117 protein-coding genes, 1 tRNA gene, 1 other RNA gene, 3 pseudogenes, 1 riboswitch and 1 other annotated feature (1 of these 124 running past the window's edge) are annotated in these 115,343 nt (G+C 32.1%); of the genes and pseudogenes, 43 read left to right on the forward strand and 79 right to left on the reverse strand.

Annotated elements, in window-relative coordinates; all coding sequences use genetic code 11:
• Window positions 1-757: 757 nt before the first annotated feature.
• The 9 genes and pseudogenes from recR to gltB all read right to left on the reverse strand — a co-directional run bounded on the left by recR (window position 758) and on the right by gltB (window position 11,367).
• The gene (gene recR / locus HMPREF2897_RS08080; protein WP_001829377.1) at window positions 758-1,354 is read right to left on the reverse strand and encodes a recombination mediator RecR; all 597 of its coding nucleotides are present in this window, start codon (window positions 1,352-1,354) and stop codon (window positions 758-760) included.
• Between the two features lie 6 nt (window positions 1,355-1,360).
• Window positions 1,361-1,678 carry a YbaB/EbfC family nucleoid-associated protein gene (locus HMPREF2897_RS08085; RefSeq protein WP_002447741.1) on the reverse strand — a complete coding sequence of 106 codons (318 nt, stop codon included), beginning with the start codon at window positions 1,676-1,678 and terminating at the stop codon, window positions 1,361-1,363.
• Window positions 1,679-1,766: 88 nt separating this feature from the next.
• Entirely contained in the window at window positions 1,767-3,473 is a 1,707-nt protein-coding gene (dnaX, locus tag HMPREF2897_RS08090; protein ID WP_002496951.1) for a DNA polymerase III subunit gamma/tau, read from the reverse strand.
• 67 nt (window positions 3,474-3,540) lie between these two features.
• Window positions 3,541-4,071, reverse strand: coding sequence for a GNAT family N-acetyltransferase (locus HMPREF2897_RS08095; protein ID WP_002458571.1), 531 nt, complete (start codon window positions 4,069-4,071; stop codon window positions 3,541-3,543).
• Between the two features lie 371 nt (window positions 4,072-4,442).
• An RNA gene (gene ffs / locus HMPREF2897_RS08100) (signal recognition particle sRNA large type) lies at window positions 4,443-4,712 on the reverse strand.
• Between the two features lie 104 nt (window positions 4,713-4,816).
• Window positions 4,817-5,038 (reverse strand): annotated as a pseudogene (locus HMPREF2897_RS13130) (trehalose operon repressor); the annotation flags it as partial.
• A gap of 196 nt (window positions 5,039-5,234) precedes the next feature.
• A tRNA-Ser gene (locus HMPREF2897_RS08105) sits at window positions 5,235-5,327 on the reverse strand.
• Between the two features lie 62 nt (window positions 5,328-5,389).
• A complete protein-coding gene (locus HMPREF2897_RS08110; RefSeq protein WP_002447738.1) occupies window positions 5,390-6,853 on the reverse strand; it encodes a glutamate synthase subunit beta in 1,464 nt (487 codons plus the stop codon).
• Window positions 6,854-6,870: 17 nt separating this feature from the next.
• Window positions 6,871-11,367: a glutamate synthase large subunit gene (gltB, locus tag HMPREF2897_RS08115; protein WP_070592911.1), complete on the reverse strand. Its 4,497-nt coding sequence runs from the start codon at window positions 11,365-11,367 to the stop codon at window positions 6,871-6,873.
• Window positions 11,368-11,558: 191 nt separating this feature from the next.
• Here gltB and gltC point away from each other — a divergent pair, with 191 nt between their 5' ends.
• The 3 genes from gltC to HMPREF2897_RS08130 all read left to right on the forward strand — a co-directional run bounded on the left by gltC (window position 11,559) and on the right by HMPREF2897_RS08130 (window position 14,471).
• On the forward strand, window positions 11,559-12,440 hold the full coding sequence (gene gltC, locus HMPREF2897_RS08120; protein ID WP_002447736.1) for a glutamate biosynthesis transcriptional regulator GltC: 882 nt from the start codon (window positions 11,559-11,561) through the stop codon (window positions 12,438-12,440).
• 136 nt (window positions 12,441-12,576) lie between these two features.
• Window positions 12,577-13,689 carry a YibE/F family protein gene (locus HMPREF2897_RS08125; protein WP_002447735.1) on the forward strand — a complete coding sequence of 371 codons (1,113 nt, stop codon included), beginning with the start codon at window positions 12,577-12,579 and terminating at the stop codon, window positions 13,687-13,689.
• A complete protein-coding gene (locus HMPREF2897_RS08130; RefSeq protein ID WP_070592913.1) occupies window positions 13,686-14,471 on the forward strand; it encodes a YibE/F family protein in 786 nt (261 codons plus the stop codon). The genes HMPREF2897_RS08125 and HMPREF2897_RS08130 overlap by 4 nt, the downstream gene beginning before the upstream one ends.
• A 511-nt stretch (window positions 14,472-14,982) precedes the next feature.
• Here HMPREF2897_RS08130 and HMPREF2897_RS08135 read toward each other — a convergent pair.
• Window positions 14,983-15,369 carry an NUDIX domain-containing protein gene (locus HMPREF2897_RS08135; protein ID WP_002458581.1) on the reverse strand — a complete coding sequence of 129 codons (387 nt, stop codon included), beginning with the start codon at window positions 15,367-15,369 and terminating at the stop codon, window positions 14,983-14,985.
• Between the two features lie 187 nt (window positions 15,370-15,556).
• Here HMPREF2897_RS08135 and HMPREF2897_RS08140 point away from each other — a divergent pair, with 187 nt between their 5' ends.
• Entirely contained in the window at window positions 15,557-15,835 is a 279-nt protein-coding gene (locus tag HMPREF2897_RS08140) for a hypothetical protein (RefSeq protein WP_002458582.1), read from the forward strand.
• A gap of 373 nt (window positions 15,836-16,208) precedes the next feature.
• Window positions 16,209-17,714 (forward strand): glycosyltransferase, encoded by a 1,506-nt coding sequence (locus HMPREF2897_RS08145; RefSeq protein WP_002490209.1) that lies wholly within the window; start codon window positions 16,209-16,211, stop codon window positions 17,712-17,714.
• 126 nt (window positions 17,715-17,840) lie between these two features.
• On the opposite strand, the gene aae is transcribed toward HMPREF2897_RS08145, so the two are convergent.
• The 6 genes from aae to HMPREF2897_RS08175 all read right to left on the reverse strand — a co-directional run bounded on the left by aae (window position 17,841) and on the right by HMPREF2897_RS08175 (window position 24,207).
• Complete coding sequence (aae, locus tag HMPREF2897_RS08150; protein ID WP_002447730.1) at window positions 17,841-18,815, reverse strand: autolysin/adhesin Aae; 975 nt, start codon at window positions 18,813-18,815, stop codon at window positions 17,841-17,843.
• A 522-nt stretch (window positions 18,816-19,337) separates the two neighbouring features.
• Complete coding sequence (gmpC, locus tag HMPREF2897_RS08155) at window positions 19,338-20,183, reverse strand: dipeptide ABC transporter glycylmethionine-binding lipoprotein (RefSeq protein WP_002475258.1); 846 nt, start codon at window positions 20,181-20,183, stop codon at window positions 19,338-19,340.
• Between the two features lie 43 nt (window positions 20,184-20,226).
• On the reverse strand, window positions 20,227-20,886 hold the full coding sequence (locus HMPREF2897_RS08160; RefSeq protein ID WP_001829353.1) for a methionine ABC transporter permease: 660 nt from the start codon (window positions 20,884-20,886) through the stop codon (window positions 20,227-20,229).
• 2 nt (window positions 20,887-20,888) lie between these two features.
• Window positions 20,889-21,914: a methionine ABC transporter ATP-binding protein gene (locus HMPREF2897_RS08165; RefSeq protein WP_002490213.1), complete on the reverse strand. Its 1,026-nt coding sequence runs from the start codon at window positions 21,912-21,914 to the stop codon at window positions 20,889-20,891.
• A gap of 246 nt (window positions 21,915-22,160) precedes the next feature.
• A complete protein-coding gene (locus HMPREF2897_RS08170; RefSeq protein WP_070592915.1) occupies window positions 22,161-23,306 on the reverse strand; it encodes a bifunctional cystathionine gamma-lyase/homocysteine desulfhydrase in 1,146 nt (381 codons plus the stop codon).
• The gene (locus HMPREF2897_RS08175) at window positions 23,299-24,207 is read right to left on the reverse strand and encodes a PLP-dependent cysteine synthase family protein (protein ID WP_002491707.1); all 909 of its coding nucleotides are present in this window, start codon (window positions 24,205-24,207) and stop codon (window positions 23,299-23,301) included. The genes HMPREF2897_RS08170 and HMPREF2897_RS08175 overlap by 8 nt, the downstream gene beginning before the upstream one ends.
• 308 nt (window positions 24,208-24,515) lie before the next feature.
• Between HMPREF2897_RS08175 and HMPREF2897_RS08180 the strand changes: the two genes are divergently transcribed.
• Window positions 24,516-25,055, forward strand: a complete 540-nt coding sequence (locus HMPREF2897_RS08180) for a pentapeptide repeat-containing protein (RefSeq protein ID WP_002447724.1) — start codon at window positions 24,516-24,518, stop codon at window positions 25,053-25,055.
• Between the two features lie 178 nt (window positions 25,056-25,233).
• Here HMPREF2897_RS08180 and HMPREF2897_RS08185 read toward each other — a convergent pair whose 3' ends face one another.
• The 4 genes from HMPREF2897_RS08185 to HMPREF2897_RS08200 form a co-directional block, all read right to left on the reverse strand.
• Window positions 25,234-26,562 (reverse strand): sodium-dependent transporter, encoded by a 1,329-nt coding sequence (locus HMPREF2897_RS08185; protein ID WP_038812568.1) that lies wholly within the window; start codon window positions 26,560-26,562, stop codon window positions 25,234-25,236.
• 144 nt (window positions 26,563-26,706) lie between these two features.
• A complete protein-coding gene (locus HMPREF2897_RS08190; RefSeq protein WP_001829367.1) occupies window positions 26,707-26,949 on the reverse strand; it encodes a hypothetical protein in 243 nt (80 codons plus the stop codon).
• 14 nt (window positions 26,950-26,963) lie between these two features.
• Window positions 26,964-27,692 carry an alpha/beta hydrolase gene (locus tag HMPREF2897_RS08195; protein ID WP_002447722.1) on the reverse strand — a complete coding sequence of 243 codons (729 nt, stop codon included), beginning with the start codon at window positions 27,690-27,692 and terminating at the stop codon, window positions 26,964-26,966.
• A 102-nt stretch (window positions 27,693-27,794) separates the two neighbouring features.
• Entirely contained in the window at window positions 27,795-28,469 is a 675-nt protein-coding gene (locus HMPREF2897_RS08200; RefSeq protein ID WP_002447721.1) for a phosphatase PAP2 family protein, read from the reverse strand.
• A 251-nt stretch (window positions 28,470-28,720) separates the two neighbouring features.
• Between HMPREF2897_RS08200 and HMPREF2897_RS08205 the strand changes: the two genes are divergently transcribed.
• Window positions 28,721-28,969, forward strand: a complete 249-nt coding sequence (locus HMPREF2897_RS08205) for a hypothetical protein (RefSeq protein WP_001829374.1) — start codon at window positions 28,721-28,723, stop codon at window positions 28,967-28,969.
• Between the two features lie 41 nt (window positions 28,970-29,010).
• Here HMPREF2897_RS08205 and HMPREF2897_RS08210 read toward each other — a convergent pair whose 3' ends face one another.
• The 3 genes from HMPREF2897_RS08210 to HMPREF2897_RS08220 all read right to left on the reverse strand — a co-directional run bounded on the left by HMPREF2897_RS08210 (window position 29,011) and on the right by HMPREF2897_RS08220 (window position 33,574).
• On the reverse strand, window positions 29,011-29,379 hold the full coding sequence (locus HMPREF2897_RS08210; protein WP_001829349.1) for a Na-translocating system protein MpsC family protein: 369 nt from the start codon (window positions 29,377-29,379) through the stop codon (window positions 29,011-29,013).
• Between the two features lie 112 nt (window positions 29,380-29,491).
• A complete protein-coding gene (locus HMPREF2897_RS08215) occupies window positions 29,492-32,059 on the reverse strand; it encodes a DUF2309 domain-containing protein (RefSeq protein WP_070592917.1) in 2,568 nt (855 codons plus the stop codon).
• An 18-nt stretch (window positions 32,060-32,077) separates the two neighbouring features.
• Window positions 32,078-33,574 (reverse strand): NADH dehydrogenase subunit 5, encoded by a 1,497-nt coding sequence (locus HMPREF2897_RS08220; protein ID WP_070592919.1) that lies wholly within the window; start codon window positions 33,572-33,574, stop codon window positions 32,078-32,080.
• Window positions 33,575-34,166: 592 nt separating this feature from the next.
• On the opposite strand from HMPREF2897_RS08220, the gene HMPREF2897_RS13275 reads away from it, so the two are divergent.
• Window positions 34,167-34,235, forward strand: coding sequence for an alpha-1/alpha-2 family phenol-soluble modulin (locus HMPREF2897_RS13275; RefSeq protein WP_096824640.1), 69 nt, complete (start codon window positions 34,167-34,169; stop codon window positions 34,233-34,235).
• 90 nt (window positions 34,236-34,325) lie between these two features.
• Window positions 34,326-34,397, forward strand: coding sequence for a phenol-soluble modulin PSM-delta (locus HMPREF2897_RS12830; RefSeq protein WP_087587975.1), 72 nt, complete (start codon window positions 34,326-34,328; stop codon window positions 34,395-34,397).
• 745 nt (window positions 34,398-35,142) lie between these two features.
• Here the strand turns inward: HMPREF2897_RS12830 and HMPREF2897_RS08225 are convergent.
• The 3 genes from HMPREF2897_RS08225 to HMPREF2897_RS08235 all read right to left on the reverse strand — a co-directional run bounded on the left by HMPREF2897_RS08225 (window position 35,143) and on the right by HMPREF2897_RS08235 (window position 38,397).
• Window positions 35,143-36,345 carry a GTP-binding protein gene (locus tag HMPREF2897_RS08225; RefSeq protein WP_070592921.1) on the reverse strand — a complete coding sequence of 401 codons (1,203 nt, stop codon included), beginning with the start codon at window positions 36,343-36,345 and terminating at the stop codon, window positions 35,143-35,145.
• Between the two features lie 170 nt (window positions 36,346-36,515).
• Window positions 36,516-36,899: a VOC family protein gene (locus HMPREF2897_RS08230; protein WP_070592923.1), complete on the reverse strand. Its 384-nt coding sequence runs from the start codon at window positions 36,897-36,899 to the stop codon at window positions 36,516-36,518.
• 514 nt (window positions 36,900-37,413) lie between these two features.
• Window positions 37,414-38,397, reverse strand: a complete 984-nt coding sequence (locus HMPREF2897_RS08235) for a PTS sugar transporter subunit IIC (RefSeq protein WP_232163315.1) — start codon at window positions 38,395-38,397, stop codon at window positions 37,414-37,416.
• Between HMPREF2897_RS08235 and HMPREF2897_RS13135 the strand changes: the two genes are divergently transcribed.
• Window positions 38,351-38,467, forward strand: a complete 117-nt coding sequence (locus HMPREF2897_RS13135; protein WP_371091744.1) for a hypothetical protein — start codon at window positions 38,351-38,353, stop codon at window positions 38,465-38,467. The two genes, HMPREF2897_RS08235 and HMPREF2897_RS13135, sit on opposite strands and share 47 nt — an antisense overlap.
• A 931-nt stretch (window positions 38,468-39,398) precedes the next feature.
• On the opposite strand, the gene HMPREF2897_RS12835 is transcribed toward HMPREF2897_RS13135, so the two are convergent.
• The 24 genes and pseudogenes from HMPREF2897_RS12835 to HMPREF2897_RS08350 all read right to left on the reverse strand — a co-directional run bounded on the left by HMPREF2897_RS12835 (window position 39,399) and on the right by HMPREF2897_RS08350 (window position 56,075).
• Window positions 39,399-39,569, reverse strand: coding sequence for a VraH family peptide resistance protein (locus HMPREF2897_RS12835; RefSeq protein WP_002458592.1), 171 nt, complete (start codon window positions 39,567-39,569; stop codon window positions 39,399-39,401).
• A gap of 1,427 nt (window positions 39,570-40,996) precedes the next feature.
• Window positions 40,997-41,344 carry an ArsR/SmtB family transcription factor gene (locus tag HMPREF2897_RS08240; protein ID WP_002447711.1) on the reverse strand — a complete coding sequence of 116 codons (348 nt, stop codon included), beginning with the start codon at window positions 41,342-41,344 and terminating at the stop codon, window positions 40,997-40,999.
• An 18-nt stretch (window positions 41,345-41,362) separates the two neighbouring features.
• On the reverse strand, window positions 41,363-41,980 hold the full coding sequence (locus HMPREF2897_RS08245) for a CadD family cadmium resistance transporter (protein ID WP_002447710.1): 618 nt from the start codon (window positions 41,978-41,980) through the stop codon (window positions 41,363-41,365).
• A 140-nt stretch (window positions 41,981-42,120) separates the two neighbouring features.
• Window positions 42,121-42,309 carry a hypothetical protein gene (locus HMPREF2897_RS08250; protein ID WP_002447709.1) on the reverse strand — a complete coding sequence of 63 codons (189 nt, stop codon included), beginning with the start codon at window positions 42,307-42,309 and terminating at the stop codon, window positions 42,121-42,123.
• 132 nt (window positions 42,310-42,441) lie between these two features.
• A pseudogene (locus HMPREF2897_RS08255) lies at window positions 42,442-42,771 on the reverse strand (terminase small subunit); the annotation flags it as partial.
• Window positions 42,772-43,798: 1,027 nt separating this feature from the next.
• Entirely contained in the window at window positions 43,799-44,557 is a 759-nt protein-coding gene (locus HMPREF2897_RS08265) for a hypothetical protein (RefSeq protein WP_070592929.1), read from the reverse strand.
• A gap of 15 nt (window positions 44,558-44,572) precedes the next feature.
• On the reverse strand, window positions 44,573-45,541 hold the full coding sequence (locus tag HMPREF2897_RS08270; protein WP_070592931.1) for a type II TA system antitoxin MqsA family protein: 969 nt from the start codon (window positions 45,539-45,541) through the stop codon (window positions 44,573-44,575).
• A gap of 25 nt (window positions 45,542-45,566) precedes the next feature.
• The gene (locus HMPREF2897_RS08275; protein ID WP_070592933.1) at window positions 45,567-45,911 is read right to left on the reverse strand and encodes a type II toxin-antitoxin system MqsR family toxin; all 345 of its coding nucleotides are present in this window, start codon (window positions 45,909-45,911) and stop codon (window positions 45,567-45,569) included.
• A gap of 444 nt (window positions 45,912-46,355) precedes the next feature.
• A complete protein-coding gene (locus HMPREF2897_RS08280; RefSeq protein ID WP_002496402.1) occupies window positions 46,356-46,619 on the reverse strand; it encodes a hypothetical protein in 264 nt (87 codons plus the stop codon).
• Between the two features lie 947 nt (window positions 46,620-47,566).
• Complete coding sequence (locus HMPREF2897_RS08285) at window positions 47,567-47,839, reverse strand: hypothetical protein (RefSeq protein WP_070592935.1); 273 nt, start codon at window positions 47,837-47,839, stop codon at window positions 47,567-47,569.
• Window positions 47,840-47,842: 3 nt separating this feature from the next.
• A complete protein-coding gene (locus HMPREF2897_RS08290; protein WP_049386312.1) occupies window positions 47,843-48,412 on the reverse strand; it encodes a terminase small subunit in 570 nt (189 codons plus the stop codon).
• 38 nt (window positions 48,413-48,450) lie between these two features.
• Window positions 48,451-48,666: a hypothetical protein gene (locus HMPREF2897_RS08295; RefSeq protein ID WP_002502290.1), complete on the reverse strand. Its 216-nt coding sequence runs from the start codon at window positions 48,664-48,666 to the stop codon at window positions 48,451-48,453.
• Window positions 48,666-49,253 (reverse strand): pathogenicity island protein, encoded by a 588-nt coding sequence (locus tag HMPREF2897_RS08300; RefSeq protein ID WP_002454454.1) that lies wholly within the window; start codon window positions 49,251-49,253, stop codon window positions 48,666-48,668. The genes HMPREF2897_RS08295 and HMPREF2897_RS08300 overlap by 1 nt, the downstream gene beginning before the upstream one ends.
• A 14-nt stretch (window positions 49,254-49,267) precedes the next feature.
• Window positions 49,268-50,020: a hypothetical protein gene (locus HMPREF2897_RS08305; protein WP_070592937.1), complete on the reverse strand. Its 753-nt coding sequence runs from the start codon at window positions 50,018-50,020 to the stop codon at window positions 49,268-49,270.
• Between the two features lie 9 nt (window positions 50,021-50,029).
• Window positions 50,030-50,362, reverse strand: a complete 333-nt coding sequence (locus HMPREF2897_RS08310; RefSeq protein ID WP_002502287.1) for a hypothetical protein — start codon at window positions 50,360-50,362, stop codon at window positions 50,030-50,032.
• Window positions 50,363-50,724: 362 nt separating this feature from the next.
• On the reverse strand, window positions 50,725-51,369 hold the full coding sequence (locus HMPREF2897_RS08315; protein ID WP_070592939.1) for a pathogenicity island protein: 645 nt from the start codon (window positions 51,367-51,369) through the stop codon (window positions 50,725-50,727).
• A gap of 1 nt (window position 51,370) precedes the next feature.
• Window positions 51,371-51,892, reverse strand: coding sequence for a hypothetical protein (locus HMPREF2897_RS08320; protein WP_002448496.1), 522 nt, complete (start codon window positions 51,890-51,892; stop codon window positions 51,371-51,373).
• Window positions 51,893-52,215: 323 nt separating this feature from the next.
• Window positions 52,216-53,925, reverse strand: coding sequence for a DUF927 domain-containing protein (locus tag HMPREF2897_RS08325; protein WP_070592941.1), 1,710 nt, complete (start codon window positions 53,923-53,925; stop codon window positions 52,216-52,218).
• Between the two features lie 13 nt (window positions 53,926-53,938).
• Window positions 53,939-54,808 (reverse strand): primase alpha helix C-terminal domain-containing protein, encoded by an 870-nt coding sequence (locus HMPREF2897_RS08330; protein WP_070592943.1) that lies wholly within the window; start codon window positions 54,806-54,808, stop codon window positions 53,939-53,941.
• 89 nt (window positions 54,809-54,897) lie between these two features.
• Complete coding sequence (gene tscT, locus HMPREF2897_RS08335) at window positions 54,898-55,209, reverse strand: type II toxin-antitoxin system toxin TscT (protein ID WP_070592945.1); 312 nt, start codon at window positions 55,207-55,209, stop codon at window positions 54,898-54,900.
• Complete coding sequence (locus tag HMPREF2897_RS08340; RefSeq protein WP_070592947.1) at window positions 55,193-55,420, reverse strand: TscA family type II toxin-antitoxin system antitoxin; 228 nt, start codon at window positions 55,418-55,420, stop codon at window positions 55,193-55,195. The genes tscT and HMPREF2897_RS08340 overlap by 17 nt, the downstream gene beginning before the upstream one ends.
• Window position 55,421: 1 nt before the next feature.
• Window positions 55,422-55,577, reverse strand: a complete 156-nt coding sequence (locus HMPREF2897_RS12970; protein WP_176744858.1) for a hypothetical protein — start codon at window positions 55,575-55,577, stop codon at window positions 55,422-55,424.
• A gap of 12 nt (window positions 55,578-55,589) precedes the next feature.
• The gene (locus HMPREF2897_RS08345; RefSeq protein WP_070592959.1) at window positions 55,590-55,862 is read right to left on the reverse strand and encodes a pathogenicity island protein; all 273 of its coding nucleotides are present in this window, start codon (window positions 55,860-55,862) and stop codon (window positions 55,590-55,592) included.
• Window positions 55,863-56,075, reverse strand: coding sequence for a helix-turn-helix domain-containing protein (locus HMPREF2897_RS08350; protein ID WP_070592961.1), 213 nt, complete (start codon window positions 56,073-56,075; stop codon window positions 55,863-55,865). It abuts the gene before it with no gap.
• A gap of 162 nt (window positions 56,076-56,237) precedes the next feature.
• Between HMPREF2897_RS08350 and HMPREF2897_RS08355 the strand changes: the two genes are divergently transcribed.
• From HMPREF2897_RS08355 to HMPREF2897_RS12980, 4 genes are all read left to right on the forward strand, one after another.
• The gene (locus HMPREF2897_RS08355) at window positions 56,238-56,936 is read left to right on the forward strand and encodes a helix-turn-helix domain-containing protein (RefSeq protein ID WP_070592963.1); all 699 of its coding nucleotides are present in this window, start codon (window positions 56,238-56,240) and stop codon (window positions 56,934-56,936) included.
• Between the two features lie 108 nt (window positions 56,937-57,044).
• Window positions 57,045-57,182 carry a hypothetical protein gene (locus tag HMPREF2897_RS12975; protein WP_172952474.1) on the forward strand — a complete coding sequence of 46 codons (138 nt, stop codon included), beginning with the start codon at window positions 57,045-57,047 and terminating at the stop codon, window positions 57,180-57,182.
• 24 nt (window positions 57,183-57,206) lie between these two features.
• Window positions 57,207-57,908 carry a hypothetical protein gene (locus tag HMPREF2897_RS08360; protein WP_002472305.1) on the forward strand — a complete coding sequence of 234 codons (702 nt, stop codon included), beginning with the start codon at window positions 57,207-57,209 and terminating at the stop codon, window positions 57,906-57,908.
• Between the two features lie 44 nt (window positions 57,909-57,952).
• A complete protein-coding gene (locus tag HMPREF2897_RS12980) occupies window positions 57,953-59,170 on the forward strand; it encodes a tyrosine-type recombinase/integrase (protein WP_070592965.1) in 1,218 nt (405 codons plus the stop codon).
• Window positions 59,171-59,314: 144 nt separating this feature from the next.
• Here HMPREF2897_RS12980 and guaA read toward each other — a convergent pair whose 3' ends face one another.
• The 4 genes from guaA to xpt form a co-directional block, all read right to left on the reverse strand.
• The gene (gene guaA, locus HMPREF2897_RS08370) at window positions 59,315-60,856 is read right to left on the reverse strand and encodes a glutamine-hydrolyzing GMP synthase (RefSeq protein WP_002468031.1); all 1,542 of its coding nucleotides are present in this window, start codon (window positions 60,854-60,856) and stop codon (window positions 59,315-59,317) included.
• Window positions 60,857-61,023: 167 nt separating this feature from the next.
• The gene (guaB, locus tag HMPREF2897_RS08375; RefSeq protein WP_002475261.1) at window positions 61,024-62,490 is read right to left on the reverse strand and encodes an IMP dehydrogenase; all 1,467 of its coding nucleotides are present in this window, start codon (window positions 62,488-62,490) and stop codon (window positions 61,024-61,026) included.
• Between the two features lie 37 nt (window positions 62,491-62,527).
• Window positions 62,528-63,796 carry a xanthine permease PbuX gene (pbuX, locus tag HMPREF2897_RS08380; RefSeq protein WP_002475266.1) on the reverse strand — a complete coding sequence of 423 codons (1,269 nt, stop codon included), beginning with the start codon at window positions 63,794-63,796 and terminating at the stop codon, window positions 62,528-62,530.
• Window positions 63,796-64,374: a xanthine phosphoribosyltransferase gene (gene xpt, locus HMPREF2897_RS08385; RefSeq protein ID WP_002447704.1), complete on the reverse strand. Its 579-nt coding sequence runs from the start codon at window positions 64,372-64,374 to the stop codon at window positions 63,796-63,798. The genes pbuX and xpt overlap by 1 nt, the downstream gene beginning before the upstream one ends.
• Window positions 64,375-64,656: 282 nt before the next feature.
• A riboswitch (purine riboswitch) is annotated at window positions 64,657-64,759 on the reverse strand.
• A gap of 211 nt (window positions 64,760-64,970) precedes the next feature.
• On the opposite strand from xpt, the gene HMPREF2897_RS08390 reads away from it, so the two are divergent.
• From HMPREF2897_RS08390 to HMPREF2897_RS08405, 4 genes are all read left to right on the forward strand, one after another.
• On the forward strand, window positions 64,971-65,378 hold the full coding sequence (locus HMPREF2897_RS08390) for a YflT domain-containing protein (protein WP_002447703.1): 408 nt from the start codon (window positions 64,971-64,973) through the stop codon (window positions 65,376-65,378).
• A gap of 127 nt (window positions 65,379-65,505) precedes the next feature.
• Complete coding sequence (locus HMPREF2897_RS08395; protein WP_002447702.1) at window positions 65,506-66,171, forward strand: hypothetical protein; 666 nt, start codon at window positions 65,506-65,508, stop codon at window positions 66,169-66,171.
• A gap of 125 nt (window positions 66,172-66,296) precedes the next feature.
• The gene (locus HMPREF2897_RS08400; protein ID WP_002447701.1) at window positions 66,297-67,199 is read left to right on the forward strand and encodes a hypothetical protein; all 903 of its coding nucleotides are present in this window, start codon (window positions 66,297-66,299) and stop codon (window positions 67,197-67,199) included.
• A gap of 309 nt (window positions 67,200-67,508) precedes the next feature.
• Window positions 67,509-68,897: an L-cystine transporter gene (locus HMPREF2897_RS08405; RefSeq protein ID WP_070592967.1), complete on the forward strand. Its 1,389-nt coding sequence runs from the start codon at window positions 67,509-67,511 to the stop codon at window positions 68,895-68,897.
• A gap of 120 nt (window positions 68,898-69,017) precedes the next feature.
• On the opposite strand, the gene HMPREF2897_RS08410 is transcribed toward HMPREF2897_RS08405, so the two are convergent.
• Entirely contained in the window at window positions 69,018-69,773 is a 756-nt protein-coding gene (locus HMPREF2897_RS08410) for an NADPH-dependent oxidoreductase (protein ID WP_002458604.1), read from the reverse strand.
• 137 nt (window positions 69,774-69,910) lie between these two features.
• Here HMPREF2897_RS08410 and HMPREF2897_RS08415 point away from each other — a divergent pair, with 137 nt between their 5' ends.
• From HMPREF2897_RS08415 to HMPREF2897_RS08435, 5 genes are all read left to right on the forward strand, one after another.
• Window positions 69,911-70,690: a 2-keto-4-pentenoate hydratase gene (locus HMPREF2897_RS08415; protein ID WP_002455900.1), complete on the forward strand. Its 780-nt coding sequence runs from the start codon at window positions 69,911-69,913 to the stop codon at window positions 70,688-70,690.
• A gap of 444 nt (window positions 70,691-71,134) precedes the next feature.
• Window positions 71,135-71,704 (forward strand): alkyl hydroperoxide reductase subunit C, encoded by a 570-nt coding sequence (gene ahpC, locus HMPREF2897_RS08420; protein ID WP_070592970.1) that lies wholly within the window; start codon window positions 71,135-71,137, stop codon window positions 71,702-71,704.
• Window positions 71,705-71,718: 14 nt separating this feature from the next.
• On the forward strand, window positions 71,719-73,242 hold the full coding sequence (gene ahpF, locus HMPREF2897_RS08425; RefSeq protein ID WP_002475278.1) for an alkyl hydroperoxide reductase subunit F: 1,524 nt from the start codon (window positions 71,719-71,721) through the stop codon (window positions 73,240-73,242).
• A 249-nt stretch (window positions 73,243-73,491) separates the two neighbouring features.
• Window positions 73,492-74,115, forward strand: a complete 624-nt coding sequence (locus tag HMPREF2897_RS08430) for an NDxxF motif lipoprotein (protein ID WP_002475263.1) — start codon at window positions 73,492-73,494, stop codon at window positions 74,113-74,115.
• A 216-nt stretch (window positions 74,116-74,331) separates the two neighbouring features.
• Window positions 74,332-74,709 (forward strand): hypothetical protein, encoded by a 378-nt coding sequence (locus HMPREF2897_RS08435; RefSeq protein WP_002475273.1) that lies wholly within the window; start codon window positions 74,332-74,334, stop codon window positions 74,707-74,709.
• Window positions 74,710-75,065: 356 nt separating this feature from the next.
• On the opposite strand, the gene HMPREF2897_RS08445 is transcribed toward HMPREF2897_RS08435, so the two are convergent.
• The 3 genes from HMPREF2897_RS08445 to HMPREF2897_RS08455 all read right to left on the reverse strand — a co-directional run bounded on the left by HMPREF2897_RS08445 (window position 75,066) and on the right by HMPREF2897_RS08455 (window position 77,036).
• Window positions 75,066-75,656, reverse strand: a complete 591-nt coding sequence (locus tag HMPREF2897_RS08445) for a histidine phosphatase family protein (protein ID WP_002490239.1) — start codon at window positions 75,654-75,656, stop codon at window positions 75,066-75,068.
• A gap of 20 nt (window positions 75,657-75,676) precedes the next feature.
• Window positions 75,677-76,309 carry a LysE family translocator gene (locus HMPREF2897_RS08450; RefSeq protein ID WP_002447691.1) on the reverse strand — a complete coding sequence of 211 codons (633 nt, stop codon included), beginning with the start codon at window positions 76,307-76,309 and terminating at the stop codon, window positions 75,677-75,679.
• Between the two features lie 472 nt (window positions 76,310-76,781).
• On the reverse strand, window positions 76,782-77,036 hold the full coding sequence (locus HMPREF2897_RS08455; RefSeq protein ID WP_001832461.1) for a GlsB/YeaQ/YmgE family stress response membrane protein: 255 nt from the start codon (window positions 77,034-77,036) through the stop codon (window positions 76,782-76,784).
• Between the two features lie 221 nt (window positions 77,037-77,257).
• Between HMPREF2897_RS08455 and HMPREF2897_RS08460 the strand changes: the two genes are divergently transcribed.
• Both HMPREF2897_RS08460 and HMPREF2897_RS13280 read left to right on the forward strand, forming a co-directional pair.
• On the forward strand, window positions 77,258-77,518 hold the full coding sequence (locus tag HMPREF2897_RS08460; protein WP_002458611.1) for a hypothetical protein: 261 nt from the start codon (window positions 77,258-77,260) through the stop codon (window positions 77,516-77,518).
• A gap of 113 nt (window positions 77,519-77,631) precedes the next feature.
• A pseudogene (locus HMPREF2897_RS13280) lies at window positions 77,632-77,864 on the forward strand (XRE family transcriptional regulator).
• Window positions 77,865-78,085: 221 nt separating this feature from the next.
• Here the strand turns inward: HMPREF2897_RS13280 and rpsR are convergent.
• Genes rpsR through rpsF form a run of 3 tightly spaced genes read right to left on the reverse strand, consistent with a single transcriptional unit; the run spans window position 78,086 to window position 79,201 of the window.
• Window positions 78,086-78,328 carry a 30S ribosomal protein S18 gene (gene rpsR, locus HMPREF2897_RS08465; RefSeq protein WP_001831354.1) on the reverse strand — a complete coding sequence of 81 codons (243 nt, stop codon included), beginning with the start codon at window positions 78,326-78,328 and terminating at the stop codon, window positions 78,086-78,088.
• 44 nt (window positions 78,329-78,372) lie between these two features.
• Entirely contained in the window at window positions 78,373-78,882 is a 510-nt protein-coding gene (gene ssb, locus HMPREF2897_RS08470; RefSeq protein WP_002447681.1) for a single-stranded DNA-binding protein, read from the reverse strand.
• Window positions 78,883-78,904: 22 nt separating this feature from the next.
• Complete coding sequence (gene rpsF, locus HMPREF2897_RS08475) at window positions 78,905-79,201, reverse strand: 30S ribosomal protein S6 (RefSeq protein ID WP_001831345.1); 297 nt, start codon at window positions 79,199-79,201, stop codon at window positions 78,905-78,907.
• A 384-nt stretch (window positions 79,202-79,585) separates the two neighbouring features.
• Here rpsF and HMPREF2897_RS08480 point away from each other — a divergent pair, with 384 nt between their 5' ends.
• Window positions 79,586-80,395 carry a GH25 family lysozyme gene (locus tag HMPREF2897_RS08480; protein ID WP_070592971.1) on the forward strand — a complete coding sequence of 270 codons (810 nt, stop codon included), beginning with the start codon at window positions 79,586-79,588 and terminating at the stop codon, window positions 80,393-80,395.
• A 73-nt stretch (window positions 80,396-80,468) separates the two neighbouring features.
• Window positions 80,469-80,660: a hypothetical protein gene (locus HMPREF2897_RS08485; RefSeq protein WP_001831355.1), complete on the forward strand. Its 192-nt coding sequence runs from the start codon at window positions 80,469-80,471 to the stop codon at window positions 80,658-80,660.
• A 232-nt stretch (window positions 80,661-80,892) separates the two neighbouring features.
• Here HMPREF2897_RS08485 and ychF read toward each other — a convergent pair whose 3' ends face one another.
• The 4 genes from ychF to HMPREF2897_RS08505 form a co-directional block, all read right to left on the reverse strand.
• Window positions 80,893-81,990: a redox-regulated ATPase YchF gene (gene ychF, locus HMPREF2897_RS08490; protein WP_002447679.1), complete on the reverse strand. Its 1,098-nt coding sequence runs from the start codon at window positions 81,988-81,990 to the stop codon at window positions 80,893-80,895.
• Complete coding sequence (locus HMPREF2897_RS08495; RefSeq protein WP_002447678.1) at window positions 81,990-82,205, reverse strand: DUF951 domain-containing protein; 216 nt, start codon at window positions 82,203-82,205, stop codon at window positions 81,990-81,992. The genes ychF and HMPREF2897_RS08495 overlap by 1 nt, the downstream gene beginning before the upstream one ends.
• Window positions 82,206-82,225: 20 nt before the next feature.
• Window positions 82,226-83,101, reverse strand: coding sequence for a mechanosensitive ion channel family protein (locus HMPREF2897_RS08500; RefSeq protein ID WP_020363552.1), 876 nt, complete (start codon window positions 83,099-83,101; stop codon window positions 82,226-82,228).
• Window positions 83,102-83,256: 155 nt separating this feature from the next.
• A complete protein-coding gene (locus HMPREF2897_RS08505) occupies window positions 83,257-84,099 on the reverse strand; it encodes a ParB/RepB/Spo0J family partition protein (RefSeq protein ID WP_002491696.1) in 843 nt (280 codons plus the stop codon).
• A gap of 266 nt (window positions 84,100-84,365) precedes the next feature.
• Window positions 84,366-84,762: a binding site (T-box leader), on the forward strand.
• A gap of 65 nt (window positions 84,763-84,827) precedes the next feature.
• Here HMPREF2897_RS08505 and HMPREF2897_RS08510 point away from each other — a divergent pair.
• The 5 genes from HMPREF2897_RS08510 to HMPREF2897_RS08530 are packed head-to-tail and all read left to right on the forward strand — an operon-like array spanning window position 84,828 to window position 91,903.
• On the forward strand, window positions 84,828-85,931 hold the full coding sequence (locus HMPREF2897_RS08510) for a PLP-dependent transferase (RefSeq protein WP_070592972.1): 1,104 nt from the start codon (window positions 84,828-84,830) through the stop codon (window positions 85,929-85,931).
• On the forward strand, window positions 85,928-87,103 hold the full coding sequence (metC, locus tag HMPREF2897_RS08515; RefSeq protein WP_070592973.1) for a cystathionine beta-lyase MetC: 1,176 nt from the start codon (window positions 85,928-85,930) through the stop codon (window positions 87,101-87,103). The genes HMPREF2897_RS08510 and metC overlap by 4 nt, the downstream gene beginning before the upstream one ends.
• Window positions 87,057-88,895 carry a bifunctional homocysteine S-methyltransferase/methylenetetrahydrofolate reductase gene (locus tag HMPREF2897_RS08520; RefSeq protein WP_070592974.1) on the forward strand — a complete coding sequence of 613 codons (1,839 nt, stop codon included), beginning with the start codon at window positions 87,057-87,059 and terminating at the stop codon, window positions 88,893-88,895. Before metC ends, HMPREF2897_RS08520 begins: the two co-directional genes overlap by 47 nt.
• On the forward strand, window positions 88,892-91,138 hold the full coding sequence (metE, locus tag HMPREF2897_RS08525) for a 5-methyltetrahydropteroyltriglutamate--homocysteine S-methyltransferase (protein WP_070592978.1): 2,247 nt from the start codon (window positions 88,892-88,894) through the stop codon (window positions 91,136-91,138). Before HMPREF2897_RS08520 ends, metE begins: the two co-directional genes overlap by 4 nt.
• A gap of 21 nt (window positions 91,139-91,159) precedes the next feature.
• Window positions 91,160-91,903 (forward strand): cyclase family protein, encoded by a 744-nt coding sequence (locus HMPREF2897_RS08530; RefSeq protein ID WP_002487128.1) that lies wholly within the window; start codon window positions 91,160-91,162, stop codon window positions 91,901-91,903.
• Between the two features lie 216 nt (window positions 91,904-92,119).
• Here HMPREF2897_RS08530 and HMPREF2897_RS08535 read toward each other — a convergent pair whose 3' ends face one another.
• The 3 genes from HMPREF2897_RS08535 to HMPREF2897_RS08545 form a co-directional block, all read right to left on the reverse strand.
• Window positions 92,120-93,304 (reverse strand): acetyl-CoA C-acetyltransferase, encoded by a 1,185-nt coding sequence (locus HMPREF2897_RS08535; RefSeq protein ID WP_002491728.1) that lies wholly within the window; start codon window positions 93,302-93,304, stop codon window positions 92,120-92,122.
• 15 nt (window positions 93,305-93,319) lie between these two features.
• On the reverse strand, window positions 93,320-93,532 hold the full coding sequence (locus HMPREF2897_RS08540) for a hypothetical protein (RefSeq protein ID WP_020363547.1): 213 nt from the start codon (window positions 93,530-93,532) through the stop codon (window positions 93,320-93,322).
• Window positions 93,533-94,149: 617 nt separating this feature from the next.
• Window positions 94,150-94,350 carry a sterile alpha motif-like domain-containing protein gene (locus HMPREF2897_RS08545; protein ID WP_001831332.1) on the reverse strand — a complete coding sequence of 67 codons (201 nt, stop codon included), beginning with the start codon at window positions 94,348-94,350 and terminating at the stop codon, window positions 94,150-94,152.
• Between the two features lie 286 nt (window positions 94,351-94,636).
• Here HMPREF2897_RS08545 and HMPREF2897_RS08550 point away from each other — a divergent pair, with 286 nt between their 5' ends.
• The 6 genes from HMPREF2897_RS08550 to HMPREF2897_RS08575 all read left to right on the forward strand — a co-directional run bounded on the left by HMPREF2897_RS08550 (window position 94,637) and on the right by HMPREF2897_RS08575 (window position 98,404).
• Window positions 94,637-94,840, forward strand: coding sequence for a helix-turn-helix transcriptional regulator (locus HMPREF2897_RS08550; protein WP_001831346.1), 204 nt, complete (start codon window positions 94,637-94,639; stop codon window positions 94,838-94,840).
• A complete protein-coding gene (locus HMPREF2897_RS08555) occupies window positions 94,837-95,571 on the forward strand; it encodes a DUF3169 family protein (RefSeq protein ID WP_058702972.1) in 735 nt (244 codons plus the stop codon). The genes HMPREF2897_RS08550 and HMPREF2897_RS08555 overlap by 4 nt, the downstream gene beginning before the upstream one ends.
• 27 nt (window positions 95,572-95,598) lie before the next feature.
• Window positions 95,599-96,441 (forward strand): ABC transporter ATP-binding protein, encoded by an 843-nt coding sequence (locus HMPREF2897_RS08560; protein WP_002437236.1) that lies wholly within the window; start codon window positions 95,599-95,601, stop codon window positions 96,439-96,441.
• Entirely contained in the window at window positions 96,441-97,079 is a 639-nt protein-coding gene (locus HMPREF2897_RS08565) for an ABC-2 transporter permease (protein ID WP_002447666.1), read from the forward strand. Before HMPREF2897_RS08560 ends, HMPREF2897_RS08565 begins: the two co-directional genes overlap by 1 nt.
• Window positions 97,080-97,230: 151 nt before the next feature.
• Window positions 97,231-97,461: an epilancin biosynthesis-related protein ElxI1 gene (locus tag HMPREF2897_RS08570; protein ID WP_002447665.1), complete on the forward strand. Its 231-nt coding sequence runs from the start codon at window positions 97,231-97,233 to the stop codon at window positions 97,459-97,461.
• 478 nt (window positions 97,462-97,939) lie between these two features.
• On the forward strand, window positions 97,940-98,404 hold the full coding sequence (locus HMPREF2897_RS08575) for a bacillithiol transferase BstA (RefSeq protein WP_001831338.1): 465 nt from the start codon (window positions 97,940-97,942) through the stop codon (window positions 98,402-98,404).
• Between the two features lie 121 nt (window positions 98,405-98,525).
• Here the strand turns inward: HMPREF2897_RS08575 and HMPREF2897_RS08580 are convergent, their stop codons facing one another.
• The gene (locus tag HMPREF2897_RS08580; protein WP_070592980.1) at window positions 98,526-99,074 is read right to left on the reverse strand and encodes a GNAT family N-acetyltransferase; all 549 of its coding nucleotides are present in this window, start codon (window positions 99,072-99,074) and stop codon (window positions 98,526-98,528) included.
• A gap of 1,302 nt (window positions 99,075-100,376) precedes the next feature.
• Between HMPREF2897_RS08580 and HMPREF2897_RS08585 the strand changes: the two genes are divergently transcribed.
• Complete coding sequence (locus HMPREF2897_RS08585) at window positions 100,377-101,741, forward strand: MFS transporter (protein WP_002487249.1); 1,365 nt, start codon at window positions 100,377-100,379, stop codon at window positions 101,739-101,741.
• A gap of 62 nt (window positions 101,742-101,803) precedes the next feature.
• Here HMPREF2897_RS08585 and lepB read toward each other — a convergent pair whose 3' ends face one another.
• From lepB to HMPREF2897_RS08600, 3 genes are all read right to left on the reverse strand, one after another.
• Window positions 101,804-102,382, reverse strand: coding sequence for a signal peptidase I (gene lepB / locus HMPREF2897_RS08590; protein WP_002447662.1), 579 nt, complete (start codon window positions 102,380-102,382; stop codon window positions 101,804-101,806).
• A 65-nt stretch (window positions 102,383-102,447) separates the two neighbouring features.
• On the reverse strand, window positions 102,448-103,092 hold the full coding sequence (locus HMPREF2897_RS08595) for a hypothetical protein (protein ID WP_002474867.1): 645 nt from the start codon (window positions 103,090-103,092) through the stop codon (window positions 102,448-102,450).
• Window positions 103,093-103,107: 15 nt separating this feature from the next.
• Entirely contained in the window at window positions 103,108-103,488 is a 381-nt protein-coding gene (locus HMPREF2897_RS08600; RefSeq protein WP_002474869.1) for an LptM family lipoprotein, read from the reverse strand.
• A 293-nt stretch (window positions 103,489-103,781) separates the two neighbouring features.
• Here HMPREF2897_RS08600 and HMPREF2897_RS08605 point away from each other — a divergent pair, with 293 nt between their 5' ends.
• From HMPREF2897_RS08605 to HMPREF2897_RS08615, 3 genes are read left to right on the forward strand one after another with little or no spacing between them, the layout of a single operon-like run.
• On the forward strand, window positions 103,782-104,540 hold the full coding sequence (locus HMPREF2897_RS08605; RefSeq protein WP_002458531.1) for an ABC transporter ATP-binding protein: 759 nt from the start codon (window positions 103,782-103,784) through the stop codon (window positions 104,538-104,540).
• Window positions 104,530-106,410: an ABC transporter permease gene (locus tag HMPREF2897_RS08610; protein WP_070592982.1), complete on the forward strand. Its 1,881-nt coding sequence runs from the start codon at window positions 104,530-104,532 to the stop codon at window positions 106,408-106,410. Before HMPREF2897_RS08605 ends, HMPREF2897_RS08610 begins: the two co-directional genes overlap by 11 nt.
• A 44-nt stretch (window positions 106,411-106,454) precedes the next feature.
• A complete protein-coding gene (locus HMPREF2897_RS08615) occupies window positions 106,455-106,646 on the forward strand; it encodes a VraH family peptide resistance protein (protein ID WP_002447657.1) in 192 nt (63 codons plus the stop codon).
• A 79-nt stretch (window positions 106,647-106,725) separates the two neighbouring features.
• Here the strand turns inward: HMPREF2897_RS08615 and lip are convergent, their stop codons facing one another.
• From lip to HMPREF2897_RS08635, 4 genes are all read right to left on the reverse strand, one after another.
• Window positions 106,726-108,771 carry a YSIRK-targeted triacylglycerol lipase gene (gene lip / locus HMPREF2897_RS08620; protein WP_002496085.1) on the reverse strand — a complete coding sequence of 682 codons (2,046 nt, stop codon included), beginning with the start codon at window positions 108,769-108,771 and terminating at the stop codon, window positions 106,726-106,728.
• Window positions 108,772-109,765: 994 nt separating this feature from the next.
• Window positions 109,766-110,962, reverse strand: a complete 1,197-nt coding sequence (locus tag HMPREF2897_RS08625) for an ABC transporter permease (protein WP_002496084.1) — start codon at window positions 110,960-110,962, stop codon at window positions 109,766-109,768.
• The gene (locus tag HMPREF2897_RS08630; protein WP_001831756.1) at window positions 110,955-111,641 is read right to left on the reverse strand and encodes an ABC transporter ATP-binding protein; all 687 of its coding nucleotides are present in this window, start codon (window positions 111,639-111,641) and stop codon (window positions 110,955-110,957) included. Before HMPREF2897_RS08630 ends, HMPREF2897_RS08625 begins: the two co-directional genes overlap by 8 nt.
• Window positions 111,638-112,756, reverse strand: a complete 1,119-nt coding sequence (locus HMPREF2897_RS08635; protein WP_002447654.1) for an efflux RND transporter periplasmic adaptor subunit — start codon at window positions 112,754-112,756, stop codon at window positions 111,638-111,640. The genes HMPREF2897_RS08630 and HMPREF2897_RS08635 overlap by 4 nt, the downstream gene beginning before the upstream one ends.
• A gap of 237 nt (window positions 112,757-112,993) precedes the next feature.
• Between HMPREF2897_RS08635 and HMPREF2897_RS08640 the strand changes: the two genes are divergently transcribed.
• The gene (locus HMPREF2897_RS08640; RefSeq protein ID WP_002447653.1) at window positions 112,994-113,623 is read left to right on the forward strand and encodes a YIP1 family protein; all 630 of its coding nucleotides are present in this window, start codon (window positions 112,994-112,996) and stop codon (window positions 113,621-113,623) included.
• Window positions 113,624-113,813: 190 nt separating this feature from the next.
• Here the strand turns inward: HMPREF2897_RS08640 and HMPREF2897_RS08645 are convergent, their stop codons facing one another.
• From HMPREF2897_RS08645 to HMPREF2897_RS08655, 3 genes are all read right to left on the reverse strand, one after another.
• Window positions 113,814-114,383 carry a helix-turn-helix transcriptional regulator gene (locus HMPREF2897_RS08645; protein ID WP_002447652.1) on the reverse strand — a complete coding sequence of 190 codons (570 nt, stop codon included), beginning with the start codon at window positions 114,381-114,383 and terminating at the stop codon, window positions 113,814-113,816.
• Between the two features lie 219 nt (window positions 114,384-114,602).
• The gene (locus HMPREF2897_RS08650; protein WP_002447651.1) at window positions 114,603-115,142 is read right to left on the reverse strand and encodes a TetR/AcrR family transcriptional regulator; all 540 of its coding nucleotides are present in this window, start codon (window positions 115,140-115,142) and stop codon (window positions 114,603-114,605) included.
• A protein-coding gene (locus tag HMPREF2897_RS08655) for a DUF3147 family protein (RefSeq protein ID WP_001831775.1) crosses the window boundary here: on the reverse strand, window positions 115,108-115,343 show its 3' portion. It continues 160 nt past the right edge of the window; the window shows 236 of its 396 coding nt (coding positions 161-396); its start codon lies beyond the right edge, outside the window; it ends in the stop codon at window positions 115,108-115,110. Before HMPREF2897_RS08655 ends, HMPREF2897_RS08650 begins: the two co-directional genes overlap by 35 nt.

Raw genomic sequence — 115,343 nt, forward strand, 5'->3', positions numbered from 1 at the left:
GACATATTGTCATTCAGTTTTCAATGTTCATTTTCTTACCGACAAGAATTAATTATACTCTTCATAGTTGTTTAAGTCAACAACTTTTTGAAATTAATTTTAGTCGTTTATTTAATGATTAGTTAAGTTGTTTCGCTCAACAAATAAATACTATACAGACTTATCCCGGTTTTAACAACAGTAAAAATTACACTATTAAAAGATAATCAAAATCACTCCAAAGGAAAAACCGAACTTTCTTCTTGTAGAATTCAATTACAAACGTGTTATACAGAAAAATGATGGTTAAAATGAAACTAAAATGCCTATATAAACCCTATTCACAAACTTTATTTTTGTTGTTCATTTTAAAATATTTTTACTATTTTTCTATAATCATTATTTTTTTATTCCAAACACCTTACATCTTCCTTGAGGAATGAAGGGTTGATTCTTATCCTCATTAATAATAAATGTAATTATAAAAGTCTCTCCATAAACTCAATAAGTCTAAATTCTAAAAAGCTAAACAAAAATCTTATCATATTCGTTATTTCAATCCATTAACGAACCCCAACTTGCTTTGTCTGGTGAATTTCTCAGTGAAATTCTTTGTGTTGGGGCCCGAACCCCAACTTGCTCTGTCTGGTGAATTTCTCAGTGAAATTCTCTATGTTAAAGAGCTTCATATATAAGTGTATTTAATCTTCTTCTATTTAAATATAAAGAAAGCCTAGAATATTGACTTATATCCCAGACTTTTAAGTGGTAAATATTATTACATTTCCGTTCTACCTGCAATTGCTTTAGATAAAGTCACTTCATCAGCATATTCTAAATCGCCGCCTACAGATAAACCTTGTGCCAGTCTTGTGACTTTAATCCCAATTGGCTTAACCAGCCTAGATATATACATTGCAGTAGACTCACCTTCTAGGTTAGGATTCATAGCTAATATAAGTTCTTTCACCTCATCGTTTTTGAGGCGTTCAACTAATGCAGGTATATTGATGTCTTCAGGCCCAATACCATCCATTGGTGAAATCGAACCATGAAGCACGTGATATAAACCTTTATATTCACGCATTTTTTCCATTGCTATGACATCCTTGTCATCCTCAACTACACATATGACAGAACGATCTCGCTGTTTATCTTCACATATATAACAAGGATCATTTTCTGTAATATGCCCACAAACACTACAATAGGTAAGTTCTCTTTTAACATCAACTAGTGCTTTAGCAAACTTAACAACATCGTCTTCTTTCATATCTAAAGTATGAAAAGCCAGACGTTGAGCCGTCTTTGGTCCAATGCCTGGCAGTTTCATAAAACTATCGATAAGCTTTGATATAGGTTCTGGATAATGCATATTTCATCACATTCCAGGGATGTTTAAGCCTTGAGTATGCTTACCTAAACGTTGTTGTGTTAACTCATCTGCTTTATTCATCGCTTCATTTGTAGCCGCCAATACTAAATCTTGAAGCATCTCAACATCTTCTGGATCAACAGCTTCTTCTTTAATTTCTACATCTACAACTTCTTTATGACCTGTTACAGTAACAGTCACCATACCTCCGCCTGCTGTTCCAGCAACACGTTCTTCTTTTAATTTTTCTTGTTCTTGAGCCATTTTCTTTTGCATTTTTTGCATTTGTTTCATCATTTGTTGCATATTTCCGCCACCGCGCATAATTTCATTTCCTCCTTAATAGTAAACAATTTCTATAAAAATTTAGCTTTTATTACATTATACATACCAATATATCGCTTGTCATGTATCAGTCTTCATCAACTAAATGTACAGTTTCCTCACCAAATAAGTCTTTAGCTTTTTGAGCAATATCTATTTGTTGAGACTGTTGTGTGCTTTGTTTTTCGCTTTGATGTGTTTCATTGGTGTTACGATTTTGTAAGTACTCTGCTCTCACTCTCAGCCATTGGTCAGCCGGCACTCCTACTACTTTGACAGTTTTATTAACTATATTACAAACTACACTTTCAATATTATTTCTCTTTTCATCATCTTTATTTACTATTTCACAATGAATTTCTTCATCAAATTTAACTAACACATGATCTTCACTAGCTGCTACCGGTTCTGAATTCAGTAGTAAACTTACTAAAGACTTTTTATCATTACTTTTCGCATGATCAATCACTTCTTGCCAATGGTTCTTCAACAATTTGATATCATCTTTGTTTGCTTTGTCTAACACTTTCGCTATCTGTTGCATAGAAAACGCATTTTTAGATCGTTGCATCGTACGCGTTGGCTTCTTAGGTTGTTCATTAACTTTATTAGCTTTGATTCCTTGTTCTTTTAGAGTTTTAAGCTCATTTTCAAGTTGTTCTAAGCGTTGTAATAACATTTCATTATCTGGTTCATTAGCTACCGATGCTGTTGCTACATTTTGTACAGTTTGAGGCTGTGTCTTAATCATTTCTGCAAGTTTAACTAGTAACACTTCAAAATGAACACTTTGATTTACACTGAACCTAATGGATACTAGTGTATCATTTATGATATCTATCATCTTGTATAACATATCTAAGTCGAAATGAATAAGTGATTCAAAATGAACGGATTCGTTAGACGTTTTATTCATTATTGTATCTCTAACAAAGTAAATCATATCATTAATGAGTCTGTTGACTTCTTTACCTTCTGAAATAAAATGATGATATCTATTAAATGCAGCTTTAACATCACTTTTTACAATGTCATTAAACAACTCATTTAACGCCGCTTCATCAACACTACCTGTAACATTTAAAGCATCTTGTAACGTAAGTCGTTCGTCTCCGAACGCTATTGCCTGGTCCATAATGCTTAATGCATCTCGCATACCACCTTCTGATGCTTTAGCAATAAATTCTAATGCTGCGTCGTCGTAATCCAAAGATTGGGAATTAGCTACATACTTAAGTCTGTCTATAATTTGGTCACTGCTAATTGCTTTAAAGTCAAATCGTTGCGCTCTCGAAATAATAGTGGGTGGAATTTTATGTGGTTCTGTTGTTGCCAAGATAAATATAGCATGCGCTGGTGGTTCTTCTAATGTTTTAAGCAAAGCATTGAAAGCACCAGTAGTTAACATATGAACCTCGTCAATAATATATACTTTATACTTAGATTCACTAGGTGCGTACTTAACTTTATCTCTAATATTCCTTATTTCATCTACACCGTTATTACTTGCAGCATCAATTTCAATTACATCGTTATTCGTACCTTGTGTGATTCCTTTACAAATCGCACATTCATTACAAGGTTCACCATTGTCACTATTAAGACAATTAATAGCTTTGGCAAAAACCTTTGCAATACTCGTTTTACCCGTACCTCTCGGACCACTAAAAATATATGCATGAGATTGTTTACCTTTTGAAATTGCATTACGCAGTGTTTTAGTTACATGCGTTTGTCCAACCACATCATCAAAACTTTGCGGTCTATACATACGATACAAAGCTTGGTAATCCACCGTAGCACCTCCATTAACAATTACTCATTATTATATCACGCTCTTATATTTTCTTTTCAATTAAAAATCAATCCAGTACTTCCGGATAATACACTGTCATTCCAGACCATTCATTTTGAACCGGTTTTAGAAATTTTACTAATAATGTTTGATCATTTCGTTTTTCTTCTATATGTATATTATATAAATGAGCTGCTTCATAATCAGATTTCTCAAAGTACTGAGGATGATTATTCACAAAAATAGCACAATATCCTTGTTCTTTTGCACGTTCTTCTACAGCTTTTAACAGTGCTTGACCTAACCCTTGGTTTCGAATAGATTTATCTACTGACAGTGCACCAATGGCTAACGCTATCGCTTTTTTGTTTTTAGACGACAACTTAACCTCTGCTAACACAACGTGACCTATAACTTCATTCAATTCATTCTTAGCTATAACTTCTAATTCATAATTATAGTTTTCAAGTTTTCTTAGATTTTTAACGCGCGCTCGATCTTGCCAACTGGATTCTGGATTTAGATTATAATTATTTTCTATACTATTTAGTGACGTTTCATAATCGACCTCTGTTAAAGTACTTAAATAAATATGCATGTATCCTCCATTATAATAAGCCATTCTATATTTCGACGTAATTTTTTTAATTAACTAGGTTTTTATTTTACAACGATATAACTTTAACAAATTATTCGTTATTAATCCATTTAATAAAAATGACTTGAAGTAAAACATCACACTTAACATCAAACATTGAAATTAATATTTAGATAAATAACTATAACGCTTCATAATAACTACTCCAACTTTAAGATTGAAATCAATAGCTATTATATTAAGTTTAATTGTAAATAAAAAAATAGCCCTGAATGAAATTTAAATAACTTCACATCGGACTATATATCTAAGTTTCATAACCTAGACCTTTATTATCTATATAAAAATTTGCTTAAATCTAAAGTAAAAAACCATGCACCTTTGTATCGAACGCATATCATAAACGTTACCGAAGTCGACAGCTAAATCTCGGCTACCCTACGGCACATATGAGGATCCACTTAATGCTGCTTCCGTCAGGACCTGACATGGTTCATGGGTTCATATTGCATAGGACCGAAATCTTCAAACACTACGTGCTTCGGGCAGACTTCACAAAAATACGCCCTCAACAAAGGAATTAAGTCTCGCATAAAGCGGATTTCGAGTACAGGGAACCGCTACCTCCCCACCTAGCACGGTAAGAACTATATTACTATAATTCTGCCTCTCTTTGCAAGCGTAAAAATTTAATCTTCTTCGCTTTAAAAAAACACGACGATTTTTGAAACTCATTAAAATGTAATTATCGTCGTCTTAAAAATTCTGCGAACTTAAATTCTGTGGCTAAATATTTTGAAATAATATATTAAAAATATGTGGTATCTTTAAAAAAAACAGTACTTCTGACAGTAGCTGTAAAAGGTGTAAAATAATTACCAAAAATTTCGTAGTCAAAAGATAAAAAAGTTTCAAAAGTAATAGACTTACTTGAATAACTTATATCTAATTTCGAATCCTTTTCAATGATTAATTGTCTTTGAAGACGTTTCTCCTACGATCATTAATTCTTTATTTCCAAAAGCATTTAAATTTTCTGCACAATGAGTTACATTGAAAATTTATTCATATATAAAAATCACAACTACAACATAAAAAGGCAAATACTTATTAACATAAGCACTTGCCTTTGGTATCTATTAGTCTTGGAATTTAAATTCTAATGGCGGAGGAAGAGGGATTCGAACCCCCGCGGCCCGTTAAGGCCCTGTCGGTTTTCAAGACCGATCCCTTCAGCCGGACTTGGGTATTCCTCCAATTAACACAATAACAATAATATAATGACTTTAATTAAAAGTCAATATAATTATTCTTGAGTTTACACTAGAACTTTTTTACTTAAGTATTGATCAACAGACTGTGCTACTTCACGACCTTCTTTTATTGCCCAAACAACCAAGCTCTGACCTCGTCTTGCATCTCCTGCAGCAAATATTTTAGCATGACTGGTTTGATAATTTGTATCATTAGCTACAATTTTATTACGCTCGGTGTGTATATCAAACGCATGCGGAACAGTGGTTTCAGTGCCAACAAACCCTATAGATAATAAGACTAAATCAGCCGGCCAAAATCGTTCTGGTCCATCTTCCATAACCATGCCATCAGGCGTTTCTTTTAATATTTGTGTATATAAGCCTTTAACATTTCCTAACTCGTCAACATCATAGCGCATTGTTTGTACACCATAGGCTCTTGGTTCTTGACCAAATTTAGCTTCATATTCCTTATGCGCATAATCCATTTTGAAAACAGGCATTGCTAATGGCCAGGAAGTATTACTTTCAAAAGTAATCTCTTCAGGTTGCTTCGTATATTTATTAAATTGGACAATAGATTTACAGTTTTCACGTAATGCAGTCGCTACACAGTCTGCACCAGTGTCACCAGCACCAATAATAATTACATTCTTATCTTTAGCAGTAATGCTCAAACTTTCAATCTCACCATTTAGATACTGGGTTTGTTCAGTAAGATAGTCCATTGCAAAATGAATACCAGAGCCCATTCGTCCTTCTAATGGCAAATCTCTCGCATTTTGAGCACCTGTGCATAAAATAATAGCATCATAATTTTCTTCAAGTGTTTCACGGCTCACATCGACGCCAATTTCAACGCCTGTTTTAAATAAAATCCCAGCATCTTTCATAAGTGATACACGTCGACGTATTACGTCTTTATCTAGTTTCATATTTGGTATGCCATACATTAGCAAGCCACCTGGTTCATGCGCCTTTTCATAAACCGTAACTTTATAGCCTTTAAGGTTTAATTCTTCAGCTGCTGTAAGTCCCGCTGGGCCACTACCTACGATAGCAACTCGTTGGTCCTTACGCTCTTCAGGATATGCGGGATGAACCCACTTGTTCTCATATGCTTCGTCAATAATTGTACGTTCAATACCTTTAATCGCCACGGATTCTCTATTAATTTTCATAACACATGATTGCTCACATGGTGCTGGACAAACTCTTCCTGTAAATTCAGGAAAATTATTCGTCTCTCTCAATCTTTCGTAAGCAGCTTTAAAATCTTGATGATAGACTAAGTCGTTCCACTCAGGTATATAATTACCAATAGGGCATCCTATTGTTTCTCTTCCATAAGATTGACCAGTTTGACAAAAAGGTGTTCCACAATCCATACAGCGAGCACCCTGAATCGAAGCATCTTCTTTAGTGAAGCGTTGTTGAAACGCTTCATGATTCGAAAGACGGTCTACCAAAGACAATTCTGATAGCGACTGTTTATCATATTTCATAAATCCTTTAAATTCGCCCATGATAATCCCCCACTTCTTTAATAAATGACTGCTGGCTGTAACTCTTGTTCAATTGTTTCTCTATCATCATAAAACGCTGCCAGTGTTGCTTCATCTTCACGTTCCATTTGACGTTTTTTCAAATCAATTTTTTGCATCATTAATTTGTAATCTTTTGGAATAACTTTAATTGCTAACTTTTCAATATTGTCAAATTGGTCGAGTATTTGGCGTGCTTTATTACTACGTGTATGCTTAAAATGTGCTTCGAGCATGTCTTTGATAAGGGATTTTTCCTCATCAAAACGTATACTACTGAATTCTAAAGTTTCAAGCGCATTAACCTTTTTAAATGTCTCCACGTCAGAAGGGAAAATATAACTTACGCCCCCGCTCATACCTTGGCCAAAGTTCTTTCCTACGTCTCCTAAGATAATGACATGTCCCCCTGTCATATATTCAAGTCCATGATCACCAATACCTTCTACCACAACATCTGCGCCACTATTTCTAATACAGAAACGCTCACCAGCTTTACCATTGATAAACGCTTTACCTCTAGAAGCCCCGTAAAAGTTTACATTTCCTGCTATAATTTCATTTTCACGCTGACTATTTGGAGCATTTACGATGACAGTTCCACCGGACAATCCTTTACCTACATAATCATTAGCATCACCGGTATGATGAATTGTTAATCCACGTGGTGCATATGCAGCTAAGCTTTGACCTGCATGACCTTCAGTGTAAGCAAGTATCGTATCTTCAGGCAACCCTTCTTCTCCATATTGTTTAGCTATCGCACTACCTGTAATTACACCTACATCTCGCTGTTCATTATTAACAACATAATTTCCGGTATAAGAGTGCCCGTTTTCAACGCTATAGCGTGCGTCTGGGTACAGATAATTCAAATCGAATCCTTCATCAAGATGATGATTTTGTGATATCTCTTTCGTATTAACACCGTCAAATTGTTCAATTAAACGTTCTATTTGAAGAGACGCTGCTTTACTATTTGGTTTCAATTGCGTCGAACGTTGAAGAAAATCTGTTCTCCCTACTAACTCTTCTACTGTTTCTAAACCAAGTGAAGCCAAAATTTCACGTAATTCTTCAGCTATAAAATACATAAAGTTAACTACATGCTGTGCCTTACCTCTAAACAAAGCTCTCAAATCTTTGTTTTGTGTTGCAACCCCTACTGGACACGTATCGTTATGACAAACTCTCATCATAATACACCCCAAAACAACAAGTGGTGCTGTTGCGAAACCAAATTCTTCTGCACCGAGCGCACAAGCATAAGCTACATCTTTACCTGTCAGTAACTTACCATCCGTTTCTAATTTTACACGACTACGCAAATCATTTAATTTAAGTGTTTGATGTGTTTCGGCAAGGCCTATCTCCCATGGCAAACCTGCATGTTGAATACTTGTTTTAGGCGATGCACCTGTACCTCCATCATAACCACTTATAACAATTTTATCGGCGAAAGCTTTAGCTACCCCTGAAGCTATAGTTCCAACGCCAGTTTTAGATACAAGTTTAACTGCAATATCAGCTCTTCTATTTGCATTTTTTAAATCATGAATGAGCTGTGCTAAGTCCTCAATTGAATAAATATCATGGTGTGGTGGTGGTGAAATTAATCCTATACCTGGTGTCGAACCTCTAGTCTCAGCAATCCATGGATATACTTTTGAACCTGGTAGTTGTCCACCTTCCCCTGGTTTAGCGCCTTGTGCAACTTTAATTTGAATTTCTTTTGCATGTTGCAAGTAATCACTCGTCACCCCAAAACGACCTGATGCAACTTGCTTAATTGCACTTATCTTATTACTTCCATCCTTTTGAATTTCGTAACGTGAAGAATCTTCACCACCTTCTCCACTATTGCTTTTACCTCCAATTTGATTCATAGCTTGAGCCAACGTCTCATGTGCTTCTGCTGAGATAGAGCCATAACTCATTGCTCCTGTATTAAAACGTTTCACAATTTCACTTGCTGGTTCAACACGACTAATATCAATAGTTTGACGTGTCTTAAATTCTAATAAATGTCTAATATGATCCGTACGTTTTAAATTTACAGCTTTGGAGAATTTTTTAAACAACTCGTAATCATTTTCTCTACATGCATGCTGCAATAAAAAAATCGTACGAGGATTAAATGCATGATGCTGACCTTGCTGTCTCCATTGGAATACACTTCCGGATTCAAGATAATCAGAATCATCACTTTGTCTCGCTTTATTCTCTTGGTCTATTTGTTCAATACTTATACCAGATAATTTTGACTGTGTACCTGTAAAATATTTTTCTATGACGCTATTCGATAAACCTACCGCTTCAAATATCTGTGCTCCTTGATAACTTTGTACGGTAGAAATGCCCATTTTAGCCATCACTTTAATAACGCCTTCTGACAATACATTGGTATACGTAGCAACATTTTCAGCGACGTTTCCTGAAAGTTGACCTTGACGCGTTAATTGTTCAATCGTTCGTTGCGCTAAATATGGAACTACAGCGTTTGCACCATAACCAAGTAAACATGCAACATGATGAACTTCTCGTGTTTCACCGGACTGCGCAATGAGGCTGGTCTCCATTCTTAATCCTTCTCGAATTAATAATTGATGCACGTGACTTAATGCTAATAAAATTGGCATTGCATAACTATTTTCGTGAGTTAACGACGTATCGTCTAACACCAAAATTTTCGCCCCTTCATGTACAGCCTGTATTGCTCGGTTCCCTAGTTCAGTTAAGCTACTTTCCAAATCATCTGTATAAAGTGTAGATAAATACGTTACATTAAAATACGAATGATCGATTGATGATAATTGCGCTTCATTTAAAACTGGTTTTTTTAATTGAATTCTTTCTAAAACTGATTCATCAGGACATAAAAGGTTCCCTTCTGAACCTAAATATGAAAGTTCACTCGTTACAATCTTTTCTCGATAAGCATCGATGGGTGGATTGGTAACTTGTGCAAATAATTGTTTAAAATAATTAAATAGCGACTCAGGCTTATCATTAAGAACTGCAATAGGTGCATCATATCCCATCGCTCCAATGGGATCTTTTTTATTGATGACTAAATCTGTCATATATTTATTGATATCTTCTTTAGTGTAAGCAAATTGTTTCTGTAAGCGGAAGAGTGTTTGATCATCCCAGTCGGAAGATTGGTAATAAATATTATCTAAATCATTTTGATTTTTATAATCTTTTAGCCATTGTTCGTAGGGCAACTCATTAGCAATATTAGTTTTTAGCTCATTATTTTCTACAACCTTATTTTGTAAAAAGTCTACAAGTAATAACTTCCCAGGATTAAGTTGTCCTTTAAATGCTACATTTTCTTCCGGAACATCAATGACACCTACTTCGGAAGAAAAAACAATAAAATTATCTTTAGTTATTGTATAACGCCCAGGTCTTAATCCATTTCTATCAGTCAATGCACCTATCTTATCTCCATTGCAAAAGGAAATCATAGTTGGTCCATCCCATGGCTCCATTAAATAACTATAAAATTCATAGAAAGAACGAACTTTTTTATCGTTAGATTCATTGTATAACCATGGTTCTGGAATTAATAACATCGCTGCTTTTTCAGGCTCCATTGCTAATGATAAGAACTCTAACGCATTATCAACTATTGATGAGTCACTACCATCTTCATCAACAATAAAATGCACCTTATCTTTCTCATCTTCAAATAATGTTTCAACTAGTTTATTTTGGCGTGCTCGCATCCAGTTTACGTTACCCTTAATGGTATTAATTTCACCATTGTGCATAAGCATTCGATTGGGATGTGCACGTTTCCAACTTGGAAATGTATTAGTACTAAAGCGGGAGTGTACAAGTCCTAATTTTGATTGATATGCCTCATTTTGTAGGTCTAAATATAAGCCTTTAATTTGATCTGAACGTAACCAACCTTTATAAACAATCGTTCTATGAGAGAGACTTGTGAAATATAAATCTATGGATTGTGTTTCACTATATTTTTCAATTTGTTTTCTTGCTAAAAACAATCGTTTTTCAACTTCATTTACACCTGTGATGTCAACAAATACTTGTTGAATATAAGGCATAGTATCTGCAACATGTTGAGCAATAGCGCGAGTATCTACTGGCACATCTCTATATCCAATGACTTTAAAACCTTCACTTTCAAAATATTGATTAAACATCTCTTCGTGAATTGAATCTCTAACTTTCTCTTTAGAAAAAAATAATCCCACGGCATAATATCCTTCGCCGGGAACTTTGAATTCTGTTAATTGTTCGAACAATTGGTATGGTATCTCCGTCATAATTCCAGCACCATCACCAGTAATACCGTCGGCACCTACTCCACCACGATGATCTAACCGTCTTAACATTTCTAAAGATTTTTCTATAATATCGTGAGATCTTTTATTATCCATATTGGCATAAAATCCAATACCACACGCATCATGCTCTTCACGATAATCGTATAGTCCCTTTTTTAATTTCTCATTGTACATGATGCACACTCCCTTATTAGAATTTTCTGACAATTTTGTTTGATAGTAATAACTATAATGTAATTTATTTATCTGTTCAATATATAAATTAGATTAAATTCATCTAATTATTAGAACGATTCCAAAAAATACTGATATACTAGGTTTAGAATAAGACAGTATTTATTTTATTGAATGGAGGGAAATCAACTATGGATATAAAACAACTTAGATACTTTGTAGAGGTTGCACGTCGAGAGCATATTTCAGATGCAGCATTAGAACTAAACATTGCACAGTCTGCGATTAGTCGTCAAATCACTCAACTCGAAAAAGAATTGGGGGTGACATTATTTAAAAGAAGTGGTAGAAATATCATATTAACTGTTGAAGGTAGACAGTTACTCTCACAGGCAACTCAAATACTAGAATTAATGGATAAAACCATTCACTCATTTCAACAACACGCATCACATAATCAACAGACAATTTATATTGGATATGAAGAAAGTGATGCCTCTCAAATGATTCTTCCCCTAATTCAAACATTTGAACAACAAAGTAACAGTACCATGATTCCGCAACTTACAATACATGATAAATTATTAGATCAAATTCTTTCCAATCAGTTGGATATTGCAATCACTGAATTTACTCCTGTGTTAGAACGGGAAACACATTTACGCGTCATGCCTTTATTTGAAGAAAATTATCATATGTATGTGCCCAAATCACATCCGCTAGCTATGACTATACATCCCCCGCTATCTCAATTTACAAATCAATCACTATACTGTCTCGAACCAATGACAAACTCTATAAAAAGTAAATTGATTGAAAAGACTAAAGCACAAGTACGAATGATTTCAGATATGAAACTCGCGCAACATATTTTGAGTAATGATAAGGGATTTATTATTTCTAGTCAAAATTGTTTACTATATAATCACGTAAATTGGACTAAAATCCCTTTAAATCATACAGAATTAAAACGAACGCTATGTGTAGTTATGCGAAAAGATAACAAGAAAAACGACATTAATGTAGCATGGGATTTAATTTACAAATTATTAAATAAATCTAATATATATTAATTATTCATCTTATCTTTGTAAAACTTTATCACTCTTCGACATCAACATTTCATTGATAACTTTTTGAGTTCAATCATAAAAGGTCGTATAATCGCTATATCAATATGATTATTAAGTTGAGAATTGAGGTTTTAAGATGCAATCCAAGAATTTTTTAAAAATACCTTTTACTTGGATGATGATAATCTTTAGTTGCCTATTTTTAGGTACGTTAATATTCACGTTTTTTAACGATAGATTTTATAATATGCCTATAGGACAAATCACTCAAATTACTGATATCCAATCACAAAAGGTAACAGACGAGCACAAAAATAAAGATATTAAATACAAAGAGAAGCTAACATTCAAGATTCTAAATGGTGAATTCAAGGGGCAAACAACGACGATTCCCCACCAATATGTGAAATCTCAAGCTGATTCAGAATCATTTTCCAAAAATGACAAAGTTGTTTTACATATTTCTAAAAATCCTAAAGACGCAACGATTATAGAGAAAAAACGAGATACTATTGTTGTCATAATAACCGGCTTATTTTTACTTACTGTTTTAGTCGTAGGAAAAAAAGTAGGACTTCAATCTATATTATCACTTATCGTTAATACTATTACCGTTATGGGAGCTATTTTAATACATAATCAATATGGGACTATAAGTTTATTCTTATTGATGACTTGTGCCATTATCATTTCCACTTCTTTCACTTTGCTACTTGTAACAGGTTGGCATACCCGAACCTTAATTACTATTGTAAGTACGCTGATTGGTACGTTCTTATGTGTTGGAATTACCGAAGTCATCATCAAATTTACTGGGGGAAATGGAATAAAATACGAAACAATCACTTTCCTTACTCTCCCTCCTAAAGATGTCTTTCTAGCTTCCGTACTAATAGGTACACTTGGAGCAGTGATGGACGTTTCTATTACTATAGCAAGTGGGATGTATGAAATTTTACAACGTAGCCCTCAAATATCAATGAAACGTTGGGCTCTTGCCGGAAGACATATCGGTCAGGATATAATGGGAACAATGACTAACATACTACTCTTTTCATATCTATCTGGTAGCTTACCTATGTTTCTAATTTATTTAAAAAATGCTAACACTATTACTTATACTATTTCGATGAATTGGTCATTAGAAATTGCTCGAGCATTAACTGGTGGGATAGGCATCGTTTTAACTATTCCTATAACAATTGCTTTAATGGAACTATGGCTTAAACTGCGAGGTGTTAATCAATGAGTGCAATTACTATTTTAGGTTTCTTATTATTGTTGATAATGGTTATTTTCGGAGGTAAGAAAGGACTCATTTCTTTTTTTACTTTGTTTTTAAACTTTATCATTCTTGTAATAAGTATTCTTTTAATTATATATGGTGTACCAATCTATCTTGTCACATTTATATTTTGCTTTATCATAGCCACAATTAATTTATTTGTATTAAATAGTTATAACGTCAAAACACAAGCAGCTTTTCTAGGTACTTTAGCAACAATACTCATATTAATACTCATGATATACTTTTCAGTTGAGATGGGGCACTTACAAGGTTTTGCAACCGAACAGCAGGATGAAACATATGTGTATTCAATGAATATTGGTATTAATATGGTACAGTTTATGGTATTTACAATTGTTCTTGCAGTGATAGCAGCAGTCATTGATTTAGCAATAACAATTAGTTCCCCTATGTATGAACTAAATGAGACAAATCCAAATTTAAATCAGCATCAATTATTTCAGTCTGGTATGCGCGTGGGTAGAGAGATATTAGCAACTTCTGCCAATACCATTTATTTAGCATTTTTCGGAGGACAATTAACTTTATTCTTCTGGTTCTTTAAATTACATTATTCATTTGGACACATCATTAATTCGAAAATATTCACACAGGAATTTATAGCTATTTTACTTGGTGGCATCGCCGTTGCAATTAGCATTCCCATTACTGCATGGATTACAGCATTTATGATTAAACATGTCAGTCAAAAGAAGACTCTTACGAATCAACAAAATAAATAAAATATTCCCACCGCCTTTAAATAATTATAGCGAGCGTTTATGATCAAACAGTTTAACTTAATTATTATATGGCGATGGGATGTTTAATATTATTCTTAATGTATAGACCTAATTTAAAGTAATTGCATTTTTAATAAATATTCGTCATGTTCTTATTTTTAATATTTGATAGTGTACGTAAATTCTTTAACCCATGAAAAAATATATATCATCTGTGTAACAACTTACTCATTTTTCGCCGACAACTTATCCTCAACATTAACTTTCTATAATGCATTATCAAAATAATATAGCAAACAGGTGTTTTCATATACTGTCTAGCCATTAATCTTTCCACTCAGAAAGATTCAGTCATCTATGTACCTGCACAACTAGGTTAGTCTAATGGATTCTATGATGAGTACGGTTTAAATACTTAATTAGCGAGCTTTCATAAACTTGATATTATCAAAACTTCACATCAATAGAAATTAAGTTGCGTAATATGATGTTAATATTTAACTCCTATCTATTAATGATTGATAAATTCCTTAATCCAAGTATTTACTGCAGGCGCTATGTTTTCACTGTCATTGATATCGAACCATTTCATGTCAGTAATTTCATGATCGGTTTCAACTTTTGACCAATCTATAGCTCGATTAACTTTGAATCCATTAAGTTCAGTCAACATATTAGGTTGTGGATAGGCTTCTCCGACAATAGTTCCAATAAATTCTAGTTCATCTTTAGCTAATTCTAAGCGCAATTCTTCCTTCAATTCTCTTTGTAAAGCTTCCACAAGACTCTCACCCTCATCAATTTTACCACCCGGGAAATAATACTTATCTCTATGTCGAACTTGTACAAGTAGTAACTGATGATTCTTTTCTTCAACTAAGCAAACACATTTAATCATTCATCAATTCATCCCTATTCATAATAAATATCTTCAATTTCATACTTATATTTAGTATTATGTTATCATAAATAAGTTACTACATGATTTAACTAAACTACTTTTAATTGAAAATATGACATTTAACCATACATTCGAATATTTTATTCTTCAAAATAAGTATGGTATACGGAGGGAATCATTATTTATGGCTAAACAAGCAAACACTTCACGTTTATCAAGATTATTCAACGTAGCAGGATTCATTGTAGATGGTTATAACGGGATTCGCTATAATGCTAAGAATAAACAACTTGTCTATTTATCATTAGGTCTAAGCGCACTAGGAACAATCATTGATTTTTACATTTCTATTAAATCCGCATCTAAACTTCGTAAGTTAAGTGCACTTGGATCATTTGCAATCAACGGGGTACGCTTATTTACAAGTTTTAAAAAAGTTAGAGATGAATATGACTATCACTAAACAAATTAAAACTGATAATTAAATTTTTTGAGAAAAAATAAGTTGCCAAACATTAAAATATATTCGTATGAGATGACTAGTTTTAAAAATATCGTTCTAATCATTTTTAAACTCTTCATCTTAAAGTAAGGGGTGAGGATAGAATAGATTAAAAATTCTTCTTCACCTCTTTTTTATTTTAAACAAATTAAACAATTATAAAATAGTGTGACAAAGCATTGCATTTAATACTAATCACAAACACGGTTATATAGTACAAATTCTGAATAGTTATTAAAATTCTTGTAATTTTCATAAAAATGTTTATCATGAGTAATTAACAATTTATACAACTTTTCTAATAATTTAAGTTTGAAATAAAGGAGAATTAATTATGATATACACAGTAACAACCACCCTCCCATTATCCCATGGTGGTAGGACTCAAGCTTTACTCAGACGAATTAAACTGTTAGATGAAGAATTTAAAATTCCAAGTAAAATTCTCACCACTAATTATCATGGTAATTATCCTAGTATTTATAAAAAATACAGGCAAGAAAACAAAGTTACAGAAAATATACAATTCGAAAATATGTATGAATGGTTATCAAATTTCAAACTTTTTAAAGTCCCAAAAACATTGATTACTAGGAATCCAAAATACATTAAAACACCTAGAAAGATTAAAGGACTTATTGATAGGCGAGGAAAAAAGAGTGGTTTTATTCATTATTATAATAATGAATGTCATGTGAGATCTCGAAAGTATTATGGACAGTCTAATGTTCTTGAATATGAGGACTTCATTTCTCCCACATCAGGATTGAAATATGAGCGCCATCAATATAATTTATACGGCCAACTTCATAGAAAAGAATATTATTATGATGACTCTTCTTTAAAACATAGTGACGAATTATTTGATACTGAGGGCTCTATGTACTGCAAGAGATATTTTAAAACTAAACCAAACAGCAAAATTAATGGCGTAGAAATATATAGAAATAAAAAACTTTATAAGACCTTTAAAAACGATAAATTGTTAGCTCAGTTTTATTTTCAGAATAGATTCAAAGATCAAGATATCGTCTTTAATGATGCTCGATTTTTAGATAAGCCATTACTTAAGCAAACGCACCAAACAAAAAACATTCTTGTTTTACATAGCTCGCATTTATCAGGGGACCAAATAAAAAAATCATATCGATTTGCTTTAAATCAATCGAAAAATGTTTATAAGTATATTGTTCTCACTCACCAACAAAAGCACGATATACAGCAACATCTCCCTATAAGTGACGACCAATTTCAACTAGTACCACATTTTATCGAATTAGATACAGAGGTAGAACAAGATTCCTCAAACAATCAAAATCGCTTTATATATATAGGACGTTTTAGCGCAGAGAAACAGATTGATCATATTATTAGAGCTTATCACAAGTTTTTGCAAAGTGGTTACCAAACAGAATTACATTTATTTGGTAGAGATGAAGATAATCAAATTCCATTGATGAATACTTTGATTTCAGAATTAAAATTATCGGATAAAGTTAAAATATTTAAATATACCAATCAACCTTTACAAGAATTTAAAAATTCTAAAGCCTCTCTACTTACAAGTCAATATGAGGGATTTGGCTTAACACTTATGGAAAGTATAGAAATGGGGTGTCCAGTCCTATCTTATAACGTTCGTTACGGTCCAAGTGAAATTATTCAAAACGGAATAAATGGCTATCTCATTGAAAAAAATGATATTGATAGTTTATCAAAACATATGATTAACATCATTGAGTACCCACTACAAGAAGTGAAAAATAAAGACACTTTAAAATATAACGCCGCAGTGAATAATTACAAACAACTTATGCAAAGCTTAGACTTGTTAAAATAGTCACTTTTTCCGATATTATAAAGATTTGGTAGCATCTTTATAAAACTATAAATAAGCCCATCGATGATTCTTAATCCAATCATCAATGGGCTTAATTTGATAGTTATATATTGTTAAACAATTTTCTTAATGAATAAATTTGTAATTTCTCACTTGATAAGCTGGAATTGTTCTATATGTCATATTTCCAGGAGCTGCACTCCAGTTCATTTCTGAAACTAAAATACTTCCATCGCTATTCACGCGCTCTACAAACGCTACGTGACCATAGTAACCAGCGTCAGTTTGTGCAATTGAGCCTACTGTAGGACGATAATCAATAGTATATCCATCAGCAGCTGATGCATTGTCCCAATTATTTGCATTCCACCAGTATGTACTGATACCTTTTCCTATTTCAGCACGTCTATTAAATACGTGCCATGTACATTGTCCCCAAGTATACAAGTTTTGATGGTTAAAAGTTGGTGAATAATAGCCACCATTTGATCTAGTATTATTAGAAGATGAGCTACTAGAACTACCACCAGGCACTTTTAACTTCTGTCCAGGATAGATAAAGAAATTAGTTAGTCCATTTAATTGCATAATTTTTTGATACGTTGTCCCATATTTACTAGCAATTGCAGATAGTGAATCTCCATATTTAACAGTATATGTTGCAGTACGACCACTAGACCCACTAGCTTTTGTACGACTGGAACTCGTCGCTTTACCAGAAACTTTCAACTTTTGTCCGGGGAAAATAAGATAGTTATTTAACCCATTAAGTTGCATGATTTTTTGATACGTTGTACCGTATTTTGCAGCAATAGAAGATAATGAATCTCCAGCTTTAACTGTGTAAACTGTGCCACTATTTGTTGACGTTGCTCTTGAAGATGAGCCTGATACTTTCAATACTTGATTAGGGAATATTAAATTGGAAGTCAATCCATTAAGTGATTTTAATTTAGCAATACTAATCCCATATTTGTGGGAAATTGACCATACAGATTCTCCACTTTTTACTGTATGCGTTGTTGCAGCTTGTGCATGAGTTGATGCCAATGCGCTAAGGGCAGTTGTTCCTATAATGGCAGTAATATATTTTTTTTGCACTTGAAATCCTCCTCTACTTTAGTTTTGCTTATTCGCGTTTTAACAATACAAAGATATTATACTCTTTAATTATGTATAGCATGTTTGCTTTAGATGACATTCTGATTACAAATATTATTTTAAATAAAAAATAGGGCTACGCTCAAACATATTTGCATTTATCCAATTTAATACATTTTGCAGTCAATTACAATGTCTTTTTTATTACAAATATTATTAATATGGTTTCGCTCCTTATATTTACAATTTCGAATATAATATTTTTTCTATTTTCAAATTAATATTAAATAGACAGACGCTTATTTCTAGATTCTAAATTCAACATTTTGAATAAAAAAAGAAGTAGGAATAGAATTCGCTATGGATTCTTTATCCCACTTCAAAAAGGTGAAATGCCATGAAAGATATAGAAATATATCTTCAACTTTGTCATTGACTATAAAATTGTTTTGCAACCAACACATATAACTGGAATTCTAGACTGAAAGTTTCTATAAGATGAATGTGCGCTAAAACTTTATATTATTTTTTTGCCAACTCATTTTCGATTTCTTTGATTTCCTTTTTAGAAAGATCTACTGGTTTTTCACCGTCTTTAGTGTCTTCTTTTAATGCTTTTTGAGCTTCTTTTGAATGATAAAGTTCTATAATTTTTTTGTAGGTTTTATTATCTTTGTCTTTAGAGTTGACAGCTACAACATTAATATATGGTTTTACTGCATCTGAACTTGCTTTTTCCAAATAAATAGGATCCTTTTTAGCATCTTTTCCTGCTTTTGTTGCAACACCGTTATTGATAACTGATATATCCACATCAGAAAGTGCACGCGCTGTTTGTTGTGCATCAACAGCTTTAATTTTTAAATCTTTAGGATTACTTTCAATATCTTTTGTTGTTCCGTTTAATCCAAAGTTCTTCTTAAGCTTAATTAAACCTGCAGATTCTAATAACTTAAGTGCTCGAGCTTGGTTAGATACATCATTCGGAATAGCAACTTGCGCACCTTTTTTAACATCTTTAATGTTCTTAACTTTATCTGAATAAATACCTAATGGAGCTAATACAGTAGTGCTAAGTGCTTCAATATTGGTATCTTTATGAGCTTTTTTATATTGATCTAAAAAAGCAAAGTGTTGGAAGGCATTTAAATCGATATCCCCGTCACTAAGCGCTTTGTTCGGAACATTGTAATCTGAAAAGTGCTTGATTTCTAAATCAATATCATCTTTTTTAGCTAATTCTTTAACTTTTTCCCAAGCCTTCGTGTCGTTGGATGCAACACCTATGGTTACCTTTTTACTATTATTACCACCACATGCTGCTAAAACTAAAATTGCAATGATTAAAAAACTTAAAATCTTTTTCATTAATGAATTCCCCCTAAATATTTATAAAACCCTTACTAGTATTTTAATTTCTACGGATAACCCTAGCGATAAAGTTACCTAACGTTTGTATAATTTGAACAATAATAATAAGTACAATGACTGTAATCACAATAACAATGGTATCGAACCGTTGATAACCATACACTAAAGCCAAATCACCTATACCGCCACCACCAACAGCACCAGCCATTGCTGTACTACCGATGAGACCAATAATAGCTGTAGTTATAGCTAGAATTAATGAACCAAGTGCTTCCGGCAATAAAAAATAACGTATAATTTGAAGAGGTGATGCACCCATTGCTTTAGCTGCCTCAATAATCCCGTCATCGACTTCCAGTAATGAATTTTCTACTAAGCGTGCGATATAAGGTGCTACATAAACCGTGAGTGGTACTATGGCTGCTGTTGTACCGATAGATGTGCCAACTAGCAATTTAGTAAAAGGCACTATGGCTATTAATAAAATTATGAACGGAATTGATCTTAAAATATTAATGATAGGATTTAATACTTGATGCAATATCGTATTCGACCATATACCGTTTTTTCTAGTTACCACCAACAAGATGCCAAGAGGTATACCAATCAAAGCACCGATTACAAGCGATACTGTCACCATATACAATGTTTCGTATAGAGCTTGTAATAATTGAGATGAATCTAAACTTGAACCAAACATATTTATATAACCTCCTCATACCGAATATGTCGTTTTGAAAGGTAATCAGTAAGTTTAAAATCATTAAAAGACTCATCATGCTCAAATCTCAACCACAAATAACAAACCGTTTCATCTTGTATTTCTGACATAGAAGAAAATAATACGTTAACGTTAAGATGATGCTCGTTGATAAGCTCATTCAATATTGGCAATTGAATTTGTTCGGAGTCTAAAAACAGTTTATAATCTGTGAAATTTGAATCCTTTCTCGAGTTAAAAGAGGCTCGTAACTCTTTTGAAGGCTCAGTGTTAATCACCGTCGAAACGAAATTTTTTGCAGTGTTCGTTTGTGGATGACTAAAGACATCTTTAACTGTCCCCATTTCTATCACTTCGCCATTTTCCATGACAGCTACACGATGACAAATTTTTTGAATTACGCTCATTTCATGTGTAATCATCATAATCGTCACACCAAATGTTCGATTCACATTACTTAATAAATTTAAAATTGAGCTTGTAGTAGCTGGATCTAGAGCACTTGTCGCTTCATCACATAATAATATTTTAGGATGCGTTACTAATGCTCTTGCGATGGCAACACGTTGTTTTTGTCCACCTGATAGTTCATCTGGAAATTGATCTTTTTTATCAGCAAGCCCTACAAATTCTAACATTTCGTCAACTTTTTCCTTAATTTCTTTCTTATTTGTCTTACTTAAAATAAGTGGCATTGCAACATTTTTATAGACTGATTTAGAATTAAGCAAATTGAAATGTTGAAAGATCATACCGATATCTTTTTTAATATGACGCAAATCTTTTTCTTTATATGTATCAATCTCATGACCATCAACAATAACTTGACCATCTGATACTGTCTCAAGTTGATTGACTAACCGAACTAATGTACTCTTACCAGCACCACTATAGCCAATCACACCAAAAATATCATGTTGGTCGATCTTAAATGATACATTTTTCAAAGCTTGAATAGTTTCTCTTTTTTTGTGAAAAACTTTGTTAACATTTTTGAATTCAATCACCTAATCTCTCCCTCCGATTTCCGATTAAAATTATCTGAATATTTGCATTATATTGAATTGATGTCGTACCGTCAACACGCTTTTTTGATTTTTCCAAAATTAATTAATATTCCGAAAAATTACGTTCTAAAATTGATTACTTATATAAAAAATTGTGGAAATTACACAACTCAATAGTAAATATAAAACAAGAGATTAAGATGCAAAACGCTTTATTTCATCATCTTAATCTCTAACTAAGCGATATTACCTCAAAGTATTTAAGGCTTGTTCTAAATCATTAACTAAGTCTTCCGTGTCTTCAATACCAATAGATAAACGAATGAGACCATCCGTAATACCTTCCTTGGCTCTTACATCTGATGGAATGGATGCATGCGTCATAAGTGCCGGTACAGAAATTAGACTTTCTACTGCCCCTAAACTCTCTGCCAGTGTAAAGTAGTTTGTTGCGTGAATCACTTGTTTAGCCGCTTCTGTATCCTTAACTTCAAAAGATACTACCCCTGTATGACCACTTGCTTGATTTTGATGGATAGTATAGTTCATATGTTCCTTAATACTAGGATGGAATACTTGTTGAACTTTAGGATGCTTTTGTAACATTTGAACGATACCTTCAACGTTTCGGTTTATTTGCTCCATTCTTAGACCTAGCGTTTTAATACCTCTGATTAATAAATAGCTATCTTGAGGTCCAAGTACACCACCTGTAGAATTTGAAATAAAGCCTAGACGTTCTGCTAAGGCATCATCAGCAGTAGCAACAAGACCAGCTACAACATCACTATGACCTCCAATATATTTAGTAGCCGAATGCAATACGATATCAATACCAAAGTCTAAAGGATTTTGGTAGTAAGGTGTCATAAATGTATTATCGACTACGGATATCAAATCATATTTTTTCGCAATTTTTGCTGATGCTTTAATATCAGTCACACGTAATAATGGATTTGAAGGTGTTTCTACATATAACATTTTAGTTTCAGGTTTAATATATTGTTCAATGTTTTCAATTTTAGTTGTATCAACAAAATCTACGTCTATACCAAAGCGAGTAAATACTTTAGTTAATGCACGATATGTGCCACCATAAACATCAGAATTAAGAACTAAGTGATCTCCTTTATCTAATAACATGATAACTGCACTAATTGCTGACATTCCTGAACCAAAAGCAAAACCATGCTTACCATGTTCTAAATTAGCAATAACACTTTCAAGAGACGCACGTGTAGGATTTGCAGTACGTGAATATTCGTACCCTTGTCTTAAATCCCCAATATCATCTTGTAAATAAGTACTTGTTTGATAAATAGGTGTTGTCACTGCTCCAGTATAGTTGTCTGTCGTATGTCCCCCATGTATCATTTGCGTTTTTTTATTCATTATTAAAACTCTCCTTATAGTTGAATATTTGTTTGGACATGTATCGATCGCTCCCATCTGGAAAGATGGTAACAATCACACCAGTTTGAATGCTTTTTTTTAATTCCAATGCTCCTTGTAATGCCGCTCCCGAAGAACTACCAACTAACAATCCTTCTTTATTCGCAACAAGCTTAACATTATTAAAAGCATCGTTATCAGCAACAGTAAAAATACCATCTACTAATTCTTTTTCTAAAAATGATGGCCACTTTTCAGAACCAATCCCTTCAGTTGCATGAGGATGACTGACACCACCATTTAAGACAGAGCCTTCTGGTTCTACAATATAATTTTTTACATCATAAGTTTTTAAGTGTTGTGCAACTCCTGTAAAGGTACCACCGGAACCAACACCTGCCACAAAATAATCAATATGTGAAAGTTCATCTGTGAGTTGTTTGGCAAGTGTTTGTGTATATGCCTCAGGATTATCTTTAGTTTCGAATTGATTCATATATAAATATCCATATCGTGTTGCGTATGCCAACGCCTCTTGCTGTGCGCCAGTCATTCCCTCAACTTTGGGAGTACGTCTAACATCTGCACCCAATGCTTTCATAATTGAAATTTTTTCTTCTGCAAATCCTTCTGGAGCAAAGATGATACATTTTACTTTGTGCCGATTAGAGGCAATAGCAAGTCCAATACCTGTATTACCAGCAGTCGCTTCGACTATTGTATCCCCTTCTTTAAGTCGTCCTTCGTCTATTGCTTTTTCAATTAAGTACTTCCCCAGACGGTCTTTGATGCTACCTCCAGGATTAAATTGCTCAAGTTTGGCGTATATTTTAACATTCTCGTCACTAAAGCTTTCTAATAAAACTAATGGAGTTTGTCCTATCAAATCGTATGCAATCATTATTTTTGGTTCAGATGACAACAATGAGTATCACTGAACTTAACCCACTTTCTTTATTTATGTTAGCGCTAATCCTTACTTATCAGATATGAATTATAACTTATCGACATTGTTTTTGCAATTTCTGAAAAACGTACAATCAATTTGAAATTTAAACATTATTTAAAATAAGTATTTTTATTTTTATAATTGATTACGTTCATATGAGAATACTTAACGAAAGTGTTATGATAGGGGTAAATAAGCTAGCACATCGATAAACGTTATCGAATTACATACACTAGAAATGATAAGGAGCTGCTTTAATTATGACGAAACAAGATTTATCTTTATCTGTATTTACCAATGAAAATTATAAGAATCTTCGTTACACATCATCTAGTTTTAGAAATTCTATGTATGATGAATTAGAGGTTAATAAAAGTCGCTTTAAAAACTGTAATTTTAATGAAGGTATTTTTAAGAATATAGAAGCAATTTGTAATTGTAAATTTACAACGTGTGGGTTTAATAATTGTATTTTCGAAGATGTTCATTTTTATAAAAACCAATTTAAAGATTCAACATTTGTGAATACACCATTTGATCAATCCGTATTTAATAACACTTTATTCCAAAATGTAATGTTCGATAGCAATCTCATTCGTAGCGTAAAATGGACTGATATTATTTTTAAAAACGTTTCTTTTAAAAATGTAGAAATTGAAGGAACAACATTTAAAGATGTAAAATTCAAGAATTGTGAGTTCAAAAATGTAATTATTACTAATTCAACTATGTCGCAAAAGTTAATGAATGAATTACAAAAACAAGATGTTACTTTAGAAGATATAGACACTTCTATTTAACATTCATTAACTTGATCTTAAGAAAACAATTTAAGATTATAGTTAAACATTCGCTCGTTTAATGGTGTTAGATATTTCGAATCAACTACATAGCATTCTTTATATAGTAAAACGGTCAACTCCACTAAAAAATGGAATTGACCGTTTGTTTTAGTTTTATCAATAACGTCTCAATGATTTAAAATAATTGAACTATAAATACTAAAATAATGACAATGGGCATGACGAACTTAATTAAATAATACCACGGTAAAAATAGGTTGAATTTGTCTTTCCCAAAGCTTTCTTTTAATAATTTTTTATCTAGTAATTGGCCAACCACCAATGTTGTTCCTAATGCCCCTAATGGCATAAGAATATTAGATACAATAAAATCCATATTATCAAATATAGTACCAGCGCCAAAACGCAAATGACTTAGACTACTAAAAGATAATGTTGCTGGGATACTAATGATAAATACAAGTATACTACCTATGATTGCCACTTTTTGTCTTTTACTATTATCATTTTTAGTAAAATTAGATACATTTAACTCTAATAATGATATAGAAGACGTTAATGCCGCAAATAAGAATAATAGTAAAAATATAAAGTAAAAGAATGTACCAAAAGTCATTTCGCTAAACACTAGTGGTAAGACCTTAAATAATAAGCCAGGGCCTTCTTGGGGTTGGTAACCAAATGTTTTAAGCGCAGGAAATATAGCTAATCCAGCCAAGACAGAAATTAAAATATTCATTACGACAATTGAAAGTGCTGAAGACTTTATCATCATATTTTTAGGTGCATAACTTGCATAAGTAATCATTCCGGTTGTACCTAGAGACAGCGTAAAAAACGATTGCCCTAACGCAAATAGTACCCCTTGAATAGACATATCTTCAACTCGAGGTTGCAGTATATAACGTACACCTTCTAAAGCACCTTCTAAAGTTAAAGATTGTGCTACAACAATAATTAAAAAGATAAATAATAGAGGCATCATTATTTTAGAAGCTTTTTCTAAACCTTTTTCAACACCTAACATAACAATTACCATTGTTATCAAAATAAATATGCCTTGACCTAAAACAGTCAACCATGGATTACTAATAATTGTTTCAAATTGAATATTTGTCAGCGTACTTGATTTAAAAATCGCGATTTGTGCTATGACATAACCTATATATATAATAATCCAACCACCAATAACACTATAAAAACCAAATAATATAAATACGGCTAAATTACCATTCCACCCGATAATATTAAGCCATTTCTTTCCCGTTAATTTCTTATATATTTGCGTTGTATATGTACGCCCCATTTTACCTACCGTAAATTCCATAATTAACAGTGGTAGTCCTACAAATATAGTAAAAATTAAAAACATTAAAAGAAAAGCGCCACCGCCATATATACCTGCCATATATGGGAACTTCCACATTGCACCCAACCCTATTGCAGAACCTGCGCTAGCTAATATAAAACCGGTAGACGTTTTCCATTGTGAATGACCACTCAAATTACCAACTCCCTTTAAAGCGCTAAAGTGTTAAAATGCTTAAGTCCTACTCTATCATGAGTTTATTTTATGTGCAATGTACCTATATATTGTCAGAATAATGAAATACACATTTTTTGATATTTATGGATTGTTGCTGTATTTTTATTCAAAATCATAAGTAATGTGTTGTCCCTCTGTCACTTCTTCAATGTCTAGACTTTCAATGTGATCAACATTAATATAATGTACAACATCTTTTTTAATATATAAGTATGCCAATTCATCAAATTCATCTATGATTCGCGATACACATGTATCGTAATCAGGACCATTTTCAAATGTTTTAAATTCCGTATATGTTTTTCCTGATACAGTTGTATAAGTTAATAAAAATGTACGTTTCATATTCCTACACTCCTTTATTTACTGAAAAATTGGATAATAGATTGTTCTACTTTGTATGCATAATCACCGTATGTCATAAGATGACCACTTTTTTCAAATTTGAGAAGTTCTTTATCTTGACTATTTACATTATCATAAATGTATTGCGCACTTTGAGCATATAATGGGTCATCTTCATCGCCATACATAATATTCACTGGTACTGTAATATTTGCAAGACAAGCCATAATTTCATCAATTACACCTTGAAATACTTCAATTTCTTTATCATAGGACAAGATGGTTTCCATTTGGTGACGACGCTCCTCTTCGCTCAAACTCAAAATTTCATTCATTCGATGCCCATACCTTTCAAGACGCCAAGCAATCTCGCTTTCACGCTTTTTATGTGGGGCTGACATCACAGCTATACGTTCTAAATTAAAATGTTCAGCCAACCTTAAAGTAAATAATCCACCTAATGATACGCCTGTCACATTAATTCTGCTATATCCTTCATTTCTTAAAAATTGATATGCTGAAGTAACTTGTTCCCACCAATCATTAATATTGTGTTTAGTAAATTCCTTAAGCGGCAAACCGTGCCCTGGATAACTAGGAACGTAACAAGTAAACCCCTCTTCATTTAACTGTTGTGCTAAATGTTTTACATCACGTACAGTTCCCGTAAAAGAATGTAATAACAATACAGCTTGTTGACGATGTCCTTTTAAGTAGATTGATTGTGGTGATTTAACTTTCATTTTTACATTCACTCCTATTTATGTAGATGTTGATATAAAATAGACGCCCTGCACTCTCAAGACCGTCTAAAAATTGATATTTTAAAATTTTTCAAGCTACTTTCACTTACTTTTCCCCAAAAAATTTAATAAAGGTGACACTAATATAAATAACGATACCCAAATAATCGCTAAACTTACGCCTCCTACAACGTCAGAAAAATAGTGTGCATGAAAATACAGTCTACTTATTAAAACGCTAATCCAAAATACAATACTTAAAATTGTGATTATAAATTTAAAAGCACGCTGTCGGATTAATGGGATAATAATGATCATAATCATTAAAAAGAATAACGTATTAATATTAGAATGCCCACTAGGAAAAGACCATCCTGTATCAATACTTAAATGATTCTCAGGCCTTGACCTTTCAATCGTTTGCTTAATTAAATAATTAATCAATGCGCCACTAGTCATCGTTATGATTAGCCATATTGCTTGTTGAACCTTCTTGTAAAACATGAGTAGCACTGCAATAAGGATAGCCACAATTAATATAGTCTTAACATCACCAAAGGTAGCGCAAAACGTCATTATGTTGTTGATGAAACCATGTCCAAACACTCTATTAGGATCCCCAAATTGTTTACTAAACCACTCTTGCACGCTAAGATCAACCATTCCCAACCACTGATTATGCGCTAGCACATGAGTAGCGATAAAGCTTAAAAGAATAATCATGCATATTAAAATTGGGATTATCCCTTTTGCTATATTCATATATTTAAAATTCATATCAACACCTATTTCTTTAATATGGTTCAGTTAAGTTATTTTGTCTTCTTTTGAATACGAAATATGTCTTCGCACCTCAAACATAATCATTCTTTCTCATTTTACACTATATCAGTGTTTTATCATTAATTTTACTTAACAAACATTTACTTGAATACTTTAAATGTCTTTAAAATATCATACTCATTACATATACAATAATGTATAATGTGATTTAACATAAAATATAATTTTAATGAGGAGGCGACATATTGTTTACTAAAAAAATATTGATTTATATTGCGCTCCTTATTACCTTAATTCGTTTTTTTATTCCATTACATCCAGACTTTGATACGTTGTTAGTATGGTTGTTTATTCTTTACATAATTCCAATTATTTTATGTATCATTGGCTTTAAATCAGATAAACTCATCGCTACTATGATTATGATTCCAAATTTAATGGGTATAGGTTATCGTCTATTCATCTTCTTTAATGACTTTTTGCATTTAAAATAAAACAGCACTATCTATTAAAGATAGTACCGTTAAATAATTTATTACTCATGTAATGCTTTATCAAAACGATCTTCCAACTTAAAAATCATTACGCGTTCACCGGTTATAGTACTTAAATCACTATGAAAACTTTTCACATTAAGTCCAGTCAAATCTTTAATAATGCGACTCAAGTCCTCTTCACCAGACTCTACAAGTTCAGAACGTGTACGTTTAATATTTAAAAGCCCTTCATTTGTTTTACACACGCGATATTCAGCAGGTGTCAAAATGCCTTGTAAACTAACAATCACCATATCACGAAGAATGTCTGTTTTTACAGACAAAGAACCCCTCCCTAAAAAATCTTTTTCCCATTGCGTAATGGCTTTACTAATTTCAGATTCATAAATACCTTTCGTCTTTTTCATAACTGGGCGACTCCTATTTCTTGATTACTTATAGTTTAACATTAAACTGAAATAATCAAAAAACTTAATTTCTTCTAATGAATCTTTAATTGTTAATCTCACCGAGTATTTTCTACCAGTCTTTCCAACTATTATTTTCATCAATACTAGCAAGTCTTATCCATTGATGATCAACCTTTTGTCTAAAATGATCATGATGTTTTAACAAACGTTGAATATATGCATCTGGCGCTTGAATAACAATTAAAAGCCTAATAGGTGCGTGATACGCCTCTTTATCATTCAGCATTACTGACTGCCATGGTAAGCCATACATTAAATCACTAGCATTTCCTTGCATGACACCTACACCACTTGTCACAGTTTGCGTTGTTTTACTACCGCTTCCATAATAATGAGGTGCCACAGTTGAGGCGTAGTATTGTAAATTAATCCATTGTGCTACTAGTGCCGGCCCAGAAATAATTGTATTTAAAATCTCACCGTCTTCATCCTTTGTCCAATCATAATTATGAAGAAATGCCCGTCCCTCTAGGTTACTATTTTGAGTGATTTGACGTTTCCCAATAATGAATTCAGCATTTCGTGCTAGGCCCCATTCTGGACGAACCTCACTCCAATCGCTAGCGTGACGATGCGCTTCAGCTTTAGGATTTTGGTCAGTTTTTTTTATATTTGGCAATGATGCCAAACGTTCTAAATTAGCTTTATAAGATACTTTTGGCATCACACACTTAAGTTCGTCAAAGGCATTTTGAGCTTCTGTAGTTAATGGTGGAACATAAATATACTCTAACTCATCAACTGACGTTTGATGTTCAGCAGCTATAAACACTGTATGTCTTGGAATATCGATTCCTTCCATCACTAATCCACGTCTAACATTTTCTTGATTACACATTACTGCTAATAATTTCGCATTGAATCCACTCGAGGCACCGCCGCAAGCACCGCATTCTAATGAAGCATGATAGGGATTATTATGTGATTCACTACCGTGTCCGCATAGAACAATAAGTGGGGCAAAATCATCTGTTAAGTCCATTAATTGTAATGCTTTTTTGGAAAATTGAATCTGTTCATCTAAAGTAAAGCCGATAGGTAGTTTTGAATACGCATCTTGCTCACGCTGAATAGTTAACTTACCTGTTGGTTTACGTAGCCATTTTTGTGAGAATCTATGCACAATACGTTGTGCTTTTTTAGGAAAAATTGTGTTAGCTATAGTCGCAATACTTAAAAAAGGACCACTTAATTCTGGTAAAAGCAAACTTGGCAAGACGTTGTTTTTCATTAATTTAAAGTTATAAAACATAGATGTAAGTGTATGTTGTTGTTGATTATAAATTTTCATTTCATGTTGATCAGCATATTCTTTAATACGATATGCAGGTTCTACCATCACTGGTAAAGATGGATGTGCAAATTGCTCATCAAGTACTTCTTTTTGAATTGGCAGACCAAAGAACCCAGCAATCCCTATTGTTTCAAAAGGCCCTTCACTTTCTAAATGTCTTCTAAACGGTTCGGATCGTACATCAATACAAAACGCAAGTTGTACTTTTGCTTTTGCTTGATCAGTATCTTCGGTTGGAACACGATAAATTTCATCAACCAATCGACGTTCATGCGTTTCTTCCCATGCATCTAACCATAACTTTTTAAAATAAAACGGGCTGAATCGTGTCCCCAATTCAATGTATGCTTGTTGCTTTTTAGATGATAGATTTAACCACTGCTCAACATTCATTTGTATGTTAAATAGCAAATAACGTATTTGCTCTAACTTTTTTTGAAGATATATAGATTTTTTTAATAATGTTGTATGGTGGTCATTTAAAAGTACCATCTCAATTGATAGACGAATCGCAACATAGTCTGTTAATAAGTAAGCATCATTACTTTGTGTCTGTGACCGATGATACATGATTCCTGCCCAACCTGGTAAAGATAATAAATGACTCTCAATATATGATTGTCGATATTCTTCTTTTACCCCTAATTCTTGAAAGGCGTACTCTATTGCTTCGGTTGCTTGATTTGGCAGATGTACTAAAGTAAGTCGTTGTTTTTTTGTGAATAGCGGATCATGCTTAACTAAACGTTGCCAAGCATGATAGAACCCTTTTTCTCTTTTTGGCATGGTCCAACTTGATTGAAAGTCATCAACATATAATTTAGACCACTTAATCATATGAGCATCTAAAATATCAATAAGTCGTGTACCTTCCTTTGTGAAAACACTAGCACTTTGCGCTATCACATCATCTTTTTTCTTATAATCCTTAAAATAAGTTTGCACCCATTTTTCCAGTTTCTCGTTATCTTTTGTATCAAAGTAACCTTCTTCAATCGTTTTTAAATTTTTCGCTCTGTGAATATATGTGTTGATATCACTGTCAGATAGTGAACTATTATTATAATGCGCACGATTTTCATCCAACCGTTCTTCAAATACTCTTAAATCTATTTCTTTATTACTAATCGCTCTGTGAATGGAAGACGCATTAGGATAAATGTCAATATCCTCTACACTTTTTAACCAATGTGCCACTTGATCAAAAGAAGCATCTTCTAGCCCCTCCCACGGATTACGTGCAGCAAATGTTGAAATCGGTGATAAAGGGGTAATCACACGTTTAGCCTGATTAACTAATTCATTGATATCTGATTGAAGCATAATTTCTATCCTCCTTTATTAAAATCTTTTTAAATATGAGGGATGACTTTCTATAGATTGGGTTTTAGCCTCTCCTACTTTAATAAGCCACAGGTATAACTTCGCAAATGCCTTTGATTCTCTTCGCCGTGCTACCCATATGCTTAACATACTGCCGAAAACTATAATAGCAATCGATAGAATAATACTTATGCGTGGTGGTGAAACAATATGAATATCAACAGTACTTAATGTCGTGAAGAAGTAATGATGCGTAATAATATAAACAAGTGCTACAACAATAATCATACATATTCCGATAATTCTTCCGATGAGTCCATGACTAAAAGCAACTAATTGATTCCATGACACCATTAACGACCAAGCTAATATAAGAGCGCTTAATATATCATAGGCATGTCTATCACTATTCAACCAAAATATTATCGCTATAAGAATAGCTAGTAGACGACCAAATACAAGCCATCCATATGACTTTTTAACAGATGGAGGCGTAGGGATGTTAAATCTTTTAACAACAGAACCCGATTGTAGAAATAATGTCGCTTTAAACACGCCATGCAATATTAAATGTACTATCGCCGCAGAATATGCTCCAAGCGCACATTGTACTAACATAAAACCCATTTGACTTATTGTAGAACCTACAAGTTGTCTCTTGTAATCAACATGCACAAGACTGATTCCAGAACCTAACAATACTGAAATGCTTGCAATAATTAATAACAGTGAAATGGCTATTTCGTCATTAAATACCGGAGAAAAGCGTGTAAGAATCACGCCACCAGCATTAACAATACCTGCGTGCATAATAGCTGAAACTGGCGTAGGCGCAGCTACAGATTCAATAAGCCAGCCTTGAAATGGAAATTGTGCCGCCGGAATAATCACTGCTAGAACAATAAGTAAATTGATACAGAGACGCATTCCATAATTGATTGCATTATCATCTGACATATTCGAATGAATATACCAATCTCCTGTAGCGATATACAATAAAATGACAGCAATCAATAGCGACAACCATGCCAATGTAAATGACCGAGCTGAAATTCTTGCCGCTTCCCTAGGTACCTTCCATAATTTGTTAACTTTAATGAGACGTGTTAACACAAATAATGTTGCCCCCCAAAACATGGTCATTAACCTTAAGTCTCCACTTAACCATGCCAATGAAGCAAATGAAGTAATTAGTGTAAGAAACGGAAAATATTTACGGTAATGCATGTCACCAATTAAATAACGCATAGAAAACTTTTGAATGATAAAGCCTAAAGTCAAAATAAATGTCATCATCAACCAAGTAAGATGATCAACTACAAAAGGTCCAACATTCACCCTTTCACCGAAAAATATTAATCCACTTAATCCCGCAATGATAGGTAAAACAAGTAAATATATATGAAATTTAATATATTGAATGGGCACTTGATGATTCAAAAATATTAATCCACTCAGTATAGCAATGACAAGTGTGATAAAAAACATAAACAAAACAAACTCTGAACTTAACATTGCGTATCCTCCATCTCAAAAAATATTTAAAACATAATAAAAAGCCTACAATAGCCAACCTTTCATATATCATAATGAAAGAATTTAAACTATTGTAGGCTTCAATTTAACTCAAGTGTTTCGCACTTTTATCCTCAATATGTATATAAATCTTACGGAGTATAAATAAATCGTACACTTTATTTAAATAAGCTGCCTATATCATTTTGTAGTAAAGTAAGAACTCTTTCCCCTCTATCAATCAAGGTTACTCAACCTAAAATTGCTAAAGCAAGACTTAGTTATTACCTTTTCGAATAATACTATTAATATATTTTAAATGAGCAAGAGTGTCAATGGTTACGCTTCTCAAAATAAGATTCAATTAATCATATAGTAATGATTATTGAAAGCTTAATTACTCAAAGATCCTTTTGTAAAGCTTATGTAAACAGTATAAAGACAAAATAACACTTAGGAATAACTCACTGTTGAGTGAAAAACATGAATCATTCACTTAAGACATTGATATTTTAATTTAGGGACTATGCACATATTTAATTCAAATTCCAGTTACACTATAGATAACAAATTAGTAAGGGAGGTCATTTAAATGGCAGATGTAATCGCTAAAATTGTTGAAATTGTTAAAGGCTTAATTGATCAATTTACTCAAAAATAATATTTAAAAGTTAAGTATTTTATAAGTTAGCTTTTGAATATTCAACAACCATCTCTAAATACATTTCCCTTTTGAAAGGAGGTCATGAACATGAGCATCGTATCAACTATCATCGAAGTCGTTAAAACTATCGTAGACATCGTTAAAAAATTCAAAAAATAGTCTACATTCTACATAGCCACCATCTTTTACGATGGTGGTTTTTTATGTCTATTTATTTTCAGCTCGCTTAAACACCTTTAACCACCCAACATTTACTTCTCTTCATTATTGGATAACTTTTCAAAATAAACTATTGTAATGAATATATTTTTACTTATAATGGTAAACACGGCATCACGTTTATTAAAACAACGATGACTATTGATTCATTTGGTAAATAACGACATCGAAAGGAAGGACAAAATGAAGAAGGGTTCAATTTCCAGCTTATTATCAATTATTGTCACGCTCATTAGTATTTTTATATGTTTTACAACCATGTTTACGAACATCTATAACAACACTGACTTTAACTTTTGGTATTTCCCAGGAGCAATTATCTTTGTTATCTCAATTATTATTAATATCATAGCAATGTTTAAAGGTAATAAGACGTTAAACATCATCCTATTTTTTATTAACTTTTTTGCCTTACTTATCTTTACCACACCATTTGCAATCGTTTAAATGTTGTTTTCAACTGCAAAATAGTTAGGCACAAGTCATATCACATCTTCGCCCGTAGAAATTTTTTGCAACTAATAACTGATTTTGAAAATATGTCGATATTAATATTTTAGGTTTCAATATTTAAGCGGGCAAGCGTCTCTGAATTCGAAGCCACTTGTCCACTTAATTTTTCACGTGAAACAGCACAGTATATTCATTCGTATTACATTTTCATTTAAAATGATGAATCAATCAACTACATTCTTTGATCATACGTCCACTGATACGGACTATCTAGCAATCGCCAATCTTCATCAATCTCATCACTACGAATTAAACATGCATCTAATTCCCGGGAAATTTTTTCTTGATCTAAATCCGTACCAATAATTACAAATTGCGTTTGACGATCTCCATATTCGATATCCCAATCTTCTGCTACATCTTGACGTGCTTCCAAAATAGCTTCCTGCTGGCGCTCACTCATTGTTGCCACCCAGTATGTAACGGGGTGAATATTACAAGATGAACCAGCCTGTGATAACAAACACGCTACATCATTATACTGCGCTAGCCATACAATCCCTTTTGTTCTTACAATATTTTCTGGCATTTGTTCTAGCCATTGATGAAATCTTTTTGCATGAAATGGTAATCGTCTAGTATAAGCAAATGATGTAATCCCATACTCTTCTGTTTCCGGCGTATGTGTCGCATGTCCTCCAGCTGTTAATTCTTTGATCCATCCAGCTGATTCACTTGCCTTCTCAAAATCAAATAATTGCGTATTAAGTACATCTGATAGTTCCACTTTAGCATTTACTGTTTTAATCATTTTAGCTTCGGGTTGCAATGCACGTAATACATTTTCTAATTTTTCTAAAGCTTCGTCGCTAATCAAATCGATTTTATTGATAATCATCACATCACAAAATTCTACTTGATCAATGAGTAAGTCAGCAATAGTACGCTCATCTTCATCATCAACACTTTCATCACGGTCTGCCAATAAATCTTCACTACGAATATCATTAACAAAGCGATTCGCATCTACAACCGTCACCATTGTATCTAATCGACATATAGAGGTTAAATCAATACCTAATTCTTCATCTATATATGAGAACGTTTGAGCTACTGGTACAGGTTCAGATATCCCAGTTGATTCAATTACAATTTGATCGATTCCTCCTTTTCGAACTAAACGTTCCACTTCTCGTAGCAAATCGTCTCTTAAGGTACAGCATATACATCCATTAGAAAGTTCTACTAATTTCTCATCTGTTCTAGATAAGCCACCACCTTGTGCTACTAAATCCTTATCAATATTAACTTCACTCATATCATTGACTATGACAGTAATGCGACGCCCTTCTCTATTTTTTAATATATGATTAAGCAATGTCGTTTTTCCCGACCCTAAATATCCACTTAATACAGTTACAGGTATTTTCGCCATTTCAAGAACCCTCTCTTTTGTAAATAGTAATTATTACGTTTTACATTCTATAGAAAGTTTCTTCTTTTATCAATACTCAATTTTTTAAAAATTAAATAAACGTTATTAAATAAAAAAAGCTAGTTGGAATCATTATAAATTTCCAACTAACTAAGATTAAAATATTACAATTATATATGTTCATCTAAAAAGTAATTAAATACCCAAATGATACCATTGAGATGGTCTTTTACCTCTGCATGATAGGCATTAAAAAAAGTTTTATTGAGTTTCACTTTAGCATGACCACCATCATCAATTAACCTTTTATAGACACGCTCCAACTCTTCTAATGAATCACATTCAATAATAAGATGAGGATTTTTAGAAACGGGATGCTTATGAAACGTATCGGAGAAATGAACGAACGTTTCATCACCAATAATAAGTTGGGCATGATAAGTTCGACCATCTTTACCCATAAGTATTTCTGTTTGAGCATTAAATACATCTTTGTAATAACATAAAGATGTATCTACGTCCTTAACGTAAATAAACGGACTTACATTCTTCATAATTTCCTCCTTTTTTTATTTATTAACACATTTAGACACACTTTCATCAATTTAAACTAATCATTTTCGGGATTATTGCAAATTAATACAATAAAACCACTCCTCAATGGAGTGGCTACTTTTCTATTTTTTAGGTTCACCGTTGACTAGCACACTATTTAAAAAGTTGAGAAATTGTATTACGAATTGAATTGAATCGTTCATAATCTACATCTCCTCTCAATACTTTTTTAACACTTTTATTATAAAACGTTTATGCTTCAACATACTAAATTTGCCTAACTGTATATTTTTCATACTCAAGTGTCAAATAAATGGTGTGATATTATTTTGTTCAACTACATTTCTTCTAATATTTAAGAGTTGCACGCATACATATTAACAAAAATATTTTCTCTAACTTTGAATAGAAAATATTCTGTTCATTTTATGTATTCACATAATCGTGAAATCATCTATGACTTTGATCAATTTTCAAATCGCCTAGTCTTAGCGCTCATCATTGTATACTCAGTTATGTCATTGTGTCCCGTTCTAACATTTGCTTTTTAGTAATAATGGGGTACTTTTTGAAAACAATAGACCCTACAATACCAGCAATAGTTCCTATAATCGCCATAACCAAACCATAGATAATCACTTTCGTTAAACTATTAAAACCAAACATCACTAAAAAACCTGCAATAGGTGTAGCAGTGCCAGTTGCATTATTAATCATACCTGACCAAGCAATTATAATACCGGCAATTGCCCCACCAAAGAAATTAGTGACATAAATAGGAATAGGATTAGCGGAAACAATATCAGCTTGAGAAAGCGGTTCAATTCCGACTGAAATGGTTGATTTACGGTCTCCCAATTTCAAACGATGGAACAATGCACTATTCATAAACGCAGAACTAAATGCGGCCATGGCACCTATGGCCATAGGCACACCCGTTAAACCAAGCAATGCAGTGAGAGCCATTGAACTTAATGGAGCAGTACCTACTACTGTAATAATACCTCCCAATACAATTCCCATAATCAACGGGTTAGTGTCAGTACTACTTTGTATAATATCCCCAATTTTAATTAACGTGTTATTAACCACTGGCGTCAATCCAGTAGCAATTAATCGAGCAATGGGGGCAAGTATAACAATTGAACCAATTAAATCAATACCGTCTGGCACATATTTTTCTGTATACTTCATCATATAACCTACAATATACCCAGCGAAAAATCCTGGTAATAAATCCATACCTCCACAAGCTGCCCCAATAACAAGTGCATAAACTGGAGATACGCCAATCGCTAATGCGGTTAATCCAGCCGCAGCCACACCACCTAAACCTCCAGCAGCATCTCCTAATTCTTCTAAGAATTTAATACCAAATACTTGTCCACCCACATATTTATTGAAAGCTTCAACTAAAAACGAAGCAATTGCCGCATTCGCTAAAGCACCCATCGCTTTCATCCCACTGGGTGCCTTGTATGTAAATAGAGTAAAAATAACTAAAACTAAAATTAAAAATAAAGTACCTATAAGTAAATCCATATCAAATATTCCCCCATTTATTTAAAATTTTCAGATTTTTTAGAAAACAACTATAAAATACATAGTACCAAAAAAATATACCTTTGAGGAGAATTTTTTGAAAAATAGAAAATATTTATTAAATTAAATAAAGTTAAATAGTAAAACATTGTAGCAAGTGAGTCATTTAGTTCGATGATTGATCAATCTCTATTATATACATTTGATTCTTTTTAATGCGCTTGAACAAAACATTATCAAATCGATTTCTTAATAAAGTTGATTCTCTTATTAAAATGTTCAAAACGAAACTAAAATATGCAATCATAAACCCATATCACATAAAAAAAGCTAGAAACACTTTTGTTTTAGTATTTCTAGCTTTTAAAATGATTATTTTGTTATTCCCACTCGATGATATGTAATTTTTACATGTATTTTCTACTATTTATATACGTTGTCATATTAGAGTTTTATAGATACTTCTTTTTTATAGATTGCTATTAATTTTTAAATAACGTATTCAAAACAAAAACGATTTATTTAACTTGCCCGTATGCTAACTATTTAATGCTTTTGCCTATGTTTCATACATATACTATTTTTTATCCTTATTTAAAGTAAGATAAATATATAGCTACACTAACCATGAACAATGCAATTACTCCATGTAATATTAAATTAATCATTATCATTTTTCTATTCAAGTTTTTATTACGGTTCATTCTTCTATAATTCATATTGTATAAAAGTGTATTAATAACAGAATATATGATTATAAACAATATACCTAATAGAATAGCATCGTATATATTCAATATAGTTTACCTCTTTTGTTTAATAAACTATCTCAACTGTAAAATTGTTAGTCGATTCTCTCAATGCTTTAGAATGCGTCTCTCAGCGTCTTAAATTACAAAAATGCCACTTATAGTGGTGTAGAATTTAATATAGAAGTTATTTATTTAATAAGAACACTACTTAAACAGCTCTTCATTAAAGTACAAATAAACTAATACGCCTATAGGAACACCTAATAAAGGAGTTGTAAATATGCTTGCTAAGAATATGTAAAATACTAAATAACATACATCGTCAGCTTTCCATTTCTTGTTTACTAAATATCTCCATATTTCTTTAATGCTCACACGAAAACCACCTTTTTAATATGTAATAAAATTCTGTTCACTCTTACATATATCATAATGTTGCTATAAATTAAATAAGCATTTTATTGATTTTAACAATCGAATTTATATTCATTTTCTTATTCCCGATGCCACATAGCACTTATTTAAAATAAAAACGCCACTCGTAAGTGACGTTTGAAAAGATATATTTAACTTGGCAGTGTGTGAATTTTTTATCCCTTATATACTTAGCTAAAGACAGAGGCTATGCACTCAAAACAATCACTAATACTGTTTTGTAAAATTGGCGTGCATATTTGTCTGAAAGTTTCACTATCGCTCATCTTTACCACTCCTAACAAGAATATAATTAAAATTATAGATGCTAAAAGGTCAGAATGAGTACTAGCAACTACCTCGAGCCAATGCCATTGGCTAAATATATAAAGGTTATTACTAGTTAACTATACCACTTAATTCTTTTTTTAAACATTAAAGAGCTCATTTAAAAAACTCCAATTTAGTAATCTGTCTATTTATTTAAGGGATCAACAAAACACAAAACCTTTAACCATATCGCTAAATCAACAAGCTGATAAATGCTGCAATCCTAAATTAGGACTACACCCGTGTAATAACACATATCTAAATTGGTAATGTATCTATGTATCGAAGCGGTTTGCTGTATTCACTTACTAACGTCGCAAGCTGCTACACATGGGGTAGCGTTTCACGACACCATGAATAAGGAAGCATTTCGTTTATTCCCCACTTAGACCACATTACAAAGGGCGTCGTGTTTCCCTACTCTCTTTATCGAATACTTATGTAGCTAACGTCACAAATTGTTACGTCAGCTCATGCACTAAAATACTTCAAAATTGTATTTCTCACAACGTAAATATATAAGTTAGACAAGCCACATTCAGCTTTTCAGAATTTAGAGAACGGATATAGTCGTTTTCTAATGCACTGACTTAGTGCGTCAGCATTTGTATTATTAATTAACGAGCTCACATTTGAGCCAGTTAAATATATATATAGCTTTACTGAGCTCAATTTTGAGCTGAGTATAAACCAATATACCCAAATTTGAGGATATTAAAAGGCACCCCTAATTTGGGGCACCCTTTATTCTTTTATCAAACCACTTCCCTATTTTAAGGTACTGGTTACAAGCGTACTTTTAAGTCTGTTTGTAACTTTATGAAATGTCAAGTTTTGACAAGTTAAAAAGACTACATCTAGCGGATACAGTCATTTAAAGGATACTCAATTTTGAGTAGTACATTTCAGTAGATACGTTCATTATCTTTAAGAAAACTATAATTGTAAATGTTAAACATCTACTTTTGTGTTTATAAATCACACTTACATTTATTTTTTTATTTTAGTATTATTTCTGTATAATATCAAAGCAAGAGGAAACTCGTTTTCAACTCGCTTCAAAAACCCTCCTGATTTTTAGAGAAAAATTCTCTTATTTCATCGTCTTTAATAAAATAATATGCCATTTTTCCCTCTTTATAAAAATCAAGTACCTCATTTTTATATAAAAGTCTTAAATGATGTGAAGTTGAAGCAACACTCATTTTCAATATCAAAGAAATATCACAAACACACAACTCATCTTCTTTAATCAAAGATAATATAATTTTCAATTTCTTCTCATCACAAATTTTTTCTAAAATGTTAAGTAATTTCTTAGATTTATCATCTTCTAAAAAACTTAAAGCATTGTTAACTTTATCCTCATGTACACAGATCACATCACAAGCATTTTCATAACTCATATGAAATCACACCCTAAATTAAAATATAAATCCTAAAATTGTTTGAATAGTGTCATTTTCTATAATAATAAATAAACCTAAAGCTATATAAATAACAGCCATAATCCAACGGCTAAATTTCTCAACAATTTCTCCAACTCCTGGAATATTAGCTAATTTTTGTGCAGTAAATACCAAGAAGAAAATTAAAATTAAAAAGACAAACAAAGTAATGAATAAATTAGTAACACTTAATGTCACAAAATACGGAACAAATAAACCAATATTATCAGCACCACAACTTGCTATCGTAACAATTGCAACCGTACCAACTAATTTAGACAATCCTTTTTCATTCAATTCTTTTTTAGCTCTCTTTTCTCCTTCACAATCATCATAAATAGCCACTTTAATTCCTAAATAAATCGGTATTAACCCTAATAATCCTAATATCCATTTTTCAGGAACATAATTTAAGACAAAGGCAAAGAATAAACTTACGACAATCAATGTCACAGATCCTACATATTGACCAATATAAATATCTCGATATTCCTTTTTAGTCTTTGCTTTAGCAAAAAATATTAACAAAATCACTAATAAATCTACTGCTGTCGCAATATAAAGAATAGCAGCAGTTACAATAGTCTGAATCATAATTACACCTCATTCAAAAATATTTTTGAATATATTATAACTTATGTTTTCAAATAATCATAGATGCTTTATTCCAATTGCTTTATTGATATCGATACTTAGAATTTTTAACAATTTCAAAATCAACATAAATGAGCAATTTATTTTTGTGAATACTTCTTAAAAATTCCAATAATCCAATTAATTAAAAATACAGTTAAAACACCAAAAGTAAGTCCATCTAAAAATCTAAACAATAATTTTTCAGGTGACGGAAGTAAATAGTTCATTGTACAACGAATCATAAATGCTAATACCAATGCTTTTAAAAAGTAATTAACTTTGTCCAATTACCATTCTCCTATTATTTTTTAATCTTACCCCTTTTAGATTATCATTTATTAATCAATTAAAATACTAATAAAATAATATCTCAATTAAAATCAAAAATGCCCATCTGAATATTATCAGATAGGCTCTATTTAATCCTCTAACGGTATATCATCAACAATAATTGTTCTATTAGGAGAGTTTTCTTTTATTTTATCTAGAGCTCTCTGTTTATCTTCTTCATCGCCCTCATACCATTCGCCAATATTAACAATTACTGGCGTATCACCTGTAAACTCTTTTCTCTCAGTAAATAGTTTATGGTATTTCCCAAGCATATCATCACGAACTTTCAAACAATCACTTGGCTTAGTATGGCCTTCTACTAGCTGAACATATTCATTGTAAACAAGTTGCACTTTACCATTTTGTGGGTTTTCCTTATATTCACCATGTTTTATAACAATTTCCTTAGTTTCCGTCACCATTAGCTGAATTGGTTAATAAAAATAGTTATTCATTAATACCTAATAAACTTTCATCAATAATATTTTTCCGCTTTTTCCAACTTCGAAAATACAAAAACAACCCTCTAACCATCGCGGTTAAAGGGTTTAATATTTATATATTCTATTCCCACTCAATCATAAACTTCATTTTATACAATATCAGATTCTTTCAAAAAGCCTTTATAACAACGTTTATAGTTATACCCTCACCAAATTCATATTCATACACTTGCCCTTATCATCAAAATTATGCCCTTTTTTTGCCCTTAAAAAGTAATGTATAAATTATAAAAATAACTAATGTCATTATTCGTAACACATCCAAAAGTATTTATATATATAATGTTAGTTTAAAATTAATTGTTACTCTTATCTTTGTTGTATCTTGAGTGTAAATAAATTAATAAAATACCAATTAATATAAAAATCAAGTGTCCAATTATACTTATAGTTTTAGATCGTTCTAAATTTAAAGTATTGAAAACGATGGGCTGTAATACAATTAAAATTAAAAGATATAAACCTAATTTAAGTGAAGTAAAATATTTTGCCATATTCACACACCTATTCATCATTTTTACTGTTATAGATAATAAAACTAATACTTAAAAATAATTCGTGAATTTGATATTACTTTTAAAGACAAGCATTTAGCCATATACACACTCACTTAATTTTTTCACAAATCCTCATTTATACTTTAACATACATAGTTACACAAACTCATTTCTCACTGCAACACAAAGCCTCTCTCAGCGTCTTAAAATAATAAAAACGCCACTGAAAGTGACGCTTGAACTATTGCATTATTTATCTTCTTTTTTAATTTTGAATATATCTTTTATCAATTCATTACTTCCTATACAACTAGGAATAGTAGTCATAATAAAGTTTATTAATTTACCTATTAATTCCATAGATATATCACCTTTAACAATTTAACTTTATTTATACCATTTTTTTCTTCCTTATCCATCATTAGATTTATATCAGTTATAAATTATTTAATTATATTTTCTTTTTTATTTAAAATATCTTCCTTTTTTATTTGAACTACTTTATAAGGATATTTCGGAAAATACCATTTAAAATATTCTGTTCCTCTTACAAATGTTATAGTTCCGTCACCTTCTTCATTTGAATATAAAATACTAATTTTATTTACTAGCACTGAATCTAGCTGATTCATTATTTTTAAAGTTTCTTCAGTAGCTGTCAATGCTCTTTTTATATCGTGCAGTATTTTTTTATTATTAATATTTTCTTTTTTATAATGCTTCATTAATTGTTCATTTATAAGCTCGTTTAAAAAATATATTTCATTAAATGTTCCACCTATTAGAGCAATTTCATCTGAATTTTTTGAATGTAAATATAAGTGAGTTGATTTTGTTTTTAATATATTAACATCTTTTTTTATGTCGAAATATTGAGTAAGTAATTCTTCTAATTTTTCTTTTTTTATTGCTTCATTATTTTTAAGATCGCTAATATTATATTTTAAACTATAAAGAAAACTAGTACTTTCCATTAATATTTTATAACCTAATTCAATAAAATTATTTATAAAGTCTATAAGTTCTTTCTTGTTATTAAAGTTTTCTATATATTTTTGATTTTCTTCTTGTATTATTTTTTTATAATCATCTTCATTTTTACGATAATTATAATCTTTTCTCTTCCACATTAAAGAAGTAACTATGTTTATTATAGTAAGTATCAACCCAATAATTGATATAATTATAGCTAACATACTCATCTTTATCATCAATTACTAATTATATTTTAGTTCTATAGCATAACTATAAGGAATAATGCTTTTAAGATTAGTATTATTCCAAGCATTTTCTTCATGAGATTTTTCACTTATTTCATTAGCATTATCATTTTTAAATAGTTTTATAACTTTATCTAAAACTTTTATTTCTTCTTCAGTAATATCATCATTACTTATTGTTTTAAGACATTCAATGTATTCACCTTGACCATTAGGAAAAGGAACCCAATTTATTTTATCTTCTTCACTTAAAAGCCCATAAATGTATTCAGATTTGTTAGGAACAGGTCCGTAATGATCTTTAATATATTCCATTCCGGTTAAAGAAACAGTATTGTTTTTGAAATAAATAAAATCACAATAAAACAATAATTTATTTAACTTAGTTTTAGATATTCTTGGAATATGTTTTTCAAAATAATATATAACACTTTCAACCTTCGATAAATCTAAAATTTTAAAACCATTTTCGATATTACTTGATGTTTGCTTTATTAATTTTTCAATGATTTTATACTCATCATCTCCACTTATCTTTTTCAATTCATTTATTCTTACTTTTAGTTTGTCCACTATATTCTCATCAATTTTCATTTTGTTTCTATTTAAAAGTTCTAACATTTTATTAACATCTTTATCTAAATCAATATATATATTATTATTAACTTTTGTAGGAATAGCGCCTTTTTCATATCTTGATATGCTTGCTTTACTAATTCCCGTTACTTCAGCAAAATCTCTTTGCGATAGTTGGTACTTATTTCTAATTGTTTTAAATTTTTCTTTACTCAATATTTGGTTTTCTTGTCTATAAATATCAAAAGCTTTATTTATAGCTATATTATCTAATTCTTCATCAAAAACTTTTTCATTTGTTTCCATATTAAAACGAAATTCTGATTCAATTGTTATATCTTGGTCTCTAACTTTAAAAGTTTCAGATCCTTTTTTTACAAAAGTATTCATTTTAAACTCCTTTCCTAATTCAATGTTATTTATACGGTCTAGTAAAAGGACCATTCGAGGGCTTAAATGATAAAACTTTACATTTCTTAGTATTGGTCAACTTTATTTTGATATATGTTAGCACACCTTCAATTTCTTTTCCAAACTCCCAAATATCTGTACCATCTCCATTATGATCTGGAGTTGGTCCCCTATCAAAATCTTTATATGTCAACCCTTTTAATTCATCTTTTGCTAATTCAATATCCAAGCCTAATATAGTCAAACCTGTGTATGTTCTAGGTACAAATTCTACCCCATCTTCTAGACAGGATTTATACTCAATCAAAAATTTATTTATCTCATCTACAGAAGCGTAATTCCCTTTCATTATTTACATTTTCTCCTTTTTCTCCTTTGCTAATTTAAATTCACATTATCTTTTGGTATCTTTTGGTATCATTTGATACCATATTAACATTTACTTTAATAGAAAACAAATTTTAAAATTCACTATATTCTACTAAAGCATAATTAGTTTTTTTTTAGTATTATTCCTTTCTTTATATTAGATGATTGCGATATTTATAATTTTATCGTAATCCTAATTTAGGACTGCCCCAATGTATTAGCATATTACCAAATTGAGAATGTACTTATGTACAAAAGTAGTTCCTATTATATACATAAAATCATATGGGATAACGTTTCGTTCATTCCATTAGATATCAAAGGGAGACGTGTTTCCCTACTCCCTTTGCTATCTGACTGAACGAATTGTTCATGCATCATTATATAAGCTACGTAGCCATTTCGACTACGCAGCTATCAGTAACTATTCATCCTTATTTTCTTTTCTTCTCTTGCTTAATTTATATATCAAATAAATAACCACAACTATAATCATAAATAAGTCAAAAGACGATAAAAATGATTTGCTAAAAGATTCCTTTATCCAAAAGAAGCGAATTAGAAATAATAGAAATGATTGTATTACCCCAACAAAGAAAATGTTAATGACTGGTTTATCTTTAATGAAGTTATACACAATATAAGCCATACAAACAATAGTTATTATTAACATTAAAGCTTTCGCCATTACTAGTACTCCTTTTTAACTTCACATTAACATATCATTTTATTATTTGTATTTTAAGACTTTCACTGTCCAGAATTGGACTATAAAATTTATTAAACGCTGCTTACTCAATCTAGGTACATAGATAAGCTGTATAAAGCTACATAGCCATTTTAACTATACAGAGATTACATGACTTAATATCGTATTCTATTGTGCCGAAATTTCGGCTATATTCATCTTAATTATAGAGAACGAATATTTTCGTTTTCTAATGCACTGACTTAGTGCGTCAGCATTTGTATTATTAATTAATACGCTCACATTTGAGCCGGTTAAATATATAGAGCTATTCAGTTCTATTACAGAGCTCACATTTGAGCTGTGTATAAACCAATATCCCCAAATTTGAGGATATTAAAAGGTAGCCCTAATTTGGGGCATCCTTTTTGTCTAATCAAACCACTTCCCTATTTTAAGGTACTGGTTACAAGCGTACTTTTAAGTCTGTTTGTAACTTTATAATGTTCACCATTTATTAAAAATAGTTGTAAAAATCAAATTATCTTAAAGTTAAATACTTATACATAAAAAACCACTCCAACTAAGGAGTGGCCTTTTCCACTTAGTTTTTTGGCTCGCCATTAACTAAGATGCTACGTAGAAAGTTAACTACTTTTTCAGCGAATTGTACAAAATCGCTCATAGTTTTCACCTCTAACTATTTGGATTGAACAGCGTCATTTAAAACTTTTGACTAAACGTAATACTATATACCCAAGATTAGCTAAGTATGAATGACAATCATGAAGATAATTAGATTATAGAGAAGATCATATGGGGATAATTATCTTCCCTACAACTAAATTATTAATTACTCTTTCTTGATTGTCTATGATATCGAATTGATTTTTAAAAAGTTTTCACGTCTTTTTTACAATAATTTAATATACATTAATTCTCATTATTTAATATGGTTTATTATTTTCACAAGGATTAATGAATATTCTATCGTCTCCTAATCTGATAGAAGGCACTATGACTCTATCTACACTTCTTCTAACTAATTTTATATTAAAAGGTAAGTGAACACTTGTTTTTTCAGATTCATTCATGTGACAAAATATTTCTGCTTCATCATCAGTCATTAAGTCACAAATCGTAACAATATGTTTGCCTTTGTATGTTAGTGCTTTATCTATCATGCGATCAACATCTATTTTTACTTGCTCATCTTTCATAGCTTAATCCTCTTCTGGTATATTATCTATGAATATTGGTCTGTCTGGATATTGATTTGAAATATCATCTATTTGCTTTTGGGTTTCTTCATCTTCTTCGTTCCATTCACCAACATTAATGATTACTGGAGTATCACCAGTGAACTCTTTTTTCTCCGTAAATAGTTTATGATACTTGCCAAGCATATCTCTAGCACGTAATCTATCGCTAGGCTTTATTGGGACTTCAACCATTTCTACGTGTTCATTGTATACGAGGTTCAATCTATCAGTATCGGGGTTGCGTTGAAAGTCCCCACGTTTAACGACGACCTCTCTCACTTCACTCTCATCACCTACTGCTGCATTACTAAGAATATGCAATAGCTCATTCGCTGATAATACGCCTTCGTCAATAATTCTCTTACGTTGCTCATCAATATACTTAGCTACTTTCTTATTCTTTAGCAGCCTACTTCCCTGTTCACTTGCAGTATGAGGACTATAACCAGCTTTAATTGCACTTTGTGTCATATTCAGCGTCTTTAAATACTCAGCCACAAACTTTTCTTGTCTAGGATTTAATTTGCTCATGTTTTACCTCCTTTTCAATAATTATTAAAAGGAAAAATTTACTTATCTTTAATAATTCGATTTTCTTTAGCTAAATCTGAAAATCTTTTACTAGCCTTTGATTGTTGAGCTAACTCATCTTTACGTTGCGCTTTGATATTTTGAGAAAATTGTTCTTCTACAACATCTAGTAGATCACTGCATTCCTCTCCAGAAAGTGTTGTTTCAGTCATAATATAATTATAAACTTTATCTAAATTGTATTTTCTAGCCATTATTTAGCACCTCTATTTCTCAATTTATTTCTTGTATCAATGAATGGTAACTTATCAGCACCGACATAGTTACTGTATTGGTTTGGACTAAAGTAATTTTTTATTTCGTCTCTTGCTTCATTATCTTCTTCAAAATCTTCCAAATCATATAGTTTTACATATCTGTAAAACTCATCTTCATATTCATTGTTTAACGCTTCGATTTCTTCTATCACTTTGTTATATTCTTTAATAATTGGCACAAATTTAGATAATATACGTTCTTTGTCCTCTTGGTACAAGCGAGGAAGCTCTCCCTGATGCTTGAGAATCTCAATAGCTTTTTTACGTCTTGCATCGTCAAATACTTCTTGCTTTGTCTCTAGGCGTTTCTGTAATGCTTTGAGCTTCTGCTCATTCTTATCGAATGTTGAATATAGTGCATCAGCCTCATCATCTTTTGAGCTGGCAATTAAATCTTTATATTTCTCTTTATCTTCTTTAATTCGTTGTGATAACTCTTGACGCTCATCTTCAAGTTTATTAATATTTTCTCTTTGACCTGATACATATTCATTGTATTCATCAAAGTGTTTAGCAGTTTTCACATATATACCTCATTTCAGTTAGTTTTTAAGCCTATTTCTCTTATGTAGTTGTATGGCTTTTTAATTTCTCTATCTGTTAATCTTTTCGGGATAGTTTGCAGCAATATTAAAACTTTCTCAAAGTCGATATTATTTTCATTTCTATTATAGATAAATTCCTTAAATGCTTTCTTATCTAATTGATTCAATTTCTCTACAAACTCATCATTATTCATTTCTTTTTCTGTAGTAGCAGCTTTCTTTTCTCTCAGTGCTTGCTCTTGGTTTAGCGTTAACTTATGAGGATAACTCTGATCCTTTTGACGCTCGCTACTAATGTATGAATAATCGCTCTCTATAGTCTTATTACGTTCATTCCTATTTGTTTGAATATAATCATGTAATTCAATTTTAAATCGCTCTATCACGTTTATATGAGATTCTAAGCGTGCATAAATATAATCTTTAATATATTTCTGTTCTAGCTTTGAAAAACGTCCTAGAACAGTATAAAAAGCGTTTAAATCTCTTTGGCTTTTCCTCTTATACCGTTCCAATTTTTGACGTTCCTCTAATATAGCGATTGCTAGATTTTCAACGGAATAACTCTCATAGTAAATACTTTCTAATACAGTATCACTACATAAACTAGGTGTAGTGCGATCATACATATCTTCAATATTCCTTTCCATGAGTGCTATTCGTTCTTGTATATAGCAAGTATTAAATCTAGTGAATAATTCATAATCGCTTACTTGTTCTTGAAAAATTTCAATAGTAGTACCCACTACATCACCTTAAATATCCATTTTCTTTAATGCCTCATATCGCTTCATACTACCCTCAATATGACGCTTGATACTTCTTAAAGCTAATTCTTTTTGTTCATCAGATTTAACCATAAAATAGCCTTTTGAGTCCTTTTTATAGCTATATCCTATAGCATAACCATAATCAACAACTAGGCTATGGATTGTGTTTCTTAACCATCTATCGTTGTTTTTATTAAATTCTATGTTTAGTTGGTTAAAAATACTTTGTTTCGTAATAATCTCTTGCTTAGTATTGCGTAACACATTTAATACCTTAATGTGATCGCTCGTTAATTCTTTTTCAATTGTAATTGTCATAAATTATTCCTCTTTTCATCTTTAATGAGGAGGCACTATATAGACAATAACTAAAACCACAAATATTCAATCCTTATTTTTGTCCGATATATAGAAGTCATTTACTTCCTAACACTATTATACTAAATTTACACCTAAATAACAAACAAACGTTCTATTTTTATAAGATTTAAATAACTTCTTAACAATCTCTATATAGTCCGTTATAAAGCTCTATAAAGCCTTTTCACACTAATTCATAGACTTTCAATAATAGAACTAATGTTCCTATTTGACTTAAATTAATGATAAAAACATTAACAAAACTTAACGATTACGATTTACAAAAGCCATGCACCTACTAAAGTGCATGACCTATAAAATTACGCTTTCACATCTTTATAATAAGAATGTTTCAGCTCATTCAATCGTTCAATTAACACTTTACTATCGACTTCATTCGCCTGTTCATTCTGAATAAACTCAGTAATGATTTTAAGCCCCTCAACTAATTCTGGCGCAGGTTCATTAATTCCAGTAGCTAACTGATACAATGCCTCCATATTACCTATAACATCTGCATTACTAGATTGAACGCCCTTGAGTTCATCTATATTGAAATCTCTGCTCATATAGTCGAATATGTCACTATTATTACTTTCTTCAAACGTCTCCAGTCCATACATGAAATATTCATTATCAAACATGAAACTAGCCATCATATCGCTTATAGTGTCATGTGTACCATCTGGTATTTCATAACCTGCATAATGCCCCTCAATGCTCTCTATTAGTTTCTCAGTATGCTTTTCTGACGCAATCTCAAAAGTTTTTCTCACTTCACAATCTTTTATCAATACATGAGCATACATTTTACCTTTACTTATTAGATACACAGTATTAAAAGGATCATTATAAATCTTAAATGCAAAAGGTACTTTATAACTACTTTCACATAGTCCAGTAAAATATCTTAATAATGTTGCTGCTCTAGTTTCAAATTCATTTGCTATAATTTCAACGTTCATACTATACACGTTCCTTTCTTCTAATCATTAAATTTTCGTTATCTTTTCCAACTTTACCGATACTTTTAAAATTATATCTTTCAAAATATTTTGTATTTTTATCGTTCTCAGTCCATAAGCAAGCCTCAAGATTGAGCTTTGTAGAAATTGCCAATATATCTTTTATTAGCATTTTTCCATGTCCTTTTTTAAGTGAATTTAAGTTATCTATTTCAATGATCCAATCACTATTAAAATATTGACTAAGTAACGGATTAGGCTTTCTAATATTAAACTTTATTAGTGCTTTGAAATCTTTAGTTATCAATGATATATCCCCACCAAAACAATAGAGATAATATTTTTTGTTTAATAAAATAACTTCTTGAATAAAGATTTTGTGAGTTTTAGTAGAATTAGTTAAAAGACTTATAATTAAACCTTTAGCCATGTTTTCTTGTTCTTTCTTCACATGCTGCTGAAATTTATTATTATTTATAAACATCTTAAATTGCTGGTGTCCTATTTCTGTAATTGTAGGCATAACTGACCTCCATGTTTAATAGTGTGGTACTAGTACCCAATGCGTACCCGTCATTAATTATTGAGTGGGTACTCTTGAAACCATTGATAGACAAGGATTTAAGGTTATTAGTACCCGTTGTACCCGTTAAAATACTTTTAGTATGTGCATTTAAATAGTGAGTATTAATTAGTTATAAAATCTAAATTTCTTAAAATTATATATACTATTATTAATTAGTGGGTACTTCGGGTACTATCTTTTTCAAACCTTGATATTACAATGTTTATCGAGTACCCGTTTTCTATTTCTAAGTGGGTGCTCAACGGGTACATGTGGTACTTTTAAAATTCTGAATGTGGATTGTGAGAATTTGAGAAATCAAATCCCATTTCTTTTATAACTTCATCTTTAATAGCAAAGCCTCTATGTTTTTTAGTCTCATGTCTAACCTGTATTTGTAAACGGTCTTTTTCTTTCTTAACTAAATAACCTTTTTTATCCCATTGTTTTGTTGTGGTGTACATTTCATGACCTAATATATCTTTTACTGTATCGCCTAAAATACATAGGTAACCACGTTTATATACTGCTTTAATCTCCCCATTTTTCACGTGACTATATCCATCGCCAGTTATATTATTTCGGTGAGCGTCTAAATATTGCAGCATATCCTCAAGCATTTGTTTAGGTTTATCTATCGTTTTATTATTATTCAACATATTTTCATATGCTTGGTTAATAATCTTATAGTAATCATGTTCAAAGCCATCTATATCATTAAGAATTTCACCAGTAAGCTGTAATAAGGCAAAGCACTTCCCAATACGTTGCATTACTTCATTGATACCTTTTTCATTAAAGTATCTTAAATAGCTTTCAAAACTTTCTTTATACTCATCTTTTTTTGATTGATATTGTTTAATAAATTCAATTCCTAGCGTTCCGTAATTCTCTCTAAATTCATAATCTAATGAGATGAAGTCAAAATTATCTGGATAAGGTTGCTCTTCTAAAGTAACGACACGAGCCGATACCCCTGCTTTATCTTCTGCCATATTCGTAATTGAGGCCTCACCAGTAGAAAGCAAGATATTTTTCCATTCTTTCTTTTCATCAATAGTTAAATTCTTATTACTTCGGCTTTTACTTTCACCACTTGAATAGTTGTAGACTGCATTAGCTATAAAATTAGGTGATATATTACGTGTATCATCTTTAAACATTGGAAAAGAGTTCAAAAATGCAGCCATAGCCTCAATGCTATTTCTAGTAGAACTCCATGTAGTTGTGAGGTCAGTAGTCCCCCACACACTAGCTACTAAATTTAAAGTGAATGTTTTACCTGTTGAAGTACTTCCAGCAAGTTCAACAATGAATGGCATAATATCAAATTCATAAAGTAATACTGAACCTAGTGAGGCGTATAACATCACCATCACCATAGGCAACTCTTTAATTTTTACAAATACTTTTTCTGAATAATCTTTAATTGTACCTTTACTTTGAAACGAATTGACTAACTTTTGAAAGCCTTTATCATTATTGAAAAACTTTATATTTTTGTGTTCCATTTCGTCTTTATATGGATAAATAAAGTAATCTTTTACATGGCCTAATCGAGTTGCTACCTTTATATTGATAGGTGGACTATATCTCTTGGACTGATTAATATAATCAACTAATTTTGATGAAGTATTTGAAGTTACATCTAGTTTTTTATTTGCTAGTTTGAGGAGTTGTCTATTGTCAGTAATTTCTTCGGCAGTAACACTTAAATTCACTGGTGTTCTATCGTCTATAAAGTGCATATTATAACTAACTTCACCATTTTCAATATTTTCATATCTAGTATTGATTTCTGGAATAGTAGTAGTGATGAACTTTTCTCTATCTGGTTCACCATCTTTTTTACTTGGGATAATTTGGTAAAGTGCTGCACCGTATTGATTTGGTTTCACTTTATAACCATCTGGAATAAAATCAGGTGTGTAAGATTTTCGGTTTAAATTTTCATTGATTTCATTCAAAATTTCATCATTAGTAAAATTCATAGAAAACTCCTCTCTAATTGTTGTAATGTTTTTTCATAATAGAATAAAAAGTAGTATTAATTTCACGTTCATTCATTGGTGGCGTGCATGATTGCCCCCACATCTGAGCAAAAGAATAGATAATGTGTTCATTTACTCTACGATTAAATAAGTGCCCTAAAATGCTTGCTAGTGAAGAATTACGCCCACCTTCACTAACGCCAAAGGCTTTTTCTTCCCAATGGCTTGGATCACGTCTTTTAAAGTTTTGAGTAGAATTTTCTTGAGTAGAAATATCAAACAATTTAGCCCACTCTTTAAGTGTCGATTTATCTAATATTGCAGCATCGTTAAATTGAAATTCAAAAGGACTTTCATTACTTTTTCTGACTGGTAACGCCATAGCCCTAGATGGTTGATAACTGCCCTCATCAATTTTGCACGCAATTTTTTGTGCTAATGTTCTCACATATGCACGATATTCATTTGCACTTATACGCTTACTCAATGGCACGTACAAGCGTATTCTAGGACTTTCATTTGTGTGTCTGAATGTTGTATGCCAAAACCATGCAAAGCCTTCTAATTCGCTTTTAATTGACTTGTGTAGCATGTTTAAATCGTCTTCATCATCATAATCAAGTACAAGTACATCTCTATAAAGTACATTGTCATTATTTCTATATTTTCGATATGCATTACCTTTATCATCTACGCCATCAGCAACATCACCATATACTGCTGTCCCTCTAGCGTACTTATTGCCATTATTTTGTGGAATTGATAAACGACTAATTAATTCACTCCACTTAGGTTGAGAGAAGTTTTTGAATGAAGTTGATTTTTCATTTTTATACCAAACCACACTCACTTGAGTATCATTTTCTAATTGAATTATGCTCAATTTTATACCTCCATGTATTAAAACAAGAGCAAAGATGTTATAATAAAAATGTGTAATTTCTTAATTACTCTGTTATTAATTTATTCAATCTATGCATTATCTGTTTCAGTTTGGTCGCTTGTAACAGATAGTGCATCTTTTTTATCTAATTCTATAAATCGCTCTAATAAGCTATCAAACTCTTTTAAGTACATACACATTAAGTCAATTGTTTGTGTATTTTGTATTCTGTGTTCATGATATCTATATCCATGAGCTAAAATTTCATCTTTACTTAATACATGCTTAGGTTCATGAGTGAAATATTCTTCATCAAACCATGCGAAAGACGTAATTACATCATCAATTTTTTCTTTTACTACCTCTATATCGCATATTAAATTTCTAATTTCCCAACTCATTTATATTCTCCTCATCAATATTAAAATTTTTTTCTAACTCTTGTACTACCCATTTCATTATTAATTCGAGATGTTTCTCTCGATTAATTTCTGAAACCACCTCTTGACCATTTATATACTCCGTATGCTCATAACTCTCAAATTGATTAAAGATACTTGTTTTAAGTTGATAGTTTATATGTTCTATCACTTCAAGTTGCTTTTGTTCCATCTTATTCATCTCCCTTGTATTCGTATTTATCAACAATTGGTAATGTTAAAGTTTGTATTAGTGCAGTTATTGCAATCCCATGAATAAAATCAATAGAGTATGCATATAAGCAACCAATTGTTATAGCTAGTGTTGAAATCAAAATATACAATCTCATTTGTTTCACTCCTCATAAATATTTTTTGTGCTTTCTCTGTAAAAACTGTTCAAATTTTTCTACATTCACTAGTGTTAAAGTGCTACTAACATCCATGTACAAATTTTCGATACCTAAATTATCTTCATCATAAGAAATGAGTAATCTGCGAATAGTAGAGTAGCTACAATTGAATAACTCACCCAACAATTTAGGTTTTGCATATTTCACTGGAAATACGATTTGTTTTTCATCTAATGCTGTATTTTCTTTAGTTGGCAAATCTTGTAACTTTGTTCTAGGCATTTATTTAACCCCCTCTTTTTCATTGATTCCAAAAAAATCGTTTGGTGTAACATTGAAGTATTCACATAACTTCATCACGGTTCTTGTATCTGGATTCTCAGTACGTTCATGATACAAGCCATGTATCGAAGTTCTAGAAATGCCAGTTTCTGCACTCAACTTAGATGCTGTTATTCGATGTTTGCCCATTAATAAACTTAAATTATTATTCATATTATCACCTCTTTTGTTATTATTAACTATGTACAGTTAAAAGTACAATATTAAGTTAACACTTCTCAAGTATTGTTGTCAACAATTTTTATTGAATTGTTATCACTGATTTTTATTTGTATCGAAGTACAATATGTTTTATTATAGATTAGAGGTGATAGAATGAAATTTTCAAAGTTATTAAAAGATATTAGATTGCAAGAAAATATTTCCGTAAATAATCTCTCAAAACTATCTGGAGTATCAAATGCTTATATTAGTAAACTTGAGAACAATAAAAGAAAATTCCCCACCACTAGGACATTATTCTTGTTATTAGTAGGATTTAAAAACTCAAAAATAAACGACCAATCTAAATTAAAACAAGATGTAGACAGTGAAATTAAAGATATTTTAAATAATTTTATAACTGCTGAAGATAGCGATATTGATAATGAAGAACTAGAAAATTTGTATAACGATTTCAATACCTTTTATGAAGATTTGCACAATAAAGTTGGAAATAAAGATGAAAGAAATAAAAACAAGAATATATTTGCATATGAGGATGATAAGAAAACTTTACAATTAATTAATTTAGAAAAGCCTATAAACGATATAGCATTTCACCTAAAAGACAGTGAAAACCAAAAATTTTATAACGGTGTAATATTAAATGATTATGATAAAAATATGATCAATGAAATTATCAACTCATTTTTAGTCACTAAATTATCCCAAGAACAGGTTGACTTAAGTGAAGATATTGAACAACTACAAAAAGACTTTAATGATTTTAGAAAAGAATCTATGTTAAATAAAAAGCAATTAAAAATGTTTGCTATCCATAACAATATCCAATCACTTAAAGAGAAAAAATGAGGAAACTCTTACACATGCAATATTAGGAATTCATTAATATTAATAGCGATAATCAACATAAACTCTTCTAACACATCACATTAAAATACAAATAATTAGGAGGACATTATGAAATTTGGTAAATACAAAATTGATGAATTTTATCTAATAATGATTGGTGGCTTTTTAATAACTTCTATTTTTGTACCATTTATGCTTATTTCAGCAGTGCTAATGCTAATTATAGGATTAGAGAAAGAAGATTAATATATAACAAAGGAGAACTATTGAATGAGATTCAAACTATTAACTGTATCATTATTATCTACAACATTATTACTAACAGCATGTGGTCAACATGATAATGGCGAATTGAAAAATAATGATTCAGAGAAAAGTGAGAATAAGGAAAATAGCAACAATAAAAACAGAAGTGATCAGAATCAAAACAACAGAAATAGCCAGCAACAAAATCAAATCACTGCTAGAGATGCAGAACAAATCGTTCATGACCATTACATAAATGATTTATCAGCTACTGAAGCACAAATAGGCGATTTTAAAACTAATATGCAACGAAGTAATGCAAATGAATTCTATGTTGAATATTTTGCGAGAGATGCAGCAGGTACACCTATTTCTTTGTGTGCAATAGTTAATAGAAGTACAGGAGAAATCATTGATAAATTTAATGATATGAGCGAAGAAGAACAGAAAAATCTTGAAGAGTTGAAGAAGAATAGCCCAATATACAATCCAAATATGAACAAACCTAAAGAGCAAGAAAACAGTAATAATGAAAAACAACAAGATGATTCAGATAACAAAGAAAATAATGAAAGCTCTAATAACGAACCATCAGTTAAAGAAGAAAGTAATCAACAACCTAAACAAAACGTAAAAACTCAAGAATCTATCGAAGAACCAAATACGCAAGAACAACAAAACACTGAAGAGACTGCAAGCACAGAAGAAGTTAAGAATCAAAATTAGAATGATTATCTATTTATCTAATCAACGACAAGGAGGGATGAGAAATGTGGCATGAGAAATTTACTAACAAACATGGCGAAACTAAATATCGTTATTATGAGAAATATAAAGACCCTCTCACAAACAAATGGCGACGTGTTAGCGTGGTACTTAATAAGAATGGTAAGCAGTCACAGAAAGAGGCTCAGAAACGCTTAAATGAGCGTATAGAGGCAAAGTTGAACGATAAGACACCTACTACACTTAAGTCACTAACTTTCCATGCTGCATGCGATGAGTGGTTTGAAAGATACAAATTAACATCTGGATCTAAACAATCTACCGTTACAACGAAGAGTTATAAAATAGCACACATCAAAAGAAATATTGATAAAAATATCCTCGCTCAAAATATGAATGCTGATATTTTACAAAACTTAATTAATTCTTCATTAACAGAGGGATTAAGTCATAAAGTGGTTAAAGATGATTTGAGTATTATAAAAAATATAATACGCTATACACAAAAGAAATATAACATTACTGATATATCTTACATAGATGATGTAATAGTACCTAAAAAAGCGACTACAATAGAAGAAGTTAAAGCAAAACGTGAGAATTATTTAGAAATGAATGAAGTTCATCTTATCGCTGAAGAGTTAAAACGTATAGCAAATAATAAGCGTGCTAGTTATATGAAAAGATCGTATTTATTTACTGCTTATATCATTGAATTTCAAGTATTAAATGGTATGCGTATAGGCGAACTTTTAGCAATACAACCAGAAAACATTGATTTCATAAACAAAAAACTTATCATTGATGGCACTATACATTGGCGTAAAGAACGTAACAACGTCGGTTTTAAAGATACTACAAAAACAGCTTCATCTTATCGTACTATCTCTCTGACTACTCGAAGTTGTGATATTTTACGTAAAGTTATGCTAGAGAATAAGAAAGCAGTTCAGTGGGAAAAAATGTATGTAGATAGAGATTTTATATTTACTAACCATAGAGGAAACCCTCTATCACTTACATCAATCAATCGAAATATACAAATTGCTGCAAAGAATGTAGGTATTGAAAAGCATATAACCAGCCATACTATGCGTCATAGTCACATATCATTATTATCACAATTAGGCATATCATTGCGTGCAATTATGGATCGTGTAGGTCATACAGATCATAAGACTACCCTACAGATTTACAGTCATGTTACTGAACAAATGGATAAAGATATGATGAATAAATTAGAAACTATCAATATTGTTTGAAATACGTCTATATCAAAGGCGTATTTTTTAGGTTTATAAAGCAAAACTTTCATATAATGCCCTTTTTCTGCCCTTTTTAAATATTCCAAAACACAAAAACAACCCCTTATGACTATGCCTAAGGGGTTTCATTATTCTATGCTATTATTCCCACTCAATTGTACTTGGTGGCTTAGACGTTATGTCATAGACAACGCGATTAACGTGGTCCACCTCATTGACAATTCGACTTGAAATCTTTTGTAAGACTTCCCAATCAATTCTAGCAAAGTCACTAGTCATGCCATCGATGGATGTTACCGCACGAATACCTACAGTATGATCATACGTACGGTAGTCTCCCATGACACCGACCGATTGAATACCTGGAAGTACTGTAAAGTATTGCCAGATATCTCTTTCAAGACCTTCCTCACGAATCACTTCACGTAAAATCGCATCTGATTCACGAACAATTTCAAGCTTATCTTCAGTAATTTCTCCAAGTACACGGATACCTAATCCAGGTCCTGGGAACGGCTGTCTCCAAACTAAGTGTTCAGGTATACCTAATTCTATTCCTAATGCGCGCACTTCATCTTTGAATAATGTATTGATCGGTTCAATAAGTTCAAATTCCATGTCTTCAGGTAATCCACCTACATTATGGTGAGATTTAATTGTTTGAGCTGTCTTAGTACCTGATTCAATCACATCCGTATATAACGTACCTTGAGCTAAGAAATCTACATCTGTTAATTTCGCAGCTTCGTCATCAAAGACATATACAAACTCATTACCAATGATTTTACGTTTACGTTCTGGATCAGAAACACCTTTTAGTTTACTCATGAAGCGTTCTTGAGCATTAACACGAATAATATTCATATCAAAACCTTCACCGAATTGCTCCATGACCATGTCACCTTCACCTTTACGTAATAGACCATGGTCCACAAAAATACATGTTAATTGGTCGCCGATTGCCTTATGTAAAAGTACAGCAACTACGGATGAATCTACTCCACCACTCATTGCACACAATACTTTACGATTACCTACTTGTTGACGGATTTTCTCAATTTCAATTTCAATGAAATTCTCCATCGTCCATTCACCTGTACAATTACAAACACGACGGACGAAGTTTCTTAGTAAGTCGTTCCCATATTCAGTGTGACGTACTTCTGGATGGAATTGTACACCGTAAATGCGACGTTTTTTATCTTCAATAGCTGCATAATTAGTACTTGGACTATCTGCAATCACTTCAAATCCTTCAGGAATTTCAATTACTTTATCAGAATGACTCATCCATACTGTTTGTTCAGAAGGTAAGCCAAAGAAAAGTTCATCTGATTTAGCGTTAATTGTAGCTTTGCCATATTCACGCTCATTAGCACGCTCAACTTTACCACCTAAAAGCTTAGTCGTTAATTGCATACCATAACAAATACCTAAAACTGGAATACCTAAATTGTAAATTTCAGGGTCGATGGTAAATGACCCCTCTTCATACACTGAATTTGGACCACCTGAAAGAATGATACCTTTAGGATTCATTCGTTTAATTTCTTCAATAGAAATTTCGTGATCATGTAATTCACTATAAACGCCCATCTCACGGATACGACGCGTAATTAACTGGTTATATTGGCTACCAAAGTCTAAAACAAGAATCAGCTCTTGCTCTTTCGCCATTTCCATAGTCATGAATCTCCTTTATTGTTTTATTTTATGTAAAAGTAAGAGAAACGCGCCTATCAATGCCCTAAATGATAGCTTTAAGTATTGTTACCGTATCATTAAGCATTTTTGTTTTAAGAATTAAGCGCGTTCCTACAAATGATTAATTCATCATTCAAAGTTTAACACTAGAAAGAATAGTTTGGTGATTCTTTCGTAATTTGAACATTGTGAGGATGACTTTCAGCTAAGCCAGCTGGTCCCATACGTGTAAATTGTGCTTCTTCACGTAATTTTTTTAGGTTTTCTGAACCAGTATAACCCATACCAGCTCTAACGCCACCCATAAGTTGATAGATTGTATCTTGTAATGGTCCTTTATAAGCTGTGCGACCTTCAATACCTTCAGGAACAAATTTTCTTGGCGTCTTATCTTCTTGGAAGTAACGATCATTTGAACCTTTTTCCATAGCACCTAAAGATCCCATACCGCGATAAACTTTATATTGTCTACCTTGGAATACCTCAGTTGCACCAGGACTTTCTTCTGTACCAGCTAACAAACTACCTAACATAACCGCATGACCACCAGCAGCTAATGCTTTGATAATATCACCTGAGAACTTAATACCACCATCAGCAATAATAGCCTTACCATGCTTACGGGCTTCTGTAGCACAATCATAAACTGCTGTAATTTGAGGCACACCTACACCTGCAACAACACGTGTCGTACAAATTGACCCTGGACCAATACCTACTTTAACAACATCGGCACCTGCTTCAAATAAAGCACGTGTTGCCTCTGCAGTCGCTACGTTACCTGCGACAACAGTAATTTCAGGATATGTTTCCTTAATGTGTTTAACTTGATTAATAACGCCTTTAGAATGACCATGAGCCGTATCAATAATTAACGCATCTACGCCAGCTTCAACTAATTTTTGTGCACGAATTTCAGTATCTTTAGACGTACCGATTGCTGCTGCAGCTAACAATCTACCATGTTCATCTTTAGCTGCATATGGGAATTCAAGTACTTTTTCAATATCTTTAATCGTGATTAATCCTTCTAAACGACCATTTTCTACTAATGGAAGTTTCTCAATCTTATGTTTTTGAAGAATAGCTTCGGCTTCATCTAAAGTCGTACCAACTGGAGCTGTTATTAAATTATCTTTCGTCATTACATCTGATATTTTTATTGAAAAATCTTCAATAAAACGTAAATCACGATTTGTTAAAATCCCAATCAACTTGCGATCCTCTTGATTATCGACAATAGGTACACCAGAGATACGGTATTTGCCCATTAATGCTTCAGCCTCATACACACTTTCGTCCGGTGTTAAGAAGAACGGGTTAGAAATAACACCATTTTCTGAACGTTTAACCTTTTGTACCTCATCAGCTTGCTCTTCGACGCCCATATTCTTATGGATAACACCTAAACCGCCTTGACGAGCCATAGCAATCGCCATTTTTGATTCAGTTACTGTATCCATACCTGCTGAGATAACAGGAATGTTTAATTTGATCTTATCTGATAATTTGACACTTAAGTCAACATCGCTTGGTAAAACATCTGATGCAGCTGGAATGAGTAACACGTCGTCAAATGTTAAAGATTCTTTAGCAAATTTATTTTCCCACATTAAAAACAGCCTCCAATTTTATTTATACTTAGTTACATTATTTCACATTTTCTTCGGTTTGTTTATACTTTATACCATTAAAAAAGAAATTTAAGATGATTGCAGAAATTGCGCCAAGCACTATACCATTTTGAGTTAACCAAGCAAATTGTTCTCCTAATCCTTTAAATGCTTGAGGTACTGCACTAATACCAGCACCTAACCCTACTGAAATTGCAATAATTAATAAATTATTTTGATTTTGGAAATTAATGTTACCCAAAATACTAACACCGTATGCCATAACCATTCCAAACATTGCTATCATTGCCCCACCTAAAACCGGCAATGGAATAATATTAGCTAAAGCACCTAATTTAGGTATACAACCACAAATTAGTAAAAGAATAACCATTCCATATATCACATTGTTCTTTTTAGCTCCTGATAAAGAAACAAGACCTACATTTTGGGAATATGCAGTGTAAGGAAACGCATTAAATATTGAACCTAAAATGATTGCTAGACCTTCCGCAGTATACCCTTTTCGAAAATCTTTTCTTTCTAATTTTCTACCAGTAATTTCACTCAGTGCATGATAGACACCAGTAGATTCAATTAAACTTACAACTGCAACAATGAAAAATACAAGTATCGAGCTTACATCAAAGCCAAAACCAGAAAATCTGAATGGAATAGGGAATCCAAACCAATGTGCATCGCCCACTTGTTTGATATCAACCATTCCAAATATACCAGCTAAAGCAGTACCTATTGCCAATCCTATAAGTATCGCAATTGATTTCAAGAAGCCCTTTGTAAATCTTTGTAAAATAAGAATAATGAGTAGTGTAATACCACCTAACATTAAATTCTTAGTATCGCCATAGTTTTTCGCTCCTTCGCCACCTGCCAAGTAATTCATTGCAACTGGCATTAAATTGATTCCAATAATTGTCACGACACTTCCTGTTACAACAGGTGGGAAGAATTTAACTAAATAAGAGAAAAAAGGCGCAATTAAAACAACTAAGATACCGGATATTAAAAGCGAACCATATAAAACATCAAGTCCTTTGGTTTGACCGATGAGTATCATAGGTGCAACAGCAGTAAACGTACATCCTAGTACAATCGGTAATCCAGTCCCTGTGACTTTATTCGCTTGAAGAAATGTCGCTACCCCGCACATAAATATATCAACCGTAACTAGATAAGCAATTTCTTCAGCTGAAAATTTTAAGCTTGTCCCCACAATAATAGGAACAAGAATCGCCCCTGCATACATCGCTAACAAATGTTGCACACTTAATATGAAATTTTTCATTACGCTTCACCTAAAAGAGTTACCTTATTGCCTTTTAATGAAGCTACCTTACAAAGTGAAGATACATATAAGCCTGCATCTTCTAAACGTTGGCGCCCATTTTGGAAACTTTTTTCAACCACAATACCCACGCCAACTGTCGTCGCATTTGCTTGTTTTACAATGTCATTAAGACCTAGCGAAGCATCGCCATTAGCTAAAAAGTCATCAATGATAAGTACTTTATCGTCTGGACCTAAAAACTCTTCAGATACAATGACTGTACTCGTTTTATTTTTTGTGAATGAATGAATATCCGTGCTATAAAAGCCATCTTTCAAAGTACTAGGTTTAGCTTTTTTAGCAAATAGACAAGGAACATCAAAATGAAAAGAAGCCATAATAGCAGGCGCAATACCAGAAGCTTCAATAGTTAAAATTTTAGTAATACCAGCGTCTTTGAAAGACTCATAAAATGTTTTACCTACATCATTCATCAACTTTGCATCAATTTGATGATTTAAAAATCCATCTACTTTCAAAATTTTCTCATCGATGACAACGCCATCTTCTTTGACTTTTTGTCCTAACGACTCCACTCAAAAAACCTCCTCAAGTAAATTCAAATTCGATTCCTAGATACAAAAAAACCTCAAACTACCATTAATAGTTTCAGGATCTATGAGTGAACGTGCAATACTTTGCCTTAAAGCAAATTAAGAAGAAGATACGCATACGTAGTCCTAAAAACGCTTATTAAATTTGATAAACCTCAAACAATTGCACTCAATTTATACAGGCTTATGTGTATCCTCACTTGTTTCCAGTTATACCAAATGCGTTTTACTTTTATGTTGCTTTAGCGATTTAAACTGCTCTTAATGTATTGGATTGTTACTCATAGTCGCGTCGTTTATGGCGACACGGTAGAAACTTCTAAAGCCATATTCTCTAGATTATATGAGTCATATAAATTATTTAATGATAATAGCAAATTTTTGTTGTATTTTCAATATAATTAAAGAGATGTTCACGATTCAAAAAGCATCAAAATTCAGTGTAAGCGTTATATTAAAGGATGAATTATCATTGAAATGTTTTAACACAAAATTATATAATTATCTGTGTAATAGTTTTATTAAATTAGACTAGGGTATAACCATGTAAGACAACATTTTTAAAAGGGGCGATAATCATGGCAAAAATTACTGTAGTGAATAACCAAGACGAATTATATAAAGTCATCAATCAAAAAAAATCTGAAGGTTATTTAGAGACAGAATTAGCTGTTATCAGTAAAAGTAAGTTGCACTTAGATGATTTACACAACTCTCAAATCTCATTAATGTCTACAAGTGGCTCATTTAGTGACCGTATGTCTCGTTTACTTACAGGTGAAGATGGAGAAGAAGCAGTATTATCTCGTTATGATTTAACTGACAATGAACTAGAAGGATATAAACAAGATATTTTAAACGATAAAATGCTCGTTGTTGCTAACAGTGATCGTTCTTCTCATGATGAAGTTGAAGATAATAATGCTGCATATAAAGAAGTGGATATTACTCATTATGCCGCAGAGTCTGAAGGGCCTAAAGCATAATTTTATTTCTACATTATAAAAGCATTGCACCATAATGTTTGTTTAGTCGAGCAGACATTATGGTTTTTTTTATCATTAAATAAAGCTAATTAGCTACGATTGAATAATATTAGGGAGAGGATATAACATGGAATTTAAAGTAATAGAATCAGCTAAAGATCCATTATTTAGCGAGGCACTCAAATTATATGATAATAAATTGGATATTGGTTTAGATGAAGATAGTAAAATTTTTAAACGCTCACTTGAAAACAATAAAACAGAAAATGATTACGCCTTTATCGTTGGAATTGAAAACCAGACTGTAGTTAGCTTAGCAACTGCGCATTACGAAGCAACAACCAATTCTGCATTTTTAATTTACTTAATCGCAAAAGAAAGCCCCAATCATGATGAAAGAATGTCCTTAACTTTAGAGGCAATAGAAAAACAATTAAACCTTTTATCACAAGAAGTTCATAATAGAGATATTAATTTCATCATGTTAGAAGTTCCAAAAGAACCCTCGACTGTTGACATCGATGACAAGCTCAGAAACGCACTAGAACATCGTCGTCAATTCCTCTTTGAAAATCAATTTGAAAAGCAGGACGACATCGACTACATTCATCCAAATCAAAACCAAAAGGAAACGCCACAAAAAGTAGATTTATTTATTAAAGCTAACATTGAATTAACAAAGGACATTTATGGCACAAGCGTCAAATCTAATTATATTCTTAAATATGTTTTTGCAAACGGCATTTCAAGAGAAATTATTTACCCTCTCCTAAAAGAAATGAATTTAAGATAGTCTGTCTAAAACACCTTGAAATCAATATTAAGAAAAGGTAAACTATCATATGAGGTAAGACTGACGTTTCACTGGCCGAAGACAAACGTCACCATACATAATTAAAATATGAAGGGACTTTTTCAATGTTAACTAAAGAATTTGCTCAACGTGTAGAACTAAGTGAAAAGCAGGTCCGAAAAATTGTACAACATTTAGAGGAACGAGGCTATCACCTTAGTAAAACAGAATATCGTGGTCGTGAAGCCACAGACTTTAAAGAAGATGACATCGAATTATTTACAGATATCGCTAACAAAGTTAAACAAACGAATAGTTATGATTTAGCATTTGAAGAGCTTGAAAAGGAAAAAGACTTTTTACAAGTCATTGTTAAAGACGAGGATAGCCAATTACCAACTGATCAAAATGTAGCACAACTCGTTGAAGATTTACGTTCTGAAATTCAAAAAATGCGAGAAGAACGTCAAATGTTAGGGCAAATGATTAACCAAGTACATCACCAACAACAGGAACTTAAAGAATTACAGACTGATATTACAACAAAATTAGAATCGAATGCCCAGTCTTTAAAATCAATCCAAAATTCTCAAGAGGCTATTCAGTCAGCACAAGAACAACAATCTAAAGACATCGCTAAAGCTAACGAATTAAAAGATAGTGAATTACGCAGTCATTTTGATTCAATGTCAAATAGCGCTTCAATATCTCAAAGCAACATCGCAAGTCAAAGCACTACAGCAAGTTTAAGCCAATCTGAATCAGTAAATGATTCAATGAGTTCATCTCTATCCGAGTCTAACTCGATAACATCTGAAAGTAATACAAATAGCAAATCGGAAATTGAATCAAAAAGTACGTCTACAAGCGAGTTCTTGTCAGAATCAGGAAGTGTATCTAACTCAGAAAAATCTGAGTCAATTTCTCATTCTCAATCAACATCAGCTACACCTTCTTCTCAATCGACTTACCAACAACAACCTAAAGAAGAGAAGAAAGGTTTCTTTGCACGTCTATTTAACTTATAAATGATTTGTATTCATAGCTGACTCATGCTTATTCACAATATTAAATAAAAAACGCGCGCAATCTTGTCTTCTTATAGCATGATTGCACGCGTCTTTTTTATTAATGTAAATCTCTTTATGTCCTCTTTGCTCACTTTTCTAATAAATGTAAACTTCCAATTTTTCATTGTTCTAGTAATCACCTTCACACTATTCAACTTTAAGTGAATCAGAAAACTATAAATCAACAACTTGAATTTCTTCTTAACCCCCTTTATTCTTATTACATATGTCGGAATACTAAAATTATAAAAGGAGCTATATATTGATATGGAAATACTTTTTACAGTAATTAATGTCATCGTGTTACTTGTTTTCCTAATTATGTTAAATATTATGGCAAGAAAACACGTCTCATTCCCTAAACGCGTCTTTACCGCTTTAGGAATAGGTATCGTATTTGGCATTGTATTACACCTCATATATGGTGCAGAGTCTAAAACGCTCGAACAATCAACAGACTGGTTTAGTATTGTCGGAGATGGTTATGTTGCACTATTACAAATGATTGTCATGCCACTAATATTCATTTCAATTGTTGCCGCTTTTAGCAAAATACAAATTGGTGAAAAATTCGCTAAGATCGGTTCTTATATTTTTATGTTTCTAATTGGTACTGTAGCCATCGCAGCTATCGTTGGAATTTTTTACGCTTTGATCTTTGGTTTAGATGCATCGTCTATTGATTTAGGTAGTGCAGAACATTCACGTGGTACAGAAATTTCAAAACAAGCCAAAGATTTAACTGCAAACACTTTACCACAACAAATTCTCGAAGTATTCCCAAGCAATCCATTTTTAGATTTCACAGGACAACGTACAACTTCGACAATTGCAGTTGTTATTTTTGCAACGTTTGTGGGCTTTGCTTATCTTAGAGTTGCAAGAAAACAACCGGAACATGGAATCTTACTTAAACGTGGTATAGAAGCAATCTATTCTATCGTTATGGCTATCGTAACTTTTGTTTTACGATTAACGCCTTATGGCATTTTAGCTATTATGGCTTCTACTCTTGCGACAAGTGATTTTTCTGCAATTTGGACGTTAGGTAAATTCTTAATTGCTTCATACGCAGCTCTAATCACAATGTATATCATCCATTTAATTATACTGAGTGTCTTAGGTATCAATCCCGTTAAATACGTGAAAAAGACAATAGAAGTACTAATCTTTGCATTTACTTCACGATCAAGTGCAGGTGCATTACCATTAAATGTTCAAACGCAAACAAAACGTTTAGGTGTCCCTGAGGGAATTGCAAACTTCTCTGCAACTTTTGGTCTATCCATAGGGCAAAATGGCTGTGCAGGAATCTACCCTGCTATGCTAGCAGTTATGGTAGCACCAGTAGCAAATGTAGAAATTGACTTCCAATTTGTTGTTACACTTATTGCTGTTGTTATTATAAGTTCATTTGGTGTTGCAGGTGTAGGTGGCGGTGCAACATTCGCATCAATACTCGTATTATCTACACTTAATCTACCAGTTGCTCTAGCAGGAGTACTGATATCTATCGAACCTCTCATCGATATGGGTCGTACAGCACTTAACGTTAATGACTCAATGCTAGCTGGAACAGGTACCGCACGCTTAACGAATCATTGGGACAAAAAAACATTTGACTCAAATGATTACGGCGATTTATCTGCAAATTAAATGTAAGATAAGTTGTCATTGGTCATTACGATATACAATTATAAAAAGAGCGGGGCAAAATTTGTGTTTAAAATATCGCCCCACCCAGCCTGAGACGTGTATTTCTGTCTCAGGTTCTTTTTATCTTTGAATAAATCCTGCTTTTTTCAATTCATCTAACATATCTAAACGTGTTTTACGTCCTAGAAATGTTTCTATTTGTTGTGACCAATTTTCTGTACGCACACCGTGGGTACGTTCTTTATAATATTCACTCACTACTTGGTCGTATGCTTCCAATTCTTTACGTTGTTGGTGATGATTTGCATCATACTGATCTTTATGAAAAATATGTTTAAATGGCAAGCGCGGTTTAGGTGACCCATTTTCTTCATCAGAAGGTTCACCAACTGCCATACCAAATAACGGAAACGTATAATCAGGTAAATTTAAAATTTCACGCACTCGCGCAACATCATTACGCAATGACCCTAAATAAACAATTCCATACCCCATATCTTCGGCAGCAACTGCCATGTTTTGTGCAACTAATGCAACATCTATTGTACCCACTAATAGTCCTTCTGCAGAACCATACGATGTCTCCATATTTGACGCCGCAACTTCATCTACTAAATGATGACGATAATAATCTAAAACAAATACAAATAAATAACCATTATCTAAAACATAAGGTTGACCTGACACTTCCTTTAAACGCGCTTTAATGCTTGGATCTTCAACACCAATAATAGAATAAGTTTGAAGATAACTGGATGTAGAAGCACTCTGTCCCGCCTCTACTAATTTTTCTACCGTCTCAGAACTAAGTGGTTGATCCTTAAATTTTCTAACTGAATGATGTTGTTTCATCAACTCATAAACATAATCTGACACTATACCCACTCCTATCAAAATTTACGTTATTAATAATTTTATACCCTAAATGAAGTATATTTAAATAGATTTGCACACTTCATATTTAGAAGTTATCATAAAAGTATCAATTTTCAGATAATTTAGGGGGATACAATATGACACTAACAAATAAAGAAGTTGCTAAGGTTTTATTTAAAGCTTATAGATATAAAAAACCCATCGATTTCATTAGCGAGAACTATCAATTAAACGAAGAAGAAGCATATCATGTACAAGAAGAACTAATTGACCAATTAACTTTCAAAGACCGTTCGACTGTTACAGGGTATAAAGTTAGTATGACTAGCAAGGCAACGCAAGCAATTGCTAACACTAACGAACCAGCATATGGAACACTCTTATCTAACCAAATTGTTAATGATGGTGCCTCAGTCTCTCTTTCAGAATTATTTTCACCATTACTAGAACCAGAAATTATCTTTATAGTGCAGGAAGACTTACCTTATGATGCTGATTTAGAAACAATTAGATATCATACCCGTATCGCGCCAGGCATTGAAATTCCAGATGCAAGATATAAAAATTGGTTTCCAAATTTTACTTTATCAGATTTAATATCAGATAATACCGCAACAGGGCTCGTCGTAGTAGGTGACCCTGTAGACGGCCTTGATAATGATGCATTTGCTAATGTACATTTAAATTTATATAAAGATGATAAATGTATCGCCACAGGAGAATCATCCGAAGTACTCGGAAATCCTTTAAACGCTATTCATTGGCTAATTAAAAAACTACACACGCACGGCAAACAACTAAAAAAAGGAGATATCATTTCATCTGGAACTTTTATATCTCCATTAAAATTAGAATATGGCACGTACCGTGCTGAATATAGTGGTATCGGTAAGGTGTCATTTTCGGTTAATAAATAAAGTAAGTTTAATAGGGTTATTTTCACAGAAAGTTATAACAACTTGTGGAAATAACTCTTTCTGTTTTATACAGTTGCTAAAAAAGGAAATCCATGTATGATACATGTTATTATATATATGAAGTAGTAATAAAATTACACTTCATTATCAATAAAATAACCATAGTTGAGAATGATAACTGAGATTCAATGTCATACACATTTGAAAATTTCAGTTTCACATTGGATTTTCAACTTTTTTCACTCGTTATTCTTTAATCAATGAAGGATTTAAAATGGCTTAATTATAGCTTTTTTATACTTTCATAGATTTTAAGAACTTCTAAAGTTGACTATTCAATGCCAAGATGTAATAATACTAAACAAGAGATTAGAATTATTATAAACAAACAATTATTTTTAAGTAATTCTAATTAACACTTAACTTTTCAGGAGGAATTTATCTATGTCTTTAATTAACAAAGAAATTTTACCTTTCACAGCACAAGCTTACGATCCAAAAAAAGATGAGTTTAAAGAAGTTACTCAAGAAGATCTTAAAGGTTCTTGGAACGTTGTATGTTTCTATCCTGCTGACTTCTCATTCGTATGCCCTACTGAATTAGAAGATTTACAAAATCAATACGCTAAATTACAAGAATTAGGCGTTAACGTGTACTCAGTATCAACAGATACACACTTCGTACACAAAGCTTGGCACGACCATTCTGATGCAATCAGCAAACTAGAATACAGCATGATTGGTGATCCTTCTCAAACAATCACTCGCAATTTCGATGTGTTGGATGAAGAATCTGGTTTAGCACAACGTGGTACTTTCATTATCGACCCTGATGGTGTGGTACAAGCAGCAGAAATTAATACTGACGGAATCGGACGTGACGCAAGTACATTAGTTAACAAAATTAAAGCCGCTCAATATGTACGTCAACATCCAGGTGAAGTTTGCCCAGCTAAATGGGAAGAAGGTTCAGAATCATTACAACCTGGTTTAGACTTAGTAGGTAAAATCTAAGGAGGCATTAAAATATGCTTAATGCTGATTTAAAGCAACAATTACAACAATTACTTGAGCTTATGGAAGGCGACGTTGAATTCGTTGCCAGCCTAGGCTCTGATGATAAATCAAACGAACTCAAAGAATTATTAAATGAGATTGCTGAGATGTCAGCACACATAACAATTACTGAAAAATCTTTAAAACGTACACCAAGTTTTTCAGTTAACCGCCCTGGTGAAGAAACAGGTATTACATTTGCTGGCATACCTTTAGGCCATGAATTTAACTCTCTAGTATTAGCTATACTACAAGTGAGTGGTCGAGCACCTAAAGAAAAGCAATCCATTATCGATCAAATTAAAGGACTCGAAGGTCCATTTCATTTCGAAACCTTTGTAAGTCTTACTTGTCAAAAGTGTCCTGACGTCGTTCAAGCGTTAAACCTAATGAGTGTTATTAATCCTAACATCACTCATACTATGATTGATGGCGCTGTTTTCCGTGAAGAATCTGAAAACATTATGGCAGTGCCTGCCGTCTTCTTAGATGGTCAAGAATTTGGTAACGGACGCATGACAGTTCAAGATATTTTAACTAAATTAGGAAGCACGCAAGATGCCTCTGAATTCAACGATAAAGATCCTTATGACGTGTTAATCGTTGGTGGCGGACCTGCAAGTGGTAGTGCTGCAATTTATACAGCACGTAAAGGGCTACGTACAGGTATTGTCGCTGATCGCATTGGTGGTCAAGTTAATGATACTGCTGGTATCGAGAACTTCATCACTGTTAAAGAAACGACAGGTTCAGAGTTCTCATCAAATCTTGCAGAACATATTGCACAATATGATATTGATACAATGACTGGTATTCGTGCTACAAATATCGAAAAAACAGATTCAGCTATTCGAGTAACTTTAGAAAATGATGCTGTTTTAGAAAGTAAAACTGCCATCATTTCTACAGGTGCAAGTTGGCGCAAACTAAACATCCCAGGGGAAGACCGTCTAATCAATAAAGGCGTGGCTTTCTGCCCTCACTGTGACGGACCTTTATTTGAAAATAAAGATGTCGCTGTCATCGGTGGTGGTAATTCTGGTGTAGAAGCAGCTATTGATTTAGCCGGCATCGTTAAACACGTAACATTATTTGAATACGCTTCTGAATTAAAAGCTGATAGCGTATTACAAGAACGTCTACGCTCACTACCTAATGTTGATATTAAAACGAGCGCTAAAACAACAGAAGTAATTGGTGACGATTACGTTACAGGTATCAGCTATGAAGATATGACTACCGGAGAGTCACAAGTAGTTAATTTAGATGGAATATTTGTACAGATTGGATTAGTTCCTAATACATCTTGGTTGCAAAATGCTGTCGAATTAAATGAACGTGGCGAGGTTATGATTAATCGCGATAACGCAACAAACGTTCCTGGTATCTTTGCAGCTGGTGACGTTACTGATCAAAAAAATAAACAAATTATTATTTCTATGGGTGCTGGTGCCAATGCTGCACTTAATGCATTCGATTATATAATTAGAAATTAATTTTTAAAACGTTACTTATCATAAATATTTTAACCTCACAGAGTTCCCATGGTGGAGCTCTGTTTTTTATTATAAAAAAACCTATTGAAACAAGTATATTATTCATATAATCCGACATAATTTAGTCATATCTAACGGTAAATGTAGTTCTAAAATATTCAAATATTTTTCGATAAATGATACTCTAATAGATGTATAAATTTAAAACACTGTTTAATGATAGAGACGTAAAAGGAGTTACTCAATTCTATGAAAAAGAGAGTCATTACATACTTGATACTAGCATTGTCTTTAACACTTGCAGCATGCTCAAATACGAACGATAACAATAACCAAGAGCATCACAGCAACGCTCATGCACCTAAAAATGCTAAAACTTTAAAGGAAAAAGATATTTTTTCTTCAAACAAAAAAGGACAAAAAATTAGCGAAAAAGAGATGAAGCAAGCTTTAGAAAAATATTTACAAGCGAATAACGATGTACTTGATAATAAGTATGTCATGCAACATAAATTAGATAAGCAAAGTGATAGTAATCCTAAAATCACAGAATCACAAGCTGATCGTCTTAGCAAGTTATCCAATTTAGCAGTTAAAAATGATTTGCATTTTAAAAAATTTATAAAAAACAATCACATCCCTGAAGAATATAAAGATCCAACAGATCGTATAATTAATTATTTTCACGCTTTAAATAGTACTATTTCAAACGTAGATGAAGACATTGAGAAATTAAACTACCAACCACAAAATTCAATTAACGTTGTTGATGTACCCACAAAATATTCAGGTGATGTAAATAAAAAACAACAAGATAAAATCACTACTTTCCTTAAGAAAAAAGGAATAGACACAGAAGTATTTAATAAATAAAACAAAAGGCTTTTTCTATAGCACATTATTTTACTTGCCCAAAAAAGATGTTGGACTAACATCTTTTTTGGGCTTGTTTGATATTCGAGTTAATTTCATCATCTCATCTTTTTGAAACATGCTTTCGCTATTTTGACAATTCAATATATTTATTACACAATAAAATTAATATAGCATATATATTTTTCTAAATAAAAAGAAATGAGGAAAATCATTATGAAGATACGTTTAACATTTATTATCTTATCAATACTATCTACCATCGGCTTAGTACTTGTTTTAGCAAAATATCCAACAGGCCCACACACAATCAACTATAACGAACCTTATACAGTACTCATAGCCATTACGACAATAGTTATAATGGCTTTACCAGCACTCATATTAGGTATATTTAATCATCTTGCATGTAGAATCATATCGGCGATATTACAAATAAGCGCACTGATGATATGGGGATTTTTAGTAATCATTAGCTTAATGATGGGGCAAATTGTCATTACACTTATGGCTTCCTTAACGATACTTGCATTACTTGTTAGTTCTATTGTCACACTTTCAGTACACCCATCTACTTCAGATAGAATAAATTAATCAAGTAAAGGGGTAAGAGAGGTAGAATTTACATTAAAATCCTCTTTGTTGGGGCCCCACCCCAACTTGCTTTGCTTGTTAAATTTCTCGGTGAAATTCTCTTTGTTGGGGCCCCACCCTCTTGTAAAAAATGGTTTGATATTTGTGTATATTTTTAATTCTATCATTGACTGATTGTATATTATGAAAGCCTGAGGCATCGATAATCTATGCCCCAGGCTTCACTCACAATCCTATATTATATATAACAATATTGCTACGGTTGTTGATAGACCTCAATCATACCTTTTGATAGAGAATTAATATCAATTTAGCCAGCAATTACAATTTTACAACTCAAATGATTATATATGTATTCAAGACTTCATTTCTTTTTTAATTAAATATGGATAACAATTAAGAATTTCCGTCGATAAGGCTTCTTCCTTAGTTATCATTTTAAAATAAACGAAAAAACATCTAATTACAACTTGGTGCGCAACTATCACTACACGTCTTTGCCGTTGATTAAGCTCATTTTCAATGAAAGTAACCACTCTATCATAGACATCTTGATAACTTTCTCCTTGTGGTGCTTTTTGTGAAAAACTATGTCTAAAGTATTTATAATTAGGATCATGGAAATATTTTTCGAACCTTTTGTCTTTACAAACTTCTTCTTTATTTTTCCCTTCAAAAACACCTAACGAACGCTCTCTTAACGTCTTAGTATATATTGTTGGAAGATCATAAGGAAATAGCTCATCATACGTTTGCCTTGTTCTTTTTAAATCTGATACATATACAGTGTCAATGTATTTATTTTTAAAATAAGCAGATAGTTCTCTAGCGCTTTTTATACCTCTTTCCGTCAAAGGGATGTCTAACTGTCCACAAAAATATAGATACCCGTGCTTATTATCATAATTGGACTGCGACTCACCATGCCTCACTAAATAAATTTCCATTCTATCTCCTCATTTCTGACTTAGCTACTTTTACTTAATAATAAATTAATAGATAAGCCAATTAAAACAAACCCTACAATATAATCAAATATAGCTTTGAATCTTGGTCTGCTGAATAATAATTTAATATATTGAAAGATAAATACACAAAATAAAAACCATAAGCATGTAACTACAACAACTGAAAAAGCAAATAACGCAATCTCAGATTTCATATGTATATTACCGTTAGAAAGAAACTGAGGGAATATACTAACATAAAATAATAAAGCTTTAGGGTTAAGACTTGTACTTAAAAAACCTTGTCTAAAAGAAGTGATATAACTCACATTTCTGACATCAGCTAAAGCTTGTTTACTAAAATCAACAGAACTGTGCGCACTTAAAATACTTTTGATTCCGAGATAAATAAGATAACAAGCACCCAATATTTTTATTGTTAAAAAAACAAAGTGTAAACTCGTAAGTATGTATATAATTCCAAAAATTGCTAATGAAGAGTATAAAATATGCCCCGTAGTGATACCAAATGCGGCCATAAAACCATTCATTTTACTTGAGTTAATAGTATTTTTCATTACAATAATGAAATCTGGCCCAGGCACTATAATAATCAATAATGTAATAATGATAAATGTAATTAAACTGTCCATAAGAAACCTCCTCGATGTCGTTTTACAATTCATTATTACATATCACCAATGGCTTATGAAACCGAACAGAGGCCTTTAAATCAAAGTAATAATTTTCTCAATTTTGTTGGAAATTTTAAAAATCAAAACCTTTAATGTTGTCAGATAAATAGCAATCTGATAATATTAAATTGTAGTTATTAGTAACTACAAAGTCTTTTATATTCATGAACATAATACTCCTGGATGGCGTAACCCAGCGCCATCCTTTTTTATGTTTTATAACATGAAAAAAGCACCCACACCATTTTTATTGGTTTGGATGCTTTGATAACTATAATTAATGTAACTCAAACGATTAAAGACATCATCAATATCTATCATTGAGTTACGTGCGTATAGATAAACACACATACTTTAACTGTATTAATTGATTACTTTCAAATAATCAAGCAACACATTTTCTACCTAAATTAAACTTAATCTATAATTATTATTTTTTTCTTAGTGCTTTTAAAATTAATGAAATAATAAAGATTAAAATAATTGAACCTAATAATGCTGGAAAGATGTGTATTTTACCTAATTGTGGTCCCCATTCACCTAAAATCATAGTACCAACCCATGATCCTACAATACCAGCAATAATATTTCCTAGAATACCTCCTGGTACGTCTTTACCTAAAATTAAACCTGCGATCCATCCAATGATACCGCCGACAATAATCATACCTATTAATCCAAACATAATTGATTGTCTCCTTTATTTATATATTTTATTCACTAGTATGAGATACCCCATGTCAAAAATGATTAAACGCTTTGTATAAATTTTTATTTTACTGATAAAAGCTATTTTGCTTTTATTTTTTCAATATTTATTATTATCAACCTCAATCCTATTGTGTTAAGCTATTAAAGATGACTAAAATGAACTATTTCTAAAAATATTTAAAGTAGGTATTTTACATGCAACATAAAAATAAATTTCAACGTATTAACCAAATTATACAAATTATAGGTTTCCTTTCATTTTTAGCAATTCTCACTATCATTACACTTAACTTTTTTATAAAAGGACACTTACAAGGTCATTTTGAAATAGGTTTTAATATTCAAAGTAATCAAGTCTATGTAGTAACGACACTAATCATGGTTACAATCATCTGTACTATATTATCAGCTATTCTAAACATGCTTTCTAATAAAAAACAAAATTACAAACATTAAATTTTAATGATGGTGCTACAACTTCAAAGTATAACCCTTTAGATATGCTAATTGATAAAATGACATCTTGATGTCAACGTAGACACTTTCATCATGAATAGAAGATGTAGCACATAAATTTACATATTTTATATAACTTAAGAACTAAAAGACATATAGAGATTGAAGAATTAACTACTCAACTTAACAAGAAAAATGTCACGCATAACAAACCACTTCAAATTTGGGAATGGTAAACCATTATCATCAATCAATATTTAAAGATGTTATGCACCTAACCCATTTTTTCAACGTACCGTATCAAATGTTTAAAAAATATATTGATGGCCTAGTTTTAGAAAGGTAAGTATAATAAACTAAGATGTTCCGTTTTAAACCACTTTACAACGCATAATCTTAACTCATTTTGGGATTCAATCTCATAACATTACTGAAATATCGTCGAAGGATATGTATCTAAAAATCTAGCTTTCAAATGCACTGCTTTTTCTGCCCTTTTTAAATATTCAAAAACATAAAAACAACCCCGTAAGCCTATACTTACGGGGTTTTACAATAAATAAAGTATTATTGTTCTTCTTTAACATATGGTAATAAAGCCATATGACGAGCACGTTTGATAGCTGTAGTCAACATACGTTGATATTTCGCTGAAGTACCTGTTACACGACGTGGTAAAATTTTACCACGTTCTGAGATAAAACGTTTTAATAATTCAGTGTCTTTATAGTCGATGTGTGTAATACCATTTGCTGTGAAATAGCATACTTTTTTACGACGACGTCCGCCTCTTCTTGGTCCACCTGCCATGGTTAACTGCCTCCTTTGACTCATTTTATTTTATTCGTTCATTATTAGAATGGTAAATCATCATCACTGATATCAATCGGTCCATTAGCATTTGCAAACGGATTATCCGACTGATTTGAGTTTGATGAATTATTGTTGTTGTAAGATGTATTTTGTCCTGATTGCTGACCACCAAATCCTTGACCGTAGTCTTGGAAATTATTGTTCTGTGAACGTTGGCCACCTTGTTGTGCGTTTTTAGGTTCAAGGAATTGAACACTATCACATACGACTTCAGTAACAAAAATACGACGACCTTCTTGATTTTCATAACTACGTGATTGTATGCGACCATCAACGCCAGCTAAACTACCTTTAGACAAGTAGTTATTTACATTTTCTGCTTGTCTACGGAAGACTACACAGTTAATAAAGTCAGCTTCGCGTTCCCCTTGAGCATTCGTGAAAGTACGATTAACTGCTAGAGTAAATGTCGCTACACTTACGCCTGAGGGTGTGGTTCTGTATTCTGGATCTTTCGTTAGACGACCTACTAATACAACTCGATTTAACATTTAAACGCCCCCATCTAAATTATTACTTATCTTGGTCTTCACGGATAACGATGTAACGAATGATATCATCATTAATCTTAGCTAAACGTTGGAATTCGTCAGTTGATTTATTGTTATCAGTTTTAATACGTACGATGTTATAGAAACCTTCTTTGAAATCATTGATTTCATAAGCTAGGCGACGTTTACCCCAGTCTTTTTCTTCTAAAACTTCTGATCCTTCTGAAGCTAAGATACCATTGAAACGTTCAACTAACGCTTTTTTAGCATCCTCTTCAATGTTAGGACGTACGATATACATAATTTCATATGTTCTCATAGTTTATTTGCACCTCCTTGTGGTCTATACGGCTTATCAACATTTAATGTGATAAGCAAGGAATAATTTTCATTACTCACAGAAAAGAATTATAGCATAGAGCTTTACTTTTTACAATCAATTTCAGATGAATCTTACCCTTAAATATTGATGAGCATTATTTATTTTTGAAAATATCAATACAGATTATTGGTTTAAGACTCCTCTGAGACTTCCCTCTTTGTTCAAAAGCAATCATCCTATTTATGTTATACATTACTTTATATTCAAATTATATTAATGTTACTTAATAGATAGTTGATACTTCATTTTAGTTATAATAACATCAAAATTATATTTCATATAATTGCACTTGATACTAAATTCATTATAAAGGAGTCGTTTATGTTAAAGAAATTTTCTTACTCAATCATTTCACTTTCAATTTTCGCTACTAGCCTTAATTTTATAGATACTCAAGCACAAGCGTCTTCATCTTCTGTAAGCGAAAAAGGTACAATGGGGTATGGCTATCAACAATACTTAAAAGACCATCCTAAAAAGCAACCTCATAAAACACAAAATCGTTCTACTTTCTCTGCTGAATCTAATATTACTGAAACAAATAATGGTGAAAGAGTCTTAGATATTTCTGAATGGCAAGGACTTTTAACTAACGAACAAATAAAACAACTAAAGAAAAATTATGATTTTATTATTTTAAGAGCACAGTACGGTTCAGAATACGTTGATAAGACTTTTGAAAAAAATGCAGCATTATTAGAACAAAATAAAATGAAATACGGCGTGTACTCTTACAGCATGTACGAAAGTCCAAAAGATGCACGTTATGAAGCTAACACTTTATCTCAACGTGCCCCCAAAGCCGCCTTTTACATCAATGATTATGAAGAACAAACCGTTAAATCCGGAGATGATGAAATAGCGACACAAGCATGGGCAAACGAAATGAGAAAACTTGCTGGAAACAAGAAGATCCTTTTTTATTCATATGAAAACTTCATGTTAAATCATGCATCAAATGCTGTCAGTTCTTATGATGGCTACTGGTTAGCAGCATATCAAGCTGAGGAACCAAACCGAGAGAAAGTGCTATGGCAATATACAGATAGTTACTACTCTCCTGAATTAAATCAAAATGTCGATGCAAATTACATTGACGAAAATGTGAATTCGTCTTGGTTCACTTCATAAATACGAACACATGTGAACAAAAACACTTCACTTTAACGAACATTTGTTCTAAAATACATATGAGGTGTTTTTCATGAGATTAAATTTAGATTGGAATAAAGATTTCCAAGAGTTTCAAGATATCTTAAATAGTGGCATTCACCCAGAATGGCTATACTGCGCTAAAGCAAATTTAGTTCTTGAACCCGCATACACTGGTGAGGGCAAACAATTTTTTAGTACACAAGACATCATTAAAGCAAGTAAAATCATTCCATTTTTTTAAGAATTTGGAATCCTTACATAAGAGCAATGAAAGTTTAATGGAAAGCTTCATTGCTCTATTAATCAATGATTCTATTTCCTAACTACAAATAATCGCCTCATTAATAGTTGTCATTGTAGTATGCAGAATAATTTATCTCCTAATTTTCAATTTTATTATCAAAAAAACACCCTAAAACTAGAATTTGCTTCTAATTTTAGAGTGCCTCATTAATATAAATACATGCTTTAAGTTAAACATTAAAACGGAAATGAACAATATCCCCATCTTGCATGATGTAATCTTTACCTTCTAAACGTTGTCTTCCCGCTTCTTTAGCACCATTTTCGCCACCATGTTGTACATAATCATCATAGCTTGTTACCTCTGCACGAATAAAACCACGTTCGAAATCGGTGTGAATAATTCCAGCACATTGTGGTGCAGTCATTCCTTGTTTAAATGTCCAAGCACGCACTTCTTGCACACCGGCAGTAAAGTAAGTAGATAAACCTAACAAATCATATGTTGTTCTAATGAGTCTGTCTAAACCTGGTTCTTCAATGCCTAAATCTTCTAAGAACATTTCTTTATCTTCATCATCTAATGTGGCGATTTCTTCCTCAATTTTTGCACTAATAACGATAACTTCTGAATCTTCGTTTGCTGCATATTCACGGATTGCTTTCACTTTATCATTATCTTTATCTCCAATTTCATCTTCACCAACATTAGCAATGTATAACATTTTCTTAGATGTTAATAACTGAGCTTGATTAACCCACTTTTGATCATCTTCATTGAAATCAATACTGCGTACTGGTTTACCGTCTTCTAACGCTTCTTTAATTTGTGTTAATATACGTAATTCCATCTCAGCTGTTTTATCTTTTTGGCGAGCCATCTTCTCTATTTTCGGTAAACGTTTTTCAACAGATTCTAAATCTGCTAAAACAAGTTCCATATTAATGACTTCTATGTCATCAAGCGGATTAACACGCCCTGATACATGTGTAACATTCTCATCGTCAAACGCACGAACCACCTGACATATAGCATCTACTTCACGAATATGTGAAAGAAATTTATTTCCTAAACCTTCGCCCTTAGATGCACCCTTAACAATACCTGCAATATCAGTAAACTCAAAAGTAGTAGGAATTGTTTTTTTAGGTTGAACCATTTCTTCTAATTTTATTAAACGTGAATCTGGCACTTCAACGATACCAACATTGGGATCAATCGTTGCGAAGGGATAGTTTGCTGCTAATGCGCCAGCTTTAGTAATTGCATTAAATAGGGTAGACTTACCTACGTTAGGCAAACCTACGATACCTGCTGTTAAAGCCATTATTCATTCTCCTTACTTTCTTTGTCTTGATGAAATTCAAGAACTTTTTTCATTTTCTTATTAAACACTTGCCGTGGAATCATGACACTGCGCTGACAATGTTCACATTTAATACGAATATCAGCGCCCATTCTAATAATCTTAAAACGATTTGTTCCACATGCATGTGGTTTTTTCATTTCTACTATATCATTTATTCCATACTTTGACGTCATGAAATGACCTCCAATGATGATTAGCTTTTTCCTTCATTATAATTTGAAATGACTGGTTGTGGCATGCGAATACCTTCTTGTCTAAACATTTTTTGAGTTTCTTTACGAATAATACGAGCGCCTGAAAATCCTTCACCAGGAATTGTTTCTGCTGAAATTCGTATAGTAACCTTATTAGATTCTATCGCATCAATGCCATCAACAACTGGATCGCTGACAAATAAGTAATATTTACTGCGTAAAGAAACAAATAAACGATTGAGTTTCTTTTCAACTTGATCTATATTTTCATCAACTGATACTGGTAGTTCTACAATAGCAGTCCCATTTGTAATTGAAAAGTTCGTAATTTCACCCATGCTACCATTAGGTAAAATAGTCAGTTCTCCTGAAATTGTATTAATTCGCGTTGATCTTAAACCAATAGATTTCACAGTACCTTCTGCTACCGTAGTTCCTGAACTATTAATTTTAACATAGTCACCCACATCAAATTGATTTTCAAAGATAATAAAGAAACCTGTAATAACATCTTTCACTATCGTTTGCGCACCGAAACCAACCGCAATACCTACAACTCCAGCACTAGCAATAATACCTTCGACGCTAATACCAAACTTACTTAAAATTGTTGTGATAACAACAAACCATACGATATATTTTACTATGTTTTGTACAAGAGAAATCAGTGTTTTTGAACGCTTTTTATTCCCTTTTTTACTTTTATTTTGAATTTTAAATGCTTGCTCAATAATCTTATTCAAAATTGCTATAACAACAATCGCTACAAGGATATAAATTAAAATCATTATTACTTTAGTAATTAAATTTTCATATGTTTCAACCTTTGTTAAAGGTTCGAACAATGAAGATAAAATATGTTTTAGTTGATTCATATATAATATGCCCTCCTTTTCATTTTTTTCATAATTCATTTATTATAACTTAATTTATTCATTTAGATAATACGTCTATGGTTTTAAAATACTATCCTTTTGAGGGATATTTATAAAACTATGTATATGCTTCCTGTTTATAGAGGGCTAAACTTTTAATATTCCATATAATCTTTATTAAGTTGACGAATCAAGCGTTTGAATTCTGCTTCAGATTTAAATTCAAATGTGATTTTTCCAACATTTTTTGATGTCGAAATATCTACTTTCGTACCATATTGCTTTTTTAAAAATCTTTCCTGCTGTTGAATCATTTTCGGTTTACTTCCCTTAGTCTCTTTGTCAAGTTTCATTGAGATGTCTTTACTGACTAAACCATTGACGTACTCCTCTAAATACCTTACACTCCAAGACTCCTGGGCCGCTTGTTTTGCCGTCTTTTTTATTTTACTGGCGTCTTTCAAAGTTAATAACGTACGCCCATGAGCACTAGATAACGCCCCGTGTTGAACCATCTGAGCAACATCTTTAGGTAACTGTAATAACCTAAGCATGTTGGCAATATAAGGACGTGACTTACCTAATCGTCTCGCAACTTCTTGTTGGGTAATGTTCAAATCTGTCATCATTTTTTTATAACTTTCCGCTTCTTCAATGGCATTTAAATCTTCTCTCTGTAAATTTTCAATAATTGCCAATTCCATCATATCTTCATCAGATAGTTCTTTAATAATAGCTGGCACTTTTGTTAATCCCGCCAATTGAGATGCTCTAAATCGTCGCTCACCCACAACAATATAGTAACCTTGAACAGTTTGACGTAATACAATAGGCTGTAGTATACCATGTTGTTGAATTGATGAAGCTAAATCATTGAGTCGTTCTTCTTCAAACGTCTTACGTGGCTGATAAGGATTAGGTCTAATTAATTCTAGTGCAATAAATTGCACACTATCATCATTATTCATTTTCAACCTCTGATCATCTGTATATGCCATCTCTTTTCCACATCTTTCTATCTTAGTTTAAGTACCTCTAATGAATAATCAATCCTCATTGATTCATTCCTTATTTTAAAAAAGTTCAATCCAATAATACAAGCCTTTCAAATTAATACTAACAGCTTAATATGAAGCTTATTACGTCATATATTTTCAGATGTATTTCTGATAATAAATTAATAGTTAAATCAAAATTTTCAGAAAAATCATTGACAAATAAATTCAAACTATGTAATCTATGTATTAACAATTTAAAAAACATTTTACACACTGTAAAAAGGAAAGTAAAACTTACACTGCTTATACAGAGAGTCTTCACACGCTGAGAGAAGGCATTGAAAGAAAGTTTGAAAATGGCCTTGGAGTGTTGATGCCAATATGAGGTATCAACGGGTTCGCCCGTTATAGCGATACAGTATTAACATTGATGTTAAATGGCGTACTGGAAATTTTATACGTCACAATTTATCGTTAATACTCATTTATTCACATATGGATTAAATGAGTTTTTGTTTTATTTAATGATGTTACGATAAGAAAATTGTGTATCAGCTATTTTCAGTATACTGTTTTAACACTATGGCGTACTGATTGAGGTTACTTTAGTAATAAAGTAGCAAACAAAGGTGGTACCGCGAAGTTTAAGCTTTCGTCCTTTACATCCGAATCATTCGGGTCTAAAGGACGGAAGCTTTTTTATTTTTACTGAATAGGAGGAGCTAGCTATGAAGGATACAGATTTAGCTCAAATTGCTTTAACACAAGATCACACTGGCGCAATTGCCAATCCAATATATTTATCTACTGCATATCAGCATCCTCACCTAGGTGAATCAACAGGCTATGATTATACACGAACGAAAAACCCTACAAGAACAGCCTTTGAAGAAGCTTTTGCACAGCTTGAAAAAGGCATTGCTTCATTTGCTACTTCCAGTGGTATGGCAGCGATTCAGTTAATATGTAATATATTCAAACCAGGTGATGAAATTCTCGTTGCATTTGACCTTTATGGTGGAACGTTTCGGTTATTCGATTTCTACGAAAAACAATATGGGTTGAAGTTTAAATATGTAGACTTTTTAAATTATGAAGAAGTGGAAAAAAACATTACGCCACAAACTAGAGCATTATTTATTGAACCAATCTCAAATCCGCAAATGATTGAAATTGATGTAGAACCATATTATATCCTTAGCAAAAAACATCAACTATTAACAATTATCGACAACACTTTTTTAACACCTTATCTTTCGACACCACTCGAAGAAGGTGCAGATATCGTTCTGCATTCAGCAACAAAATACATTGGCGGACATAACGATGTGTTAGCTGGAGTTGTAACTGTTAAAGATGCTCAATTAGCTGAACAATTGAATCAATTCCATAATATGATTGGAGCAACGCTATCACCTCTTGATAGTTATCTTTTACAAAGAGGTTTAAAGACATTACATCTTCGCATAGAGCGTTCCCAAAAAAACGCTCAAAAACTCGCACAACGATGTCGCCAGTCAGATTCAATTGATGAAGTTTTATATAGCGGACGAACAGGCATGCTTAGTTTAAGACTGAACCAAGCATATAGCGTCGCTAAATTTTTGGAAAATTTAGATATTTGCATATTCGCAGAAAGCTTAGGTGGTACAGAAACATTTATCACCTTCCCTTATACACAAACACACGTTGATATGCCAGATGAGGAAAAAGACAAACGTGGCATTGATGAATATCTCATCAGATTATCCGTAGGTATAGAAGATTATAACGATATAGAAGCTGACATAATTCAAGCATTAGAGAATTCTAAAGTAGGAGTGATTTCATGAGTTTATCTAAAGAAACAGAAGTAATATTCGATGTACGTAGAGGTAAAGACTACGACTCAGCTAACCCACCACTTTACGATTCATCTACGTTCCATCAAAAAGTGTTAGGTGGTGAGAGTCAATATGATTACGCACGAAGTGGTAACCCTAACCGAACTTTACTTGAAGAGAAACTGGCACGCTTAGAAGATGGTAAATATGCATTTGCTTATGCTTCAGGCATTGCCGCAATTTCAGCCGTTTTACTCACATTAAACGCAGCGGATCATGTTATTTTACCTGATGATGTTTACGGGGGGACATTTAGATTAACTGAACAAATACTCAATCGATTCAATATTGAATTTACTACAGTTAACGCCACACATATAGATCATATCGCTGAAGCTATTCAATCAAACACAAAACTCATCTATGTAGAGACACCTTCAAATCCACTTTTCAAAATTACAGATATTCATGCTGTAGCAACGCTAGCAAAGGAACATAAGTTACTATTAGCTGTTGATAATACATTTATGACACCTTTGGGTCAATCACCTTTAGCACTAGGCGCTGACATAGTTATTCATAGTGCAACTAAATTTCTAGGTGGACATAGCGATTTAATCGCAGGTGCAGCAATTACTAATAATAGAGAGGTTGCAAATGCATTGTACTTATTACAGAACGGCACGGGCACAGCCCTTTCTGCTTATGATAGTTGGGCACTTGCAAAACATCTTAAAACATTACCAGTTCGTTTTAAACAATCTGTTCATAATGCTGAACGTCTTGTTCAATTTTTGAGTCAAAGAGAGGAGATTTCTGAGGTGTATTACCCAGGAAATAATCCTACACACCTCAAGCAAGCTTCAACTGGAGGTGCAGTGATAGGTTTCCGAATTAAAGATGAATCTAAAGCACAAAAGTTTGTCGATTCTCTTACTTTACCGCTTGTATCAGTGAGTCTCGGTGGTGTAGAAACTATCCTATCACATCCCGCAACAATGTCTCATGCAGCAGTGCCAGAAGATGTGAGACGTGAACGTGGCATCACTTTCGGGTTATTCCGTTTAAGTGTAGGTCTTGAGAATCCAGAAGAACTCATCGCAGATTTTAACTACGCTTTAAAGGAGGCTTTCAATGAGTCATTTATTGAACCAATTAAAGAGCAACGTTTTAGTAGCTGATGGCGCTATTGGAACAATATTCTACTCGGAAGGACTTGATACTTGTCCGGAAGCCTACAATCTTACTCATCCAGATAAGGTCGAGCGGATTCATCGTTCTTATATCGAAGCTGGTGCAGACGTCATTCAAACGAATACGTATGGTGCCAACTTTGAAAAATTAAAGTCCTTTGGTCTTGAACATAAAGTTAAAGAAATTCACCAAGCTGCAGTTCAAATTGCCAAACGTGCAGCAAATGAGGACACAATTATACTTGGAACGGTAGGTGGATTTAGAGGCGTCCGGCAAGAGGATATTAGCCTTTCAACAATTCAATATCATACAGAACTTCAAATCGATACATTAATTGATGAAGGTGTAGATGCCCTTTTATTTGAAACTTATTACGATTTAGATGAATTAACTCGCATCGTCACTGCCACACGACAAAAATACGATATTCCAATCATCGCTCAACTCACCGCTTCAAATACGAATTACTTAGTTGATGGCACTGAAATTAATGAGGCATTGAAATACGTAGTTGAATGTGGCGCCAATGTAGTTGGATTAAATTGTCACCATGGCCCACACCATATGCAACGATCATTTTCACATATAGAACTTCCTAAACATGCGTATTTATCGTGTTATCCAAACGCGAGTTTATTAGATATCGAGAATAGTGAATTCAAATATAGTGATAATGCTCAATATTTCGGAGATATAGCTCAAGAATTAATTAATGAGGGAGTCAGATTAATAGGTGGTTGTTGTGGCACAACACCTGAACATATTCACTATATTAAATCAGCAGTTAAACATTTAAAACCCGTTAAAGATAAAAAGGTAATCCCTATTAATAAAGCTTCATCTCAAAAGCAAGCGCGAGTTCTTAAACAAAACCTTACTTCTAAAGTTAAAAATGGCCCAACAGTCATCGTAGAACTTGATACACCCAAACATTTGGATACTGATACATTTTTCGATAATGTAGGCAAATTAGATGAAGCTGGCATAGATGCTGTTACATTGGCGGATAATTCGTTAGCTACCGTAAGAGTAAGTAACATCGCAGCGGCAAGTTTAATCAAACAACGCTACGATATTGAGCCTCTTGTACATGTAACATGTCGTGACCGTAATTTAATAGGATTACAGTCTCATCTTCTAGGTTTATCACTCATTGGTGTCAATGAAATACTGGCTATTACCGGAGATCCTTCTAAAGTAGGTCATTTACCCGGAGCTACAAATGTCTATGATGTGAACTCAAAAGGCCTTACAGAACTTGCACTAAGATTTAACAAAGGTATTAACACTGACGGCGATGCGCTGAAGAAACATACTAACTTTAACATCGCTGGTGCGTTTGATCCTAACGTACGAAAATTAGATGGAGCCATTAAACGACTTGAAAAGAAAGTAGCAAGTGGCATGAGTTATTTCATAACTCAACCCGTTTATAGTAAAGAAAAAATTATTCAAGTATATGAAGAAACAAAACATTTAAATACACCTTTCTTCATAGGTATCATGCCAATCGCAAGTTATAACAACGCACTTTTCTTACATAATGAAGTGCCCGGCATCAAAATGTCAGACGATGTACTTAACCAATTCAAAGCTGTTAAAGATGATAAAGAAAAGACTAAAGAATTAAGTTTAAGACTTTCTAAAGAACTCATTGATACAGTACACGAATACTTCAACGGTCTGTATATTATTACACCTTTCCAAAAGGTAGATTATTCGTTGGAACTCGCAGCATACTCTAAATCAATCACTGCCAACAAGGAGGCAATATTATGACAACAATTAAAACTTCAAACTTAGGATTCCCAAGATTAGGTAGAAAAAGAGAATGGAAAAAAGCAATTGAAAATTATTGGGCACATAAAATTGACAAAGCAGAATTAGATCAAACACTGACTGATTTACACAAAGAAAATCTTTTACTTCAGAAAAATTATCATCTTGATAGCATTCCAGTTGGAGATTTCTCTTTATATGATCATATTTTAGATACGTCTTTATTGTTCAATATTATCCCTGAACGTTTCCAAGGACGCGAAGTCAATGATGATTTATTATTTGATATTGCTCGTGGTAACAAAGAGCATGTTGCAAGTGCACTTATTAAATGGTTTAACACCAACTATCACTACATTGTACCTGAATGGGACAACGTAGAACCTAAAGTTGAAAAAAATACGTTATTAGAACGTTTTAAATATGCACAATCAATTAATGTAAATGCGCATCCTGTAATTGTTGGTCCTATCACATTTGTAAAATTATCAAAAGGTGGTCATCAATCGTTCGAGGAAAAAGTTGAAACATTACTTCCTTTATATAAAGAAGTTTTACAGTCACTTGTAGATGCAGGTGCTGAGTATATTCAAATTGACGAGCCTATTCTAGTGACTGATGATAGCGAAAGTTATGAAGACATTACTAGAAAAGCATACGACTATTTCTCAGATGAAGGTTTAGGAAAATACCTCGTTATTCAAACTTACTTTGAACGTGTTCACTTAAAATTCTTAAGTTCATTACCAGTAAGCGGTTTAGGATTAGATTTGGTACACGATAACGGCTATAACTTAAAACAAATTGAAGCTGGTGATTTCGATCAAAGTAAAGCACTTTATGCAGGAATCATTGATGGCCGAAATGTATGGGCTGCTGATATTGAAGCGAAAAAACAACTAATCGAAACATTACAACAACACACACAACAGTTAGTCATTCAACCCTCATCATCACTTCTACATGTTCCAGTATCACTAGATGATGAAACACTTGATGAATCTATTGCAGAAGGATTAAGTTTTGCTACTGAAAAGTTAGATGAATTAGATGCATTGCGTCGCTTGTTTAATGATGATGACCTGTCAAAATATGAACATTACAAAGCTCGTTATGAACGCTTCCAAAGTCAATCTTTTAAAAATCTTGAATACGATTTTGAAAGTGTACCGACACATCGTAAATCACCATTTGCTAAACGCAAGCAATTACAAAACCAACGTCTAAATTTACCAGATTTACCTACGACTACGATTGGTTCATTCCCTCAAACTCGTGAAGTCCGTAAATTTAGAGCAGATTGGAAAAATAATCGCATTACAGACGCTGAGTATCAAGAATTTTTACAAAATGAAATCGCTCGTTGGATTAAAATCCAAGAAGATATTGGTTTAGACGTACTTGTACACGGTGAGTTTGAACGTAACGACATGGTTGAATTTTTTGGGGAAAAACTTCAAGGTTTCCTAGTAACAAAATTCGGTTGGGTACAGTCTTACGGTTCTCGTGCAGTTAAACCACCAGTTATATATGGAGATGTGAAGTGGACTGCTCCACTTACTGTAAAAGAAACAGTATACGCGCAAAGCTTAACTGACAAACCAGTAAAAGGTATGCTTACAGGTCCAGTTACTATTCTAAACTGGTCATTTGAACGCGTAGATGTACCTAGAAAGGTTGTTCAAGATCAAATTGCCTTAGCCATTGATGAAGAAGTGTTAGCTTTAGAAGAAGCAGGTATCAAAGTCATTCAAGTTGACGAACCAGCGTTGCGTGAAGGCTTACCTCTACGTTCTGAATATCACGAACAATATTTAGAAGATGCTGTACATTCATTTAAATTAGCAACATCATCTGTGCATGATGAAACACAAATTCATACACATATGTGCTATTCTCAATTTGGACAAATCATTCATGCCATCCATGATTTAGATGCAGACGTTATTTCTATTGAAACTTCTCGTAGTCACGGAGACTTAATTCAAGATTTCGAAGATATTAATTATGATTTAGGAATTGGATTAGGTGTTTACGATATTCACAGTCCACGTATTCCAACCGAAGAAGAGATTACCACTGCAATTAATCGTTCATTACAACAAATTGACCGTTCTCTATTCTGGGTTAACCCAGACTGTGGTCTAAAAACACGTAAAGAAGATGAAGTGAAAGATGCATTAACAGTGTTAGTCAATGCAGTTAAAAAGAAACGTCAAGAATCTGAATCAACAACAGCATAATACGAGCTAGAGGTGAGACAAATGTCACAGTATCCACTTTGGAATCAATTAAATACTTTAAAAGAGGCTCAGTGGGTCGATTTAACACATACTTTCGACCCAAATATCCCTCGTTTTAGCGAATTTGAAAAAGGTGAAGTCTCAACGCTATTCAATGTTAAAGATCATGGGTTTTATGTACAACGTTGGAGTATCGTAACTCAATATGGAACACACATTGATGCTCCAATCCATTTCGTTGAAAATAGAAGATATTTAGAAGAATTAGATTTAAAAGAACTTGTTTTACCATTAATTGTTTTAGATTATTCTAAAGAAGCTGCACAAAATTCAGATTTTATCGTATCACGTAAACATTTAGAAGACTGGGAACAACAACACGGTCGCATTGAAGCAGGTACTTTTGTCGCATTACGTACTGATTGGTCAAAACGTTGGCCAGATATAGAAAAATTTGAAAATAAAGATGTAGATGGCTATCAACATCTTCCAGGTTGGGGCCTTGATGCATTAAAATTTCTCATTGAAGAACGTGGTGTTAAATCCATAGGTCACGAAACATTTGATACTGATGCCTCAATTGATACAGCTAAAAATGGTGACATTGTTGGCGAAAGATATATCTTAGGGCAAGACACATTCCAAGTCGAATTACTTACCAATTTAGATCAATTACCTACCAGAGGTGCAATTATCTATGCAATCAGTCCAAAACCAAAAGATGCACCAGGCTTTCCAGTTCGTGCATTCGCAATAAAACCTTAATTAATGTCTTTCATCTAGCGTTCTCAACCACGTGGTGTTCAAGTTGTGCACAAACGCTATGATATGATTCCATTAATGTTCATCATCATAAGATTTGAATAGCAATGAAATCTTTCTAACTAAGTAAAAAGCTATAAACGAAGTTTTTAAAACGACTTCGTTTATAGCTTTTTTAATACACATTTTTATTATATAAAAACCGTGCTCCACTAAATATTAAACGCCATATTTAGATACAAGCGTAGCGATACCTTGACCGCCTCCGATACATAAAGATGCCACACCTGTTGGCTTAGCATCACTTAATTGATGTAATAATGAAACTAAAGTGCGTGCACCCGAAGCCCCTATTGGATGTCCTAGTGCAATCGCACCACCATTAACATTGACTTTATCTTGCGGTAATTGCAACTCACGATTTACAGCAATTGATTGTGCTGCAAAAGCTTCGTTTAATTCAAAAATATCAACATCATCTATCACTTTATTAGAACGTTTTAAAGCTTTACGTATCGCTTCAACTGGACCAATGCCCATAATTGAAGGCGCCACACCACTCGCACCAAAACTATCTAATACAGCTATAGGTTGTATTCCCAAAGCTTTCGCTTTGTCCTCCGTCATAACGAGCATAGCAGCAGCACCGTCATTGATACCAGATGCATTACCAGCAGTTACTGATCCATCTTTTTTAAATGCTGGGCGGAGTTGTGCTAACTTATCAATTGTCGTTTGAGGTCTAATGCCTTCATCTTGAGAAATCATTAGGGGATCACCTTTACGTTGTGGTACCTCTACAGGTACAATTTCAGCATCAAACACACCTGCTTGTTGTGCACGTGATGCTTTTTGTTGGGAATCGAATGCAAACTGATCTTGTTCTTTACGACTAATCTGATACTGTTCAACTAGATTTTCGGCTGTGATGCCCATATGGTAGTCATTAAACTTATCAGTTAAACCATCAGCTATCATACTATCTTCTAAAGTTTGATTTCCCATTTTAAAACCGAAACGACTATTTTTAAGCAGCATTGGAGATTGAGACATACTTTCCATGCCTCCAGCGATAACAATCTCATTATCTCCCGCTACAATAGATTGATAGGCAAGTTGAATCGCTTTTAATCCAGAACCGCAAACTTTATTTACAGTGAAAGAAGGTACCGCTTCTGGCACACCACCATGAATCGCAGCAATACGAGCAGGATTTTGTCCTTGACCTGCCTGTAACACGTTCCCTAGAATAACTTCATTGATTTCATTAGGATCTATTTGACTATGTTCTAAAATTTGACGAATAACTGTTGCACCTAGTTCATAGGCAGGTATATCCTTAAATGCACCACCAAACACGCCTATAGGTGTTCGATATGCTTCAGCTAATACTATGCGTGACATGTCATATTCATCTCCTTAATATAACTTATACTTTTCTAAAAATGAGGGAAGAAGCAAACCTTCTTTTCTTATTGTCATTATATTTGGATATTCAAATCTATTATTTAAGAGTTTATCTCTTACCTTCATTGCATTTAAATGAGTATTACATACTTTAATTGTAGTAAACACATTCCACATTATATTACCAAATTTACATAGAAAAATTCCATTATGATCTATCGTCATCAAATGCATCACTTTCTTTCTAAGCAATGATTAATTTTAATTTCAGAATCACTTTCACTTCACTAAATATAGTTAATTCATTGCTGTAAAAAAGAGGAAACCATAAAAGAAATACTCATGTCTATACAAACGGGGTAGTCTAACCGTCCCACTTAACACAAGGCATCTTTATAAGATTTCCTCAACATCTACTATTATATCTACGATGATTTAACATTTCTAAATTTTATTATGCAATCAATACTTACTTTCCTTTATATTTGTCACCCATGCTTCATAATAGAAACAACATATTCTACACTTATCTTTCCTATCAATTCACTGGTAAAGTGTTTTTAGAATCACCAACATCATTGATAATAGATTAAGAAGCCGTATTTAAGCGTCTTGATGTCCCATAGACTTTTATAAATAAGTATAAAACAATCGCCATTGTTAAAAAACAGTTGAGACATATCATTTATTATTTTGATTATTTATTCTAAACATGAAATCATTGATTTATTTGCACTATTTTTCCGAAAATGAATCCTATCAACGTATATGTATAAAAATTACATTAAAAGATTTTGACTAAAACCCTGATTTATTCAACAACCTTTTAATATAGATGAAAGTTATTTATTTTGATACTGCTTAATCGCATCTTGTATCGTATCGTGTAAACTAGGTTCTTGTAACCAATGTTGGAACTTTTCCATAATTTCCCTTGGGGTCGTAATGTTTTCAGGAAAATTAATATCTTTCATACCTTCAAACAAATCTCCAAAATGACTTTTTTCACCTTCAAAATTCTTCATAAAACGATAAAAGCTCAATACCTAAACCTCCTATATTTTGCAACAATAGGTATATATTACCAAAATGAAGGCATTTACAAAATACATTTGTTTAAATTTAAGTAAAAAATTAATAGTTGAGGTCTTATTTATATGTTAAAAGTATTTCTTTTTTTAAAAACTAATAAATTTTATTAAAACTTGTGGTACTAAAAATCAATTTTATACAACCCCTAAGAAGACTATTATTTTTGTCATTTTGACTAATATACTTGTCATAATGACAAATATATTATATAGTTTATATGTAAGGAAGTGATACAATTTGCGCAATAGACTTAAAGAATTACGAGCCCGTGATGGATATAATCAAACAGAGCTTGCTAAAAAAGCTGGAATATCACGACAAACGGTGTCTTTAATAGAACGCAACGATTTTACACCATCTATATTAACCGCAATAAAAATTGCAAGAATTTTTGGTGAACCTGTTGAAGATATCTTTATTATGGAGGAGGAAGACTTTTGAAAATAAAAAGGTATGCACTTCTATGTTTATTAGGAGGATTAGTTGGAGGCATCATCGGATACATCATAGGAGCTATTAACTGGGAGAAGTTATTTAATTATGCACAGTTCGCTAACTTTAAAGTTGTGCTTTATACAACCATCGTAGCATCATTAATAAATGTTATACTCACTGTGTATTTATTTATAGTCCAAAATGCGTCACTTCACTATAAAGCTAAAATTGACGCAAATATTTCAGATGATTTGGCAGATACATATGAAAATAAATCATACACCAAATCATTGAAAGTAAGATTTATTTACACAATGCAATTAATTGTCGCTTTTATTGCAATTTTAATACTCGTCATAGGAAATGCATCTGAGAATCACATTGCTCTAATAATAATTCCTTTCATTATTACAATCGTTTCATCCATAATGATTGGGATATTTTATAGAAAATTTGATGCTCGACACCCTAAATTAGGAGAGAAACATTACACTGAAAAAGCATTTAATATTATGGACGAAGGAGAGCGATACATCACACTCGTTTCCTTGTATAAAGTGCACCAGCTGAATATTGTATTACTTTTTATAGGAATTATGATGTTGGGGATATTCTCAATAACTACAGGTATGAATCAATCACTAGGCATGATTTTGTTCATCATTTTATTTATCTATAATTCATTGGGATATTTACTGAAAGTCAGTAATTTTTATAAATCAGAACAGAAATCCTAAAACTAATTTAAAGAAAAGGAGTAAATTATGGAAAACTTATTAGAAGTTCAGCAACTCAATAAATCATATAAGAATTCAGAATTTCAGCTTACTGACATCACATTCTCTGTTAAACCTGGCGAGGTAGTGGGTTTAATTGGAAAAAATGGTTCAGGTAAGTCTACCCTCATTAATACACTTGTAGGAAATAGACATAAAGATAATGGTTCACTGAAATTCTTCGATAAAGAGGTGACAGAGAACGACTTCAAATATAAAGAACATTTAGGCGTAGTTTTTGATGATTTACGTGTTCCAGATAAATTAACTCTACAATCTATCAATAAAGTTTTTACTGAAATATATGATGCTTGGAACAGTGATACATTCTTTTCTTTAATCAAAGCATTTGAACTACCAACAAATAATCAAATTAAGACATTCTCAAGAGGAATGCGTATGAAAGCAGCTTTAACAATTGCTTTAAGCCATGATGCTAAATTATTAATCTTAGATGAAGCTACAGCAGGTATGGACGTATCAGGACGTGAACATGTGTTAGAAATTCTAGAAGATTATTTAGGAGACGATCGTGCCATATTAATTTCATCACATATTTCTGAAGATATTGAACAGCTAGCTACTCAGCTCGTTTTTATGCGTGATGGTCGAATTATTTTAAAAGAAAGTAAAGAAGTTTTATTGAGCCAATACGGTATCATCGATCAACCAGTTGAGCATTTCAATATTTCAAATGAGTATCTAATCGCAACGCGCAGACGTAATGATCGACAAATCAGTTTAGTGAATAACTATCAAAAAGTACCTGATGCACAACCACTAAAGACAATCGATGATGCAACTAAAATTATTATGCGAGGTGAAGTATAATGAAAGGTCTTACTCTTAGTATATTTTATACAGCTAAAAAATCATTTTTCATCTACTTAGTAGTCGGAATTATTGCTGCAGTCGTTTTCTCATTTTTAAATCCAACGATGAACAGCTTTCTTGCTATCATTTTTTTAATATCTCCTATTACGGATAACTTCAAACGTGAAAAAGACTCAAGATGGATGAATTACATATCCACACTTCCTGTTAGAAGAGCTGATTATGTTAAAAGTTATTATACTATTTTTCTCTTGTGTGCATTAGTTGGGATACTTGCAGGTGTACCTAGTGTCGGTCTAATCACACAAAGTTTAAGTATGGTATTCATTTCACTATGTGTTGCCATTGGTGGTGCAGGGACTTTCTCCATTATGTTTCCTCTAACATTCAAATTCGGTTCTGAAAATTCAAATGTCATTGTGATGACTACAACATTTGCTGTCATTATTATCTATTTCTTATTCTATATCGCATCAATGATATTGAGTAATCAAACAGGAAGTGGCTCTATGATTACAATGCTGAGCAACACACAAAGCTATGTTGTATATTCCATTTATGGAATACTTGGATTGATTTCAATGATTATCTCTTATATTTTATCGATTAAAATTTTTAACAAACAAGAACTATAATATTAAAAATCCCCCTAAATTTTCGGTAATTGAAAATTCAGGGGGGTATTTATATCTTTTAAGTTTTTAATAATTTATTTGCATTTAAAGATAATTATTTATTAATATATTTATAAATAGTTAATTAAAAATGGGATAAAGGAGTAATTTAATGACATTATTAACTAAAGTTTTAGATATTTTAACAGGCATATGTGTTGCTTTATTGTTTACCAAGTATTTTGTAAATTATGCAAATGATATGTTTGACTGGCACTTAAGATGGTATTTCCTAGAAAATGTACCTCACTTAGCGCTCATTTTGTTTATTCTAGTATTTATCTTTGCTGTTCCTTCTGAAATGATTAAAGATAAAAATAAGAAAAAGCATAATGATTCATAATCAATAAGTATATGACCATCATATTTTAAGTGTCACTGGCTCAATAGAACCCAACTTATCGGATTAGATGATAAATAAATGTATCTCGTAGGAGCTTAAAAAGAAAGAGGCACGCTTTTCCTATACTAATCGCGAACTACTTTATACACATTCGTTATTTACTCTAAATCATTGCTCTTTATTTCGGTCAAAAAGGGCCTACTGCATTCGAACTAAATTTCGAGTTATTAGTTGAATTATCAATCCTTTCGTATATCAATGTCTCCAATCAACTCTAGATTCATCTTACTTCTCAGTTTTTACAGCTAATACACTGATATGTTTATATATATGTATTAAAGGAACAGATTAAAAAAGAGAAGATCCATATACATTAAATTTTAACTAAAACTTGTGATAACTTTTATCTTTAATGCATATGCTACCTTTTTAATGGGTATTTTTAGTAATACCATCGATATATGAAAGGAGTAATATGATAAGTAATATCACAGTTTATAATGTCATTGAATTGGGCGTAAACAATCTTTTAGCCGATTATGACAATTGGAATGTTGAAGAAGTATTAGATAAAGAAACTCAACATTTCCCAAACACTTTACATTGGCAATATGGTCATGTATTAACAATCTTTGAACAAGCATTATCATTAGGCAATCAACATGTCGTAGATGTTGAAAAATATAATAAATTGTTTGGATATGGTTCAAATCCTAGAGACTGGAAAGGACAAGATGTACCTGCTATCAACGAAATCAAACAACACATTCAAACATTACCAGAACGTGCTAAAAAATTAACACACGAGCAGTTAGCTCAGAAATTAGACCAACCTATCGCAGGTTGTAACACACTTGATGAATTATTAATGTTAAATGCTATCCATGTGCCTTTACACACTGGTAAAATTGAAGAAATGACACGTGTACTTCGTGAAAAATAAGCATAATATATTTAAGCGTCTGGATTATCATCTCCAGACGCTTTTAAAGTTGTTAGAGGATTATCAAATTTTATTTGAATGCTTTCGCTAAAACAAAGATAAACATATCTTTCGAGGAGTTTTATCTAGTATACGTACATTCTTCTCTCAACAAGCTAAAAACATAACTATCTGAGAATTCTCCTTGTAAACGTTCATTACTTCTCAATATACCTTCTTGTGTAAACCCCAGTCTTATAGGTATAGCTCGACTTTTCTTATTTTTGGTAGACATTCGTATTTCAATACGATTAATATCATATTCTTCATATACATAACGAATTAAAGTTTTAGTACATTTAGTCATAATACCTTTCTTTTGAAAGTCTTCAGCTAAATAATAACCAATTGAAGTTGTTTTATTAACTAAATCTAAGTAATGCAATCCTATGACTCCAATCAATTCTTTATTATTCCATATTCCACAATGAAATCCATTACCATCGATAAATTGTTGCAACGCCGAATGGATAAAGTTTTTACTATCTTCAACCTTCTTCGTATGTTCAACAAAAGGTAGAAATTCAGCTAGATAGTCACGATTGCTATCTACTAATTTAAATAACTGTTCTGCTTCTCGTTCTTCTAATATTTTTAATTTAATATTTTTATTTATTTGATAACTAAACATACAAAACCACCCCTTTTTTAGAATTTTCTGTTATTTTAGTATACACGAATATAGGATTATGTCATAAAACTTGATTACTAGAATTCGATATTCTCTAAGTCATAAGTGTGTATGTAGTTCTCTTGTTTCTATTGTCTTATACCTACAACCAATATTAGAGTGAAAAAGCTTAACTTAAGATAGATAATCATCAACAACACAAACGTTAAAAACACAGAGAAAACTTTTTTAAAATATACTTCTCAATATTGATTAGTAAAATCCAAAAATTGTATTTATTTTTATAGATGTCTTAGAAACTTTACATTTTCTATAGAATTTTCGTTGATAAGAGAGTTAAAACAAGGTTTTTACAAACAACTTGAAAAATAAATTGAACCACCACAGATTTAAATTAATCTTTATCAAACTTCGATACAGTCTTAACTATAAATTTTTAATATTTACCAAATGTATTCATAAATAAAGGTTAAATTATAGGATTGTTTGGAAATATGTATCATGGAAAAGACTATTACCTGTAAGTGCTAGAAACCTCAAAATAGTGATAGTCAATTTTATACAAAAACTTGAAAAATCTATCTAATTTTTCAAACCCAAAGACAAAGCGATTGGGCTAGATGATTTTTCTTTCAGAACTTTCCTGTAGAAAATCTTTAAGTTAAGAAATTAATGATATCTAGTCAATCTCAATGAAGAAGATACTAATAAATTTGAGGAATTCGAGTGATAAAATTTGTTTCAATTGCGAGGATATTCTATATATTCATTCATTTTAAAAATGAACATTTCTCAAAAACCAAATGCTTTCTAAACTATTGCAAAAATCTAATTGCTTTTCATTTATTAAATAATACAACAAATTATATTTAATCAAAATAATTTTATAATTATATTATTTTAAATTATTAAAAAATATCCAACCTTTAACCATATGTATACAAAGAAAATATCTTTATTTATTAATAAATTTATAAAAAATTAAATCTTTTGCTTTCATAATAAATTAAACATGATTTATCATACTATCTATATCTCCAACATTTAAAAGTGTTGATAGCAAATAAACAGCTATGATTGTCACACAATTCTGTAAATTATACACATACGATCAAGCTATTGTGGATAATTTCACCCTTACTTAAACATTGCTATAACAACTTTTTTATTTTTCACCTTTCTAGTTATCCACAAATTACTTCTCATCTTTAAAAACATTAATAATTTTTTAATCTTAATTTTATATTGAATTAACGACCTTGGATTACGATTGAAAAGAAGATGAAAATAAGGGATGAAAATATGAATTTCGTTAAATCAAAAACTGACTTATTTAGACTCATAGACAATGAAGCTCAAACATCGACATCTAAGGTGGTTTTATTCTTAATATTAGGAACTATATTTTTAGATGCATATGATATTACTATTTTAGGTACAATGACTGATCAACTCACTCAACAGTTTCATTTATCACCAGCAACGCTATCTATAGTAATGACCTCTTTACCTATTGGTGCATTATTTGGTGCATTACTTGGTGGTACATTAGCATATCAGTTTGGACGCAAGCGCATTTTATCAATTGCCTTACTAACACTCACTGTAACGTCTCTTGGTGCAGCATTCGCACCAAATGTAATTATTCTAATAATATGTCGTTGTGTAATGGGGTTTGCTATTGGAATGGATAGTCCAGTTGCTTTCACTTTTATTGCGGAAATAAGTAATTTAAAGCATAAAGGAAGAAATGTTAATTATTGGCAAGTCGTTTGGTATGTTGCAATAGTTACTTCTGCTTTAGTGGTCATTGCGTTCTTTATGCTAGGGGCTGGTGCACATTTGTGGAGATATGCAGTTGGATTTGGTGCATTTATTGCTTTTGTCTTGTACATCTTGCGAATTAAATATTTACACGAAAGTCCGACATGGGTGATTAATCATTATTCTTTAGAAAAAGCAACTGAATTTGTAAGAAAATATTATCATAAAGACATCCACCTAGAGGGAACGCTTGACGATGATTTAAGTTCTGATGTGACTTCGCCTCAAAATTCTTGGACAGACTTATTTAAACCGAGATATATAAAAAGAATTATCCTGGCAACCGCAATTTCAACGTTACAAGGTATGCAGTACTATGGTGTTGGTTTATACATACCTATTATTGCAACCTATCTTATTAGTAAAGAAAAAATAGGTGTATTATTAGGCACTGCCATAGTCAATATAGCAGGTATTCTAGGCGCATATTTAGGTGCTCAATTGACTTATAAATTAGGTACACGGAAGCTTACAATGATAGGCTTCACACTTGTTTTAATTTCAATGGTATGTGTAGGACTCTTTTATCATCATCTACCAATGCTTCTTAACACTTTCCTTATTGGATTATTTCTATTTGGCCATTCAGGAGGTCCTGGTACTCAAGGAAAAACAATTGGCGCCTTATCATTCCCGACTCATTTACGTTCACAAGCTACTGGCTTTGTAGAATCTGTAAGTCGTACTGGTAGTATCATAGGCACTTTTGTCTTTCCAATCATACTTGCTGCGGTAGGTCTAACGAATACTATGTTAATCTTGTCCATTGTCCCTTTACTTGGAATTATCATAACAGTATCTATAAAATGGGAAGCTGTCGGTAAACATATTGAAGTAGAGTAAATATTAAAAAACCCCTTAGTACGCATGTCATTGAAAATATGCACTAAGAGGTTTTTATTTAATTAGTTAGGAAATGTTCCAGGATTAAAACTACCGCCCCACCGATTAAATGGCCAGTATCTCAAAACTACTTTTCCAACAACTTGATTTTTATCTAAAAGACCTACTTCATCCATACGACTGTCAATACTGTTTTGACGATTATCACCTAAAACCAAGTATTTACCGTTAGGAATTTTCATATTGCCATTCGTACCCTTAAGATCTTTAGAATTAAAGTTTTCCGTTAGATATTCTCCAACTTTATGTTTTTTATTTTCACTTAAATAAGGCTCATCTACTTTTTTACCGTTTAAATATAGTTGATCTTTTTTATATTCTACTGAATCACCTGGTTTACCAATAAGTCGCTTAATATAATCCTGCTTCGCGTTAGCATGAAAAATCACTACATCTCCTGTATCAATATGATCAAGCGTTTTTGCTATACGACTTACTATCACTTTTTCTCGATTTTCAAATGTTGGATGCATAGACGCTCCTTTGACTGTATAAGAAGCAAATAAAAACTTTTGTACAAGTGTGACGATAACAATTGCAACGATTATGGCTACAATCCATTCTATTATTTCTTTCTTCATTATTATAGCTCCCTTGATATGTTTTTATGTCATTTATCACTGAGCTTACATGGGCTCATAAAAGATTACTGAACAACACCATTTTTAACTTTAATGTGTTTTCCTTTTTCAATTTTGTCATATTGTTTTTTAGGTACAACAACGACACGCTTTCCTTGTTTGGTCTTTACAGTAACAGTATAAAGTTTCTCATGAGGCTTCATTTGTTGTTTCAACATATTAAATTGAGCATCTACACTGTTTTTCTTTTCATGTTGATTTAAAAACGAATATGCAAAGATATAATAGAATAACCAATTATTATAATAAGTTGTAGCTATATATTGAGACGAATACGGTGCACTTGAATCATATGGCCTTTGAGATGGCATTAAAGAACGAGATTGTGCTTTTTGGCTTGATACACTCTGTTGTCCTTTATTTTTGGTTGCTGTCACACGACTTGATTTTGTCGCTTGTTGAGCAGCACGCTGACTAGATTGTTGTGCATTACGAGACGCATTTATTGCACTAGAACGACTCATACTTGTACTTGAAGAAGTTGAACCTCTAGATGCAGAAGCTGCACTGCTACTTGAACTAGAACTTGCCGAACTGGAACTACTCGTTCCGCCCGATGTTGTTGCATGAGAATATGTACTGACAATACTTAAAGAAGACGTGAGAAATACCATCATTACGCAACTTGTTTTGTATAATAGCTGTTTCATTTTGTCACCTTTCTTTTACTTCGTAACTTCATCTTTCGAAATGGCTTTGCCTTCAACATCATCATCACCATAAATCATATATGGTGGTCGGTATACATGAATTTTCTTCCCATCTTTTACAATATATGGTTTTTTATTACCATCATCTAGTATATGTTCATACACGTGATCTAAATCAGCTTTTTCTATATGTGATTTACCTTTTTTATCTTTATATTTAATCTCAACATTTGGCGTTTCAGAATCTCCATCATTTAATATTTCATAATAAACATAATCATATTTATCAGATTTTTGACTTTCCTTAGATGGCTCTTTTTGTTTTCCAGAACCTCCACATGCACTTAAAGTAACAGTTATGGTAAGTATACTTATGATCATAAATACTTTTTTCATATTAATACTCCTTTTCTCCATTTATAAATTCATAATAAATTATAACAAACAATTTTTAAATTATTATTAATGATTAACTAAAACCTTATTTTTAAAAATTCAGTTTAAATTAAGCGTCATGGATAATCCGGCAAATTAAACCAAAAGCATACACTTATATGTATTTTGATAAATTATAAAACAAGTATCTTTCAAACATGTAAGTTTCATGTCTATAAATGTAAGTTTAGATAAAGGCAAGGAGGTCACAACCATCCTACAATTTAAATATAGATAACTAAAGGAGTGAGAGGATGGCTATTTTAACAGCAAATCAATTATCAAAAGTATATGGTCACAAACAAAAATATCGAGCTTTAAATAATATAAGTTTTTCAGTTGAAAAAGGGGAATTCGTAGCTGTCATGGGTCCATCTGGATCAGGTAAAACGACTTTACTCAATGTGTTAAGTTCAATAGATACTATTTCAGGTGGAACTGTGGAAGTTGAAGGCAAAGAAATTAATAAACTGAGCCACAAAGAAGTGGCAAATTTTCGAAAACAACATCTCGGTTTTATTTTTCAAGATTATAGCGTTTTACCCACATTAACAGTAAAAGAAAATATTATGCTACCACTCTCAGTACAAAAATTCCATAAATATGAAATGGAACAAAATTATAAAGAAGTGGCTGAGGCATTAGGTATTTATAACCTGGGAAATAAATATCCAAGTGAAATTTCTGGCGGTCAGCAACAACGTACGGCGGCTGCCCGAGCATTCGTCCATAAACCAACGATCATTTTCGCAGATGAACCTACTGGCGCCTTAGATTCTAAAAGTGCCCAAGATTTGTTACACCGTCTAGAAGATATGAATAAACAATTTAATTCAACCATTATGATGGTGACACATGATCCTTCAGCCGCTAGTTACGCTGAGAGAGTCATTATGTTGAAAGACGGTGATATACACTCAGAAATCTACCAGGGTAACGATTCAAAACAAACATTTTACCAAGAAATTATGAAACTTCAAACCGCACTAGGTGGTGTCACTCATGACATTTAACCAACTTATCCTTAAAAATTTAAGAAAAAATATTAAGCATTATGGAATGTTTCTATTTTCATTATTGATTAGCATTATACTTTATTTTAGTTTCTCAACTTTAAAATATTCACATAGTATTAATAACTCAGATTCTTCAACTATTATTAAAAATGGTGCCACAATTGGTGCTACAATTCTTTTTATCATTATTGTTGTTTTCTTAATGTATGCAAATCATTTATTTATTAAAAGGCGTACAAAAGAGTTTGCCTTATACCAACTGATAGGTTTAACACGTAGAAATATTCTAAGAATGCTCAATATTGAACAACTAGTATTTTTTATTGTAACAGGAATTTTAGGCACTTTAATTGGTATTTTTGGTTCAAAACTTTTACTTGTTATCGCTTCTAAATTAATGAAGTTAAACACACATATCTCTATTGGCTTTGAACCCCAAGCTATACTTATTACTATCGTAATGTTAGCTGTCGCTTTTTTATTGATAATGATACAAAATTACATTTTCTTAAAAAAACACAGCATTTTAGCTTTGATGAAAGACAATTATACCCCGGAAGCTACCCAAAAACGAATAACTACGTTTGAAGCAATCAGCGGTGTTTTAGGAATTATAATGATAGTATTTGGATATTATATGTCTACTGAAATGTTTGGTGTTTTTAAAGCCTTAACAACTGCTTTGATTACACCTTTTAGCATACTTTTCTTAACTATTATAGGTGCTTTCTTATTCTTTAGAAGTTCTGTATCACTTATTTTTAAAACGCTAAAACATATTAAACATGGTCGTGTAAATATCACAGACGTTGTCTTTACATCATCTATCATGCACAGAATGAAGAAAAATGCGATGTCTCTTACAGTTATTGCTATCATTTCAGCTTTCACTGTTAGTATTCTTTGCTTCGCGGCAATTACACAATCTAATACTAATACAACTTTAGAAATGACTTCTCCAGATGATTTTAATATAAGCCAGAATAAAATAGCTACGCAATTTAAACATAAACTAGATCAAGGAAATTTAAAATATCATCAACGGACTTATGAAGTAATCAATCCAAAAACATTAAGCGACCACGTCATGAAGAGTAAGAATGGTTCTGATATGTCTACTAATACAACATCACTAATGATGAACTCACATCTCAAGGGTCATGAAGCTAAAATAACGAATATACAATCATCAACGGGATTAATAGATATTCATTTAAATCATAAGATAACAGTTAAAGGAAAATCTAAACAATCTATTATCGTTAAAGACAAAGATGACTCTAAAATATATCCATCACAATTATCATTTGGAGCTCCTATAGTTGAGGTGAGCCCGGAGGTCTATAACACATTAAAAACTGACAATATTGTTAATAAGATGTACGGTTTTAATTTCAATACTCACAAAGATGTGAAAAAAGCAGAAGAAATTGCCTCAAAAGTTAATCGTAATATTGTGTCGCACGATGAATATAAGAAATTTATAAACCAAAGCAATGGCATACTTATCTTTGTAACATCATTCTTAGGAATAGCGTTTTTAATGGCTGCTGGTTGTATTATTTACATTAAACAAATGGATGAAACTGAGGATGAACTTGATAACTTTAAGATATTACGTCGTATAGGATTTACCTACACTGATATGTCTAAAGGTTTACTATTAAAAATTGCATTTAATTTTGGATTACCGCTTCTCATTGCTTTATTACATGCATTATTTGCAGCACTTGCATTTATGAAACTTCTAGGAAATGTCTCAATGTCACCTATATTTATAGTAATGATTATATATACAGTTGTTTATTTCATTTTTGCTATGATTTCATTTATACACTCGAGTCGTATGATTAAGCATTCTATTTAGTAACTCAATTCACAAAATTATTTTAATAAAGGACGGTTTTTACTATGAAATTCAAAGAATTAATCAAACAATCATATGAGGATTTAAAAAATTTAACAATCAATTGGTTTAACGTACTTAGTTTAACTGTAATCATATTTATTTTAAGTAACATTGTCACACCGCTTATTGGTATACCTGTGGGTTTACTCGGTGGTGCATATGTCCTAAAGAGACGTGAAGAGAAAAATAAATAACCATAATACAAAAGCCCTCAATAGAGAGGTCAGTGTGACCTCTCTATATTATGAGGGTTTCCTTATACTATAAATAAAATTATTTATTTGTAATACCGTCAGCTTCTTCGATTCTCATGATATTATCCATAATACCTAGATAGAATTGACCTAATTCTCTACCTGTATGTGTTAAATCAAATGCATCCATACCTACTAAATCTAAATGGTCCCAATCATGTTGAACAGGTCTCACTTGCCAAACTCCTTTATCAGTAGCTGGTGTATGATCATCAACTTTTTTAAAGGCTTGATTAGAAGGATGTTGTGATGATATAACTGGAACTACACCATCATTCGGTCTAATTTCTTTGTTTGCATCCTTACCAATAATACGACTGGTTAAGTTCAACAAAAGAATTTCACTAGAATTAGGTAATTCATTACCAAGAGGTCCTGTGTGCGTCGCAGACCCCGTATAAGTAGTGTAGACAATATTAGGATTTAGACTTGTTTGTTGATTAATTTTTTCAGCACCTTGCGTTGTCAGATCATTAACAGCTTGATCTTCAGTATTCCAAATCTTACTTTTGGATACACGTTCCGCATAATCAATGTAGCTTTCATTTGGTTGTTGTTTTAACCCCCATTGAGAAAAACCTAAATCTATATCTACATCTTTACCACCACTTAATCTACCAATACGATTAATCGTTTCTTTTACAAGTTTACGTGTGCCAATTTTATCTGCAGCCGGTGTACCATTATGTGGTGTGCCAAGTGTAGTAATTGAAGCAACCATATTATCTTTACCACCTGTAAATAAATCGGATATAGTACCCCCATGTTGACGTTGATATTCTATTTCTTCTTGGTTACCATTTCTTAAGAACTCTTCCATTTGACGAATGGTTTGACCACCCATACTGTGACCTATAAAATGAATTTTTTTGCCAGGTTCCCAATCACGCATGATACCCTTGTATGTTCGACCATAGCGATGATGACCATATTTAGCTGCATGCGCTGCGCCGTAATCAACACGTCCTCCTTTGACATAGTAATATAATTCTACTGCGCGATCATAGTTACTACTAAAAGCACCGATATTTGCTTCATGTACATTGTAACCCTCATTAGTTAAATTTCTGTCAATATTGTATTTTGTACCGCCCCAATATTTTGGAGCTAAACTAAATTGATTATCACCTGCAAAGCCTAGGAAACCATGGACAAATACGACTGGATATTGGTTTTTGAATTGTGCTTGATGTGTAGACTGATGATTACGATTAGAATTTGCTGATTGCTTTTGTGTCTCCCTTGTTGTACTTCTATTAGATTGTTCTTTTGTAGCTACTTTATGATGATTTTTTTGTAATCTTGATGTATCATTTTTAGGCTCTTGAGTATGTTGTCTAGCATCTTGAGTGTCATTAGCTTTTTTAGAATTAACGTTAGTTGTCTGTTCATTTTCAGTTGTTTGAATTTGATGTTTTGCTGTTTTTTCTTGAGGGAGTTGTTTAGAACTATCTTGCTTAGCTTTTGATTGTGTTTGATATGTAGAATCATTAGACGGCTTTTGTAATTTCACTAATGGCTGATCGATTTCTTCTGAGTCGCTATCTTTTGTTCCTATTGATTGATTATGACTGTTAGAACTCTGAGTATGTTGATTGCTCGCCTTTGAAGTTTGGTCTTCACCTTTTATGTCATTATTTTCTCTCTCATTTGATTGAGTAGCTACGTCTTGTTGATTTACATTTTTAGACGGTTGGATGTCTTGTTTTACTGAGCTTTCTTCTTCTACTTTTGGCTGATTTGCTGTCTCATCACTTTTCAGTTGTGCACTTTCAGCTACAGAATGTTGATTGTTTTGATTTGTTTTAGATTGATCAATTCTTTGTACTTGTTGACTATCAGCAGTACCTTGTTTTGAAGCTTTTAGCGTTTCTTCTACCTTATCATTTTTTAATTGTTGTGTTGTTTGCGAGTCTTCTGGGTGTGCATCCGCATGTTGCACTGAAATTTCAGCTGCTTGAGCTTGTTGCCCTCCGATGAAAATTGTTACACCTGTAATAATTGATACTACTCCCACTGCGTACTTTCTAATGCTAAATCTTTTTATTCTATTATTATTTTTCAAAGAAATCACCTCTATAAGATTTTTCCCTTATAAAGAATGAAAAAATAACTGCTAAATTCAAAATAACATATAAGTCATTAATTTTTTTAACTAATTTAGTTAAATTTTTGTTAAATTTTTAGTTTTTAAAACATTTTATTGATTCTATTACAGCATTTAAACTAATTCAATACATTATTTTTAATTATATTTATCTATTTTATCGCATTAATCACAATTAAAATTGATAAAACGATATTATTAATAACAATTCAGGTATCATTAAATGAAAAAGTAGCATGAGAAACATTTTAAATAACTAATCTTAGTTTTTGAGGTGAGTCTTCTCAATGCTTAAAGTTATATATCATCTCAAATTTTCAAATGACCTTTCTATATTTTGCTCGATAGACAATACTCTTGTATATCCTACAATAATGAGTTTTTACCTCACAAAATCAAAACCACCCGTACAAACGGATGGTTTACTTTTCATCTATAATTTTTTCTATTGATCAACCACTATTCGTGCGCTGATAGTAATCTAACTACATTAGCTTTTTTATTTTTCCTGAAAATAATTATAAATACCCTTCTATAGAAATTTAATCTATATCAATATTTTCTAATAATTAATTACGAATATAATATTTAATCACTTTATATTTCCATATCTATTTTTTAAATTCATATTACGAATTAATTAAAGCTTGTGATAATTTTAGTTAATACATACACTACTTTTATCTTTTTATTCAATTCATGAAAATTAAATTTTTTGCATTCTTCAACTGACCGATAGATAGTCAAAAATAAGTATTCATGTATACATTAACCCCCTCTACTTGAAACAGTGAGGGGGTATAGGTGATAAAGGCTAATAACTACTATGCTCTCAAATTATCGTGTGTACTTAACCATTAAGTATATAATGCAACAGTATAAACACTAATAGCTGTGTTAACAAGAATTTCGACCATATGGTACCTTACGATAAACCATTCTATGTTATAAATTATTTAATAATATCAATTAATTCTTTTTTAGAAGCTGAACGTGCGGGTATCCAACCGAAAATGATGCCTATCAATGTTGATACACCTACAGCCAGGATGACGGAACCTAGACTGACGGAACTCTTAACCATTTCAGGTGTCACGAGATCAATCAATGTAGCAATAATAATACCTAGAATTAATCCGATGATACCACCTATGAGACATAACACAACACTTTCTACTAAGAATTGTATTTCAATATCTCGACCTTTGGCGCCAAATGCACGACGAATTGCAATCTCTTCTGTTCGTTCAGTGACTGAAATATACATGACATTCATTACACCAATACCTGCAATAAAGAGTGATATTCCCGCAACAGCAGCTACAAAGTAAGTAATCGTGTCTAAGACTGAACCTATCGTTTTCATCACCGCTTCATTATCTTCATAACTATATTGACCTTCAGATACGCCAGTTCCTTTTTTATTCAACGCTTTTTCGACCTTTTTACCTACGTCTTTCTTATCTGAACCTTTTTCAACTGTAACTAATAATTGAGGCATACCTTGTGTCAAATTGCCCATATATTTATTAAATGTTTTTGTAGGTATTTGAATTAATGACTCAATAGGCATCCCACTTTCATCAACTTCTGAGCTATCAGAGACGCCTACGACTTTAAACCCTTCTCCATTTACATAGATAGATTGACCCATTGCATGATTATTAAATACTTTTTTAGCAATTTTTTTATCTATAACGGCTACTTTTTCTAGCACTTCATTATCATCATTCGTAAATCCTTTTCCTTCATCTACATCTGTCAGTTTATCAACCTTTTTTAAACTAGCATCACTACTGCCATGTGTATTCGTAATTTTGACTGAATATGTGCTATCTTTATCCTCTTTTACTTTAGCACTCTTAACACCATTAACCTGTTCAACAACACTCATATCCTCTTGCTTAAATGGATTGTTTTTAGGTGCATCCATATTTTCTGTCATGTAGGAAATTGAAGCTTGATTTTTACCAGCTCCAGCATTATTGAATTGCTCAGTCGTTGACTTCTTAAAACCATTTCCCAACGACATGATAGTAATTACTGATGCGATACCAATAATGATTCCAATCATCGTAAAGATATTACGTCGTTTGTTTTTTAAAATGGAACGAATAGCAACTGATATGACATTTGAAAAGTTATTCACGTGTCAACACCTCTTCCTCTTGCACACGTCCATCCAAAATATGGATAATACGATCAGCTTTTTCCGCCACTTCACGATCATGCGTTACCATAATAATAGTTGTATTCTGTTCTTTGTTCAGTTTTACGAAAAGCTCCATAATATCTTGAGATGTCTTCGAATCAAGAGCGCCAGTAGGTTCATCGGCAATAATAAACTTAGGGTCATTAATAATTGCTCGGGCAATAGCTACACGTTGTTGCTGCCCTCCTGACAATTTATTTGGTAAGAGATTCTCTTTACCTTTTAGACCGACGTCATGAAGTCCGTCTAAAACTTTACTTTTTCTCGCTTTATTACTCAAACCATTATAAATTAGCGGAATACTTACATTTTCTAAAATAGTGTTATTTTGAATCAATTTAAAATTCTGAAAGACGAAACCTACAGTATGATTTCGAATTTCTGCGAGCTTATTATCTGAGCTTTTTTGATAATTCTCATTGTTAAAAAAGTATTCTCCTTCATAACCACGATCAATAAATCCCAAGATATTAATTAACGTACTTTTACCTGAACCAGACGGACCCATGATAGCAATAAATTCACCTTCATCAATATGAATATCTATGTCTTTTAAAATATGATTTGATTCATTTCCATTTTTAAAGTGTCGATTGATTTTTCTCAATTCAATCATGATGACACCTCTACTTTTTCTCCATCATTTAAATTACCTTTTGGTTTTTTAATGACTTTATCGCCAGATTTCAATCCTTTTTTCACAATGATTTCACCATTATTACGTTCTATTTTAATTTCACGTTTGTGAACTTTATTATTCTTATCAACGACAAATACGTTATTATCTTTTGTTAACACGTTATTTGGTAACTTTTTAGTTTTAAGAGGGATTTTAGCATCCATAGAGAAGCCAGATCTCACGGGTATATCTAAATCACCAATAATAACTTTATATTTTGATGTTTCGCCACTTTTACCACCTGTTGGCTGATTAATTGTAGGATTAGATGCCGTCATTTCAGTTCCTTCTTCACTATCACCTTGTGCCCCTGATTGTGCCGATGATGCTGCACTATCGTCACTTGTATCATAGCTTGTAGGAAGTTCGTCTATTTTAAGGATTTTGCCTTTTCCTTTTTTACCTGTGCTATTTACAGTGACATCTACTTCATCGCCTTCTTTAATTTTATTAATATCAAACTCTGTGATTGTTGCGTTAATTTGAGGATTTGAAGAAATTAATTGCAAAATAGGTTGCCCTTCACCTACATCTGAATCATTTTTAATATTGATTTTACCATCGAATGATGCATTCATGCTGTCATTGAGTTGTCTGTCATATTGTGACAATGACTGCTGAGCTTCATTTAAAGCACTTTGATCTTGAGTCAATTTAACTTGTAATTGATGATTGTTAGGACTTTGATTTACTTTTTGATAATCATCATTAACTTGAGATTGTGCTTGATTCACTTTGTTCACTAGTTGTTGGCGTTTATTCCCATTTGTATCATAATTGATGATACGTTCACCCTGTTTAACTGTTTGACCATCTTGTACTGAAACACTTAAGAAATTACCCACAGATTGATTATTATTATAAGTTTTCACAGATTCTGGAGACGCTTTGCCTTCTAAACTAATAGGTGTCTCTTTTCTTACTGTATATGTATCGTAAGCCTTACTATCTTTACTACCTGAACCATTAACTTGTTTTAATATAAAAGCAGCAATGATTAATACGACAATAATTACAATACCAATGATGCTCCACAATAGTTTTTTATTCATATATATTCTCCTTGTGTAATAGATTCACAAGAAAATGATAACACACTTGTAAAATTATTAATCTTTTATATGTAGAAAAATCACTAAATCTTATAATTTTTAATATAGTAGCAATCATTTTGTCTTTAAATTAGTATTAGTAATTATATTTAATTAAATTTAAGGATTTTACATTTTATATTATGTAATAAAATGTTACCATCAAACTAACCTAAATAAGTAAAGGAGATATATTACATGAGTACACAGGAATTAAAAGAAAATGATATTCAGAACTCAAGTATTCCATTTGTTAATCATTTTAACAAACTAAGACATCAGCCAAAATGGATACTTAAATCAATCATAATGATAGTATTAGCTATTATTAGCGCTTTCATCACATATAATACTAGCAATGATCTATTAGATAACCAATCGATAGCTAATAGCCAAATGGATGAAAATATGTTTCGTATGACTACAACTATAGGTGCTTTCATAGGAACAATCTTTAGTGTTGTTGTAGTATTTTTAATCTTTTTAGTTATTTCTAAAATATTTAAATCAGATGCCAAAGCGAGCAGTTTATTCTCAGCTGCACTCTCTTATTCAATCATTATTTTAGGATTTACAACTATTATTTCTTTAATTCAAATAGTTTTTGGACTAAAGATAACAGATTATAAGCTTGATAGCTTAAACATTTTTTCAAAGGATAATAAAACACTCATGGCTTTCAGTTTAACTAATCTTTTAAAAGCCTTTTTAACAGGTGTTGTCTATTACTCAACAAGTCGATTATCTAAAAAAACATCTATGATATTAGGAATCGTTGCACTCATCATATTAATAGGATCAGGTATGATAGGTGGAATGAATAGCTAAACGCTGCTATTAAGTGCAATAAAAACTATGTAAGGAAATATTTATGAAAACAATAATCATAATGATTTGTATTATGTGTTGTTTCATATTTCCCATTATTATTATGAGTGGACAAAGCAATAAATAATCATTCTTAGAGTAGGCTGGGTGTCAAATTCAATAGACATCCAGTCTATTCTCTTTTTGATTTTTATAAAAAATAATCAGTTAAAATGATACTTAAGTAACTTATACCGATGATCACACCAACAAAGAAAATAAAAGAAATTAAAGATGTCCATATATATCTAAACTTACTTTTCTGCACCTCTTTAGGATCTTTACCATTAATAAACGCTAATATCCTGTCGTATGTTTCAATATCATTTTTTATTTTAATTTTTTCTAATTTTGTAGAAGCAATGATACCTATTAAAAATACTAAATATGTTATTCCTATTCCTAACCAATGAAAGTAATGAATCATAGGACCTATGAGAACACTCCCCAATACCATTGGAATTATCATCATCCATGTCCAAAAGTCTAATTCTTTTTTAATGTTTTTGATTTGCACGTTTTTCAAATCATCCTCCACCAGTTCGTCTAGAGATACCTTGAAGAGTTGACACATAATAAGTAAATTATGAATATCCGGATAACTTTTATCATTTTCCCAATTTGAAATGGTTTGTCTTGAAACAAACATTTTCTCAGCCAAAAATTCTTGTGAATACCCATCTCTTTCTCTAAATTTTTTGATTTGATTGCTAACATTCATTACGTTAAACTCCTTAATTATGATTTGAAATCATTTAATATTATTATTAAATCAAATCAAGTTTTCTCTACAAAAGCTATCAAATAGTTTTTACGATGTCACTCTTATCATTGTCAAAATGCTTTGACATATTATGGTTAAGGGTTTTAATAGACTGACCTTAGGCTAACCTGTTACATGAAATACAAAAAACGCTCCTCGAAAGAAGCGTTTTTCATATCAATGATATATACGTAGAACTTGATTCAACATCTTTTTAATGTAATTTTCATCGAGAGTTTCAGGTTTAATTAATATATTAAAATAGATGGGTGAGAAGATTAAATCGATAAACAAATCTTGTTCTTCCTCTTTTATGTGCTTACGAACAATCTCTTTTAAAACTTTGCGATTATGATTAAAGTAATTAGTCATAAAAGTTTCTCTAGCTTCCATTTGTTGATGACTAATTAATATTTCAATCACAGCACTACCTAGTTTTGTTTTATAGATATCTTTTATTTTTACTAAAAACTGGAATAAATCATCATATAAATTATCTTGATTATGAATCACAATATATTGAGATTGTTCAATAAACGCAGACATGATAATTGAAGATTTATCCTTCCAACGTCTATAAATAGTTGCTTTAGAAATACCAGTATTCTCAGAAATTTGATCTATAGTAATATCTCTAAAATGAGTCGTTTCCAATAAACGTTGAATCTCAGTATAAATTTTTTTATTGATTGTTGGATCTTTTGGTCTTCCAGCCATGTTTATCCCTTCTTTTATGTGCGATGAATTCCACAATTTCAAAAATAATCAATGCACTTACAAACCAAGCTACAAAACCACCAATAATACTCAATAGCCACATATGTGTAGCTTGTAGTAATCCCCAGGTTGCTAGTATACTACATAAAACTCCTATCATGCCGAAGACTGCACCTCTGCTCACATGCATAGCTACTTCAT

Origin of the sequence: Staphylococcus sp. HMSC065D05 (assembly GCF_001813195.1) — a bacterium.
In the GTDB taxonomy this organism is placed as follows: domain Bacteria; phylum Bacillota; class Bacilli; order Staphylococcales; family Staphylococcaceae; genus Staphylococcus; species Staphylococcus epidermidis.

Coding starts and splice junctions, on each gene's coding strand:
- HMPREF2897_RS08215 (WP_070592917.1), bottom strand. CDS start 32,059: ATGCTTCAATCAGATATCAATGAATTAGTTAATCAGGCTAAACGTGTG.
- HMPREF2897_RS08520 (WP_070592974.1), top strand. CDS start 87,057: ATGAGTCATTTATTGAACCAATTAAAGAGCAACGTTTTAGTAGCTGAT.
- HMPREF2897_RS08085 (WP_002447741.1), bottom strand. CDS start 1,678: ATGCGCGGTGGCGGAAATATGCAACAAATGATGAAACAAATGCAAAAA.
- HMPREF2897_RS08495 (WP_002447678.1), bottom strand. CDS start 82,205: ATGACGTCAAAGTATGGAATAAATGATATAGTAGAAATGAAAAAACCA.
- HMPREF2897_RS08160 (WP_001829353.1), bottom strand. CDS start 20,886: ATGTTTGGTTCAAGTTTAGATTCATCTCAATTATTACAAGCTCTATAC.
- HMPREF2897_RS08135 (WP_002458581.1), bottom strand. CDS start 15,369: ATGATTAAATGTGTTTGCTTAGTTGAAGAAAAGAATCATCAGTTACTA.
- HMPREF2897_RS08110 (WP_002447738.1), bottom strand. CDS start 6,853: ATGGGCGAATTTAAAGGATTTATGAAATATGATAAACAGTCGCTATCA.
- HMPREF2897_RS08605 (WP_002458531.1), top strand. CDS start 103,782: ATGGCTATTTTAACAGCAAATCAATTATCAAAAGTATATGGTCACAAA.
- gltB (WP_070592911.1), bottom strand. CDS start 11,367: ATGTACAATGAGAAATTAAAAAAGGGACTATACGATTATCGTGAAGAG.
- lepB (WP_002447662.1), bottom strand. CDS start 102,382: ATGAAGAAAGAAATAATAGAATGGATTGTAGCCATAATCGTTGCAATT.
- HMPREF2897_RS08415 (WP_002455900.1), top strand. CDS start 69,911: ATGACACTAACAAATAAAGAAGTTGCTAAGGTTTTATTTAAAGCTTAT.
- HMPREF2897_RS08245 (WP_002447710.1), bottom strand. CDS start 41,980: ATGATTCAGACTATTGTAACTGCTGCTATTCTTTATATTGCGACAGCA.
- HMPREF2897_RS08310 (WP_002502287.1), bottom strand. CDS start 50,362: ATGACAATTACAATTGAAAAAGAATTAACGAGCGATCACATTAAGGTA.
- ahpC (WP_070592970.1), top strand. CDS start 71,135: ATGTCTTTAATTAACAAAGAAATTTTACCTTTCACAGCACAAGCTTAC.
- HMPREF2897_RS08200 (WP_002447721.1), bottom strand. CDS start 28,469: ATGAATTTTAAATATATGAATATAGCAAAAGGGATAATCCCAATTTTA.
- ssb (WP_002447681.1), bottom strand. CDS start 78,882: ATGTTAAATCGAGTTGTATTAGTAGGTCGTCTAACGAAAGATCCAGAA.
- HMPREF2897_RS08140 (WP_002458582.1), top strand. CDS start 15,557: ATGGCTAAACAAGCAAACACTTCACGTTTATCAAGATTATTCAACGTA.
- HMPREF2897_RS08435 (WP_002475273.1), top strand. CDS start 74,332: ATGAAGATACGTTTAACATTTATTATCTTATCAATACTATCTACCATC.
- HMPREF2897_RS08565 (WP_002447666.1), top strand. CDS start 96,441: ATGAAAGGTCTTACTCTTAGTATATTTTATACAGCTAAAAAATCATTT.
- rpsR (WP_001831354.1), bottom strand. CDS start 78,328: ATGGCAGGTGGACCAAGAAGAGGCGGACGTCGTCGTAAAAAAGTATGC.
- HMPREF2897_RS08560 (WP_002437236.1), top strand. CDS start 95,599: ATGGAAAACTTATTAGAAGTTCAGCAACTCAATAAATCATATAAGAAT.
- HMPREF2897_RS08240 (WP_002447711.1), bottom strand. CDS start 41,344: ATGAGTTATGAAAATGCTTGTGATGTGATCTGTGTACATGAGGATAAA.
- HMPREF2897_RS08340 (WP_070592947.1), bottom strand. CDS start 55,420: ATGGAACAAAAGCAACTTGAAGTGATAGAACATATAAACTATCAACTT.
- HMPREF2897_RS08280 (WP_002496402.1), bottom strand. CDS start 46,619: ATGGCGAAAGCTTTAATGTTAATAATAACTATTGTTTGTATGGCTTAT.
- guaA (WP_002468031.1), bottom strand. CDS start 60,856: ATGGAAATGGCGAAAGAGCAAGAGCTGATTCTTGTTTTAGACTTTGGT.
- HMPREF2897_RS08585 (WP_002487249.1), top strand. CDS start 100,377: ATGAATTTCGTTAAATCAAAAACTGACTTATTTAGACTCATAGACAAT.
- HMPREF2897_RS08535 (WP_002491728.1), bottom strand. CDS start 93,304: ATGTCACGCATAGTATTAGCTGAAGCATATCGAACACCTATAGGCGTG.
- rpsF (WP_001831345.1), bottom strand. CDS start 79,201: ATGAGAACATATGAAATTATGTATATCGTACGTCCTAACATTGAAGAG.
- HMPREF2897_RS08175 (WP_002491707.1), bottom strand. CDS start 24,207: ATGATTGCATACGATTTGATAGGACAAACTCCATTAGTTTTATTAGAA.
- HMPREF2897_RS08320 (WP_002448496.1), bottom strand. CDS start 51,892: ATGCCTACAATTACAGAAATAGGACACCAGCAATTTAAGATGTTTATA.
- HMPREF2897_RS08485 (WP_001831355.1), top strand. CDS start 80,469: ATGAGATTAAATTTAGATTGGAATAAAGATTTCCAAGAGTTTCAAGAT.
- HMPREF2897_RS08570 (WP_002447665.1), top strand. CDS start 97,231: ATGACATTATTAACTAAAGTTTTAGATATTTTAACAGGCATATGTGTT.
- HMPREF2897_RS12975 (WP_172952474.1), top strand. CDS start 57,045: ATGAAATTTGGTAAATACAAAATTGATGAATTTTATCTAATAATGATT.
- HMPREF2897_RS08220 (WP_070592919.1), bottom strand. CDS start 33,574: ATGTTAAGTTCAGAGTTTGTTTTGTTTATGTTTTTTATCACACTTGTC.
- HMPREF2897_RS08285 (WP_070592935.1), bottom strand. CDS start 47,839: ATGAAAGATGAGCAAGTAAAAATAGATGTTGATCGCATGATAGATAAA.
- HMPREF2897_RS08315 (WP_070592939.1), bottom strand. CDS start 51,369: ATGAACGTTGAAATTATAGCAAATGAATTTGAAACTAGAGCAGCAACA.
- HMPREF2897_RS08230 (WP_070592923.1), bottom strand. CDS start 36,899: ATGAAGAATGTAAGTCCGTTTATTTACGTTAAGGACGTAGATACATCT.
- HMPREF2897_RS08640 (WP_002447653.1), top strand. CDS start 112,994: ATGAGTACACAGGAATTAAAAGAAAATGATATTCAGAACTCAAGTATT.
- HMPREF2897_RS08645 (WP_002447652.1), bottom strand. CDS start 114,383: ATGAATGTTAGCAATCAAATCAAAAAATTTAGAGAAAGAGATGGGTAT.
- HMPREF2897_RS08225 (WP_070592921.1), bottom strand. CDS start 36,345: ATGGCGAAAATACCTGTAACTGTATTAAGTGGATATTTAGGGTCGGGA.
- HMPREF2897_RS08275 (WP_070592933.1), bottom strand. CDS start 45,911: ATGAAAGGGAATTACGCTTCTGTAGATGAGATAAATAAATTTTTGATT.
- HMPREF2897_RS08595 (WP_002474867.1), bottom strand. CDS start 103,092: ATGAAACAGCTATTATACAAAACAAGTTGCGTAATGATGGTATTTCTC.
- HMPREF2897_RS08095 (WP_002458571.1), bottom strand. CDS start 4,071: ATGCATATTTATTTAAGTACTTTAACAGAGGTCGATTATGAAACGTCA.
- HMPREF2897_RS08445 (WP_002490239.1), bottom strand. CDS start 75,656: ATGGAAATTTATTTAGTGAGGCATGGTGAGTCGCAGTCCAATTATGAT.
- HMPREF2897_RS08480 (WP_070592971.1), top strand. CDS start 79,586: ATGTTAAAGAAATTTTCTTACTCAATCATTTCACTTTCAATTTTCGCT.
- HMPREF2897_RS08390 (WP_002447703.1), top strand. CDS start 64,971: ATGGCAAAAATTACTGTAGTGAATAACCAAGACGAATTATATAAAGTC.
- recR (WP_001829377.1), bottom strand. CDS start 1,354: ATGCATTATCCAGAACCTATATCAAAGCTTATCGATAGTTTTATGAAA.
- gmpC (WP_002475258.1), bottom strand. CDS start 20,183: ATGAAAAAGATTTTAAGTTTTTTAATCATTGCAATTTTAGTTTTAGCA.
- HMPREF2897_RS12980 (WP_070592965.1), top strand. CDS start 57,953: ATGTGGCATGAGAAATTTACTAACAAACATGGCGAAACTAAATATCGT.
- HMPREF2897_RS08290 (WP_049386312.1), bottom strand. CDS start 48,412: ATGAGCAAATTAAATCCTAGACAAGAAAAGTTTGTGGCTGAGTATTTA.
- HMPREF2897_RS08350 (WP_070592961.1), bottom strand. CDS start 56,075: ATGAATAATAATTTAAGTTTATTAATGGGCAAACATCGAATAACAGCA.
- HMPREF2897_RS08630 (WP_001831756.1), bottom strand. CDS start 111,641: ATGATTGAATTGAGAAAAATCAATCGACACTTTAAAAATGGAAATGAA.
- HMPREF2897_RS08610 (WP_070592982.1), top strand. CDS start 104,530: ATGACATTTAACCAACTTATCCTTAAAAATTTAAGAAAAAATATTAAG.
- HMPREF2897_RS08500 (WP_020363552.1), bottom strand. CDS start 83,101: ATGAATCAACTAAAACATATTTTATCTTCATTGTTCGAACCTTTAACA.
- ychF (WP_002447679.1), bottom strand. CDS start 81,990: ATGGCTTTAACAGCAGGTATCGTAGGTTTGCCTAACGTAGGTAAGTCT.
- HMPREF2897_RS08360 (WP_002472305.1), top strand. CDS start 57,207: ATGAGATTCAAACTATTAACTGTATCATTATTATCTACAACATTATTA.
- HMPREF2897_RS08580 (WP_070592980.1), bottom strand. CDS start 99,074: ATGTTTAGTTATCAAATAAATAAAAATATTAAATTAAAAATATTAGAA.
- HMPREF2897_RS08190 (WP_001829367.1), bottom strand. CDS start 26,949: ATGAAACGTACATTTTTATTAACTTATACAACTGTATCAGGAAAAACA.
- HMPREF2897_RS08265 (WP_070592929.1), bottom strand. CDS start 44,557: ATGAGTATGTTAGCTATAATTATATCAATTATTGGGTTGATACTTACT.
- HMPREF2897_RS08170 (WP_070592915.1), bottom strand. CDS start 23,306: ATGAATAAAAAAACGCAAATGATACATGGGGGACATACGACAGACAAC.
- HMPREF2897_RS08540 (WP_020363547.1), bottom strand. CDS start 93,532: ATGACGATAGATCATAATGGAATTTTTCTATGTAAATTTGGTAATATA.
- HMPREF2897_RS08355 (WP_070592963.1), top strand. CDS start 56,238: ATGAAATTTTCAAAGTTATTAAAAGATATTAGATTGCAAGAAAATATT.
- HMPREF2897_RS08130 (WP_070592913.1), top strand. CDS start 13,686: ATGAGTGCAATTACTATTTTAGGTTTCTTATTATTGTTGATAATGGTT.
- HMPREF2897_RS08600 (WP_002474869.1), bottom strand. CDS start 103,488: ATGAAAAAAGTATTTATGATCATAAGTATACTTACCATAACTGTTACT.
- metE (WP_070592978.1), top strand. CDS start 88,892: ATGACAACAATTAAAACTTCAAACTTAGGATTCCCAAGATTAGGTAGA.
- HMPREF2897_RS08650 (WP_002447651.1), bottom strand. CDS start 115,142: ATGGCTGGAAGACCAAAAGATCCAACAATCAATAAAAAAATTTATACT.
- HMPREF2897_RS08455 (WP_001832461.1), bottom strand. CDS start 77,036: ATGTTTGGATTAATAGGTATGATTATTGTCGGCGGTATCATTGGATGG.
- metC (WP_070592973.1), top strand. CDS start 85,928: ATGAGTTTATCTAAAGAAACAGAAGTAATATTCGATGTACGTAGAGGT.
- HMPREF2897_RS08405 (WP_070592967.1), top strand. CDS start 67,509: ATGGAAATACTTTTTACAGTAATTAATGTCATCGTGTTACTTGTTTTC.
- HMPREF2897_RS08210 (WP_001829349.1), bottom strand. CDS start 29,379: ATGAAAAAGACGAAAGGTATTTATGAATCTGAAATTAGTAAAGCCATT.
- HMPREF2897_RS08505 (WP_002491696.1), bottom strand. CDS start 84,099: ATGGCATATACAGATGATCAGAGGTTGAAAATGAATAATGATGATAGT.
- gltC (WP_002447736.1), top strand. CDS start 11,559: ATGGATATAAAACAACTTAGATACTTTGTAGAGGTTGCACGTCGAGAG.
- HMPREF2897_RS08395 (WP_002447702.1), top strand. CDS start 65,506: ATGGAATTTAAAGTAATAGAATCAGCTAAAGATCCATTATTTAGCGAG.
- pbuX (WP_002475266.1), bottom strand. CDS start 63,796: ATGAAAAATTTCATATTAAGTGTGCAACATTTGTTAGCGATGTATGCA.
- HMPREF2897_RS08450 (WP_002447691.1), bottom strand. CDS start 76,309: ATGGACAGTTTAATTACATTTATCATTATTACATTATTGATTATTATA.
- HMPREF2897_RS08345 (WP_070592959.1), bottom strand. CDS start 55,862: ATGCCTAGAACAAAGTTACAAGATTTGCCAACTAAAGAAAATACAGCA.
- HMPREF2897_RS08295 (WP_002502290.1), bottom strand. CDS start 48,666: ATGGCTAGAAAATACAATTTAGATAAAGTTTATAATTATATTATGACT.
- tscT (WP_070592945.1), bottom strand. CDS start 55,209: ATGAGTTGGGAAATTAGAAATTTAATATGCGATATAGAGGTAGTAAAA.
- HMPREF2897_RS08180 (WP_002447724.1), top strand. CDS start 24,516: ATGACGAAACAAGATTTATCTTTATCTGTATTTACCAATGAAAATTAT.
- guaB (WP_002475261.1), bottom strand. CDS start 62,490: ATGTGGGAAAATAAATTTGCTAAAGAATCTTTAACATTTGACGACGTG.
- HMPREF2897_RS08460 (WP_002458611.1), top strand. CDS start 77,258: ATGCAACATAAAAATAAATTTCAACGTATTAACCAAATTATACAAATT.
- HMPREF2897_RS08615 (WP_002447657.1), top strand. CDS start 106,455: ATGAAATTCAAAGAATTAATCAAACAATCATATGAGGATTTAAAAAAT.
- HMPREF2897_RS12970 (WP_176744858.1), bottom strand. CDS start 55,577: ATGAGATTGTATATTTTGATTTCAACACTAGCTATAACAATTGGTTGC.
- HMPREF2897_RS08195 (WP_002447722.1), bottom strand. CDS start 27,692: ATGAAAGTTAAATCACCACAATCAATCTACTTAAAAGGACATCGTCAA.
- HMPREF2897_RS08400 (WP_002447701.1), top strand. CDS start 66,297: ATGTTAACTAAAGAATTTGCTCAACGTGTAGAACTAAGTGAAAAGCAG.
- HMPREF2897_RS08430 (WP_002475263.1), top strand. CDS start 73,492: ATGAAAAAGAGAGTCATTACATACTTGATACTAGCATTGTCTTTAACA.
- HMPREF2897_RS08145 (WP_002490209.1), top strand. CDS start 16,209: ATGATATACACAGTAACAACCACCCTCCCATTATCCCATGGTGGTAGG.
- HMPREF2897_RS08635 (WP_002447654.1), bottom strand. CDS start 112,756: ATGAATAAAAAACTATTGTGGAGCATCATTGGTATTGTAATTATTGTC.
- ahpF (WP_002475278.1), top strand. CDS start 71,719: ATGCTTAATGCTGATTTAAAGCAACAATTACAACAATTACTTGAGCTT.
- HMPREF2897_RS08125 (WP_002447735.1), top strand. CDS start 12,577: ATGCAATCCAAGAATTTTTTAAAAATACCTTTTACTTGGATGATGATA.
- HMPREF2897_RS08510 (WP_070592972.1), top strand. CDS start 84,828: ATGAAGGATACAGATTTAGCTCAAATTGCTTTAACACAAGATCACACT.
- HMPREF2897_RS08530 (WP_002487128.1), top strand. CDS start 91,160: ATGTCACAGTATCCACTTTGGAATCAATTAAATACTTTAAAAGAGGCT.
- HMPREF2897_RS08270 (WP_070592931.1), bottom strand. CDS start 45,541: ATGAATACTTTTGTAAAAAAAGGATCTGAAACTTTTAAAGTTAGAGAC.
- HMPREF2897_RS08325 (WP_070592941.1), bottom strand. CDS start 53,925: ATGAATTTTACTAATGATGAAATTTTGAATGAAATCAATGAAAATTTA.